The organism is Enterobacter adelaidei, assembly GCF_041937165.1.
Classification (GTDB): Bacteria; Pseudomonadota; Gammaproteobacteria; order Enterobacterales; family Enterobacteriaceae; genus Enterobacter; species Enterobacter adelaidei.
In genome coordinates this window covers 3209580-3317577 of sequence record NZ_CP154353.1, presented here as the reverse complement: position 1 = coordinate 3317577, position 107998 = coordinate 3209580, and the positions used below count along the sequence as shown (strand labels likewise).

Here is a 107998-nt window from a genome sequence, read left to right as displayed (position 1 = left end):
AAGCGAGCATCGACGAATTGCAGAAAGTCCCGGATGTTGGAATTGTTGTTGCCACGCATGTCTTTAACTTCTTTGCTGAAGAGAGCAACCGCGAAGTCATCGGCAAGCTGCTGGAAGAGGACATCAAATGGCCGGCACCGGTGGTGGTTAATGCCGAAGAGATCGACAGTCCGTTCGCCGGTAAAACGGTGGTGCTGACCGGCAGCCTGAGCCAGCTTTCACGTGACGATGCGAAAGCGCGTCTGGTGGCGCTGGGGGCCAAAGTGGCGGGCAGCGTGTCGAAGAAAACCGATTTGGTGATTGCCGGAGAGGCGGCGGGTTCGAAGCTGGCGAAAGCCCAGGAGCTCGGCATTGCGGTGATCGACGAAGCGGAAATGATGCGTCTGTTAGGAGAATAACGTGGAGAAAGAGCAACTCGTTGAGATCGCCAACACCGAGATGCCGTTCGGTAAATATAAAGGCCGCAGGCTGATCGATTTGCCGGAAGAGTATCTGCTGTGGTTTGCCCGTAAGGATGAATTCCCGGCAGGGCGATTGGGTGAGTTGATGGCTATCACGCTACTGATCAAAACTGAGGGGCTGACCCAGCTGGTTCAGCCCCTGAAACGCCCTTAAGCTTTTGCGGTGCGGGTCTCTTCCTGCGCCAGTTTTTCAGTCTGGCGCTTGTAACGACGCGCCAGCACCGCGCAGACCATAAGCTGGATCTGATGGAAAATCATCAGCGGCAGCACCATCATCCCAATCACCGAGGTCGGGAACAGAATGTTGGCCATCGGGATACCGTTCGCCAGGCTCTTTTTCGAACCGCAGAACACAATCGTAATTTCATCCGCTTTGTTGAAGCCGCACTTGCGTGCCACAAAGACGTTAACCGCAATTACAATCGCCAGCAGGACGAGGCTGACCACCACGATAAACAGCAGTGAGCCTGCGCCGACCTTATGCCAAATCCCATTTACCACCGCTTCACTGAAAGCGGAATAGACCACCAGCAGAATTGACGACTGATCGGTTTTTGAGATCCATTTTTTGTGCTTTGCCACAAACGCGCCCGTCCACGGACGCGAGAGATGCCCCAGGACAAACGGCAGCAGCAGCTGCAGACAGATTTTACCCACCTGCTCAAGGTTACCTTCCGCGCCGTGCATGTTCATCAGCAAACCCACCAGCAATGGGGAGACGAAAATCCCTAACAGGCTGGATGCCGACGCCGAACAGACTGCGGCCGCGACGTTACCGCCTGCCAGCGAGGTGAAGGCAATGGCGGACTGCACGGTGGCTGGCAGAATGCACAGATACAGGAAACCGGTGTAGAGCGCCGGGTCGACGTTAACCGGAGCCCACCACGCAAACAGAACGCCGAGAATGGGGAACAGAATGAACGTGCTGCACATCACCCAGAGGTGTAGTCGCCAGTGGCTACCACCAGCGATAATGGCTTCGCGGGAGAGTTTTGCGCCGTGCATAAAGAACAGCAGTGCGATGGCGGCCGTCGTTAGCCCCTCAAAAAACGGAACAAATCCCCCGCGAGCGGGGAAGAAAGAGGCCAGTAAAACGGTAGCAACCAGGGTAAGCGTAAACGGATCAACAATACGAAATAGTTTCATAATGACTCCTGAAAACAGATGTCGCTATTGTGCTTTTTTCCATTTGAGAAATAAAATTGATTTATTGCATCCATTTATGAATTAAACAGATGAATTATTCCTTACGTCAGCTTCGCATTTTTGTCACCGTGGCAAACGCCCGCAGCTTCAGCCGGGCAGGGGAGATGATTGGCCTGAGCCAGTCGGCGGTGAGTCACAGTGTGAAAGAGCTGGAGAGTCAAACGGGTGTGCGGTTACTTGACCGCACCACGCGCGAAGTTGTGTTGACTGAAGCCGGGCAGCAGCTGGCCTTGCGCCTCGATCGGTTACTTGATGAATTGAACAGTACGCTCAGGGATGTTGGGCGGTTGGGACAGCAACTTTCGGGTACGGTGCGGGTCGCTGCCAGCCAGACGATCTCTGCCCACCTTATCCCGCAGTGTATTGCCGAGGGAAACCACCGCTACCCGGATATTGATTTTGTTTTACATGACAGACCGCAACAGTGGGTGCTGGAAAGCATCCGACAGGGGGATGTGGATTTTGGGATTGTGATCGATCCAGGTCAGGTGAGCGATCTGGCGTGCGAAAGCGTACTTTCTGAGCCCTTTTTGCTGCTCTGCCGGGACGACGATCCGCTGGCAGTATTACCGGTAGTCAGCTGGCAGTCTCTTCAGGGAGCGAACCTGGTATTGCAGGATTATGCCTCGGGCAGCCGTCCGCTGATTGATTCTGCGCTGGTGACTCAGGGAGTAAAGGCAACGATCGTGCAGGAGATTGGTCACCCGGCGACGCTGTTTCCTATGGTGGAAGCTGGCATTGGTATCAGCGTGTTGCCCGCCCTGGCACTTCCCCTGCCACAGGGAAGTCGGCTGTCCGTGAAGCGATTGGTGCCTGTTGTCGAGCGAAAGCTGATGCTGGTGCGGCGAAAAAATCGTTCACTCTCGGGGGCGGCACAGGCCATCTGGGAAGTGGTGCGTATCCAGGCGCAACGATTAACCGAGGCCCGCATACGCGACCCACTGTTTAACGCATCAGAAGATTAGATGTAGATATCAATCTGATGATTATCTGACGGGCTATTCACACCTTCCACTTTACCCAGCTTTTGATCCTGTTTCTTCTGGGCTTCTTCGGCCTGCTGACGCTGCAGCGCGGCAAGCTGGGCCTGCAGCACTTTAAGCTGCGCCTGAATGAGTTCCTGTTGTTTTTTCTTTTCTTCCGTACTGCCAGTACTCTCTGGTAGCTCTTTTAGCTGCTGAGTAAGCTTAGTGATCTGCTCTTTAATGCGGTTTATTTGCGCAGCAATATCATTGTTACCAGAATGATTACTTCCACTATTGCTGGTTTGTACTGAGGGTGTAGTCACCTGAATCGTCGACATAGTATTTCATCTCGCTATAAAACAGAGGTATCGGCACCGACGGGATTAGCTTGAGCAAAACTGCCATATCTGGCAGGGAGGTACATTGATACACAATCAGTATTGATGGTGCTGTGAAAGTGTATTGGAGGTAAACCGCAGGCTCCAGATATAAGACTAAGGTCATGCGATCCGTGATATCGCGATCTTAATTCTCAAGGAGCCTTTATGACCCTCTCAAATAACCCATGGTACTGCGCGGACATCATCCGCACCGCTAAACCGAATTTCACGCCGCGCGTTGCGTTCATTCTCGGTTCTGGCCTTGGCGCACTAGCCGACCAGATTGAAGACGCCGTTTCTCTGAGCTACGAAAAGCTGCCGGGTTTCCCTGTGAGTACGGTTCACGGTCATGCCGGTGAGCTGGTCCTGGGACATCTTGCCGGTGTACCTGTTGCCTGTATGAAAGGGCGGGGTCACTTCTATGAAGGCCGCGGGATGACCGTCATGACCGATGCGATCCGCACGTTCAAACTGCTGGGTTGCGAGCTGCTGTTTAGCACCAATGCTGCGGGCTCATTGCGTAAAGACGTTAAGCCCGGAAGCCTGATTGCGTTGAGTGACCATATCAACACCATGCCGGGAACGCCGATGGTGGGGCTAAACGATGAACGTTTTGGTGATCGCTTCTTCTCGCTGGCTAATGCTTACGACGCAAACTACCGTGCCGTTTTGCAAACCGTGGCCGCGAAGGAGGGCTTCCCTCTGCATGAAGGCGTGTTTGTCTCTTATCCTGGCCCCAACTTCGAGACTGCAGCGGAGATCCGCATGATGCAAATTATCGGTGGCGACGTGGTGGGCATGTCTGTGGTGCCGGAAGTGATCTCTGCACGTCACTGTAACCTGAAAGTGGTGGCCGTTTCTGCAATTACGAATCTTGCTGAAGGTCTGGGCGAGGTAAAACTCTCACACGAACAAACACTGGCTGCAGCTGAGCTTTCCCGCCAGAACTTCATCAACCTTATCTGCGGTTTTCTTCGCCATATTGCCTGATTAAAACAATAAAGTGGCCCGTGAGGGCCACACTGCTATAAGGAATGGAATATGAACATCACGACTCGCTTAAAGATGATGTCCTTTATGCAATATTTTATCTGGGGGAGTTGGCTGGTTACCCTCGGCGCTTACATGATTAACACTCTACATTTTACCGGCTCCGACGTGGGGATGGTTTACAGTTCCAAGGGGCTGGCCGCAATTGTTATGCCATCTCTGGTGGGGATTATTGCCGACAAATGGCTGCGAGCAGACCGTGCATACGTGATTTGCCACCTCGTCTGTGCCGTTGCCCTCTGTTATGCCGCGCAGGTCAATGAACCCGGGTTAATGTTCTGGGTCATGCTGGTGAATGCGATGGCCTTTATGCCCACGATTGCGTTGTCGAACACGATTTCTTACTCCTGCCTTGAACAGTCAGGGCTGGATACGGTAAGCCATTTTCCGCAAGTGAGGGTGTATGGCACCGTGGGATTTATTGCCGCGATGTGGGCCATCAGCCTGATGGGGGCGGAGCTCAGCAACGTGCAGCTCTATATAGCAGCTGCTGCATCCCTGCTGCTGGCAATCTACTCTCTGACGCTACCGGCCACTCCGGTTGCGACGACAAAAACGTCTCCGTCTCTGGCAAGTAAACTGGGCCTCAATGCATTTATCCTGTTTAAACAACCCCGCATGGCGGTGTTCTTTTTATTCGCGATGCTGCTGGGCGCCGTGCTGCAGATAACCAACACGTTTGGCAGTCCTTTTCTGCATGATTTTGCACGGAATCCGGCGTATGCGGAGAGCTTTATCGTCAAATACCCGTCCATTTTGCTCTCCGTCTCGCAGATGTCAGAAGTGTTCTTCATTCTGACTATCCCATATTTCCTCAGACGATTTGGTATTAAAACCGTCATGCTGATGAGCATGGTGGCCTGGATGTTGCGGTTTGGGCTGTTTGCCTTTGGCGATCCGTCCGCAACAGGCTTTGCGTTGCTCATGCTTTCAATGATTGTCTACGGCTGTGCGTTCGACTTCTTCAATATTTCCGGCTCGGTGTTTGTTGAGCAGGAGGTGAGCTCTGATATCCGTGCCAGCGCGCAAGGGCTGTTTATGACCACCGTTAACGGTATTGGTGCTTATTTCGGGTCCGTGTTAAGCGGTATGGCAGTCGATTACTTCTCGGTGGATGGGGTTAAGGACTGGCAGACCATCTGGCTGGTGTTTGCGGCCTATGCGCTGGTGCTTGCTGTGGTGTTTTATTTCAGCTTTCACTATCACCACATCAGTAAAAACAGCGAGATGCGCACAGTTGCGCACTAAATTTTTCCTGTGGACGATGAAAGGCTTTAAGGTAGACGCTTAAATGTTATCGCCAGGATATGTTTTGATGGAACGCGTCTATCGGACCGATCTCAAGCTGCTGCGTTATTTTCTTGCCGTGGCGGAAGAATTGCATTTTGGGCGGGCTGCGGCCCGTCTTAATATGTCCCAGCCGCCGTTAAGCCTGCATATTAAAGAGCTGGAAAGCCAACTGGGGACGTTACTGTTTATTCGCCACTCGCGGAGTGTCGCGTTGACGCATGCCGGTAAAGTGCTGATGGAAGAGTCCCGTCGGCTGCTCGCCAGTGCAAACCAGGCGCTGGCTCGCGTCGAGCAAATTGGCCGGGGTGAGGCGGGGCGCATTGAGCTGGGGATTGTCGGTACCGCCATGTGGAGCGAGGTGCGCACGGTCATGCGCGCTTTCCTGAAAGAGCATCCGAATGTTGATGTTGTTTTTCGCGAAAAATCGCCGGTCATGCAAATGGCTTTGCTTGAACGTCGTGAGCTGGATGTCGGGATCTGGCGAATGGCAACTGAACCCACCGCCGGGTTTACCAGCGTGCGATTGCGTGATGCCGCTTTTCTTGTTGCAATGCCGGAAGATCACCGACTGGTCAGCGAATCATCTATTACGCTCTCAGAGCTACAGGATGAGTATTTTGTCACCATGCCTTCAGCACATTCTGACTGGGCATTTTTACATCGCGTATGCCAGCAGGCCGGGTTCTCGCCGATGATTGTACGCGAAGCTGTTGAACCACAGACGGTACTGGCGATGATTAGTATGGGGATGGGGATTACGCTTGCCGCTGACAGTTACGCGCAAATGCAGTGGCCAGGCGTGGTCTTCCGCCCTTTGCGCGAGCGCATACCGGCTGATCTGTATGTGGTATATGACGCGAAGCAGGCAACACCCGCAGTAGAAAGGTTGATTGCAACTTTAACGATGATGTAAATCACAGATAGCAAAAAAGCGCCTTTAGGGCGCTTTTTTACATTGGTGGGTCGTGCAGGATTCGAACCTGCGACCAATTGATTAAAAGTCAACTGCTCTACCAACTGAGCTAACGACCCGAAATGGTGGGCGATGACGGGCTCGAACCGCCGACCCCCTCCGTGTAAAGGAGATGCTCTACCAACTGAGCTAATCGCCCATTTCGGAACTGCTTTGATAAGGTGAGAATGGTGGGCGATGACGGGCTCGAACCGCCGACCCCCTCCGTGTAAAGGAGATGCTCTACCAACTGAGCTAATCGCCCAATCTCAATTCTTATCTACACTGCGAGTCTACGTGAAGTAGATGGTGGGTGATGACGGGCTCGAACCGCCGACCCCCTCCGTGTAAAGGAGATGCTCTACCAACTGAGCTAATCACCCCCGCTGTGTGGAGTCGCATTATAGGGAGAGTTGAAAATGAGTCAACGCATTTTCTAAAGTTTTTATTCGTTCGTCGTAAAATTAAACAAAACGATCGCGAAATGGGCGGTGGAGCATGATTTCTAAACAAAAATAGCAAACTCGGTCACGATAAAGGGATCAACATTGAGGAATCCCCCCACAGTGATAGAATATTGCCCATCGTTTTTTCCCCAGGATTTGCCGAATACCGGCATCTTTATAACGTAAGGCCATTTCATGAAAATCAAAACTCGCTTCGCGCCGAGCCCGACAGGCTATCTGCACGTCGGTGGTGCTCGTACTGCTCTCTATTCCTGGCTTTTTGCTCGTCACAACAAAGGTGAGTTCGTCCTGCGTATTGAAGATACCGATCTTGAGCGCTCTACGCCGGAAGCAATTGAAGCCATCATGGATGGTATGAACTGGTTGAATCTGGAATGGGATGAAGGCCCGTATTTCCAGACCAAACGTTTCGACCGCTATAACGCTGTGATTGATGAGATGCTGGTCGCGGGCACGGCGTATAAGTGCTACTGCTCCAAAGAACGTCTGGACGCGCTGCGTGAAGAGCAGATGGCGAACGGTGAGAAGCCACGTTATGACGGTCGTTGCCGCCATGACCATAGCGAACATGCTGCTGATGAGCCATGCGTGGTGCGTTTTGCTAACCCGCAAGAGGGTTCAGTGATCTTCGACGACCAGATCCGTGGCCCGATCGAATTCAGCAATCAGGAGCTGGACGACCTGATCATCCGCCGTACCGACGGTTCTCCAACCTATAACTTCTGCGTCGTGGTTGATGACTGGGATATGGAAATTACGCACGTTGTTCGTGGTGAAGACCATATCAACAACACCCCGCGTCAGATCAACATCCTGAAGGCGCTGAACGCACCAGTGCCTGTTTATGCGCACGTCTCCATGATCAATGGCGACGACGGTAAAAAGCTGTCTAAACGCCATGGCGCGGTCAGTGTCATGCAGTACCGTGACGATGGTTATCTGCCGGAAGCGCTGTTGAACTACCTGGTGCGACTGGGCTGGGCTCACGGTGACCAGGAGATCTTCAGTCGCGAAGAGATGATCAATCTGTTCTCTCTGAGCTCTGTGAGCAAATCGGCGAGTGCATTTAATACCGACAAACTGCTGTGGCTGAACCACCATTACATCAATACCATGCCGCCTGAATATGTCGCGACATATCTGCAGTGGCACATTGAGCAGGCAAATATTGATACCCGCACTGGCCCAGAGCTGGCGGACCTGGTGAAACTGCTCGGCGAGCGTTGCAAAACGCTGAAAGAGATCGCTGAAAGCTGCCGTTACTTCTATGAAGAGTTTGATGAGTTCGATGCGGACGCCGCGAAGAAACATCTGCGCCCGGTTGCGCGTCAGCCGCTGGAAGTGGTGCGTGACAAACTGGCGGCTCTTACCGAATGGACTGCGGAAAATGTGCATCACGCTATTCAGGCAACTGCTGATGAGCTGGAAGTCGGCATGGGGAAAGTAGGCATGCCATTGCGCGTTGCGGTGACCGGTGCGGGCCAGTCCCCGGCGCTGGATGTGACTGTCCATGCCATCGGCAAGTCGCGCAGTGTAGCGCGTATTAACAAGGCACTGGACTTTATCTCTGAACGCGAAAATCAGCAGTAATTAAGTCTTCAGGACGAGAAACGGCAGGGTAACCTGCCGTTTTTTTATGTATTTGATTCAGCAATACCCAGGCGTGTAAGAAAGCCGCGAATACCTTCACGTTTCAATAATGTGTCCAGACGCTTCTGCTCTAGCTGGGTCATACTCTCCAGCGTTTCGATAATGCCCGAACGCAGGTTTGAAGAGGGGGCACTGTATGATGGGGGGACTTCTGCCAGATGGTAAACCGCCTGACGAGTACGGATTGCCGGGAGGCTCATAATATGTTCCTTCACGCGCGCATCGATATGGATTAGCCGCGCCCGACCGCCTTTTACGCCATTGAGCCCTTCGGTTTTCCAACCCTGTTGACGTATCCAACGATTAATGGTCTGTCGGGCAACACCCAAACTCTCCGCCAGCTCTTCCGTGGTCATTTTACTACGTAATCTTTTCATATTAGTTCTGGTCGCGAATCCCTAAACGTTGCAACAATCCGGTTATCCCTTCCCGCAGTAACAGCGATGTCATTTGCTTCTGCTCTTCCGGTGTCATTTCATTGGCCAGCGTCAGGAGTAGGTTGTGAAGCGAACCATCCTGGTTGGCACCTTCTGGTATATCAGACGTTTCAGTTGCCCGGCGTGCGCTGCGGATAAAGTCACGTACTTTTTCGTTCACATGTACCAGACGCGCTTTCCCACCCTGGACTCCCGGTTTTGGTGATGTAATCCAACCCTCTTTACGTACCCATTTATTGATGGTCTGGCGGCTATAGCCAGTGAGCAAGGCTAACTCTTCTGGCGTCATTCGTTCCTTGATCATGCAATTTCCTGAATATTTGTAGGGATAATTAACGGTTCATTTTATAGCACCGTTTTACGTGAAAACGTGACAGGCTTAACTCATGACTGCGAGCAAGCTCGCAAAGTGATTCATTTGCATGATTTTTCGGCGATTGAGCGGCGGTCATTGATTTTGCCGTTGACACTCCGCAGCGGAATTCATATTATGCCGCCCGTCAACATGACAGCTTTACGATGGGGCTATAGCTCAGCTGGGAGAGCGCTTGCATGGCATGCAAGAGGTCAGCGGTTCGATCCCGCTTAGCTCCACCAAACTCTGAACCCAACAGAGTGCGGTCAGTAAAGTAACATGTGGGGCTATAGCTCAGCTGGGAGAGCGCTTGCATGGCATGCAAGAGGTCAGCGGTTCGATCCCGCTTAGCTCCACCAAAATTTTAAGCCCTCGTCAAAAGACGAGGGCTTTTTTTATGCGCTTGTAACACGCACTACTACATTTTGTTATAAAAATAGATATATTCCTGTACCTCACCTCAATCGAAAGCAATAAACCCGTCCATAATTAGACTTGAACTTGCTTCGCGCAATTAATAAACATATTATCCATCCGGTCAATGATACGAACGGATAATATACTCATCAGCTTAATGAATAGAAAAACTTACAATAACGTAAAGATATTTATGATTGCCCTGGCGCTTTGCCTGATTGCGGTACCTTTCTCCCGTTTCCTCTCTCCGCGCGCAATTGTTAATGGTCATGACGTTTATTTAGCATGGTTACCGCTAAGCGTTATGCTGGCGGTAATTCTGTTATTTGGACGCAGGGCAATTCTTCCTGTTTTGTTAGGTTTTACTGTCACTAATTTATTTTATGTTAATTTAGCGCCACTACAATATTCAGTTTTACTGTTTTGTCAGACCTTCGCGTTGTTCGCAGCGTGCGGTCTGCTACGCCTCATGCTGGGTAAGCGTTGGCGTTACAGTATCCCTAACAAGCACATCGGTTTACGTATATTCTGGCTCGGTTTTATCGTGCCAATAGGTATTAAGCTGTCGATGTATATGGCAGGCTATTTGTTTGATTTCCCGGTGACAATTTCAACCTTCTTCGGCGAAGGAACGGTAATTTACAATGTGGTGGATATTCAAAGTCTGATCTGCGCGGCGTTGATTTTTACCATGATGTTCTATTACCCATTAAGAATGATAGTTAATCCTCGCTATGCCATCACGTTCTGGCGGCGAAGCGTAAAGCCTGTGTTTCTTCACAAAAATTCATTGTATATTTTTGTCTGGCTGATGTTTTTAAGTTTCATTCTCGTCATTTTATGTGGACCTTTTGAATCTCCCGTCATTGCGGGCTATTTGATGCCGCTGATTTTTATTCTTTTTACGTTAGCGATAAGTCGCCTGACCTATGCGCTTATCTCTTTGCTCTGGGCCGTATCTGCACTCCTGCTGTTGACCTACAACTATAACTTCCTTAATGGGGTTGAATCGGGCCATTCGCTCTCCTTTATCCTCTCCGTGCTTATCTCTTTCGCCATCTGTTTGCTTTACATGTCGCGCATTTATCAGCGCAGCGAGTGGTTAAAACGGGGCTGGCAGGGCCGGGCGCTGACCGATCCGCTGACGGGTTTGCCCAATATTCGTGCGCTGGAGGATTATCTTGAGAATCATCCTGATGCAAAAGTTAGCATTCTGCGTATGGATAACCTGGAATTTTTGAGCCGCCACTACGGGATGCTCATGCGTGTCCATTGCAAACGAACGATCGCCACGTCGCTTCAGCCACTTCTGCAGAAAGATGAGTCCCTATTCCAGTTACCTGGCAGCGAACTGGTACTGGTATTGCTAGGCCCGGGAACAGCTGAGCGCCTTCAGCATATGGTTGATCGGCTGAACAGTCGTAAGATTTACTGGAACAACACCGGGCTGGATATTGAATTTGGCGCGTCCTGGGGGATGGTCGAAAACGGCGAAAAGTTACACCACACGCTGGGGCAACTGAGCTGGCTGGCAGAGCAATCCTGCGGCGCGCATAACGTTCTTGCGCTCACGAATAGTCTTGAAGCGGCATCAGGACAAACGACAGAACGTGTTCTGATGTTAGCGCGCATTAAACACGCCCTGGACGCGGGCCAGTTTCATTTATACGCGCAGCCTATCCAGAAGGCTGACGGGAGTGGGTACTACGAAATTCTGGCGCGGATGGAAAGCGAAGGGGAGATCATTACTCCCGATCGCTTTATTCCGTTGATTGCCCAATTCAACCTCAGTCATCGGTTTGATATGTGTGTAATGGAAAAGTTACTGGTGTGGCTGCGCGATCACCCTGCGGCGCATGCCGGTGCCCGTTTTTCTGTCAATCTGATGCCGTTGACGCTGATGCAAAAAGAGGTGGCCAGTGAGATTTGCGCCCTCTTCGAACGGTATGGTATAGCCCCTCAGGCCGTCATTATCGAAATCACTGAGGAGCAGGCCTTTTCGAATTCAGGAAGCAGTATCAACAATATCCAACAGTTGCGGGATTACGGTTTCCGGATCGCCATTGATGACTTTGGTACGGGTTACGCGAACTATGAGCGTCTCAGACGTCTGCAGGCAGACATCATTAAGATTGATGGCTGCTTTGTAAAAGATATTTGTACTGACGACATGGATGCGATGATCGTCCAGTCGATGTGTAATCTGGCGAAGACAAAATCTCTGTGTGTGGTGGCTGAATATGTGGAAACACCAGCTCAGCGCGAGATGCTGCTAAGCTTCGGCGTGGATTACCTGCAGGGCTACCTGATAGGCAAACCTACACCGCTGGAAGAATTGCGGGCATAAAAAAACCGGGAGCCAGGCTCCCGGTTTGTGTTTTAACAGTAAACCTTACAGTACCAGTGCTGCGATAGAAGCAGACAGGACGCTTACCAGCGTAGAGCCGTAAACCAGTTTCAGGCCAAAGCGAGAAACCACGTTACCCTGTTCTTCGTTCAGACCTTTAATCGCACCGGCGATAATACCGATGGATGAGAAGTTAGCGAAGGAAACCAGGAACACGGACAGAATGCCTTCCGCGCGTGGAGAAAGGGTGCTGGCAATCTTCTGCAGATCCATCATCGCAACGAATTCGTTAGACACCAGTTTAGTCGCCATAATACTGCCCACCTGCAGTGCTTCGTGAGCCGGAACACCCATCACCCATGCAATAGGGTAGAAGATGTAGCCCAGAATACCCTGGAAGGAGATGCCCAGAACCGCAGCGAACAGGGCGTTCAGGCCAGAAATCAGGGCAATGAAGCCGATCAGCATGGCGGCAACGATAATCGCCACTTTGAAACCTGCCAGAATGTACTCACCCAGCATTTCGAAGAAGCTCTGACCTTCGTGCAGGTTTGACATCTGGATGTTCTCTTCGCTGGCATCAACGCGGTACGGGTTGATCAGTGACAGAACGATAAAGGTGCTGAACATGTTCAGAACCAGTGCAGCAACCACGTATTTTGGCTCCAGCATGGTCATATACGCGCCCACGATAGACATGGAAACGGTAGACATTGCGGTTGCCGCCATGGTGTACATGCGGTTGCGGGACATCTTACCGAGAATATCTTTATACGCGATGAAGTTCTCAGACTGACCAAGGATCAGGGAACTGACGGCGTTGAATGATTCCAGCTTACCCATACCGTTTACTTTGGATAACAGGAAACCAATTCCACGAATAATAAACGGCAGAACACGGATGTGCTGCAGAATACCGATCAGCGCAGAGATGAAGACGATTGGGCACAGCACCTTCAGGAAGAAGAACGCCAGACCTTCGTCGTTCATTTTACCGAAGACGAAGTTTGTCCCTTCGTTGGCAAACCCGAGCAGTTTTTCGAACATTTCGGAGAAGCCTTTTACGAAGCCAAGCCCCACGTTGGAGTTCAGGAAGAACCAGGCGAGTAAAACTTCAATGACCAGCAGTTGGACAACATAACGAATACGAATTTTTTTGCGGTCTGTGCTGACCAGCAATGCAAGTGCAGTAACGACAACAAGTGCCAGGACAAAATGAAGGACGCGGTCCATATTTGCTCCAAATTTGAGGCAGGTTTAATTTTCTTGCACATTCTATGTAACGAAGGAAAAGAAAACGAGATCAAGGGCACACTATAGTTACATCCTGTGACGAGTCTCAAAATTAGTGATCCACAATACATTTTTGTTATGTTAGGTAAATGAGTGAAAAGTTAAGTTTGTGTGCTAGTCTTCACAAAAGAGCGCGCGATTTCAGTTTTTGTCAGGTCGCCCTCAGCTTACCCGCCTGTCTATCGTCCAAAGCTATCAGAGAAATCACTGTAAACTTCACAAATGATCTTGATAATCATTCTCATTTTGATAGCATTAAACATAGCAAAGGCTATATTTTCAGAGGCAGAAATGACAAACAGTCGCGTAGAGGGTAGCAGTGGCAGAGCAGCGCGCAAGTTGCGGTTCGCATTAATGGGACCTGCGTTCATTGCTGCCATTGGCTATATCGATCCGGGCAATTTTGCGACCAATATTCAGGCCGGGGCGAGCTTTGGCTATAAACTGCTGTGGGTGGTCGTCTGGGCTAACCTGATGGCGATGCTGATTCAGATGCTCTCCGCAAAGCTTGGGATTGCCACGGGTAAAAACCTGGCTGAGCAAATTCGTGACCATTACCCGCGCCCGGCGGTCTGGCTCTACTGGGTTCAGGCCGAAATCATCGCCATGGCGACCGATCTCGCTGAATTTATCGGTGCGGCGATCGGCTTTAAATTGATTCTGGGTGTGTCGCTGTTGCAGGGGGCGGTACTGACCGGGATCGCCACCTTCCTGATTTTGATGTTACAGCGTCGGGGGCAAAAACCGCTGGAGAAAGTTATTGGCGGTCTGCTGTTGTTTGTCGCTGCGGCCTATATTGTCGAGCTGATTTTCTCACAACCCAATCTGGCTCAGCTCGGTAAAGGGATGGTGATCCCAAGTCTGCCAACCTCTGAAGCCGTATTTCTGGCCGCCGGTGTGCTGGGGGCGACCATCATGCCGCATGTCATTTATCTGCACTCTTCGCTGACTCAGCACCTCCACGGCGGCACGCGTAAAGAACGTTACTCTGCGACCAAATGGGATGTGGCTATCGCCATGACAATTGCTGGTTTTGTGAATCTGGCGATGATGGCGACTGCCGCGGCCGCTTTCCACTTTAACGGGCACACCGGGATTGCCGATCTCGATCAGGCTTATCTCACACTGGAGCCGTTACTGAGCCATGCTGCTGCCACGATATTTGGTCTGAGTCTGGTGGCCGCTGGTCTCTCATCTACGGTTGTGGGGACGCTGGCAGGGCAGGTGGTCATGCAGGGGTTTGTTCGTTTCCATATTCCACTGTGGGTGCGCCGCTCTGTCACGATGCTGCCGTCATTTATCGTGATTCTGATGGGGCTCGATCCAACGAGGATCCTGGTCATGAGTCAGGTTTTGTTGAGTTTTGGTATCGCGCTGGCGCTGGTGCCGCTGCTGATCTTTACCAGCAATAAAACCCTGATGGGCGACCTGGTTAACACAACGCTGGTCAAAAGAACCGGCTGGGCCATAGTCGTGGTGGTGGTGGCGCTGAACCTGTGGTTGTTGATTGGAACAGTGTTAGGTCTGTAAGGTTTAATAAAGAAAAAGGAGCCGTGAGGCTCCTTTTTGCATTAATGGTGGCCATGGCCATGGCCGTGACCTTTACCGCGACCCCAGCCGCCACGGTGGTCGTCACGATCGTTCCAGCCTTCACGGTAACCGCGCTCATAGGCATTATCTTTATACCAGCCACGGTGTCTGCCGTTATCATGTTTCCACCAGCGATCTCCACGCCACTCATAATGACGATGCCAGTAGTCACGGTCGCGCCAATAGCCGCCGTCCCAGTATCTGCCGTAATCGTCACGATCGCCAATTTGTAATTTTACGGATGGCAACAGGGTGATTTCGCCCGCAGTGGCGATCAGCGGGGCCGAAGCCAGTAATACCGCTGCAAGAATCAGTGACCTGAACATACTCTTTCTCCTTCACGATCGGGGCCTTCGTTGGGCCTGTTAACTCAATATTACGAGTTGGTAAAGCCTCGTTTCATCGCCTGAACTCCGAATTCATGAATGAGAGCACTTTTTGCTAAAAGCGCTTTTAATTTGAACTGCCAAGGATCCCTTCAATTATGTTCAGTTCTTCATCTGAAAAATGGCGGTTTTCCAGCATGCCCACGGCGTCATCAATCTGGGCGGCCTTGCTTGCCCCAATAAGTACAGATGTCACCGATTCATGGCGTAAGATCCAGGCCAGCGCCATCTGAGACAGCTTCTGGCTGCGGCTTTCCGCCAGAGCGTTCAGTTTTCTGACCTTAACCAGCTTCTCTTCAGTGATCTGGTCAGGATTAAGGAATTTACTGCCACTCGCCGCACGTGAGTCTGCAGGTATACCGTTTAGATAGCGGTTGGTTAGTTGACCTCCTGCCAGTGGCGAGAAGGGAATACACCCGACCCCTTTTTCCAGCAGTACATCCAGCAAACCCTCTTCCGGCGCGCGTTCAAACATAGAGTATTTCGGCTGGTGGATCAGGCAGGGCGTACCAAGGTCTTCAAGGATATCTATTGCTTTACGAGCCAGTTCAGCGGGATAGTTGGATAACCCGACATACAGCGCTTTTCCCTGACGCACGACATGGTCAAGCGCTTTCATTGTTTCATGCAGCGGCGTGAGTGGGTCAGGACGATGATGGTAGAAGATATCAACATACTCCAGTCCCATACGTTTCAGGCTTTGATCCAGGCTTGCCAGCAGATATTTGCGTGACCCCCAGTCACCGTAAGGGCCTTCCCACATGGTATAGCCCGCTTTGGTTGAGATGATCAATTCGTCGCGCCATGGCAGGAATTCCTCCTGCAAAATACGTCCGAAATTACGTTCAGCCGATCCCGGGGGCGGGCCATAGTTATTAGCAAGATCGAAATGTGTGATGCCCAGATCGAAGGCGCGCTGTAAAAGTTGACGGCTGTTTTCGATAAGCGTGGCGTCACCGAAGTTATGCCAAAGCCCAAGGGAGATGGCTGGCAATTTCAGGCCGCTCTGTCCACAGCGACGGTACTGCATTGTCTGATAACGATTTTTGTCCGGCTGATAACCCATTCTCATGACCTCTGGCGCTGAAAAGAAAAATCCGTGTATGCGTTTACACTACCGTGAAGAAAAGGAGAATAACGCAGCCATTTTTGTAAAGCATTCTTTCCATGCTCTTCTTGCTGCCAATTCTGGACAGCCATCACGCTTCTTTAATACTCAAAGTGAGGTCAACATAAGAAGGATACCTGTCATGCGTACCCCATACTGCGTCGCCGATTACCTGCTGGACCGTCTTACAGATTGTGGAGCCGATCATCTGTTTGGCGTGCCGGGCGACTATAACCTGCAGTTTCTCGACCATGTGATAGACAGCCCGGATATCTGTTGGGTGGGCTGTGCCAACGAGTTAAATGCATCTTATGCCGCTGACGGATACGCCCGATGTAAGGGTTTTGCCGCGCTGCTGACGACATTCGGCGTTGGAGAATTAAGTGCCATGAACGGTATCGCTGGCAGCTATGCTGAGCACGTGCCGGTACTACATATTGTGGGGGCGCCGGGTACGGCGTCGCAGCAAAGAGGGGAGTTGCTGCATCATACATTGGGTGATGGCGAGTTTCGTCATTTTTACCATATGAGCGAACCGATCACTGTCGCACAGGCGATCCTGACCGAACAAAATGCCTGTTATGAGATAGACCGGGTGCTGACCACGATGCTCCGTGAACGCCGTCCCGGCTACCTGATGTTGCCTGCCGATGTGGCAAAAAAAGCGGCTACACCCCCTGTAAACGCTCTCACCCTAAAGCATGCTCATGCAGATAGTGCGTGCCTGAAGGCGTTTCGCGATGCTGCAGAGAGTAAGCTGGCCAGAAGCAAGCGTACTGCACTCCTGGCGGATTTCCTGGTCCTGCGTCATGGCCTTAAACATGCATTACAAAAATGGGTGAAGGACGTACCGATGGCGCATGCCACCATGCTGATGGGCAAAGGCATATTCGATGAACGTCACACTGGTTTTTACGGCACGTACAGTGGTTCAGCCAGCGCCGGCGCGGTAAAAGAGGCGATTGAAGGGGCGGACACGGTATTGTGCATCGGCACGCGTTTTACCGATACCCTGACGGCGGGGTTCACCCATCAGTTAACCCCGGCGCAAACGATAGAAGTCCAGCCTCATGCCGCTCGCGTCGGCGATATCTGGTTTACCGGTATTCCGATGCTTCAGGCGATTGAGACGCTGGTGGAGCTGTGCAAACAGCACGTGCACGATAAGCCTGTACCGTCTTCTCATGGTGCAATGGCCTTCCCGCAGCCAGATGGCTCACTTACCCAGGACAATTTCTGGAGAACGTTGCAGACGTTCATTCGCCCGGGAGATATCATTCTTGCGGATCAGGGCACCTCGGCCTTCGGCGCGATTGACCTTCGTCTACCGGCAGACGTGAATTTTATCGTCCAGCCGCTATGGGGGTCGATTGGTTATACGCTGGCGGCAGCATTCGGTGCGCAAACGGCATGTCCGAACCGGCGCGTGATTGTTCTGACAGGGGATGGTGCGGCTCAGCTGACTATTCAGGAGCTTGGATCGATGTTGCGTGATAAACAGCACCCCATCATCCTTGTGCTTAACAATGAAGGATATACGGTTGAACGAGCAATCCACGGGCCGGAACAGCGGTACAACGACATTGCGTTGTGGAACTGGACGCAAATTCCACAGGCACTGAGCCTTGATCCTCAGGCTCAGTGCTGGCGGGTCAGTGAAGCGGAACAGCTGGTGGACGTGCTTGAAAAAGTGGCCCACCACGAGCGGCTCTCGCTGATTGAGGTGATGCTGCCGAAAGCAGACATCCCGCCGCTGCTGGGGGCCATTACTAAAGCGCTGGAAGCGCGTAATAGCGCCTGATTACTTATCGTTACGCCATGCCATCATCATGGGTTTGCCCGCCAGCAGGAGCCAGGCGGGCAACATCACGATGCAGAGCAGGGGGAAAAGCGTCGAATCCGGCACGACGACTGCCGCCATAAACAAACTTAACCACGCGTCGCGCGTGACCACCAGAACCAGCCCCAGAATCGAACAGGATACGGTAATGGCCGCCGGGACGGCATCCACATGCCCGTGCAGCATCAGCCCCAGCGCCACACCCACAAACACCGCCGGGAAAATACGCCCACCGCGAAAACCACAGGCTGAAGCCACTACCAGCGCCGCCAGTTTGATCACCGCAAACAGCAGATAATCTGAAACGCTAAACACCTGACTGAAGGCCAGTTGCTGCATCTCATCCAGACCTTTGAACAACGTCACCGCCCCGCCGATGGCCCCTAAAATACCAAGGATGAAACCACCCACTCCCAGAATGAATACCGGGTGCTTAAGCTTATGCATCAGCCGGTGAAGACGCGGAAGACACCATACCGCCACCATTCCCAGCGCAATGGCGATGGCGGCGACGATGGCACCGCTGAAGATATCGGCTATCTGCATCTGGCCATAGTGGGGAAGGGTGAGTGAAAAATGGGGATGGAAAAACAGGCTGGTCGTCAATGCGCCGGCAGCAGCGGCCATCAGCGGCGCAAAGAGTTTATCCCACAGCGGGACATCGTTGTTGCTGCTGAGCGTCTGCGAAAAGATCAGTGCGGCGGCAACGGGCGTGCCAAAAAGCGCTCCGATGGTGCCTGCGGAGGCAAGGATAGTCCAGTCCAGTGCGCCAATACGGGGCAAAATGCGTGCACCGAGGAAAACTGCCAGTCCGATGTTAACCGCCATGATCGGATGTTCCGGCCCAAGACTGACACCGCCCGCCAGACCCAGAATCAACGCGATGATCAACCCCGGCAGCGCCGAAGGGGGAACCGGAGCACCGATCAAGGGTTCCTGAGCCGGGTCGGGCCCGGCATGTCCGGGACTGAAACGGATCACCAGCCCCACCGCAATACCGGTTAACGTCAGCATCAAAATAACCCATGCAGGAGAATCAACGTTGACCCCCAGCTTTGCAGGAAGCGCTGCCCATAACATCGTTTGCAGCACCGACGCGACTTTCATCACGACAATGAGTACCAGACTTGAGGCAACGCCAATAATTAACGCCGGAATTGCCAGCAGGAGCATGGTTCTGGCTCGCGGGTGGAGCATGATGATTTCCTTGTACAAAACGGTATTACGTTACTTTGCACAATCAGCTTTATGGCAATAATGCAAAAGGTGCTGAAACGGTAAAGTTATTCTGTGACGAAGATCGACAATCCTGGGGTAGCTGCCTTCAGGTCGTTGTTGTTATCCAGCCTTGAATTTACAGTGTCCCAAAGATTTATTCTGACTTTAGCGGAGCAGTAGAAGAATGACAAAGTATGCTTTAGTAGGTGATGTGGGTGGGACTAACGCACGTCTTGCTCTCTGCGATGTAAACACGGGGGAGATTTCTCAAGCGAAAACCTACTCAGGGCTGGATTACCCAAGCCTTGAGGCCGTTGTCCGCGTCTATCTGGAAGAGCATCAGGTGAGCGTCGAAGATGGCTGCATTGCCATTGCCTGCCCGATAACGGGTGACTGGGTTGCGATGACCAACCATACCTGGGCATTTTCCATCGCGGAGATGAAAAAAAATCTTCGTTTTGCGCATCTTGAAATCATCAATGATTTCACTGCGGTTTCGATGGCGATCCCGATGCTGAAGCCTGAGCATCTGATTCAGTTTGGCGGTGCGGAGCCAGTCGAAGGCAAACCGATAGCCGTCTATGGCGCAGGAACCGGTCTGGGGGTATCGCATCTGGTGCACGTTGCTCAGCGCTGGGTAAGCCTGCCGGGCGAGGGGGGGCACGTTGACTTTGCGCCAAACAGCGAAGAAGAGGGCATTATCCTTGAAGAGTTGCGCGCAGAGATTGGACACGTCTCCGCTGAGCGCGTCCTTTCCGGCCCCGGGCTGGTCAACCTGTACCGTGCGATTGTGAAATCGGACGGTCGTCTGCCGGAAAACCTGCAGCCGAAAGACGTGACCGAACGTGCGCTGGCGGACAGCTGCATTGACTGCCGCCGTGCACTGTCGCTGTTCTGCGTGATCATGGGTCGTTTCGGCGGCAACCTGGCACTGACGTTGGGCACATTCGGTGGTGTTTATATTGCGGGCGGGATCGTGCCGCGTTTCCTCGATTTCTTTAAAGCCTCTGGTTTCCGCGGTGGGTTTGAAGATAAAGGGCGTTTCAGAAGCTACGTGCAGGACATCCCTGTCTACCTCATCGTGCACGATAACCCTGGTCTTCTTGGCTCGGGAGCCCATCTGCGTCAGGTTCTCGGTCAAATCCTTTGACGACATTGCCCTCTCCTGCGTGAGGGGGTGCTTTACAGATGCATCAACTGACGAAACTCTTTCACCTTGCTGCGGCTCACCGGCACCTGAAAATCCAGATCCTTCAGACGCAAAATGTAGGTGTTGTTAAACCAGGGTTCGATCTCGCGGATCTTATTTAAATTCACGCAGAACGAACGGTGACAGCGGAAAAAGTGTGCCGCAGGCAGCTTGCTGCAGAACTCGGTGATGTTCATCGCCATCACATAAGATTCTCGACGCGTATAGACAAACGTCATCTTTTCATGCGCTTCGGCGTAATAAATATCGTTGACTGGCGTCACAATGATACGTTCATCTTTGACCAGATTAATGGTGTCGTTTTCCCGCACCGTTGGGGTGGCGCTAGCGGGAGCAGTCTGCTGCTGCCATGCGGCTTCCAGCTTTTGCAGCATGCTGATAATACGCGACTCCTGGTAAGGCTTAAGAATATAGTCAAATGCCTCCAGCTCGAAGGCCTCCACGGCGTGCTCTTTCCAGGCGGTGACGAAAACAATGAACGGCTTATGGGCAAACTGATTGATGTTTTGTGCCAGCAATACGCCATCCAGCGACGGAATATTGATATCCAGAAAAATAGCGTCGACCCGGTTGTGCTGCAGAAACTTCAGCACGTCCAGACCATCGTCAAAGGTACCCACAATCTCCATCTGGCTGTGGGTGTTGATAAGCCAGGTTAGCTCCTGTTGAGCCAGAATTTCATCTTCTACGATGATGACTTTCATTGGTCACTCCACCTGGGGTAACAGGGATGTTGCCGCATGAACGGAAGAACGTTCATTCGGAACGTAAAAAGCGATTTCGGTCCCCGGCTCAAGACGATGAATATGCAGCCCGTCGCCGTAGAGCAGCTTGACCCGATGGTGTACGTTCAGCAGCCCGATTTTATTCCCGGGCATCTCGTTAGACTCCACGCGCTCAATCACTTTAGGATCAATCCCGTGTCCGGTGTCGCGCACGGCAATCCGCACCCGGTTGCCGCTTTCGGTGACGCTGATGGTGACGACGCCTTTGCCTTTACAGGGCTGAATACCGTGAACAATCGCATTTTCGACCAGCGGCTGGATAAGCAGGCTCGGGATCACGCAGTTAACCTCTTCGTCAATATCGTAAATAACCGTGAGTTTGTCGCCAAAGCGCGCCTGCTCAATCGCGATGTAGTCTTTAATCTGGTATAGCTCTTTTTTGATGTCGATCTGCTCGTCATCTTTCAGCTCGATGTTGTAGCGCAAATAGCGAGACAGATTGAAAATCAGCTGACGCGCGGTGTCCGGATTAAGACGAATGGACGAGGAAATCGCGTTCAGCGCGTTAAACAGGAAATGGGGATTGATTTTGCTCTGCAGTGCGCGCAGCTCTGCCTTATTTGCCATTTCACGCAGCTGCTCCGCCCGGGACACTTCCAGCTGAGTGGAGATAATCTGCGACAGGCCGATGGCCATCTCCTGAAGTGAGGAGGTGATCTGATGCGCGTGGCAGTAATAAATTTTCAGCGTGCCCGTCACGACGCCTTTTTCCCATAACGGGATCACCAGCATGGAGTGGATTTCCGGCGTCCGGTGGGCTTCGTCATTGTTTTTGATAATGATTTTGCCGTAGTTAATCGCCTGTCTGGTGGTCGGGCTGATGGTGTCGTCGTTGTCGTGGTAGTTGTGCTCCCCAACACCGACATAGGCTAGCACGTGGTCGATGTTGGTAATGGCGACCGCATCGGCGTGAATATCGTGGCGGATAATCTCGCAGACCTGACGCAATGATTCCGCGTTAACGTGGCGGAAAAGCGGCAGGGTCTTGTTGGCAATATCGAGCGCCAGTTTGGCCTGACGGGCAGCACTGGCCTCCTTTTCCCCTTCGACACTTTGCACCAGCAGCACGATAAAACCGATACAGACGCTGCCCAGGATCATTGGAATACCGATTTTCGAGACGATATCCAGCCCCAGAGCGGTGGTGGGAGCCCACACCACGACCAGGATCATGGTGAGCGTTTCGCACACCATGCCCGCCACGATCCCGGCGCGCCAGCGCTGTTTTTTCGGGATCTTGCGGTTAATCCACCCGGAAAGCACCCCGGCAATAATGCTGGTAATAAAGCACGGTACAGCCGTCACGCCACCGATATCAATCAGATAGCGATGGGTGCCGGCAATCAGGCCTGTTATGACACCCACCCACGGACCAAACAAAATTCCGCCGGACATGACGGCAATAATCCGCACGTTAACCAGCGACCCCTCAACCGGCACGCCGGACCAGGTGCTGAACAACGCAAACAGCGAAAAGATGGCGGTAACAGCCAGTAGCTCTTTGGGGGAGTGTGCAGACTTGTGCAAAAGCTCGCGAAACAAGCGAATGCGAATAAGGAAGAACAGGCAAATCAGCATTAATGCCGCCCGGTCAAAAACCGCCAACAGCATAGTGAATATTTCGTGCACGAGTGGACCTGGGGTAACGGGAAAGAACCATGATAAAAAACCTGGTGCGTGTTGACCAGCTATCCGTCAGGTTTATCAAATGAGGAAAAACCATAATTTGTAAAGGGGATTGTCAGGCGTGCGCTCACGTGCCCCGATTTTTTATTATCGACGCCTCGTCAGGTAACTGCTTTGATATCATTGTGTTAATAAATGGCTAACAGAAAGCTTAAATACCCTCCGGTGCTTCCGCTTTTTAACGCAGCAGGGTTCCGGTTTTAGCGCGATCGCTTTTTTTTCATTTCCCTCTCGACAGCATGATTTTTTTCAGGTTATTTTCTAAGCACGCCACATGCGTGGCAGCGTCGCTCGGACGGTCCGGGCGCTAACGTTAATCTGAGGAATCTATGGCTGAATTCAGTCCTGAACGCCGTTTTACGCGCATCGATCGTCTCCCCCCTTATGTTTTCAATATCACCGCTGAACTGAAGATGGCTGCACGTCGTCGTGGCGAAGACATCATTGATTTCAGTATGGGGAACCCTGACGGCCCAACTCCACCGCATATTGTTGAGAAACTCTGCACGGTTGCCCAGCGTCCTGATACGCACGGCTACTCAACGTCTCGCGGTATTCCACGGTTACGTCGCGCGATCTCGCGCTGGTATCAGGATCGCTATCAGGTTGATATCGATCCTGAAAGTGAAGCCATTGTGACCATTGGCTCGAAAGAGGGCCTGGCACACCTGATGTTGGCGACGCTGGATCACGGTGATACGGTCCTGGTTCCGAATCCAAGCTACCCGATCCATATCTATGGTGCGGTGATTGCCGGGGCGCAGGTACGTTCTGTGCCGTTGGTGGAAGGTGTCGATTTCTTCAACGAGCTGGAACGTGCGATTCGCGAAAGTTACCCGAAACCGAAGATGATGATCCTCGGTTTCCCGTCGAACCCAACGGCGCAGTGCGTGGAGCTTGATTTCTTCGAGAAAGTTGTAGCCCTGGCTAAGCGTTATGACGTACTGGTGGTTCATGATTTAGCCTATGCGGACATCGTCTACGACGGCTGGAAAGCCCCGTCTATTATGCAGGTTCCGGGCGCGCGCGATGTGGCAGTAGAGTTCTTTACCCTGTCTAAAAGCTACAATATGGCAGGCTGGCGAATTGGCTTTATGGTGGGTAACAAAACGCTGGTGAGTGCACTGGCGCGAATCAAGAGTTACCACGACTACGGCACTTTCACGCCGCTACAGGTCGCGGCTATTGCGGCTCTTGAGGGCGATCAGCAGTGTGTTCATGAGATTGCGGCCCAGTACAAACGTCGTCGCGATGTGCTGGTGAAAGGGTTACATGAAGCGGGCTGGATGGTAGAAATGCCGAAAGCGTCCATGTACGTCTGGGCTAAAATTCCTGAACCGTATGCGGCGATGGGTTCCCTGGAGTTTGCCAAAAAGCTGCTGCAGGATGCAAAGGTGTGTGTGTCACCTGGCATTGGCTTTGGCGACTATGGCGACACCCATGTGCGATTCGCCCTGATTGAAAACAGCGACCGTATTCGTCAGGCAGTGAGGGGCATTAAGAGTATGTTCCGTGCTGACGGGCTGCTTTCATCAAAAAGTATTGCTGAAAATCCCGCGTCATCATGACATAAAAAAACAGGAGCCGATGGCTCCTGTTTTTTTGACTGCATGTTCTTCACTAGATCATCAGGGCAAAGGTTCCGGCCCAGACTAAAACAATCACCGAAATGCCCATAAAGAAATATTTCACGTTTCATCGCTCCGCGTATCTTGTGGTACGCATTAAAAACAGAGTCCACCTGATTATAGAGAGCTGAAATCCGGTCAAAACGGAAAAGAGATTTTCCCGTTACGCCGTCAACTCCAGCTCAGAATTCTGTGCTTTCCTGTTGCCAGACGGCGCTAATGTACGCTTAAAAATGAGGGGTGGCAAGAGGGATTTTCTTAAATAATTTCCGTCACTTACGAGTGTCGTGGAACGGCGACAGTTTGATTTCAGAGTGCAATAAATTCACTTTTAGCGACGCGCAGAAAAACAATTGTCCAGAGTGATTACAGGTGATTGAAAAGGTTAGTTTCCTGGTGAAACTAACCTTCATGAAGGGCTTAAATATAGAGCGAGGCTTCGCCAAGGGGACGCGTTTTGAAACGGCGATGCATCCAGAGGTACTGCTCTGGTGCACGCATGATTTCGGTTTCGATAATTTTATTGATGAACGCTGCCGCTTCGCATTCGTTTTCCGGATAGTTAGCCATTTCAGGGGAGATATGCAGACGATAGCCTGATTTATCTGCTTTCCTTACCATCGTCACGGTCAACATGGCTGCACCAGACAGACGCGAAATGACAAATGTACCGTTGGTCGTTGCAACGTCTTTAACCGCAAAGAAGGGGGCAAAGCTGCTGCCCTTACGACCGTAATCCTGATCGGGTGCAAACCAGACGGCTTCACCTTTCTTCAGGGCACCGACCATACCGCGCAGGTTATTACGGCTGATCATCGCCTTATTGGAACGCATACGACCCCGCGTCTGTACCCATTCCATCAGCGGGCTGTTGTGAGGACGATAGGTTGCCATCATTGGCTGGCAAAGCCCCATCACACGACCACCCAACTCCAGCGACATAAAGTGCACCCCGACAACCATTACCCCACGATTTTGCATCTGGGCACGTTTAAGGTTATCCAGACCTTCCACATCAAACCACTTACGGACGCGTTCATCCGGCCAGAACCAGGCCATGCCGGTTTCAAGCAGTGCCATGCCGATAGATTTGAAGTTTTCAGCGATGAGTTTCTCGCGCTCTTCGGCATTGTACTGTGGGAAGCAAAGCTCGATATTTTTACGCGCGATGGATTCACGTCGTTTCAGGAAATAGCGGGATGCACTCCCCAGTTTAGACCCCAGCAAACGCAGTACGGGGTAGGGAAGCTGAACCATCAGCCAAAGAACGCCAAGACCAAACCATGTAAACCAGTAACGCGGGTGTAAAAACGCACGTTGAAATTGGGATTGAGACAAAATAGTAAAACCTATGTGAAGCCTGTAAAGGTAGCGCAGAGTGTGCGATACGACGTGCCGATAAGACCGTTCTTCAAGGTGATGGTTGCAGGCTTTACCGAACTTTACGGCGTTACCTGGCCACTGCTGATTTGGGTGGGCGGCGTAATGTAGCACCGTTATACGATATGTGCTATTACTCGTTTTTGATTAAAAAAGCGGCAATGAGAAAGGTGGTTGATTTTGTAGTTTTTATCGACAGATTAAAGATGTATCACTTCATTTCTGGAGCATAATTATGGATGCTGATAAAGTCTGTTTTATCGGCTAAAACGTGACTGACAGGAAGAATCGGGTGACTGAACAAATCGATTACCAGATTGAAAAGTACAGGTTTACAGAAGCGAATGAACCTTCCCGACTGACAAAGCAGTGGGATGATGTTTTGAGCGAATGCAGGGAGAGCAAAGCCGGTGCCGAAGAGCGTTTACGTATTGCCTTGCTCAATGTCGATTACGTGACCAGTTTCGAGCTCCCTTTTCGTCTGCTGCTAGTGCGTACACCCCAGCTTATAGCCGGGATACGTAACGAGCTGGAACTCAGCCAGAAAAATGTCATTTTTAACGGTAAACGCTTCGGTTGTGTCTGGAGTGTTAAAACGGATCTCAATGACGTCCCTGATAATTATCAATACCGTCTGTCTACCCGCATACGGCGGATTAGCCCGACCACACACACGGCCGAACCCTTTTTGCAAATTGCCAAAGAAATTAAGCTGCCAGCTGAACGTCTGAAGCGGGCGTTGCTGAGTGGGCTGGACGTTACTGCGCTTGATGCGCTTTTTTGGTTTGGCATCCAACGAATTGCAGCCGAGGTGTCGCGTCTGAGAAAAGCGGGAATGAGGATCGCAACGGATGAAGCATGGGTATTTGAAAATCTGACGGGCACGACCCGTCGTGTACCGGTTTATCGTTACGTCTCATAAATTTATCTTTAGTTAATCTTTATATCTGAAAAACGATTTTTGATACAAAACTCTAGTCGTCATTTATTTGTCCTGACCTGCTCCCCGTTGGGCTTTGGCTATATTTTATATTTTTCTAGTAATCTCCTCTTTTCATTGGAAGACGAATATTTTATTAGTTTTTTAGAAAAAATTATAGCCCTAAAAATAATGATCACCATATACGTAATATAATGTAAAAAATTATTATTATATATAAAAATTATCACTAACAATTGCATTGGATTAAACACGAAGAACTATTTTTAATATTCATATTATAGTCTAAGCTGTAGATATTACCGACATTCAGGGGTGAATTGCGGTAATGCTGCGACGATCTCGCATTGACGACCATATGTTGATTTTCGAAAGTTAGCCCTATACTAAAGCTGAGATGTGTGATTTTTTATTAAATTGAATTAAATTAAATTAAATTAAATTAAATTAAATTAAATTAAATTAAATTTAAAAAATGAGATTTTTTTGAGAAAAAAGTGTGGCTGTGATCTGGTAGGACTGTACAATCGCCTCAATGCCACATTAATACCGTGTAGGTGGTACGCCGAACATGGCACGGAAAGCAAAGGTAAATGAGGCCGGGCTTGAATAGCCAAGCTCCAGCGCGACCTGCGTTACGCTACGGTTGTTTTTTAACATCACCACGGATTCCAGCAAGCGCACGCGTTTTTTCCATTCGCTGAACGCCACCCCGGTCTCCTTTTTGAAACGGCGCGAAAACGTGCGCACCGACATCCCGCTATAGGAGGCCCATTGCTCAATGCTGTGCGCTTCACCCGGCGTTTTTTGGATCTGGCTGCATACCTTTATCAGCAACGGCGATTCTGGCCATGATATCGACAGACCGGCATCCGGCAACTGCCGAAGTAATGAAATCAGTACCTGCACAAGCTGCGCATCTTCGCCTTCACAATCATACTGCTCCGGTACATTCTGCGTCGCGTAGTGGATAAACTCACGCACGAAATCGCTGACCACCACCACTTTGCTGCCGCTGAAGGCAATGGTTGCGAAACCGGCTTCCACATAAAGGCTTTCCAGCAATACGTCGCTACCGGCAAGAATACGGTGCGGCACATGGGCCGGTATCCAGACGCCATAAAGAACAGGAACCACCAGCGTCTTACCTTCAATTTCCACACGCATATTTCCTTTCCGCGCATAGAGAAATTCGGCGAACGGGTGCTCATGTCTGTCCACTCCCGTATCACCAGTCAAAGGGTAGCTGCGAAAGTAAACCGGGCGAGGCAATGTCAACAGTACCGGCGCGGGCTGGCCGCAAATGGGCTGAGGCGGTGGTAACACTAGCTTGGAGCACATAACAACCTGACCTCTATTCGATGAAGTTTGTCTTGAGAGCACAGCGCAGGCAGGGCGGGTTTACTGAATAATGACGGGGTCATAAAACTGTTTCGCCCGTCATGAATAATTTACCAGCCATCTGCCTGAGCGATAAGCCTTTTCGCACGTAATGACTGGAATGACGGGGATATTTGCGACTGGCAGCAAGCTACGTTGAAGGAAAGATGATGGCTAACGAATGTACTGTCGATGCTATCGACAAACCAGACCACTGGCAGCGGATCGTGCAGGAACTGCTATCGCAGGCAGGCATTGTGATTAATGGACCTGAACCCTGGGATATCCGGGTGCACGACACGCGCTTTTTCAAACGTGTGTTACAGCAGGGGTCTCTCGGCCTGGGCGAAAGTTACATGGAGGGTTGGTGGGATTGCAAACAGCTCGACGCTTTTTTTGACAAACTGCTCCGCGCCCGGCTGGACGAACAGCGCCCTGCCAGTTTTGCCGATCTTCTTCGAATCGCGTACGCGCGGCTCACGAATCCGCAGTCGCGCAGACGTGCTTGGCAAGTTGGTGAAGCACACTACGATCTGGGCAATGATCTGTTTAGCCGCATGCTCGATCCCCATATGCAATATTCCTGCGGCTACTGGAAAGATGCCGATGAACTGTATACGGCACAGGAGAATAAACTGGCGCTGATCTGTGAAAAACTGCAGCTAAAGCCCGGCATGACGCTGCTGGATATTGGCTGCGGCTGGGGCGGTCTGGCTGAATATGCGGCACGTCATTATGGTGTGAGCGTTGAAGGTATTACGATTTCGGCAGAACAAAAAGCCTATGTCGAAAACCGTAGCGCCGGGCTGGATATTCGTATCCTGCTGCAGGATTATCGCGATCTGGACAAACAATATGATCGTATTGTCTCGGTCGGCATGTTTGAACATGTAGGCCCGAAAAACTACGCCACCTATTTTCAGGTTGTGGATCGCTGCCTGAAACCGGAAGGCCTTTTTTTGCTGCACTCCATTGGATCAAATAAAACGCAACATAACGTTGATGCCTGGATTAACAAATATATATTTCCTAACGGTTGTCTGCCTTCGGTAAAACAAATCACTGAGGCCAGCGAGCCTTATTTTGTCATTGAGGATTTACATAATTTTGGCGCTGATTACGATAAAACCCTGATGGCATGGCATCGCCGCTTTAATCAGGCCTGGCCGGAATTATCAGGCAATTACTCAACGAAATTTCACCGGATGTTCAACTACTATCTCACTGCCTGTGCGGGGGCATTCCGCGCCAGAAATATTCAGCTTTGGCAACTGGTATTAAGCCGTGGCGTCACCGGTGGGCTGCGCGTGGCGCGCTAAATACAATATTTATAAGGCGAGAAAAAACGCTATCACCGTAAAAAAGAGGCTCTGCCGTTATATTCACTGGAAGCTAAATAATATGAACGTTAATTTCTTTGTTACCTGCATTGGCGATGCGCTTAAATCGCGCATGGCCCGCAACAGTGTATTACTGCTCGAGCAGTTGGGTTGTCATGTCCAGTTTCCGGAAAAGCAGGGGTGTTGTGGTCAACCGGCCATTAATAGCGGCTACGTTGCCGATGCGTGGCCGGGGATGAAAGCGCAGATTGCTGCGCTGGAAATCAACGACGATCCCATTATTTCTCCCGCCGGATCCTGTATGAACGCGATTCGCCACTATCAGGACTGGCTGAGCGATGAACCTGAATGGGCAGCGCGTGCGGCGAAGATTGCCAGCCGGATGGTCGATCTGACCTCCTTTATCGTTAACCAGCTTGGTGTGACGGATGTCGGCGCGCGCCTGCCGGGACGCGCTGTTTACCATCCTTCATGCAGTCTGTTTCGCAAGCTGGGTGTACACGATGAACCGCTGGCGCTGTTACGCGAAGTGCGTGAGCTGGAAATCATCCCCTTTGGCGCCCAGGAAACCTGTTGCGGTTTTGGCGGCACTTTTTCGGTCAAAATGGCCGAGATCTCCGGTGAGATGGTGAAAGAAAAGGTTGCGCATCTTATGGAGGCGAAACCGGATTATGTGATCGGCGCGGATGCCAGTTGCCTTATCAATATTGGCGGACGCTTGCAGCGCGAAGGCCACAACGTTCGTGTGCTCCACATTGCTGACGTGCTGATGAGCCGTTAAGGAAGCAACATGTTTCTCAAAACCAGTAACCTCCCTTTTTATGATCGGGTTCAGCAGCAAATTGACGATCCGGTGATGCGCCATGCCGTTGCCAACGCGCAGGATCGCATTGGCACCAATCGCCAGAAAATGATCGATGAACTTGAAAACTGGCCTGACTGGCGTTCACACGCCGCAGATATTCGCGCCCATGTTCTCGAGAATCTGGATGCTTATCTCTATCAATTGAGTGAAAAGGTCAGCGCGAATGGCGGTCACGTCTTTTTTGCCGACACCCGCGAAGATGCCACCCGTTATATTTTGCAGATTGCGCAGCAAAAGCAGGCCCGCAAAATCGTCAAATCAAAGTCGATGGTGACCGAAGAGATCGGGATGAATGCCGCGCTGGAAGGGGCAGGTATGGAGGTCGTGGAAACCGATCTGGGCGAGTATATTCTGCAACTGGCCAAAGATGCACCTTCGCATGTCGTTGTTCCTGCCATCCATAAAGACCGCCAGCAAATTCAGCGCATTTTGCGAGAGAAACTGGGCTACGAGGGCCCCGAAACCCCGGAAGCGATGACGCGCTTTATTCGCCAGAAGATCCGCGCTGATTTCCTCAACGCCGATATCGGCATCACCGGATGTAACTTTGCGGTAGCGGAAACCGGGACGCTCAGCCTGGTGAGCAACGAGGGCAATGCCCGGCTTTGTACCACCGTGCCACGGACGCATATTGCCGTGATGGGTATGGAGCGCGTAGTTCCCACTTTCGCTGAACTGGACATCATCCTGACCATGCTGGCCCGCAGCGCGGTGGGCGCCCGGCTGACGGGTTACAACACCTGGCTTACCGGGCCGAAAAAAAGCGCGGAAAGCGACGGGCCTGAAGAGTTCCATCTGGTGATTGTCGACAATGGACGCTCGCAGGTGCTGGGTTCGCCTTTTCAGGATATCCTGCGCTGTATACGCTGCGGTGCCTGCATGAATACCTGCCCGGCCTATCGTCATATTGGCGGACACGGCTACGGTTCGATTTATCCTGGCCCTGTTGGCGCGGTGCTTTCGCCGTTGCTCGGCGGTTATGACGATTTCAAAAACCTGCCTTACGCATGTTCGTTATGCACTGCCTGCGATGACGTCTGCCCGGTCCGTATTCCCTTGTCCTCACTGATCCTTCAGCACCGCCGCACGCTGGCAGAAAGCGGAATGACGCCAGCGATGGAGAGACATACCGTACATCTGTTCAATTACGCTAACCGCCATCACTCGCTGTGGAAGGTCGGTATGGTCGCGGGCGCACGCGCGGCACAACTGATGATTCACAACGGGAAGATGCCTTTTAGTATCGCGGCTATCCGCAAATGGACGGAAGCCCGCGATCTGCCTGAAGCGGATGGCGAAAGTTTCCGTAGCTGGTTTAAAACGCATCAAAAGCAGCGTAAAAACGGGGAGGAAGCATAATGGAAAATCGCGATGCCTTCATGCAAAAGCTTGCCCAACGTCTCGGTCGCGAGCCGCGTCAAATCCCTCAACCACTGTCTGTGACGCACTCCGTGCCGCTGAAAAGCCGCTATGCCGGGCAGATTCAGCAGCAGCCTTGCGACAGTTTCATGGAATATGCGACGCAGGTGATGCAGGCTCACTGTGAACTGGCTCCGCTGGTCACTCTTCCCCTGGTTGCCGAACGGCTCTGTAAACATTACGGCGGTGGCCCGGTAATGATGAGCGGCGATGCCAGGCTGGCAAACGCGGGCATTACGGCGCATTTGCAGAACGCTTACCCGACAACGTGCTGGGCCTCGCCAGAGAGTGAAGAAAACCTGCGCAACGTCGCCGCCGCCAATATCGGCGTGGTCTTTGCCGAATACGGCCTTTGTGAAACCGGCGGCGTAGTCCTGTTTTCTTCTCCTTTGCAAGGACGGGCCATCAGCCTGCTTCCGCCAACCACGTTATTTATTCTCTATAAAAGCCGCTTACTGCCTGGCGTCACACAGCTGGCTGAGGTTCTGCATCAACGGGTGCAGTTAGGTGAAGCTCTCCCTTCCTGTATTAATCTTATCGCCGGGCCAAGTTCAACGGCGGATATTGAGCTTATCAAAGTGGTGGGCGTTCATGGGCCATTGAATGCGGTTTATTTGATAGTTGAGGATTGTTAAGGTAATTAGCGTAGGGCTGAAGAATTAAAGTATTTTTTGTCAGGGATATCTATTGCTTGATGGGTGCCCTGACTCTTCTAATAGAATAGATTCGGGGGTAAGATCGTATAAATAATTATACCTTATTGCATTTATTTCCAAGGTTGTCTTAAAGGAAGTGTGTGTTCTATATAAGAAACGAATTTTCTTTCATGTTATTGTATCGGTGGTTGCGTCATATGATGATGTTAGTGAATTGAAATGGTTATGCCTTTATAATCTTTTTTATTCGTTTTTGTTGGGTTTGTAAATATCATGATCTCGGTGGTTATATTTATCTCGTTATTCACATTGTGAATTGCCGTAAGATAGTCAATCCTTTTTTGTACACAATTAATGCTTCCGAAACTGGGGGACACCAGGATAAGTTCGCCATTAGTTGTAAATCTAATTTTCAAAGAATCATCTTCCGCCATATGCCCAACTAGTTTTACCCCTTCATTTGTATTTTTTAATCTAGAGCGATTAATATCAATAACCAACATAAATATGAAACTCAAGAATTGCCTGGGTTTTAGTTGGATTAAATATTTTTCATAAAACTCGTAATGTCCTAACTTTGAAATCTCATCAAAAATCATTTCACTGTTTATCCATTTTTAAATAAAGTGATGATTTTTACTAATCAGTTATTTTTCCAAGCTCCGCGCAAAACCTCACCCTTCAGGGGGCAATAGGTTCTGGTATAATCGGATATATGTTAATATCCATTAAATTATCATTTAAGGCCATCCATGGTCCTTTATAGATATTTTCTTTTCTGGGCGAATTCAAATGGTGTAATGTGTTCTTTTCTGTTGGCATCAAGGTAGTCAGCCCACCATTGTAACATGAGCTTTCTTTCTTCGAGATGTTCCGCTTTGTGGATATATGCTGCCCGAACCGAGTTACGCTCTTGGTGGCTCATTTGACGTTCTACGGCTTCTCTTGACCATAACCCTGATTCAATTAATGCACTATAAGCCATAGTTCGAAAACCGTGACCACAAACTTCAGCCTTCGTGTCGTAACCCATGGTGCGAAGAGCCTTGTTAACAGTGTTTTCGCTGATTGGTTTGTCATCGCGACTAAAACCAATGAACATAAGATCCTTTTCTCCACTTATAGCCTGGAGCCTTTTAAATAATACAACAGCCTGCTTACTTAGCGGCACAAGATGAGGGGTTTTCATTTTTGAGCCCCTACCTGAATACTTAACTCCCTCCAATTCTTGTCTTTCTGCAGGGATTGTCCATAACGAATTTTTGAAATTTGTCTCGGACCAACGAGCGAATCTAAGTTCACTTGAACGGGTGAACGTCATTAGAGTTAACTGGACTGCCATTTTGACCATCCTGATGATGGTATCTGTGTTATCGAACTTACAATACCAACAGTTATACCAACAAAACAAGCTGGATGTCCGTATCCCTCAGTCGACCTTGATAGACCATGATTGAGTGTAAATTTATTGAAAATATTGATAAAAGTAGACTTTGATACACTTCGATAGACAGGATCTTGGTGTCCCCTGCAGACATCACATAAAGCGTCTAAGTGCAGGGGAATTATGAGGAAATGCAGAGGTGGGAAATATTATGCCCGCAATTATGCCCACAAAGCGTGGTCATGATGCTTTTTTCAGGTCAGGAAGAAAGCTGAGTTTCCAGTTTTGATAGTCGGCATACATCCATCGGGATGAGCGGCCATACTTGATAGGTTTTGGTAGGTTACCGGCGTTGATTTGCGAGTAGAAGTATTTCGCAGTAAAGCCAGCATCCTCCATCATGAACTTCATGTCAATGAGGGAGTCGTCGCGTAGTTCGCGCATAGGTTTCATCTCCGGATTGGGAATCGAACAGGGAAGGGGATTGAGTGCACAGGCCTCATCGAGTGTGAGGCTGTGTGATTCCATGGTTACTCCGATGGCTTGAATCGCTTTTGGAATTCTTCCCTTGATACGCAATACTCAAGATAACTTCCGTTGAATTTAATCATCGGAAAGTCAGCAAACAGGACGCGGGAAAGGCCAACTGCTGTAACGATAAACTTTGAATTGTCACCATCAATATTCTGAGTCTCGTAAACGCAACCACCTTCGATTTTGATTTCTTCATTACCTGACATTATCTATCTCCAATAAAACCGCCATTGCGGCGGTCTAGTCGATGCGGATGTGTGGAATCTTTCCGGCTGCGATGGCGTCGTAAAGCTCATAGAGGACATCTCTCACCTTATCTATAGGTGCATGAGAAAAGTATTCATCGTGAAGCGCTGTCACGGCCTCATCGCGCCTTTTATCGTCTCGCTCCTTCTTAATCACCCCAAGAAGGTCAACGCACTCCATGCAGATGTGAATCTTGTCTTTTCCTTCAATCATGGCTGCCTTGCCAAAATTACCACCACATAACGAGCACAGGTCTTCCGGGTCTGGCTGGTATTCTTGGAATCCAATGTACTTTGGGCTGAATGTCAAACTAGGCATTCTTCATCTCCTTACGCTAATTTCTTATACACGCGAGGCTCATCAACAGTAGCCGCGCGAAGTTCGTGTTCGTGATGCACCGAGTAGTTGCCGTCATCCCAACGCACCCACGCTTTCGTATGGTCGCTATCCGGCTCAATCTGGCTCTCAACCACCCCTCTGATGCCTCCAGACTTAAGCTGCACTAACGCGCCCAAAGAAAATTTAGCCATAGTTGACCCTCTGACATGTGAATGAGTGAAGAGATAGCGCTCAGAGCCATAATTCCGACTATGAGCCAGATAACTGGATTGTCGCGCATGGTGACTCCGGATAAAGAAAAACCCGCTGGGTGCGGGTTTGTTATGCTGCGTATTTCCTGTAAAGGACACTTTCTAGCAAAGCATCCCTTACTCTGCTGGCGGTATTGGCAATCAACATTGCTTCCTCTCTTGTTGAGAAGCTTCCAAGATGCAATTTTTTCCCATCAACTTGTATTGCCGCTATCCATTTCCTTTGCCGCCCATGCCAATGAACACCTATCACACCGGACTTATTCCTTTTGCTCATTCCAGGATTCTGGTTGTTTTCAGCAAGTGTGCATGGGCGAATGTTGCACCAGCGATTGTCATTCCTTATCCTATTTTTATGATCAACCGCTTTAGGCCACCCACCAGTCATATAGAAAACAGCCAGTCTGTGAGCCCTATATCTCTTGCTGTTAATATAAATTTCGATGTATCCCGACTTGTTTAGGCTCCCTGCGATATCTCCCTTCCTTAGATTCCGAATGCTTTTTAGTCGATAAAAATTTCCAGTTTCAGGGTCATAAAAGAAAAGACGCTTTAGCTCCTCAAGAGATACAACATCAGACATTTGTTACTCCTTTGTTTTCAGCTGCGCGGGCGGGGCGGAGTAAAGCGGAACAACAACCGGGTCTAGCGATGGGTCAGAAACCCATTGCAGGGAGCCGTCATTCTGTCTGACATAGTTACCTCCCCTCCCGTATGCCTGTGCCTTTTCTATCGTTGAAAATGTGGTATTTGCATTCACATAATCATTCAGCACGCCGTCCATGTTTCTGAATATCAGAGAGTAAGCAACCGGCTCCGCTTCGAGCGATGCCAGCGCGATACGCGCCAGCTCATTCAGGATTGCCACATCAGCGTGACCGATGGTGTATCCAGCTTTCAAATCGGCAACTGCTTGCACGGCCTGTTTGGTAATAGTGCTCATGGGCGAATCTCCGTCCTGCCACCAAGTAAGCGGATTGCCACTCGTTCCCGCAAGGTAAGCGGTCGATGGTGTCCGCGCGCATTAACAATTTCAGGCTTTCCATTCGGCGGATAATTAACCCTGACTGATTGACCATCCAGCGCGTGAGAAGCTTCAAGCAACGCTGACTTTAAGTGCGCAGGGCACTCTCTCTGCACCTTCTCGCCGTCAGAAATGACACCTGCAATGCCCTGAAGCATGCTCGCTAAATTACTGAGATAATTTTTCACGCTCACTCTCCTTTCCACTGCTGCCCATACGCTTGGATGGCTTGCTCAAATCCTGCTTGATCATCTGTCTGACCGTAACTAAAACCATGCTGAAGACCATGACGAAACGAGCTGTCTTGCAATTTATCTGCGGTTTCGAGTTTCGCCTCCAGTTCAGCAATCATCTGGCCTTTGGCTTCCAGCTCATCCAGCGCCACGAGAACGGATTTACACTCATCAATGCTTAAGCTGATCATGGTGTGCTTTCCTCCAGATGTCCTTTGAAAACCAAAAGCATCATTCAGGCGGCGATTAAGCTTTTTTCTCAGTGCGCGTTTGTCGATGTTGCTCATTGGGCGGCTCCAGAATTTGGTTTCCAGGTGAATTCCGGCTCGATAATCACATCCATGCAGGTTCCGCGTTCGTTATGCTGCTCAAGCATTTCCAGCACGTCAGAGTCAGTCTGCGTATCTCCGTAACTCCCAACGATGCAGAGCAATTCAACAGGAGCGCCGAGGTTTTGCAGGGCAATCACCAACTGCTTTGCCAATGCCATTTTCATAGCTTCATTGCTCACGACTGCACTCCTTTGCGAAGTTGGGCGGCGAATGCTATGGAATCATTGGCATTTTGTTCAAGCCAATCAACAAGCGACCCCATATCAGTTACGGCTGGGTTGTCCAGTATGCTTTCGTATACTCGCTTAGACTCCTGCGCCCGCACTTCAGCCAGGAAAGCGTCTGTCTCCGGGGTTCGCTTCATCTTGAGAATTTCAAAGGCCTCGATCATCGCTAGTTCTGGCATTCCGTCATCCATAAGCTCTTCGGCTTTCTCGATAGCCTCAAACATCGAGGCGCTATGCGGATTAGGACTCCACTCCTTCAGCCCCGCATTCTCCGCAGCCATCTTCTCAACCTGCATCTGCAGATTCTCGATAGTCGCATCAGCAGCGCGGAACTCGCGCTGAGACTCTGCAAGCTTCTGCTCAATATTCTCGATGGTGATATCCGCCTGACGACCGTAACGCTCAAGCTCTTCATAGGTTAGTTTCACGCTCATTTCTTCGTCCTCTGCTTTAACCACGCTGTCAGGAATTTGTTCTCGTTCACGCTTGGGAATGATTGACGCTTCAGCATTTCTTCGCGTGGGATATCGTTGATGGGTTTGAAGCGGTGGCCGGCGATAAGCTCTTGGGGTTGAATGAATGGGTCATAAGTTAATCCGATCATGCTGCTTTCCTCATGTTCATGTCTTGCTTCAGAAGTCTCGACACTCTCGACCTTACCGCCATTAAACCTAGCCCCATCATTTCTGCTATATCCTTTTGCTGATAGCCTTCTCGGTAGAGTCGAGACAGAGTTTCTACTTCCTGAGGGCTCCATCGATGCTGGGTGTGGGCGGTAGATAACGAATACTTCTGAGCGAGGTAATAGAATTGGGCTAACGTAAGACCGAGGTGGTCGGCTGCGCGGGGCGCAACCATACGGCCGCACACCGCCTTCATTTCTTCAGGAGTGACGTTTAGTTTTCGCATTTGTTATTTGATGAGAAGGGTTGGCTTACCGAGCTTGAGAGACGCGCCAGGAATGGCGTTACCGGCCTTTAGTTGATGCTTGATGGCTAGCTTATCGGCCTTAACTGTTGTTACGTATTCAACGTACTCAGGTGGCAGGGAGCCTTCATCTGTGATTTCTACCGACTCGATAGGAGCGCGAACGGTTACCTGATGGATGCCAGCTTTGAGTGATTTCTTTCCTGCCGTTTCGAGAGATGCGGCAACATATTCCTTCATACTGGCAACGCGGTTTTCTGCAGCCTTAGCACGCTCTGCAAGGCGCTTACTTTCTTCTTTCAGCGCCTCAGCATAAGCAGATTCGTTTTTGCAGACAGCTAGGATTTGCTCTACCTTTGCTTCCAGCTCCCATTCAATCCCATCTAGGGTGTCAGCAATCATCTCGGGTTCCATGCCAGAATCTGAAAGCTTGGCGAAATCATTTGCAATCTGATACAAGGCGTTCATTATGCTGCCTCCGGGAATTTTGGTTTGCATTCGTGGTAGATGGCTTGAACGTTCTGCTGCAATTTCATACCCATAGTTAGCTTAAACGCTTCCTGGAACTTTATTTTCAGGTCGAATAACGTCTCTGCTTTAGCCATCTCATCGCACAGAACCTGAACGCGCTCGATGACTTCCTGTTGGCGCTTGCGCTCATCTTCGCGGATATCCTCTTCCGACTTGTGAGGCATAACAGGCTCAGTCCAAACGCCTTCTTCTTCGTTCAGGACGTGAATTGCGCTATCGAGGCGAGATGCCTTAGGCCAGTACTTACTTGCACGCTTAACAACAGTTTTTCGTGCCATTTCATTCCAGTGATTAACCCATGGACCCTTATCACTGAATGCGGCTTTGCTTGTCTTCCTGACAGCCTCAATTTCTGCAAGGCTCATCTCTTCCGTAAGGTAATCTCCTGCAGGAGTCTTAACCGTGCAGTAAACGCCAACGATGTCACCACGTTCACCGAAAGCGTTGTATTTGTGGGTGGGAGCCTTATCAAGTCCATTAGATTCATAGGTGTCATTAGCATGAACAAGCTTTGCCTGACCCCATGCGATAACACCTGACTCCATGGCGATATGCAGCAATCCCATGTAACTTATATCGAGGCAGACCATGCCGTCTCGAGGCACCAGATAAGCCAGCTTACTAGCCGGGTTCAGTGTGATGCCAATGGCTGCCACGTTGATGATCGCGTTCTGTGCGCTGGTAGGGTTGGACAGGGCTGTTTTGGCGAGGAAGTCATTCTTCTGGAAGTACTGAATCGCGAACTGGCTTTCCTTTGCCCATGTAACTGTCTGCTCAGTTAGTGCTCCGCAGAATAGCGGCTCCTGCTGCTTAACAAACTCAACGATATTGCTCATGCTGCATCCTCGAATGTATGGCGACGCAGGAATATGCCAATCGCATACTCAACCTCCACGCGCGGTCTGAATATGTCCCACATAACTGTCATTGCGAAGTCCTGATAATTGCAGTCATCTTCACCTAGCCATTCGACAGCCTGTTTCGTGAATTCGTCTGGCTTATGATCTTCTAGCATGTTGAGAACCGGGTAGAAGTTCACGCACAGGCGCTCAACAATCTTGTCTATCTTCGCGTGGTCCTCATCGCTCAGGCTCGCAATGATTTGCTTAATCTCTGTTTTGTCTGTCATCGTCAGGCGCATCTTCTGCATCCTCTTTCTGCTGTTTCAACATGTCCTGCATACGGCGGACAAAGGCATCTTCTGACCAGTTATCTGCAATGCTCATGATTTGCGGTACCACGGGTGATTAATCGCAGTCTTCATGGCTTCATGAGCTTCTTGCCACATGCGACCATCCCCGAGATAGCGAGCGATAACCGCTTTGCTTTGAGCTGCTTTGAGAGCGCTGTGATTTATAACTGGTGACATAAACCCTCCAGGTGCTTACGGGCAGCACGAATAAGACGGCGAACACGTTTGGATAATTCGGATTCAGCGGGGAAATAAGCGGACATGACGCCGCTACCCGCGAGGCTTAGTTGCATCATGGGCTGGTTCCTTATGTTGTGTGTGATTGCATGAGGCTGAGCACTTGAATAAATGCTCACTCAGATGCGGATATGAAAAATCCGCACAGTGGCGGCTAGTAACCTGAATAAGCTCGAAGTGATGCGACCCTGGCTATTACGTCGGTAAGATATTTTTCCACTCGGCTTTCTAATTCAAAATCATCAACTATCGTTTCGAGTGTGCGGTCTATTTCTCGCAACATATCCTGTTGCCACTCGATATCTTCGGAATCAGGAATTGGGTACTTCATATTTCCTCCAGGCAAAAAGAAGCCCCGACTAGCGGGGCAAATCAGACAACAAGGGATTTTTCCATCTATCAGAACTATCGAATCGTCTCCGATAGTACGGTGCGGTATTACACCCAATAGCTAACTCAGAGAATTAGCTATCAGCTGCTATTCGCCTGGTGGTTCAGGTAAAGGCATCCAGTGGGTGACATGCTCTACCAACAGATTATCGCAATAGAAATTCCAGTACCTATCATACGCACCAGACCAAACTTCTCCATACTCATTGAACGCCAGGATGGCCTTAAACTGCTCCGGCATCCGCTCACTACACTTAATCCACTCCATCACTCCTCCCCCCAGAGCCTTGCTGATGGCTGCGCGAGCCTTTTCTATGGAATCAATTTCATCCTGGTATATCCCAACATATGAAACACCATCCTTACGAACCCCTGAGATATCCGTATGCCCGTACTTAATCCTGTCCAGGCGGTGAGATTCCATTGCCACCTCTGCAAGAGGAAGCGCCCACTGCAAGGCTTCCAGCAAATCTTTATTTACCTCTTCTTCCATCTTCATATTCACCTCTGTGGCTTGCTGCCAAAAGAAGGCCGACTATGCGGCCTCAACGAGTTCACCATCTTCACTAAGCTGATACCAGGTGTCCGGTTTGATTCCGTTTTCACCGACTTTACTGGCGCGAATATGAATTAACTCGCCATCCTCATCTCGATAGCAGAGCACGATTGCGCCACCCTCAGATGCTCTCGCTTTACCTTCAATGCCGAGGGATGCTGCTACTGATTGTGATCCAGATACTTCTGCCGCTGACTGGTCGCCAGTGTTGGTTGCCGCTGACTGGTCGCCAGTGTTGGTTGCCGCTGACTGGTAGCCAGTGTTGGTTGCCGCTGACCAGTCGCCAGTGTTGGTTGCCGCTGACCAGTCGCCAGTGTTGGTTGCCGCTGACCGGTAGCCAGTGTTGGTTGCCGCTGACTGGTCGCCAGTGTTGGTTGCCGCTGACCGGTAGCCAGTGTTGGTTGCCGCTGACCGGTAGCCAGTGTTGGTTGCCGCTGACTGGTCGCCAGTGTTGGTTGCCGCTGACTGGTCGCCAGTGTTGGTTGCCGCTGACTGGTAGCCAGTGTTGGTTGCCGCTGACCAGTCGCCAGTGTTGGTTGCCGCTGACTGGTCGCCAGTGTTGGTTGCCGCTGACTGGTAGCCAGTGTTGGTTGCCGCTGACCAGTCGCCAGTGTTGGTTGCCGCTGACCAGTCGCCAGTGTTGGTTGCCGCTGACCGGTAGCCAGTGTTGGTTGCCGCTGACTGGTCGCCAGTGTTGGTTGCCGCTGACCGGTAGCCAGTGTTGGTTGCCGCTGACCGGTAGCCAGTGTTGGTTGCCGCTGACCGGTAGCCAGTGTTGGTTGCCGCTGACTGGTCGCCAGTGTTGGTTGCCGCTGACCGGTAGCCAGTGTTGGTTGCCGCTGACTGGTGGCCAGTCATGATCTGTTGCTCAAGAGACTTATCAATCTTGCTCCAAATCCATTCGATACCACGCTGAATGAACTGAGGAAGAGTTAACTCAGCTTTAATAGTGATGCTGGCGCTGGCGATTTTGGTATCACCACCTTCTTCGCGGTCAGTTACGCCAAAGGAAATGGTTTCGGCAAAACGACTACCTGCTGGATAGTAATATCCAAACACATCGAAAGGGCTCTCACAGGCATGAAAACCAGAACCGCAAGCCTCAACCTTTCCTTCATGCTTGAAGGTTTTACCGATTTCAAACTGGAAATCACGGCACTGAAGGTCTTTATTAAACCCCTTGTATGTCACAATCTCTTTGCTCATGTTGTTATTCCTGATTAGATAAGTGGCTTACTGCTCAGCTTCATGCGCTGAGGTCTTTAAGTTTCTGAATTGCTTTATTCATCTCATCCATGCAGTCGATGAACTCATCGAGCTTGCGTTGCATCTTCCCGGCTGCCTGGCATATTTCCAGCTTCACTGGCTGAAGTTTTTTGTTGAAGAAGTCATTCTCATTGCGCTTCTTCTCAGCTTCTTCTGCGGCTTTGAGTAGCTGTTCAGCCTGTTTCCTCAACGCTTCAGGAGAGGTTGGCAGAGATAAGTTTTCCATTGGTTTCTCCTGAGGTTTTGGAGGTTCTGCGGTTGCTACTGCTTTCTGTACTTGCGGTTGTTTCAGTGGGTAGATGTAGCCAGGAATTGTCGTTGGATATCCATATTTTTTGTGTCTCAGGAAAGTCATCATGTTCTTTCCGTTAAGAGGTCTTGCCTGAAGCACCAGAATGCTCTCTCGCTGCTCAAGAAATTCGATTAGCGAATCCTTTTCGCGTTTGCTGAGCGATCCGAAAGCCCCGACCTTATTGCTTAGTTTTGTGAGCGTTACTCCATCAGGCATCTTCTCTACAAAGCTCTTAACTTCTGCCAGCGGCCGGTAAAGCTTCGATGGCAACGTTGCTGGAGTCATATTTACCTCGCTGTGACCTGTTTACTCTTACGATGACCGGCTGCGAAAAGCGCCACATCTGGCAGACACACAGCCCCACTCACATCTTGCTTACGCCCGAACTCATTCGCATACACAATCGCTGCTCGCTCAAGGTTGCGTTTGTATTCTTCCAGCTGCCAGAACGCGTCCTGCACCATGAACTTAATGGGCTTGGCGTCTTCAATGCGCTTAGGTGTTTCGTGAGTGCCTTTAGCCTGAATCTGTGCACGACTGAGAGTAGGGCGATGCAATACTTCTGAGCTTGCCGTAATCTCATTCTGGAGCGCTGCACGACGCTCACGACGACGACCTGATGCTGAGCCATTGAAAGCTGTTCTGCGTGTCATAGTGACCTCCTGATGAACTTTGGTGATGTGGGCGGTAACCAGCCGCACAAGGCAGGGCTTCTTCACGCTTACCCATTCTCGCTTGCCACATCCCAAAGTTCACTTTGGTTGTTAGGCTTTTCAGCCTCGTAGATTCATCTCTGAATCGTTGTAGGTTCACCGTCCTGGTGAGTAGTGCGTCCTGCTGATGTGCTTAGTATCACCGCGAGTGGTATTGCAGTCAACACCGCGAGAGATATTTTATTACCGCAAATGGTTATGTGTATGTATTTCATGGTTATTTATTTTCATAAAAGCTTCGTGCGATACTGCTACGAGTGAAAAATGAGCGAGGGATTGGTATGAAAAGCGAAGATGAATTCTTTGCGGAGCTTCACCCGCAGGTGATTGAGATACTTGGCACGGCTGTTATGCAGGTACTGGTAGAGCAGCGCGAGCCTTCAAGAGAGGCGCTGATAGAGATGATTCAGATCCTATGGCAGGATGAGCAGGTGGATTTGGCTGTAGAGCTGGCGCTGGATGTGCTGGAGGTGTCGAGAGGGCAATAAAAACCCGGCACGGTGGCCGGGTTGAACGATTATTCTACAACGTCTATCACATCAAGATCAGATCCTTTCAGCACCGGATGAACCCTATCTAGAAGCTCAATAAAATCATCATAATTATCGCAAACTTTCATTAGAGTCACGATCCCTGCAAATCGCTTCTGAAGCATCTCGTTGCCAACGCCTTCGGAAAGAAACTGGTGCATTTTAGCCCCTTGCTTGTTTGCTTTTGCACGCTCTTCTTTCAGGATCGCCTTCAGGTCAGGAGCCATTCGGTCATAGGTTATATTATTAACCAAGTGGCCGAAATATTGTGGCTTTCTCATATTGGCTTTAAAGGGAACGCCTCTAAGTCGACATAACTCTTCAAAAAACTCTGGCGGATACACTTTTACCCAAGGGCGCATCTCTTTAGCAATGAACTGTTCAAGCAACTTAGCAAGTTCATCGCGTTCACGCTCTTTTTGATATCCTGTCGCTTCATCTACAAGGGCAACCGCTCCTACGCGTGCTAAAGCTTTGTATAGCGCTTCTGCTTTTCTTGCAGTATTAAGATGATGTCGTTGCTTTAGTGCGCCGTCTTTTTCTGCTGCTAACCAAACCTCGCATAACTCAGGAAGCAGAGTTGCGTCAAGCCCATATGCAGCACCTACACCTGACGTATTCTTAAAGACGATCGGCTCAGAAATTGCGTCTCTAAGCTCTTCAGAAATGTATGGTTGCAGTTCTGTTGCTTGTAAAACATAAGGAAGCTGACCTTTTTCTCCACCTGGAACCCATCTAGGCATTTTCGAGCCAACTGAAACACCAAACGTTTCTGCAAGGCCGTTATTCCCTTGCATCGAGACAACTCGTCTTCCATCGGGAAGAACGGCGCAGGATACACCAGTTGACATTAGTCCTGTATGAGTAGGCTTGGGAGCAGATCTAACCACGGCAGAGATTGCAGCAGCTTTTTTCGAGCGTTCTTTGTTGTCCATAGCATTTCCTTTCGGTTGGGTACGAAAAGAATGTAGCTAAAAATTGAATATGCAGCAATCTCTAGCTAATTCGCTAATTAGCAAGAAAAGTTATCTTTCTAGGTATATCATTGATATTACAAGGAAAATGTAAATTGTAATAATTAGTAAAATACAGCGTAAGCAAGAAATAATAGCTTATATGTTTCTTAGCTATGCTCCGTTATCTTTTCCAGTTAAAAGGCCGCATTTCTGCGACCTCTCTCTTATCAGAACTATCACCCAAACGTCTCGTCAGGCCACTGGCTGGCTACTACCTTGCCAACAACTCGACAGTTCTCATTACATGGAATCATAGGAAACTGGGTGTTTAACGGTTGAAGGAATGCCTGTCCGCTATCCCTGATCAGTCTTTTGAAAGTGAACTCATCACCACCCAACCGCGCAATGCAGAAATCACCTGGGTCAACCGGCTCCTCTGGATCAACAAGGATAAGCATTCCTTCAGGGAAGCTTGGGCGTGATCCGGCAGGAGCTGTCATTGAGTGACCATCTACCTCTAGCCAGAAAGCAGCATCGCTGGCTTTCTTCGTTGTACTCACCCATCCCTCAGCGTCTCGCTGAGTAAACGTTCGAAATTCAGGAGAAAACATACCAGCTTGCACATGCGAGAAGACTGGATACTCATACTCGTTTCTCTTCTGTACATCTGCGCCTATGGCTCTGTACAAGTCAGAAATCTCTTTGGCTATTGACGGACTAAATTCCTCTATTCCTACCTGAAGAATGTTTGCCAGCATGGCTGCATTGTTCGCATTAAGGGCATTTACGCCGTTTAAAATCGCCCCAACAGCTGATTGCCCGATCCCCATGGAAAAAGCAATGCCTTCTTGAGATAGGCCAAGCTCTGATTTCTTTTTCTCGTATATAGCCTTCAAACGCATAGCGTCTTCAAGCTGCTCTTTGGTTAGTGGTTTCTTTTTAGCGCTCATACGTCAAATTTATCACCGCAGGGGATAAACATCTAACACCGTGCGTGTTGACTATTTTACCTCTAGCGGTGATAATGAATCCATGTACTAAGGAGGTTGTATGGAACAGCGCATAACCCTGAAAGATTATGCCCTGCGTTTTGGTCAAACCAAGACCGCACAAGATCTTGGCGTTTACCAAAGTGCAATTAACAAGGCTATTCGCTCTGGTAGAAAGATTTTTTTAACAGTTAAACCTGACGGCAGCATTGATGCGGAAGAAGTGAAGCCATTCCCAAGCAATAAGAAAGCCGCATAAGCACCACTCCCACAACGGACATTCGTCCTACGTCGCTGAAAAGCGAACCTCAAACTTCAAATCGCATCAACCGATGCGTAACTAACTATTTAACTGAGGAAAATAATATTTTATGGAACTAGCAAATCACAGCAAAAAGGTACGCGAAGTGGAAACAGAGCTTCGTGCCCGACTCGTTTCAATGGGTCAGACAAATTTCGCAAAGATGGCGGGATGGGCTGATTCAAAGGTGAGTCGATTAAACATCCACGATATGGCGGTGACGTTCGTTCTTCTGGAGAAAGTCTGGGAGACAAGCCTGATTCGTGAAGTGGCAAGACAGGCTATTGCAGCTGTGATGCCAGAAAGCAAAAAGCGCCCGGTGGTGGCCGGACGCTCTGAGCAAATCAGCATCGAATTCTAGAGACACTGTGTTACGCCAAGTAACAGGAGTAATTATGGCAAAACCACTCAGTCCTTACCAGGACAAATTGCACAAAAACATACTACGTGATCGCTTCCTGTCCAGCTTCAAGCAGCCTGGTCGATTTCGGGCTGAGTTGGAGAAAGTGAAGCTGATGCAGAAGGAGAAAGGTCATGAGTAACGTATCCAATCTAGCCGAAGCCAGAGAGGCCAGAAGGCTCCAGCAACCGCATCAAAGCAGCGGTAAGGGGTATGCCTTGCTGCACCGTAAAATCATGGATGTTCCGTTCTACAAGGACGCTGAAGCATCACATCTGTGGGTTCACTTAATCCTGAAAGCAAAGCATGCACCTGAGCATGTTATGACTGACGCAGGGGAAATTCTGGTAGGCAGAGGGAAGCTGCTTAGCGGAAGAAACGCTCTTGCGTTTGAGACAGGACTCAATCCCGATCGTGTTCAGTACCTGCTGAGAAAGTTCAAGAAGCTCGGCATGATTGACTGGGTTTCACACGGTAAATTCTCAGTCTTCTCGGTAGAAAAATATGACGATTATCAGTCAAATTTTGTACCAGCAGATTACCAGCAAATTACCAGCGCTAAGCCAGTGATACCAATGGCTGCAAGCGACACTGTACCAGCAGATTACCAGCAAATTACCACAGATAAAGAATTTAATAATATCTCTTCTACTAACGTAGAAGAGGGAGCAGTAGCAGCACCAAAAACTGAGAAAAAGAAATCGTCTCTCAGTTGTCAGAAAGTCGTCGATGTCTACCACGAGTTAATACCTGAAGCACCAAGAGTCAGGGCGCTTAATGACAAACGCAAAAACCAGATTCAGACGTTCTGGAGAAAAGCCGGTGTCATCACGCGACAACTGGATGGGCATGGGTTCACTCTGGAAGACTGGAAGTCATACCTGAGCTATGTCGCTTCAAACTGCCGCTGGATGTTCGAGGAAAGACAAAATCCTCAGCGCGGCACTGTATGGCACAAGAAGGGATTCGACTTCCTGTTGAACGACAACACCTACCTGAAAGTACGCGAGGGAGAGCACGATGATCGATGATTACAAATTGCCACCCAACAACTACGAGGCTGAGCAAGCTGTGCTGGGTTCAATCATGCTGGACGCGCAGAGTGACAACATTCAGCGCGTTTTTTCTTTTCTGAAGCCGGATATGTTCTACAGCAGACAGCATGGGCATATCTTTAAATCACTTAGTGACCTCAACACGAAAGGTAAACCACTTGACCTTTTGACTCTCGCGGACGTGCTTGAGGCTTCTGGTGAGCTTCAGAATGTCGGCGGCTTTGCATACCTTGCTGAACTATCAAAGAATACGCCAAGCGCTGCTAACGTGATCCACTACGCCAATGCCGTGAAAGACAAAGCTACTGAGCGCATGGCTATCACTCAGGCAAACCGTATGCTGGAAATCTTATATTCCAGAAATGGTATGAGCACTGAGGATAAAATTGAGGCCGTACAAGCTCTTTCCATGCAAATTGATGAGAGGGCAAAGACTGTAAAACGTGGCGGACTGATGCCGTTCTTTGATGTTTTTAGCGAATGGCTGGATGTTGTTGATGGTCGTTTGGCTCAGGACCCAGCATCGATTGGCATCACATCTGGAATTCAGGCTCTTGATGCAATGCTTGAGCCAAAACGAATAGTCAAAGGTTCGCTATTTGTTATTGGCGCCCGCCCTAAAATGGGCAAGACAACGCTCTATACCAGCATGGCAATTCATTGCGCACTGAACGAAAACCTTCCTGCACTCGCCTTCAGCTTAGAAATGCCTCGTGTGCAGTTGGCAGAAAACATAATTAGCCAGAACTCCGGGGTTAACTCAAAAGTCTTCTACCTCAACGATTACGACGATAACAAATTCTCCCTTGCTTCAGCTAAAGGGTTTGAGATTGCGCAAAATGGAAACCTGTACATCGACGATACTCCAGGGCTTCCTTTGGCGCACATCGTTGCGGAGTCTCGCAGAATTAAGCGTGAGAGAGGTGTTGTAGGAATGATACTTGTCGACTATCTGACGCTGATGAAGGCAGAAAAGGCGGAGAGGAATGACCTTGCCTATGGAATCATCACCAAAGGACTGAAGAATCTAGCGAAAGAACTTAACTGCGTTGTTGTGTTGCTGACTCAGCTCAATCGCGACCTTGAAAAGCGACAGAATAAGCGACCTTTGCCAAGTGATTCACGCGATACCGGTCAGATTGAGCAGGACTGTGACTACTGGCTTGGCATTTATCGAGAAGGCGCATACGAAGAAAACGTTAATCAGGCTGAAACTGAATATCTGCTTAGGTTAAACCGCCATGGTGAATCTGGTGTTGTTTATGCAGAACAACGCAACGGCATTATCTACCCCGTTGACCAGGAACAAGCCAAACGACGAAATATAGAACGCGAAGAGAAACCCAAGAGCAAGAAAGGGGGCTACTAGTGAACACACGAGACAAAATACTCAACCACCTTGAAACAAACATTCCCACCTCAGCAGCACAGTTATCAAAACTCTTCGGATGTCACAAATCACACATTAACCTCTTACTTCGTGACCTCGTCACAGATGGTCTGGTTGAGGTTGACAGCGTCCGCAAAGGAGCAAATTTCTACCGCCTCACCGCTCTGCATAATCAGCGCATGGAGGCTATCCATCGCTATCTGGACGAGCACGAAACAGGAATGGCGGTGGAGATAGCGAACGCGACAGGTATTCCAAAGAACCTGGTGACGAAAACGCTGAAGGGCATGGCAGCACGCGGTGAGCTGCATCGTGACTGGTGCCACAAAAACGCATGGGTATACAGCAAGAAGCCGGTGTTTAACTTTGGCGCAGCCAACCCGTTGACTGCATTTATCAACAAGGCATTAAGAGAGGTGCGTACATGAACGAACCAAAGCCAGGAGATGTAATTCGCTGGACTCGTGATAACAACTGGCGAGGTGTAGAAGTTACCAAGCACAGGCTTGAGATATACCGATATACGCTTGGATTCTTTCAAGATGAGGATTATCGAGAAGCGGGAATTTTTACGCCGCTCTCTGACCCTGATTTATGGGTAGATTCTCCTGATTCGAAAGATAAATACATCTGCAATTTTGGCTCCTACAAAAGCAACCAGGTTCCGGCTTTCGACATTATCAAGTCGGGCGACTAACACCCCAGCACGCTGATGGAGAGGAATGATGAGTACATTGGCTCAATTGATTAATGCAGACCTGGAAGAATCAGGTGCACGACATTATCGCTACTGGAAAGCATCAAGTCTTCCGATAAGAGAGCGATACAAGCGCAGACCTAAGCCAAAGAGCAGCCCGCGAGACAGGGTGCTTAAGCGCCTAATGGGCATAAATATGTCACAGTTCACTAATTTCACCTGGTTCAAGCGGTGATGGAGAGGAATATGGACGAATCAAGAAGGCAGTTTCTGGAATGGCTCCCGTCTTTTTGGAGTAGAGAAACACTCATTGATTACGATGGTGACGAGCAGTTCGTTGAGGAATGGGTTCAGGGTGCTTGGGTTGGATATCAGGTTGGCTTGCACATATTGCAACAGCAGCCAATTGCAGCGTATCAGGACGATTACGGTAACGCGGTTAGCGCAGGAGACTTCGATGGTGGCGAGGATGAAATGCATGAGACTGCACACCAGGAAGGCTGGACGCCGCTTGTTTGCGCCGCTGGAATCAAAGTGAAGGAGTGAGCATGAGGCATGAACTGAAAATTCTTCCTGAGCATTTCATTCCCGTTCTCGACGGCGTGAAGCTGGCAGAGCTTCGCAAGAACGACAGAGATTATCAGGTCGGCGATATTCTGACGCTGTACGAATGGAATGGTGAATACACGGGCGACGCATGCGAGCGTGAAGTTATTCACGTTGCTGATGTCGGTTCATATCTACCTGGCTACGTCCTTCTGAGCATGAGAGAAATCCATGAGGAAACTAACGTTTGAACTAAGAAGCCCCATTCATCAGCAGAACGCCATTCAAGCCATACAGCAAGTTTTACCCTCCTACGATAAACCAATCATTGTGACCATCTCAGAAAGAACACGCTCGGCAATCCAGAACAAACGTTTGTGGGCCACTTTGCGCGATATCTCTTTGCAGGTCGAATGGCATGGTCGATGGCTGGATGCTGAAAGCTGGAAGTGCATCTTCACCGCAGCGTTAAAGCAGCAGGACGTTGTGCCTAACCTCGCAGGTAACGGATTCGTTGTGATAGGACAGTCAACCAGCAAGATGCGCGTAGGTGAGTTTGCAGAGCTTCTTGAGCTTATCCAGGCATTCGGCGCTGAGAAGAATGTTAAGTGGTCTGACGAAGCCAGATTAGCGTTGGAGTGGAAAGCCAGATTCGGAGATGCGGCATGAAATACCTTACAGAGCTTTTAACTGAGCTTCTCGTCATCATCGCATGGGTACTTGGTGCGGTGCTGGCTAATGGATTCTGGTCGACACTATTCAGCATATTCTTCCCGCCCTGGGGATGGTACTTAATCGCTGAATGGATGGTTCATGGATGCCCTGCAATATCATGAGGAGATAGCATGGCCAGAATGACATGGTTTCACCACAACGACCTCACAAACGAAGAAGCAACTCAGTTAATCACCGCCTACCAATCCCGCAACGTAAAAACTCAACGAACGCTAAGCGCAGACCCTCGGTTATGGGTGGTTTCCGCTTTGTTGCCAGAGTACGCCAGCGAGCCAAAGGGTAGGAGTCAGTATCAATCCAGAATGTGGAGCTAAATATGGACTATTCACAGTTAAGCGACAGGGATATTGATGCCCTGGTATTGCAGGAGATTTACGGAACTCAAGCCAAAGACAAGGACATCATGCGCGCCTGGATGCGGGGTGGATTCAAATACACAACAAACCCAGCAGATGCCTGGCCTATTATTTTGAAAAACTGCATCAGCTTAGTTTGGGATTGTGCAGAGGATGCAAGTTCTGATTGGTGGAATGCATTTGACCAATTTGATGATTGCCGCGTTCAGTATCAATCTAATCCACTCCGCGCCGCCATGATTGTCTTCCTCATGATGCAGGACACCAAACATGCTTAGCCAATCAGAAGCCCAATCCTACGAGCAGCAGAGCATACGTCGAACGCTGTGCGCAGGCTGCACGAAGGAGCTATCAGATAGCGAAACCTACTGTTGCGAAGAATGCGCCTCACTTGCAATAGCGTATCGCGACCCTAACGGATTTATGACGGAGGAAGATGATGGCTAATGGCAAAACGCCTAAGCCTAAGACCTGCCCAATCTGCTCTACCGAATACATCCCTCGAAGTTCTCTCCAGAAAGTCTGCCACAACTACAAATGCGCCATTGCGTTCAATAAGCAACGCCATGCGGAAATTGCTGCGCGTGAACAGCGCAAACGCGAACGTGAGCAAAGCGCTGACTTAAGGCAGAGAAGGGAGGCCTTAAAGACCATATCGGACTGGAACAAAGAGGCTCAGGCAGCGGTAAATAAGTTCATCTTCTGGCGTGACTATGGAAAGCCATGCATATCCTGCGAGAGGCAGCTCAATTACGGCGTAAGAGGTGGCGCAGTGGATGCTAGCCACTACCGGTCAAGAGGAGCGGCTCCGTGGCTTAGGTTTAACGTGTTCAACAACAACTCCAGCTGCGTCGTGTGCAATCGTGACCTGTCTGGAAACCCCATCCCATACCGAATAAATCTCATCAAAAAGTACGGACTGGAAATTGTCGAGCGCATCGAACACGACAATAAAACCAGAAAATTCGATATCGACTACCTGAAGCGAGTGAAATCAATATTCAAGCGCCGGGCTCGTCATTACGAAAAACTCCGTAAGAGATATAGCGAGGCAGCATGATTTATGACCTCAAACTTCCCCATTGGGCTTCATTGTTAAAATGCCCATTTTGTGGAGATGAAGCGGAACTAACAGCGGATGGAGATGGTGTATTTGCCGGATGCTCCAGTAAATCATGCCTGATAAACCCAATCACCGAAACATACCGAACCAAACGCGATGCTATTCGCGCATGGAACAGGAGGTCGAAATGTGCTCAGTAACTAACATCCAGCAAGTCAAATGGCAGCGTCAGCGCGATATACATACCGAGCAGGTGCTGATTGGCAAAGAGCATGAGCTTGAGCGCAGTCTTGAGTATGTGCGCGAGCAGCTGCGGGAAGTGCGTAATCGGCTCGGAACGAATAAGCCAGACCATGACCCGGAGGCCGCATGAGGCACACACCGATATTTGGCATGGTCAACTTCATCGACGATGCTCATTTCCGCCGCGTATGGAAGCACCCAAAGAAAACCATCAACTCACGCCAGAAAGCATGGGTTCACTACATGCTCCAGGTATGGGGAAAGGTTAATGCCGGAGATGATTCACCGGGTGGTGCAATCAACGTTATCGGCCGCCTGATGATTCGCAGCCAGTGGAGTGATGACAAGGCCAAGCAGATTGAGTCTGTCATCATGCGCCTGTACGAAGAAGATGGCCTGCGTGGAGATGCGCTCTATAAGAAGGCTCGCGAACTGGTCATCCCTCAATCATCGTTCAGCAACATCATCGCTCTCGCCAAAGAATCCGATAATGCTGCTTTCGTTGAACGCGTGATGATCAAGACGTTTCACCGTGAAAGCCCCGTCCGCGATGTAGCTATTAAGCGATATTGCAATCGCAATTGCACGCAAGATATCGCCAGACTGATGAATGCAGTAACCGGAATGGATATCCAGTCATGCAGGCGCAGGGTTGTCTGGTGCGAGAACGTGCTCGATTCAGAAATCTTTTATGCGATGAGGCGAGAAATTGAGAAGGAATTTCCAAAAGCGGCATAATATTTAGGTAAATTGTCCTAAATGCATTGCTTTCGCAAAATTGAAGGTATATATTTCATGTATGCTCGGCAGTCAAAGACGAAAGAGCGTGTTGGTGAGATAACAGAGGCGGGGCTCACCAACGATTCCGCCTAGTTGGTAAAACCACGTGATTGCGTGACTACTCCAACCATAGCAGGCTGAGAGGTCTGCAAGTGTCTAGGCAGTACTGGTTGCGATAGTGACCATAAAAGCCCTGAGTTAATAGCTCGGGGCTTTTTGCGTTCATACCGATAGCAAAACACATCATCATCGTGGCGGTGTTATCTTGCATGAGGTGGAAGAGTAGCGCTCCTTCCCCTCAGTTCCACGAAACGGATCCCATAACAGGAAAGGGCATCAAAGGAACCTGAATCCGCCTTGCTCTCAGGTCTGGCGAAGCTGGTGCCCTATCCGTTGTGGTGAATTAAGCGACCGCCGGAAGCAGTACCGGATTAACAAATGCGTACAGGCGTCATCGCCGCCCAGCAACACCACACACCAACCCAGCCAGGGTATTTACGGCCAGAGAGCCGACATTGCCTTACCCTCACATTGCCAGCCTGTCGCCGGGTTTTTTATTCAGGCCGCAGACAATCAATTCCAGATACCCCGTAGCTATCGTGTCTGACGGCCTTTTCCCAACTACCACACAGCACCCCGGACCCGGAGGTGTGGAATGCAACGTATGAACCCAACAAATGGACACGATCTGCCGTACTGGTGGTCGGCGGCCTTGGGCCTGTTCTCTTTGCTTAGCCTGCAGGATTACGTGTTTATTATCGGTGCGCTTATATCGGCGTTCTTCACGATAAAAACCTATTACGCAAAACGTAAAGAAGAGCGTGAGCGTATGGCAGAGGAAAGGAAACGCACCCAGATGCTGGAAAACTACTTATCTGACGTAGGCAAAAAACCCCACTCCGATCGCCCGGCTGCCGCCGAGGTGGTTACGGAGGCAATGCGGAGAATTTCCGGTGGCCCAGTTGAAACTGAGTAAGAAAAGCGGCGCGGCGGGCATTGTCTGCTCCGTCGGAACGATCATCGCCATTGTGATGAACGCGGGACACGTCAGAACAAACGAGCGCGGGCTGGAGTTAATCGGCAACGCCGAATCTTGCCGACGTGACCCATATGTCTGCCCGGCAGGCGTGCTGACTGACGGCATGGGGAACACGCATGGCGTGAAGCCAGGCACCGTTAAGTCTGACCAGCAGATCGCAGCCGAGTGGGAACGCAACATCCTTGATGCTGAGTCCTGTGTTAACCGCTACGGGAATGGCAGAAAGCTATCTGACGATACTTTCTCAGCAGCTGTATCGGTAACGTTTCGTGCTGGCTGCGGAAACATGCGCACCTCCACGATGTACTCTCTTCTCAGAAGTGGGAATATCACGGCGGCATGCAACCAGTTCCCTCGCTGGGTATGGGGTGGTGGCAAGGTTCTTCCGGGTCTGGTAACTCGCGCCGGGAAAGAAAAGGCGCTCTGCCTGGATGGTGTGAAATGAGCCGATTAACAGCAATCATCTGCGCTGTCGTTATCTGCCTGCTGGTTTCGATGGCCTGGGCGATTAACCACTACCGCGACAACGCCATCACCTACAAAGACCAGCGCGATAAGGCCACCAAAAATCTCCGTCTGGCTAACGACACCATCAAAGACATGCAGACCCGCCAGCGCGATGCCGCTGCGCTGGATGCCAAATACACGAAGGATTTAGCTGATGCGAAAAAGCAGCTTGATGATCTGCAGCGCTGTGTTGCTGATGGCAAGTGTGGGCTGCGTATCAAAGTCGTCTCCTCAAAAGGTAACGCCTCCACCGCCACCGGCGTGGATGATGCAGACTCCGCCAGACTTACTGACTCCGCTCAACGGGATTATTGGAGTCTCAGAGAACGAATCGAAACCAGCAACAAAATGATTCTTGGGCTCCAGGAATACATCAACACCCAGTGCTTAAAGTGAGGCAATCATGGCATTAGAAGGCAGTCAAAACCCATCCAAGTTCCGTGAGGAATGGGATAAGCAGACCCAGGGGAAATAGCGCAATGGGTACTTTTATCAAGGGCTGGAAAGTAATGCTCCTGACCAAGGAGGGGCACGATTCAGGAAAGGCACCTGAGCAGGTCGGCTGGCAGATCAGCGATGAGCCAGACATTCGCGATGGAGTGCTGATTATTAAAAATGGCCTGGACACCCACGGTGTACCCCTCAGCATCATTCACGGCTTCAGCATCGAAGCTGTAAAGGCTGAATGACATTACAGAAGCTCTTCACTGAGGGGCTTCGATAATGTCAACGTGAGGTAAGTATTATGGCAAAACCGGACTGGGGAGAGCTTCAGCAACGGTTCCTGTCCGAACATGCCGCAACCGGCGTATCACCAAAGGAATGGTGTTAAGCGTTATGGACGGAGGATGGGTAGCAGTAAGCCCAACAACCGGCATGGCAGCATTTGACATGGTCGAGATGTCGAAACTTAACGCCAAAGGTTATCTGGCTGCATACGTATTAGCAAATAACGAGAAATAACATGGCAAAGCTCACCGACAAACAAGAGCTGTTTGCCCGTGAGTTCATAAAAGACCTCAACGCCACGCAGGCGGCCATTAGGGCGGGATACAGCAAGAAGTCATCCCGCAACCAAGGCGCAAGGATGATGGCAAATGATGACATTTTGCATCGCATCGCAGAATTGAACCAAGAGCGCCTGGAGCGAGTTCAAGTTGATGCTGATTACGTTCTTCGCCAAGCAGTAAAACTTCACGAGCGCTGCATGCAGGAGGTTGAACCTCTTACTGATAGGCGTGGTGAGGAAATCAAAGATGAGCAGGGAAGAACGATTTACGGCTTCGACGCAAAGGGCGCTGCCGCTGCACTGAAGCTTGTTGGTGAGCACATAACTGTGCAGGCATTCAAGACCAACGTTAAGGCTGAACATGTCGGTAAGGATGGCAAGCCGATTGAAGTTGTTAACTACACCCCCGCTGATTACAAAGCAGCGCAGGCTCAGCTTGAGGGGAAACTAAAAGGCCTGGACTGATATGAATGAAATTATCGAATGGGATGATTTGTCATTCCCTGAGCGTGTAGTGCTTCGTTCAAAGTCCACCAAGTCGTTTCTCAACTTCACTCGGCTGTGGTTTGAACTGATTCAGGGTGATCGCCTTCTAGTTAACTGGCATCACCGGCTAATGGCGTCAAAGATTGATGACCTGATAGCCGGCCGATTAGAGCCGCGAAACCTGATTATCAACATCCCCCCTGGCGGGACGAAGACGGAGTTCTTCTCCATTCACTTTCCTGCATACGTCAATGCACTGGTGCAGGAAGGAAAGCTCAAGCGCTTTCGTAACCTGAATATCTCATTTGCTGACACGCTGGTTAAGCGTAACTCACGCCGCACCAGAGACATTATCGCCAGCAAGGAGTATCAGGAGTTATGGCCTTGCTCATTCGGTGTTAACCAGGCTGAAGAGTGGGAGATAAAAGACGATCGCGGTCGCTCAATTGGACAGACGGTTTCCCGATCAAGCAACGGACAAATTACCGGTGGTCGTGGTGGTTACTTCGGTACTGAGTTCTCCGGCATGGTTATGCTGGATGACTACAACAAGCCAGTCGACATGCTCAGTGAGTCGCGCAGGAACAGCGCTAACACGCTTCTGGTTAATACCATTCGCTCTCGTCGTGGTGATAAGTCCAAAGAGCACCCAACGCCGTTTGTGAGCATTCAGCAGCGCCTTCACACCGATGACGCAACAGGCTTCATGTTATCTGGCGGGATGGGCGTTAAATTCCACCATGTAGCTATCCCCGCGCTGATTGACGAGAAGTATATTCAGTCTCTTGCTGAGCCATGGCGCTCTCTGTGCTGGGAGAAAGTGAAAGACACCGACTCAGTGGAAGTGTCAGGCACTCGATACTGGTCATACTGGCCGCAGATGGAAGACGTGAACGACCTCCTGCAGCTCTGGGAGAAAGACCGTTACACATTCCTCTCTCAGTACCAGCAGAACCCAATGGCGCTTACTGGCGGCATCATTGATACAGACTGGTTCCAGACCTACACCACACTTCCTAAGCTCACTCATCGCGCCGTGTACGTTGATACAAACAGCGGCAAGGTAGAGGACTGGCTCGACTACACTGTCTTCACGCTTGTTGGCATGGGTGTCGATGGCAATCTCTACATTATCGATGTGGTGCGAGGTCGCTGGGACCCTGAAGATCTCCTGAAGAAAGCGGAAGAGGTTTGGGAGAAATGGCGCATGCAAGGTTCGCTAAGAATCATGCCAATGCGTCACATGGCTATCGAAGAGAAACAGGCCGGACAAGGTCTGATAACCACCCTCAAGAAGCGAAACAGTATTCCGGTTAAAGAGATTCCACGCGGTGCAGGCCAGAACAAACTGGTTCGCTGCCTTAACGTCATTCCACAGATTAAAACTGGCAAGGTTTATGTTCCTGCCACTCATGATGAGAACGGAGCTATCAGGCCTCACGTTTACTACGAAGACGGAACGGTAGCCGGTACAACCTCATGGGTTATCACCGCAATGACTGAATGCGCCGCGTTCTCTGCTGACGACAGTCACGACAATGACGACATCCTTGATACCTGGATGGACGCTATTGACGACAATCTTATTTCTGGTCGCCAGCCAATGGTTATCGACCCGAGCCAACTCAGGAGAATTTAAGTGTGGCCGTTTAAAAAGAAACAAGTCGCCGCGCCTGAGCCGGTGAAAGAACAAAAGCCGGAGATGAAAATCCGGGCTGAGGCGGTAGCAGAAATTCAGGCCAAGCCACCTCGCGAGATTGAGCAGTACAAGCCACCAAAAGGCGTTATCCCTGAGAGCATAGAGAAAGGCATACTGGCGATGGATTCAACGCCATACGCCTCTCTGAACGAAGCTTATATGGGATATACCTATGGCTACCCTGATAGCTTTCCAGGCTATCCATATCTGGCTACGCTTGCTCAAAAGCCTGAGTATCGCAAGATGGTCGGAACCATCGCAGAAGAGATGACCCGCAAGTGGGTCAAGCTCAAGACAGTCGGCGATGACGATAAAGCAGAGCGCGTTAAGCAACTCTACGCTGCTATGGAAAGGTTCAAAGTTAAGGACAGATTCCGCGAAGCAGCAGAGCATGACGGCTACTTTGGTGGCGGACAGATTTATATCGATGTTCAGTCCGCCAGGGGGGTGTCTGCATGGACTGACCCTGTCGAGTTGGGGTCAAAGCTTTTCCTGTCTGACAAGAAGATTAAAAAAGGCAGCCTCAAGGGATTCACCGTTATCGAGCCAGTATGGACTTACCCGGGCGTCTACAACACAGACAACCCGATGAGCCCTGACTTCTACAAACCAACAGAATGGTTTGTGATGGCTAAGACGGTCAATGCCAGCCGTATGCTGGACTTCGTATCTCGCGAGGTGCCTGACCTTCTTAAGGCTGCGTACAACTTCCGTGGGCTGAGCCTGACGCAGATTGCCGAGCCATACGTCAATAACTGGCTGAGAACGCGAGACAGTGTTAGCGACCTGATTCACTCGTTTACCATTCCTGTGCTCTCGACCAATATGGCGACAGTGTTACAAGGTGGCGGTGCAGAATCGCTAATCAATCGCCTTCAGATGTTCAATCAGTGCCGGGACAATCGCGGTGCTTTTGCTGTAGATAACACACCCGCACAAGAGGAAAAGGCTGAGTTCATCAGCGCACCTCTTGGTGGTCTTGATGCCCTACAGGCGCAAGCACAGGAGCAAATGGCAGCAGTGTCCAGCATTCCTCTGGTCAAGCTGTTAGGCATTTCACCTGCTGGGCTTAACGCTTCATCCGATGGCGAGATTCGAGTCTTCTACGACTATATTCACGCCCTGCAGCAATCCATCTTCAAAGACAACCTGAAGCGCGTTCTGGACATTATCCAGCTTTCAGAGTTTGGCGACATCGACCCGGATATCTACTTCGAGTTTGAGCCTCTCTACGAGATGACCGAGAAAGAGAAAGCAGAAATCCGCAAGATTGATGCTGACACCGACGCGGTTAACGTTGCAACAGGTGCTCTGACGGGTAATGAGATTCGGCAGAAGATCGCAAATGACCCTGACAGCCCTTACCACTCACTGGACCTAAGCGATGACATCGAAATCGAAGACGACTACGAAGACGATGACCAGCGGGAAGAAGAAATCGACGCAGCAAACGCTGAGAGCAATTCATCCTAATGCCGGTGTTGAGGCGTGGTATCGCAGACAGTTAGACAATCACATCAGAGAGATGCAGAAGTCCGTTGTGTATTGGCTGATCGCTAATTACAAAGCAAGCGGTGCAGCGGTGGCAATGGACGCATCTCCGGCCGTGTTTATGCGTGATGCCATGAAGAAGCTCGCCAAGCGATGGACAAAGGCATTCGACAACGTATCTCAGAGGCTGGCTGAAAGGTTTGCCGGTGATGCGATGAAGAATACTGATGTATCTCTATATAACGCCCTTGAAACTGCAGGATTCACGGTTGAGTTCAAAATGACCGCGCCGATGAATAACGCACTGCAGGCAACCATTGCAGAGAACGTTGGACTGATACGCTCAATTCCGGAGAAGTATTTCACTGAGGTTGAGGGGCTGGTTATGCGCTCGGTTGCACGTGGTCGTGACCTTTCTTACCTCACTGACGAGCTTCAGAAGCGTTATGGCATCACCCGGAGGCGGTCGGCATTAATTGCACGCGATCAGAACAACAAAGCAACCTCAGTAATGCAGGCGGCACGGCAGCAATCACTCGGTATCACTCAGGGCGTCTGGAAGCATTCTCATGCTGGCAAAGAGCCACGACCATCACATGTTAAAGCTGATGGAAAGGTGTTTGAGCTAAGCAAAGGAATGTATCTGGACGGCAAATGGGTGATGCCTGGCGAGGAAATAAACTGTCGCTGCACCTGGTCACCAGTCATACCCGGTCTTAGCTAGACGGAACAAACAATGAAAACAACTGAACGGTTGGCATTTGACCGCGCATCAGTGCGCTCGTTTGATGGCAACGGCAGGCTTCAGGTTAAGTTAAGCAATATCAGCAAGGCGAATGTCTGCCCCTACTTCGGGAGAGAGATTCCAGGCGCTGAAAAGCTCGGGTTAGAGCCAGATAAGATTTACCAGTTATGGCGACACCCTGACGAACTGAAGAAAGCCGCTGCAACATTCAACAACATCCCCCTTTTATCAATCCATACACCTGACTTCCCCGGCGACCCACCGCGCGAGTATCGCGTTGGCGTAACGCATTCAAATGCAGACTTTGACGGAACGTATCTGACAAACGGTTTATCAGTTTGGGATGACTCCGCAATAGCCGGTATTGAAACGGAAGAGCAGGAAGAATTGTCTTCGTCGTACCAATACGTCGCTGACATGACCCCCGGAGTTACACCGAATGGAGAGCCGTATGACGGCATCATGCGGGACATCATCGGGAACCACGTAGCGCTGGTTGAAAAAGGCCGCGCAGGAAGCGACGTATTGGTCGCAGATTCACTACCCCCGGAGTTAAAGCAAATGGCACGAGCTAAAAATATTCTCGACGCTCTGAAACCATTCCTCGCAGCTGACGCTGACCTGAAAGAAGTCGAAGAAAAGGTCAAAGATAAGCTCGATGAGGAAGACGAAAAGCGTGAAGAAGATGACCTGAAGAAAAAGGCAGAGCGCGAGAAAGAAGAGGCTGAAAAGCTGAAAAAAGAAACCGCTGACGACGAAGATGACGAAGACAGCGATGGCAAAAAGAAAAAGACCGCCGATGACGAAGGCGATGAAGACGATGACAAGAAAGACGACAAAGTCTCCAAAACGGCAATGGATAGTGCGATCCGTTTAGCAGCAGACAGCGCAACCAAACGTGCGGCTGAGAACTTCCGCAAAGTGCGTGAAGCTGAACAGGCGGTTCGCCCTCTGATTGGCGACGTTGTGGCGATGGACTCCGCTGATGATGTCTACCGCACTGCACTTGAGCAGGCTGGCGTGGATATCGAAGGTGTTCATCCTTCGGCCTTCCCTAAGATGGTCAAAATGGCTATCGAGCAGCAGAACAACAAACGCCCTGTCATTGCGCAGGATTCCGCATCTAACAGCGAATTTGAGAAAGCTTTCCCGACCGCTGGCAAACTGAAACGAGGTTTCTAACATGGCAGGTTTTCAGAGTGTAATTAACCAATACCCAGCACCGGGTGTTGAAGGTGGCTTTGCGAGCACCAACCCTCACGCCACTTTCCTGGCTGGCGAAGCAGCATTGGTAGCTGGCACTAGCGGTCTGACCGTTGGGCGCTTTGCGTGGGCGGTTGATGGTGTTGCATCCAATACTGGTACCGGCGCACCTTCTGGGTTCGTTCATCGCGACGGTCAGGCTTCAATCACTGTATGGCTTGGCGAAGCTTCAATGCTCATTCAGCCAGGCCGTGAAGTAACACTGATGACTGCTGGCGACTTCTGGGCACGCACCGCCACCGCAGCAACACGCGGACAGAAAATCTTTGCTGTGCTTGCTGACGGCACCATTAAAACCGGTGCAGCAGGAGCAACCATTTCCGGCGCAGTCGAAACGCCTTTCTATGCTGGTAGCGCTTGTGATGCAGGCGAACTGGTCAAAATCAGCACCTGGAGCAAGTAATGAACGAATTTCAGAAACACTATTCCGCTGCTAGCGGCAAATACGGCATCATTATGCCGGGCGCGAAAGACTACCTGAAGCCTGACTTTGCAGAAAACTATCAGATGGCTATGGATGCCCAGCCAACCATGGTTACCGCGAACAACGCAGGTATCCCTGCCTACTTCACCAACTACGTTGACCCTGAACTGATCCGAGTTCTGGTCACGCCAATGAAAGCAGCTGAAATCATTGGTGAAGTGAAGAAAGGCGACTGGACTACCCTTACCGCGCAGTTCCCAATCGTTGAAAGCACCGGTGAGACCAGCTCATATGGCGACTTCAATAACAACGGCATGACTGCGGCTAACGTTAACTGGGTTCCTCGCCAGTCTTACCATTACCAGACTCATACCCGTTGGGGCGAGCGTGAGCTGGATATGTACGGCGCGGCACGTATCGGTTACGCGGCAGAGCTTAACGTAGCATCTGCTCTGGTGCTGAATAAGTTCCAGAACAAGTCCTACTTCTTCGGTATCGACGGACTGATGAACTATGGCCTGCTGAATGACCCTTCTTTGACGGCATCAATCACGCCAAATGCAACCGGCACTGGCGGCGCTGTAACTTGGTCAACCAAAGATGGTCAGGCGGTGTATGACGACATCGTCAAACTGTACGGCCAACTGGTTTCTCAAACCAAGGGTCTGATTGAGCGTACTGACCCCATGACTCTTGCCATGTCTCCTTCTGCAGAAGTGAACCTGACCAATACCAACATGTACAACGTCAACGTGTCTGACCTGCTGAAGAAAAACTTCCCTAACCTGCGTGTTGAAACTGCAGTTGAGTATTCAACTGATGCGGGTGAGCTCGTACAGCTGATTGCAGATCGCCTTGGTGAGAAAGACACTGCCTATGCGGCCTTCACCGAGAAGATGCGTGCGCACGCAGTTGTGGTTGAAGAATCCAGCTGGAAGCAGAAGAAATCAGGCGGCACATGGGGTGCAATCATTCGTCAACCGCTGGGCATCGCCAGCATGATCGGGGTTTAATTCATGGCAGAGACTATCGTAGTAGGTTGCAAACTTCCTAATGGCCTGATTGTTGAGCAAGATGGCTACACGGTAACGCTGAATGGCTCCAATTCTGCCAATGTCATTGGCGGTTATGGTCTGACCGATGGCGTAGACAAGGATGCGTTCGAGAAGTGGCTTTCAGTTCATAAAGAGCAACCTTACGTCGTGAATGAACTCGTTTTTGCTCAGGCAAAAGCCAACAGCGCACAGGCAAAAGCCTCCGAGAATGCCAAGGTCAAATCTGGCCTTGAAGGGCTGCCTCAGGATAAGCCAATGCCTGGCATTGAAAAATCGGACGGTAAGTAATCATGGCGATCGTTGTTTTCGACATTAACGCATTCCGTGAGCGTTACCCCGAGTTTGACACGGTAAGTGACACGCTGCTGAATGCGTTTTTCGTTGAGGCAACGGTCTACCTTGATAACACTGGTTGCAGTCCTGTTACCGATGTGAATGTGCGTGCGGTGTATCTGAATATGCTCGTGGCGCACATTGCAGCCCTGAATTCAGGTGTGGGTGGTCAGAAGCCATCCGGACTTGTCGGCAGGGTTGCGAGTGCATCTGAAGGGTCTGTGTCAGTGTCTACCGGTGAGGTTCCTGTAAGCCTATCGTCATGGTGGTATCTGCAGACACCTTACGGCGCTGCTTACTGGCAGGCTACCGCTCCTTACAGAACGTTTAAATACGTTCCTGGCGCATCACCTTCATTCTATCCCGGACATTATTACCGCAGGCCAGTTACCCGGAGGTGAGCATGACCACGTTTAGTGGTGGCGCAGCTTTAGAGGCGAAACTTGCTGAACTTGCGGAAAAGCTTGGCGACGGTAAAACGCTAAGGGTCGGATTTCTTGAAGGGGCAACATACCCTGACGGACAATCTGTCCCAATGGTTGCCGCAGCCAACGAATATGGCGACCCGGCAATGAACAGGCCACCACGCCCATTCTTCCGGAACATGATCGCCGAAAAGTCACCTGAATGGCCGCAGGATATTGCGAAGATAGCCGAGGCTACCGGTTACGACGCAGAAACGATGCTGGGGCTGATGGGTGAGCATATTAAAGGGCAACTGCAAGGCTCAATCAGAGATTTGATGGAGCCTGCTCTATCTCCAGTTACGATCGCCAAAAAGGGCTTCTCTAAGCCACTTATTGAAACATCCCACATGCTAAACAGCGTCGATTACGACATTAAGGATGGCGTATGAACCTGAGAGGCATAGCCAATAGCGCCACGAGAGCAATAAACCCCAACGTAAATGGCGTGTTCCGGATTAATACCGGTTTCACTACTTTACCTGGCGGAAAGCGAGAGCAGACGTACAGCAACGTTGATGTTGAAGTGCAGATGCAGGAGCTATCGTCAACAGACTTACGACAGGTAGATGCCATCAACATTCAGGGCATCCTGAAAAGTGCGTATCTGAATGGGAACTTCAACGGTGTAAACCGACCAGATCAAAAGGGTGGCGATATTCTCGTTGTGAACGGTCAGCAGTGGTTGGTGGTGAAAGTTCCTGAGTTATGGCCTGACTGGTGCCGAGTGATTGTTAACCTGCAGAGGTCACCATGACAGCCACAGTAGACATCACCGAGCTTGACCTGCGCATCGCGCTGCAGGCGTTTCTGATGGATATCACCGGACTCACCATCGACAACGTTTTGGTAGGTCAGCAAAACCTCACGCCAATGCCGCTTAATGACTTCATCATCATGACGCCATTAAAGCAGATAGGACTGTCTACCAACCGCGTCAAATACGACGACAACGGCGTGTATGGCGAAGGCAAACAGCTCAATCAGCGCAGCACGCAATGGCCTTGTCAGATTGACTGTTACGGTGAGAGCGCGGCTGATAACGCTGCAATCATCGGTACGTTAATCCGCTCAGACTTTGCCTGTGAATGGTTCAGACAAAATGGCAACGCCATCACCCCTCTTTACTGCTCAGACCCTCATCAGACAACGATGATAAACGGCGAGCAACAATACGAAGGCCGCTGGACGATGGAATTCATCGGGCAATTCAACCCGTCTGTTACCACACGCCAGGACTTCATGGACAGCATTACAGTCGGCGTTATTGCCGCAGATTTAAAATACCCTCCGGAGAGTTAATAAATGGCAATCCCATTAAGAAAGGACGTCCAGATTAACCCTGGCGTTTTGCCTGCTGGCGGTTCAGCGCTTGACTTGAATGGCCTCATCCTTACCGACAGCGCTTATGCTCCGGTGGGGAGTGTTATCACATTCACGAATAAAGAAGACGTAGCGGCCTATTTCGGTAGTGCATCACCAGAATTCAGCATGGCTGAAGTGTATTTTCAGGGCTACGACAATTCAACCAAGACACCGGGCGCATTGCTGTTTGCACGGTTTAACCCCGAAGCAGCCGCAGCATGGTTACGCTCAGGCTCAATGGCGGCAGTAACGTTAGACCAGCTAAAACTGCTGAGCGGTGTATTGACCTTAACCGTTGACGGTACTGCGCACACCTCAGCCAGTATCGACCTGAGCACGGCAACAAGCTTTGCCATGGCTGCTGACCTGATTGAGACGGGCATCGGCTCAAGTGTTACTGTTGAGTACGACACCACCCAGAAGCGCTTCATCATCACCAGCGCTACTGATGGCGCAGCGAGCACCATTACTTACGCAACCGGCACTCTTTCTGCTGGCCTGAAACTGACAGCCGCAACTGGCGCTCAGTTGTCACAGGGCGCAGATGCAGCAGTGGTCACCACGGCGATGCAGTCAGTGCTTGATAGCTCTCAGAACTGGGCAATCTTCACGACTTCCTTCACGCCTACCGAGCAGGAAGCGCTGGACTTCTCAGCCTGGGTAAATGGTCAGAATTACCGGTTCGTCTACGTGCCATTCACGCTGGAAGAATCCGCGCTGGTATCTGGCTCAACCGACACGCTGGCGTACAAAATCATTGTCGTACACGACTATTCCAACGTAATCCCTGTTTACGGAAATCAGTCGCATGCAGCTAGCGTGATTGGTTATGCCGCATCTCTTGACTTTGACCGCCAGGAAGGACGCGTTCCATTCAAGTTCCGCTCACTCGGCGGCTTGCTGCCGGAAGTGACCACATCAGCAAATTACGACGCGCTGATTGCCAACGGTTACAACTTCTACGGCGCGTACACTGCGAATAACTACGACACCCGTTACTGGGCCGATGGCACCATTACTGGTGACTTCAAGTGGTTTGACTCATTCTGCTTCCAGATTTGGCTGAATGCCAACCTGATGCAGGACGCTATCGAGCTGTTCCAGTCCAACCGCAGCATTCCATACAACGCACGCGGAAAGGCAATCATCGAGGCGTCCTTCTCCGATACCCTGAATCAGGGCATCACCTTTGGCGGTATCCGCACTGGCGTAACACTGTCCAGCTCTCAGATTTCCGAGATTCAGAACGCAGTAGGCGCTGACATCTCTCCATCGCTGATTGCTAAGGGTTACTACCTGTATATTGCAGACGCCACCCCTACGCAGCGTCAGGAGCGCACAAGCCCTAGCATGACCCTGTGGTACTGCGACGGCGGTTGCGTGCAGAAAATCACTCTCGCAAGCATTGAGGTGCAATAAATGTCCAACACTATTACAAGCGCTGATTCAATCTTTGCCCTCACTGTTACTAACCTGTTCCCCAGCGCTCAAACGCTTGAGGGATACGCAGCGGACGCGATGTTTGCTCTGGGTGATACAGAAATGGCGGTTTCCGTCCGTGGTGCTGACGGCAAGCTCTCTGGCGGTTTCGTTTTCGGTGAATATCTGCAGACGATCACAATCATGCCAGACAGCCCATCTCGTGAACTGTTCGAGACCTGGCAACTGACGTCACTGACATCGAAGGCAGTATTCCGCTGCAACGCAACAATCATTCTCCCGGCGATTAGTCGCAAGTTCACGCTGACCAACGGCATTCTGCAACGCGTAAAAGCCATCCCTGATGCGCAGCGCGTACTGCAGGCAATGACCTTCCAAATCAATTGGGAATCAGTCGTGGGCGAAGCGTACAACGCATAAGGACTAACATGGCACGCAAAGAGATTTTCTACACCGTCGAAGATAAAGGCCGAGACCATGGGAAGGTTTTCTACATTCGCGAAATGTCAGCTACTCAGGCTGAGTGGTGGGCAATTCGTGCCGGACTGGCAATGGCTAAAAACGGCGTTAATCTTCCGGATAACTTTTCAGATATGGGTATGGCAGGCATGGCGAAAGTCGGCCTCGAAATGGTGGCTAAAATCCCTCCAGAGGATGCACGGCCTCTCCTGGACGAGCTGATGAAGTGCGTTCAGGCAGTACCAAACCCAGCAGATCAAAACATCAAGCGACCACTGATTGATGATGACACTGAAGAAGTTATGACTCGACTGAAACTTCGCGGTGAAGTCTTTAAGCTGCACGTCGATTTTTTGACCGCCGCCGCCAGTTAGACATCCCTCCGGTAATGGGTCAGCAAATCGCTGGCCTGACCGACTATGCCAACGTACCTAAAACAATAGCGACGGTTCTGTCGTCGGGCAAATGCTCGCTGACGGAACTGAGCACAACGCTTGGCGTAGAGGATATGTGGTGGTGGCTTGAGATAATCACAGTCGACAATTACAACCAAATGGTCATCAACAGGGCTCAGGAGAATGGCTGATGCCAACTATTATTGACTCACTGGTAGTCACTCTTGGTCTTGACTCTTCCGGATTCAAGAAAGGCCAGACAGAAGTAAAAAAAGGCCTGGACGATACCAGAAAGAATGCTGACCAGACAGCTAAAGACATGGAGGCCGCGGGTAAAAGAGCGGCCTCATTTTTTGGCTCAATCCGAACAGAATTACTTGCGCTAGTAGGCGTTACTTTATCGGCGCAGGGCATTAAGACCTTCATCACCAACATGACATCTGATTTGATGCGGTTGGGGATTGAATCACGTGCTCTGGATATCTCAGCTAAGTCTCTTGATGGGTGGGAGAGGGCAGCGGCGGCAGCCGGTTCAACTGCAGAACGCATGGCAGGTACGCTGGGCAACTTCCAGAAGACGCTGACAAACATTCGTACCGGTGGCGGCCAGGATGACCCGCTTTTCGGTGCTCTGGCGTCATTCGCCGGTGCAACAGGCGCCAACTTCGACTACCAGAACGACAACGCCGAAAAAATCATGCGCAAGATTGCCAGCAACTGGGGCAAGTTGAGCAAAGACGCTCAGCGCAGATTTGGTGGGATGTTTGGCTTTGATAATGCCACTCAGCAGGGTCTTGCTAATGGTTCTCTGGTTCAGGATGCAGATCGCTTTGCGAAGATATCCCGCGCAACCGATGAAGCAACCAGAAAGGCGCTGGAGTTTAACCGCCGCCTGCAGGAGATGAAGCAGAACTTTGCTGCAGCGTCCCAAGTGCTGTACGAAGCTCTGATTCCATACATCGAGAAGCTCATTCCGCTGATTGAGAAGTTCGGGATATGGATTAGCACCCACGGTCCAGAAATCAGCAAATTCTTCTCCGATACGGCGGACGAAATCAGCAAGGTTGTTGATGCAGTAGGCGGCCTGGAGAACGCGTTAGAGATTCTGCTGGCCTTTGTAGTTGGCAAGTGGGCGCTTGGAATGGTTGGCGCGATAGCTCGTGTTGGTGGCTCTCTCGGTGGGCTTGCGGCAAACCTAGTTGGCATTGTTGCTAAAAACCCCTGGCTACTGATGCTTGTTCCTGCAAACAACACCCCAAACACAACGGAAGAGCTTTCTTCTATTGGTGGTGTTGGTAGCAATATTCCGAAAACGGATATGGAAAAGCTGCAGGCGGGCTGGAGCTACGACGAAAGTATGGGGGGATGGATTGCACCAAAATCAGCTCCTCGCGGAATTCGTAACAACAACCCTGGCAACCTTAATTTCGCTAACCAAGCCGGAGCAACCAAAGAGGGTGGAGAAGGTGGGAGGTTTGCTGTATTTGAGAGCATGCAGCACGGCATTGCAGCACTCTATAAACAGCTCCAGATTTATTTCAAGAAAGGAATCAACACTCTCTCTTCTATTGTCAAAACCTACGCTCCTGCATCAGACAACAACAACGTTGATTCATATATCTCTGCGCTCACCAAAGCGACAGGAAAAGGCGCTAACGAGGTTCTGGATTCAGGAGACACAGCGACAATTGCAAGGTTGATGAAGGGCATTATCGACCATGAGAACGGTAAGGGCTACATCAGCTCATCTGACATCATGGGCGGAATTCAGCTAGGCGCAGGCTCATCTGCATCTCGCAACATGCCAGCAGCTGCCGGAAGCCAGACCAACATCAACATCGGTAAAATCGACATGCAGACATCGGCAGGCAATGCCAATGCGCTTGGCGCTGATATCCAGAGAAACCTTCAGAGAAACCGCCTGGTGAATCCAGCGATGTCAGGGCAGGGATAATATGGCCTTTTCACTGAACGAAACAACGCTACTCAGCGCGATAAACAGCGGCAACATCTTTTCCATTATCAACAGTACCCTTTCGCCTGGTTACGGTATTTACCTGAAATCAGGCTTAAGGGCATTGTCTCCGTCCTCGTTCCTTGGGATTGAGTATGGGGCTGATGCTTCTGTCGTATCGGCTCCAATTGAGCAGGGTTCTTACAGTAGTTTTAACAAGGTAAAACGTCCGCCAATTATCCGGGTGCTGTTTACGCTGGAGGGATGGACGGGATTTAGCGGAAGCATACCAAACCTGACCAACTTCACTCTGACGAGTCGCTCAGACATGCTTGCCGCCCTTGATGCTATGGTTGCTGATGCGCAGGTGTACGACATTGAGACTCCTGATACAACATACGAAGATTACGACATGGTTCGATACAATTACCGGACATCAGATCGCGATGTGACACTTCTGACTGTGGAAGCCATCTTCCAGGCTGTTTTGCAGGAAGCTGAAGTAACCCTGACAAGCACTACAGCCAATAGCAACACTACATCAAACGGCACAAGCAAGGCATCCAGCGTCGTTACGGAGAAAGCAAACTCAACAGCCACCAACTCAACTCTTGAAGATGTCAAAGGTGCGCTAACTGGCCTGAAAGAGTCAGTATCCAGTGCTGCAACAACCGTCGCAACATCTGTCACAAACGCCGTTAGCAATGCAACTTCTGGAGCGACAAGTGCCATCAATGGCGCGGCAACATCGGCCATTAAAAACCTTGCGACAACGGTTGATGAACTGGTAGCGGGGTTATCCTGATGCAAAACATTTCTCTAAAGCCCCTCAAAGCTCAGGAAGTCAGCGTCAACCTTGATGGTCAGTCGGTCACATTGCGCATCGTGCAGCGTTCTACAGGCATGTTTATTGACGTTGGTCTGGATAATTTGTGGATAGCGCAAGGTGTTCTTTGTCATAACTGCAACAAGATAGTCCGCTACCCCTATCTGGGCTTTAAGGGCGAGCTTTTCTTCGCTGATACCAAAGGAAGCCTTGACCCTGTTTATGACGAGCTTGGGACGCGATTCAAGCTGCTCTACGCCACGGCAGATGAGATGGCAGTATGACCTATAAAAAGAGAACGCTGAAATTTCAGTTCACGCTGAAAGACGGTGCTTTCGATGGGTCAGGAAATGACATCCTGACCATCGACAACATCAAGGCAGAAATAGAGATAGGTGCTTACGGCGGGATATCGGGAACCACGCTGGAAGCAAGGGTGTTTGGGCTGAGCATCGAAAACATGGCTCTGTTGAGCTACAAGGGCATCCAGTTAAACGGTGCTAAGCAGAACATGATGAAGGTTTGGGCAGATGACAGGCCGGTATTCTTCGGCTCTATCACCAACTGCTTTGCCGACCTGAACCAGATGCCAGATGCGCCACTGATAATCAGCGCCTTTTCTACAGGATTCGACCAGTCAATCACTGCGCCTCCTTTCTCAAAAGAAGGGATTGCCAGCGTTGCAGAAATCATCACAACGATAGCGGCAAGTATCGGCTACACGGTGGTTAACAATGGCGTTCTGGCGAGGCTTGAAAATCCTTACTTCGAAGGAAACCCGATATCGCAGATTCAGCAGTGCGCTCACGCGGCAGGCATCGAGATTGATTTCCGACTTGGGGCAATTTACATCTGGCCGCAGGGTGGAAGCATCGATGACACAATACCTCTCATATCACCAGAGCACGGCTTAATTGGATACCCGGTATTCAGTAACTACGGGATTAACTTCCAGTGCCAGTATAGCGATTTGATTTTGCGAGGTCGCAAGGTGCAGATAGAAACCTCATTACCAAACGGCAGTGGGGTTTATACGGTGCAGTCGGCAATTCACCATCTTTCGACATGGACCGAAGGCGCTCCGTGGGCAACCATCGTGTGGGCATCAATCGGACAGCTAACAGTGAGGCAGTAATGAACCTATTTACTACGCGGCCTCAGGACACGGCAACCGATGCGAACTCTCAGCAATTCCTGATGCATCAGTTTCTGATGGGAAAGTCATTCATCACGCTGGCGATCGTAACTTCGGTTAATGAATCCGGAGAAGTCGTGTCAGTGAAGCCAATGGTGGAGGGGTTCACTGGGGGCGGAGACCTAATTCCGAACTCGGTGATTCACGGCGTTCCTGTCTGGCGATTGCAGAGAGGTGCCAGCGCCGTAATCATGCCTCCCGTAGAGGGAGATATTGGCCTTATTGCCATATGCGATCGCGATATCACGGCAGTGAAGAAGACAAAACAATCCGCACTGCCCGGGTCAAATCGCACGCACAGTTACTCAGACGCCATCTATCTCGGTGGGGTGCTGAATGCAGAGCCAAGCCAGTATGTGAAGTTCGCCAATGATGGAATCGACATCGTTTCTCCTCTGGTTGTTAACGTAAATGGAGACATTATTTCCATAAACGCAGAAAGCAGAGCTGAGATAAATGCACCAGAGATTCTTCTTAATGGGCAGGTTGGTCAGGGTGAGGGTAGCTATGGCGGGACGGCGCACTTTAAAAATAAAGTTACTTCTGATGTTGATTTCCAGGCAGGAAGCATCTCCCTAATCGGACACAGAACTTCAGGGGTTGAGCCAGGCACTGGAACATCTGGAACACCAACACCTTAACCCGCTTCGGCGGGTTTTTTATTGCCCGGAGTTTACATGCTCACCAAATCACTGCTTTTGACTGACCAGTGGGATATCACGCTAGACGACAGCGGAAGCATGGCTATTACTGCCAATCCATATGCAGTAGCGCAGGACGTAGCGTGCGCGTGCTCAACCTTCCTTGGCGAGCCCTGGTATGACACCACGCTGGGGATTCCGTATTACGAGCGCATTCTCGGTCACTGGCCTGGTACTCAGCTCATCAATACCAAGATGGCTACTGAAGCCAAAAAGCTTCCATACGTCCAGGCAGCATTCTGCACTACCACGGTTGGCAAAGCAGATCGCCTTGCATCCGGCGTGATGACCATAACAGACCAAAACAATATCACATCAACGGTGGTTTTCTGATGACTCATGAAGAATTAAAGACATGGCTTAAATATGACATGAAAACTGGATGTTTTACGTGGAATAAAAAGCCTTCTCGCAGAGTTTGCGTTGGTGATATTGCAGGAACTCTTGATACCGATGGTTATAGGAAAATTAAGGTTATGGGAAAGGTAATCCATTCTCATCGACTTGCTTGGTTTTATGTTCATGGCTTTCTGCCAGAGCAGGAAGTAGACCACATCAATAGGATTAGATCGGACAACAGAATTGAAAATTTAAGGCTCGCAACACGGTCTGAAAATGCGAAAAACAAAGAAAAGTCCAAGGCAAACACAAGTGGTTTTAAAGGTGTTAGTCAGCAAAAGAAGACTGGTAACTGGGTAGCGCATATTAGGTTAAACGGAAAAAATAAGCATCTTGGCACCTTCGGAAGCCCAGAAAGAGCCTCGATTGCATACCGAATAGCAAGTCATTTTCACCACAAAGAATTCTCTCCCACATATGAGGTAACAAATGGCTGAAGTAACAGTTAGCACAGCCGTCCCCTCTGTCACGTTTTCCGCTACCGGCATTGCCGTTCCTGATGAGATAGACATTCTCAACGGGCGATTAACTGACCTTGATACCGCCATGGGCGGAGGGATGAGTAAGAGTCTGACGACTCCGCAGGGACAGATTGCCATGAGCGATACGGCAATCATCGGAGACAAGAATGACAATCTGGCATGGCTGGTAAACCAGATTAACCCTGATTTCGCTGAAGGGCGTATGCAGGATGCGATCGGGCAGATTTACTTCATTGACCGCATCCCAGCCATCGGAACTACCGTCACGGCGACTTGCACAGGGCTAGTAGATGTTCCAATTCCTGCCGGAAGCGTGGCTCAGGATGACGCAGGATACCTTTATTATTCTCTTGCTGATGCCGTTATTCCCGCCTCTGGTTCAGTTAACGTTGTCTTCCAGAATCAGGCAACTGGTCCCATTGCATGTCCGATTGGTGCATTAAATACAATCTATCGTGGAATTAATGGCTGGTCAGGCATTACCAATGCCACCGCAGGTGTGCTGGGAAATGAAGTGGAGAGCCGCGCTAACTTTGAGTATCGCCGTAAGCAGTCTGTTGCTGGTAACTCCAACAACCAGATCGGGGCTGTATACGCAAACGTACTTGCAGTTAGCGGTGTTACTGATGCATACGTGACGCAAAACAACACCGGACTGACGGTAACGAAGGGTTTCACTAACGTATCACTGGAGCCTCATTCTCTCTACGTATGTGTGTACGGTGGCGCATCTGCAGATATCGCAAAGGCGATTTGGCAGAAGCTTCCACCTGGTCCGTCAATGGTTGGCAATACCACTTACACGGTGGTTGATGATGTCAACTACGCTCAGCCATATCCAGAATATGAAATCAAATGGCAGACACCGTCAGCTGTAAGTGTCTATTTCAAGGTCGAAATGGCTGACAATAACGCATTGTCTGGGAATATAGCTTCACTTGTACAAAGTGCAATTATTAGCGCATTTAATGGTGAAGACGGCGGCACAAGAGCACGCATCGGCTCCACTATTTATGCCGGTCGTTACTATGCAGGTGTTCAGGCCATAGATAGCGACAATGTGGATATATTCAGTATCACAATCAGCCGTGACGGAACGACATATCAAACATCTGCATCCTTTGGCATTGATGAAGTGCCGACACTGGACGCATCAAACATCTCGGTGACACTGGCATGATAAACGTCGCGGATACAATCCTGACGCAATACGCCGACAGCCCGAAACTTAAATCCCTTATTTACTCGTTCAATGAAGCCGTAGGTGTTGATGTCTTTCTCGATGATTTCTATGACGTCGTATGGAACATCCAGACAGCAGATACCTATGGGCTGGACGTGTGGGGGAAAATCGTGGTTGTCAGCAGGCAGCTGACGGTGACAGAAAACCAAATTTACTTTGGCTTCAACGAGGCAACATCTGAGCCTCCAGTTATTGATGACCCCCAGCCGTTTAATCAGGCACCGTTCTATTCTGGTGAGCTCTTAACCTCAACAGTAACCCTCACAAATGACATCTACCGCAAGCTAATCATGATGAAAGCTGCAGCAAATATATCTGATTGCACCATACCAAACCTGAACAAGCTCCTGATGTTTATGTTCGGTTCAAGCGGTAAATGCTACGTCAGAAATGATGGTGAGATGGTCATGAGTTACGTGTTCGAGTTCCAGCTCTCGACCGCAGAGCTTGCAATTGTTCAGAGCTCAGGCGCTCTTCCTGCCCCTATTGGGGTAACAGTAAATATCGTTCAGCAGGTATGACATGAACTCTTCTGATATTCCATCAAGAATTACTAAAGCTTTTGGTGTAAATGGGCTTAAAAACACCATCCCTGTTGATTCAAGCACTACTACTGACAATAACGGCGTAGCCACTTTCAATAATGGTTTTCCTCCGATCACAATGCAGCCTTTGAGTGCAGGAGGTATTCCTCCGTCTGGAAAGGACATGAATGGAGTCCTGTTTTCAGTGAGCGCTCAGCAGCAATGGTTAAATGCTGGCGGTGCATTCCCTTACTCAGCTGATTTCGCCACGGCCATTGGTGGCTATCCCAAAGGGGCTGTGGTACCGAATTCAGCGCTCACGGGTAACTGGATTAACCTTAATGAAGGAAACGCCACATCACCTGAATCTTCCACCGGTGCAACAACAGGTTGGGTGCCCCTAGATAGTTACGGTTCAACCACCATTAGCGGGCTGACTAACAGTAGCCAGACCCTAACGTCTGTTCAGGCATCTAAAGACCGAATCGTACTTACCGGCACTCTAACATCTAACATCAATATTATTTTCCCGGCATGGGTCAAGGGTTGGGTTGTCAGCAATCGATGCACAGGTAACTTCACGGTTATTTGTAAAACAGCATCAGGATCCGGTGTGTCTGTAGAGCAGGGCAATAGCAATTACATCTACTGTGACGGGACAAATATCACAGCAGACTTTGGGTCAGCGGCATACAGGACTGTTGGTAGCACTAATTCCACTGATATTCCTGATATGAATGGCTTTGCTAGTTCTGTATCAACATCAAGCGGTTATTACACCTTGCCGTCAGGAATCATCGTGCAGACTGGATACTCATTTGTAAACGGCGGCTCTGCTGGAGTAACGATTACATTGCCTACCCCTTTCGTCACAGCGGGGCTGAGCATTCAGTTGACATATCGAAACGATCACCAGGAAACAATAAACGCACCTGTATTGATGGGTAATTTCAACAATAAGACTTCATTCACTGTGTTTACCAACCAATCTGCTGGTGAATATGGATTCTACTGGACGGCAACTGGCCGGTAATAACCTTCTGAAGGTATTTCATTATGTCAATTTCTGATACCACTCAGGCAAAGCGTTACGCAAGCATTGCTGAAGTGGCTGCGGCTCAGTGCCAACAATTTACAGAAGAAGCAAGAAAGGCCCCAGAATATACTGACCTTGCAAAGCAATATGCAGAGAGTGCAGAGGACTCTTCCATTGCCGCGCAGGCCTCCAGAGATCAGGCGGCGCAGAGCGCAAATGGTGCCTCATCAAGCGCTTCTGCAGCGCAGGTTTACGCAAATTCTGCGTCCTCATCCTCTCAATCAGCATTGTCGTCTGCTCAGACAGCATCATCAGCATCAGAATCAGCTACAGCGTCAGCATCATCAGCCGAGAACTCAGCTCAGTCAGCCAGCGAAGACGCACAAATTGCATCCGATGCCGTTACCAAGACTCTTCGCGTATCAGACTCAGACATTAGTCCTCTAGCGGCGGCGGCAGATAGGGCAAATAAGGTTCTTTCCTGTGATGCATCTGGGAATTTCCAGTTTACCGCCCCTGCGAGCGGTTCTGCTCAAGACGTACTTAATCAACTTGCCGAGCCCGCTGGTGCTGAACTCGTAGGTTATACCCAAGGAGTTGCAGGATCAATAAATCGCACCGTTACCGAAAAGCTTGGCGACGTAATTAGCGTAAAGGACTTTGGTGCTTCTGGTGATGGCGTAACCGATGATACTGCCATAATACAAGCGTTGTTCGATCTTTTAAGTGATGCAAACGTACCGCAACCGACAAACAACAATTACACTGTAGTTTTTCCTTCCGGGGTTTATAAGATATCCAGCATCGTGGTTGGGAGAAGAACAAACATAAGATTTGAAGGTGGGAGACTGGAACCTCTAGATACAACTACCCCTAGGACTCATCTAATAAAGTTTTATGGTGGCTACAATAAAGTCTATAACCTATGTGTCAACATGAATTATGCGACGAACTATGATACAGTTATTTGGTGTCGTACTAGGTACCTTGATTTCATCGCTCCTGAAATTTGGTCTGCCAAATGTGTATGGACATTTGGTGATCCATTATGGAAAAATGACCCTGCAGGAGGAATTCTTGGCGATTCTGAAATTCAGATAATCGGCGGATGGAGCATATGGTGCATTACACACCACAAGGCCTATGGTGTTAATACGATTGTACAATTTGTGGGGCACGAATGTTATTCTTACAAATGGTCACTGCCTGATGGAGACCCAAGAAAATCATCTTGGGAATCACAACCTGAAATTACTGGTTATAACTGTGGCGCTTTAATTTATCTTACTGGTTCGTTCACAGGAAACTACTCAGGGCAACAACCAAATTTCCTATCACAACTCCAGGTAACAAGCACATCCGATTATAAGAATACCTATGGACGATATGTTTTGTCAGGTACTCATGTTGAAACTGGATATTTATTCAAATGCGAGGCTGCTCCTTCTGGTATAGTTGCGGAAGATGACTATACACAGATGCTTAATGTTGTAAATTGTACTGGCTATGTTTCTGGCGGCCGTTCCGGATATTTTATTGATGCTTCAGAAGCATTGCAGAGTATAAGTGTCATTAATAGCAGCTTCTACGGCAATATTGTTGATAGAGTTTTGTACTCTCTTGGTTCAAAAATACACGTATCCAGGGACAGCTTCCCGAAAGTGAACGGCGGTGATATTTTTAAAGCAATTCAAGCTCGTTCTTTTTATAACTATGGAGTTTATAACCCTTTCAATGTGTCAACTTCATCACAATATATCGGTGGGTCTTTAACTACGCTGAGAATGAGCAATCTAGAATATTCAGATTTGGACGCTGTTTTTGTGGCTAGCTATTATGATTCTGCAACTGGCAATTTCACGTTTCCACAGGACGTGTTTAATGTTGAAGTGGCAGTTAATTTACTACCAACGTCAGGGGCATCGACGGATTCTACAGATATAGCATTGTACATTAATGGTGGTCAGGATATGTTACTTAATAGCATGGGCTCAACGCCTAGTGCAGTATTTAAAATTAAAAAAATAACGTCAGGTAGTGTCATTCAAGTTAGAGCGGTGTCATATAATTCAAGGACACTTAGCGGAAGCGATAGGAATAAAATATCCATTACATGCTCATGTTAGTTTAAATAAAAGACAGAAAGAAAACATAACCTCCATGTCAAATATTAATTAAATAAAGCCCATTTGGGCTTTATTTAACATGCTAGTAATTATATTTTTAGTATTTACTGGTGTGCATTTGTTGTATATGACCTTCTTAAGGTTAAGAATGGCTTTTCAACAAAAGAGAAAGATAGCCATGAAACTATCATTACAGGAGGGAAAACAACCAGCAACCCGTTGAGTATTGCATTCAAGTTAGGGATTGATACAAATGACAGCCACCAGTTATTTCTTTCAATTACATATAAAACAAGGCCGTGAGTGATATATGCAGAGTAACTCAATTCCCCAAGCTTTGATAACACATAACTAGTCTTAGGCAGGAAACTAAACGAGCACTTTAGATAAGATACAATAAGCGCAGCCCAGGCAATAGCTTCCCAAGTTTGCAGCATTGATCTAATTGGCAATGGTGTGTACCAGACTCCAAGAACAGGCATGTAGTAGAGTGTGCAAAGAATGAAAATAGATGAAACTACAAGACACAGTGGATTCTTCAGAACATCCCCAAATCTTCTATATGCAAACGCTGCAAGCATTCCAACAAGGAATTGGTCTAGCCTTCCAATGATAGTTAAGTAGTAGAAACTATTATCTACAGCAACACCATCTGGGTTTACCTGGAATACTATCAGTGCTCTCCATACAAGCCAGAAAGCGATCAAACCGAAAAGATATTTAACACCTGAATTACGAACGAAGGCGATGATGAACGGAAAGATTAAGTAGAACTGCAGCTCAACTGCTATCGTCCAGGTTGGACCAAAGAATTTGCTTAATGGCGTGCTTGTCAGGTTTGAGAAAAGGAATGTTGACAGGAAATCATTGACCGTGACAGATCCCCTCATCACCGCCACTGACGTGAATGAGACGAGAATTAAAAGAGGGAAAACGCGCAATATCCTGTTGGTAATAAACTTTGAATATTTTATGTCTTTATTGCCAAAGTCAGAGATTAGAGTGAACAAAAATCCGCTAAGCACCAGAAAAAGCGTTACACCTGTGCTTCCATACATGATAGGGAACATGAAGAAATTTTCACTATTACCTCCTCCGGCTGCCATGTAAGAGTGAACAAGGATTACGAGAAGTGCAGCGTATAGCCTAAGATGATCCACCCTAGGCATGTAATTAATGTTTTTACTTTTCATAAGTTCAATTGGTTTTATCTTAAAAATAAGTGTATTAGGTTACTATAAGCATCACTTTTTCTCCACAATTTGCACATAGTTTGGTGAGGTCAACCACAAACCTAGCGGGTGCGTGGAGCACTCAGGTGGGCTTTTTGTTTTCTGGTTTATAATCAGGAAAATTTCTCTCGAAAACACTTTCCATCAACATGATTTTTTCTCCTAGCTCTTTAATCACCTCATGAAGCTTCTGCGGTGAGTCTAAGTCCTCTTCTGATATGTTTTCCATAGGCTCAATTTTGGGCCCATTAACATACTCGTCAAGTATCCTCACGATCTCAGAATTGAGTGATCTCCCATTCTTCCTCGCTATCTCATGAAGCTTATCTTTAAGCCCCTCTGGCATGCGAACCCCAAACGGGGCGATCTGGCTGGCACCTTTCATGAAAACCTCCTGAATGTATATAGCTTCATAATGTAATAAAAATGGAGTTGACATAATAGCTACATGATGTAGTATTTGATCATTACATGAATCAACCAGAAGAGAGTAAACAAATGGAAAATGCACATAACATTCCGCCAACAGGGATACGCTTCCCGAAGTACCTGAAAGAGATAATCAAAAAGGCAGCAAAGGAGGAAGGAAGATCACTGAATAGTGAAGTCATCAAGCGCATCGAAAGGAGCCTGAAAGAAGATGGATTTATCAAAGCGTAAAAACAGCGAAGCCCCAATGGCTGCAACCATCGAGGCTTCTAATTTACCAGTCAATCGCGAGACAACTGATATGAAGAGTTTAGCTAAATCTACTGTAAATTGCACCAACAGCATCGTCATTTCTGACATCAAAATCCACATGGATGCTGAGGGGCGTTACTCACTTAATGATCTGCATAAAGCTGCTGGAAGTGAGCAAAAGCACAAACCTGTCCACTGGCTTGCCACGTCTCAAACAAAGGAATTGATTGAGGAAATTTTAAAGGTAGGAATTCTTACCTTTAAACCAACGGATATTAAAAAAGGCCGTTACGGTGGCACCTACGTCTGCAAAGAGCTGGTTTACTCATACGCTATGTGGATCAGTGCAGCTTTCGCACTGAAGGTTATCCGCGCGTATGACGCGCTGGTAACTGGTAATGCAAATGAAGCCGTTCGCATTGCTAAGACTACCGTAAGCGAAAGAACGCCATTGCGTGACGCTGTTAACATGTTGGTAGGCAAGAAGGGCCTGCGCTACGACGACGCATACAATATGGTTCATCAGCGCTTTGGTATTGATAGCATTGACGAGCTTTCATTAGACCAAATCCCACAGGCAGTCGAGTACATTCACCGTGTGGTTCTTGATGGTGAATTTATCGGTAAGCCGGAAGATGTTTCACGCGCAACGCCGGTCGGGGACTATAACTTCCCTGTTGAAACTGCTGACCCTCATAATCGTAAATTTGGTAATGACTGGATCACTCCACGGGTAATCCTTGATGAAATGAACAGGGCTCCCGAGCTGGAACTTCTCGAAGCGCTTGAGAATGACGGCTATGACGTTATGGGAGCTAAAATTCGTATCCATGCAATGTACGGCATTGTTAAGCAGCACTTGGAGATGCAGAAAGATATCTCAGAAATGCGTCGATACCTGTCAGCCATGAAAGATATCGTGGAATACCAAACCACCGAAAGAGGAATGAACGTCAGCTTCACCGGGAAAGATAAGGGTGGTGCGTGGGGAGGATATGTACAGCGACGCCTGCCTAGCTAAAATAAAAACAAACTAACCCGCTTCGGCGGGTTTTTTGTTGCACCTACAGCATCAACGATGCTCGCTCGGGCGAGTTTGATGATTGTCCGGTGATGTAGGTGGCGCTATGCCGCCTTCTCATCTAGATAATCAGCCCACCACTGCATCATTTCGCGACGCGTATCGAGATACTCAGCATGGTTGTACACTGAGCGAGTTCCGCCGCTAACGTGCGCCAGCTGCATCTCTATCGCGTCCTTGTTCCAGTGCTTCTCGTTGAGCACGGTGCTGAATTGATGCCGCATGCCATGACCGCTTGTCTGTCCTTCGTAGCCAATACTGCGTATCACGCCAAGGACAGCGTTCTCACTGATAGGTTTCTTCCTGTCGGTTCTGCCGGGGAAGCAGAGCTCATACTGACCAGTGATTTGTTGCAGGAACTTGAATAGTTCTATAACCTGGTCTGACATTGGGACTACGTGAAGCTTCCTGCCTTTCATGACCTCAGGGTCAACGCTGATTAACCTGGTTTCGTAATCAATTCCCGTCCATACCAGCGAACGCAACTCCACAGTACGCATGGCCGTATAATGAAGAATCTGCGCCGCTATCTTCGAGACAATCCAGCCGCCATATGCGTTTAATGCCCTCTGGAATTCGTGTATACGATGCATAGGAAGGAAAGGGTAGTTCTGTTTCCGGTATCCTTTCATCGCGCCAGCAAGGTCTCTGGATGGGTTGTATTTAGCTCGGCCGGTTATGATCGCATAACTGAACACCTCACCACACCTTCTCCTCGCTTTGTCAGCGCGTTCCATTGCGCCCCTGTCCTCGAATAGCCTGATAACCTTCAGCAGCGTCATTGGCTCTACATCATCCATGCGTAAGTGACCGATGACCGGCAATATGTCGTCGGTGAACATGCTCATCATCTCGTCAGCATATCCCTTCGACCACACCTTGGATTTATGCGCATGCCACTCGCGGAAGATATCGCCGAAAGAGTCAGCTGCATCTTCTTTCTCTTTCTTCTTTAATGCCTGCTTCTGCTCGGCCGGATCAACTCCAGTCAGCAACTTCATTTTTGCTTCTGACTGTTTAGCCCGTGCTTCGGTGAGGGAAATTTCAGGGTATGGGCCAATGACCAGCGTCTTTTCCTTCCCTTCGTACCGGTAACGCATTCGCCATACCTTTTTTCCTGATGGCGGAACGAACAGGAAAAGTCCTCCGGCATCCGCGAGGCGATATGATTTTTCCGCAGGTTTAGCTGCGTCGATTTGCTTTACCGTAAGCATGTGGGCATAAATCCGTGGTCATTTTGCAGTGTGCCCACAATATGCCCGCAATAGTTCGGCGTAGTCAATCCATGTTGGGTAATGTGCGGTAACGTAGGCCGCATTGTGTGACAACGATATCAAGGATTTTGGTAATGGTAGGAAATGACGGGTAATGAAGAAATGGTGTCCCCTGCAGGAATCGAACCTGCAACTAGCCCTTAGGAGGGGCTCGTTATATCCATTTAACTAAGGGGACGAGGCGGCACGAGTATAACGTTATTTACACTTTGCGTTAAGCGCATTGCCGCCTGACTGCTCAAAGAGTCACCATTCATGCCGATTTTTTTGTCGATTTATCATCATTTTCCCGTGCCTTAAGCTCTGCTTTGCGTTTGTTCGACATGTCGTTACGGATTTGCGCATGGCTCAACAGCGCGAAGATGAATGTCCCGCCGCAGATGTTGCCCGCAAGCGTCGGCAGGGCGAATGGCCAGAAAAAATCGCTCCAGTGAAGTGTGCCATTAAAGACCAGATAGAGTATTTCAATGCTACCCACCACGATATGCGTCGTGTCAGCCAGCGCAATCAGCCAGGTCATCAAGATGATTACCACAATTTTGGCGCTGCCGGCTGAAGGAAACATCCAGACCATCGTGGCGATAATCCAGCCGGAAATGATGGCATTGGAGAACATTTCGGCTGGCGTATTTTTCATCACATCCATGCCAATTTTCACAAACGCATCGCGGGTGGGTTCATCAAATATCGGCATATATTCAAATGCCCAGGCCGCGACGCCTGTACCGATGAGATTGCCCAGCAGGACCACGCTCCACAGACGCATCAGTAAACCGAAATTACCGAGGGTAGGGTTTTGCATCACAGGCAGAACGGCGGTAACGGTGTTTTCCGTAAACAGCTGCTGCCGCGCCATGATGACGATAATGAAGCCGAAGGTATAGCCGAGATTCTCGAGTAAAAAACCGCCGGGCACACCATCCAGTTGAACATGAAAGATGCCTTTTGCAAGCAGAGAAGCCGCCATTGAAAGTCCGGCAGCTATAGCTGACCAGAAAAGGGCCATGGCATCACGTTCCATCTCTTTTTCGCCATCCTGGCGAATATGCTCGTGGATCGCCATCGCGCGGGAGGGGAGGCGATCTTCGTCAATTTCTATCTTCTCGCCGCGGGCTTTCTCTTCGCTCTCAACTTCAATCTTCTCATTATTTTCTCCCACTTTTTCTTCGCCAACTTCTTTCATAATGACTCCCGCAGGTTGATTTTCTTCTAAGCGTAGCGGTTTTTATTGGGCTGCCTGTGGGGAAGCTCTTAAATTGGTGGCAATAGCAACAAAGGCGAGACATCTCTTTCAAACACATTATAAAATTGCCAGCGAAACGAATTCCAAAAGCCAGGCTATGCTGAGATCAGAGTCACGCTGGTTACTGCCCGTAATTGTGCTCATAGACATCGGTAAACGTGCTGTTACAATCGCTTGCACGTTTACAGACGGAGCATTTAAAGGTTCCGTTACGGATGGCAATCAACGATAGCCAAACTGAACAGGGAGATATTTATGAAACTTCGGCTGTCGGCGCTTGCGTTGGGCGCGACGATGCTTATGGGCTGCGCCAGCTCAGGAGAGCAAACGGGACGCTCCGATCCTCTCGAAGGATTTAACCGCACAATGTATAACTTCAACTACAACGTGCTGGACCCGTATGTGGTTCGCCCGGTGGCAGTGGCATGGCGCGATTATGTTCCGCAACCCGCTCGTAATGGGTTAAGCAATTTTACCAGCAACCTCGAAGAGCCTGCGGTAATGGTGAACTATTTCCTTCAGGGTGACCCGTATCAGGGGATGGTGCACTTTACTCGCTTCTTCCTGAACTCCCTGCTGGGGATGGGTGGCTTCATTGATGTTGCGGGTATGGCCAACCCGAAACTGCAGCGTGAACAGCCGCACCGGTTCGGCAGCACGATGGGGCATTACGGCGTGGGATATGGTCCATACATGCAGCTACCGTTCTACGGCAGTTTCACCCTCCGTGATGACGGCGGCGATATGGTGGATACGCTGTATCCGGTTCTGTCGTGGCTGACCTGGCCGCTGTCGGTGGGTAAATGGACGGTGGAAGGGATTGAAACCCGTGCGCAACTGCTCGACTCTGATGGTCTGCTGCGCCAGTCTTCTGACCCGTACATTATGGTGCGTGAAGCCTACTTCCAGAATCATGACTTTATTGCCAACGGCGGTAAGCTGAAGCCGGAAGAGAATCCAAACGCCAAGGCCATCGAAAATGAATTAAAAGACATCGATTCGCAGTAAATAAAAAAGGTGAGCGATGCTCACCTTTTTTGATCCCGCGAGATTAGAACGCGTAGTTGAAGTTAGTACCGAACAGCCAGGCTTTACCTTCAGAACGGAACTCGTACGGACCTTCTTTGATGGTCACGGACTGACCGTGCATGTAAGAGGCACCTACGTCAACAGAAGCATCTTTATTGAACGCATAAGTCGCACCTGCGCTCAACCAGAAGCGGTCCTGATCCGGGATAGAAATGGAACGGGTCTGAGCCGGAACCGGGCTATCATCAAAGGCGATACCGGTACGGAAGGTCCAGTTAGTATCGTAGTAGTAGGTGGTACCCAGCGCGATACGGTAAGAGTCTTTGAAGCTCTCATCCTTATAGAAAAGCGTCTGGCCATTAGAGCCGGTCGCTTTCAGCTCCTGGAACTGACTCCAGCTGGTATAAGCCATGCTGTAGTGAACTGCCCATTGTGGCGCAACTTTGTTGTAACCGGAAACTTCCCACATTTCTGGCAGGTTAAGCGTCAGAGAGCCCGGAATAGTTCTGCCACCAGTTGGATACGGGAAACCCGGGACGGCGGTGCTCATGTTGCTGTTGTAATCTCCGTCGAAGTCGATTTTCACTTCAGAACGGTAGGTCAAACCCCAACGGTTGTTTTTATCCAGCTCATACAGAATACCCGCGTTCCAGCCATAGCCCCACTCGCTGCCTTTCAGGCGTGCAATCTGGGTGTCGGCAGGGATGGCGGCCAGCTGTTTGGCTTTGGCGATGGCGGCCGGGCGTGCTGCCGCAGGCAGGTTTGGTACCTGAGAGAGAATCTGACCGGCAGCCAGCATGCCGGCGTCACCCGCATAGCGCTCGATTTTTGCATCGGCGTAAACCGCATCAAAACCAACACCAAAGCTCCAGTTGTCGTTCAGACGATAGGCGCCGCTCAGGTTCAGGTTAACGGTTTTCAGGTCAGTTTTACCGCCCATCGTACCCGCTGCATAGTTATCGCCATATTCGGTCGCCAGACCAAAGTTAGAGGTCACTGATGCCCCCCAACCAAACTGGTCGTTAATAGGTGCAACAAAATGTACGTTTGGAACCCAGGCGCTTGGGGCGATGTTGTCCGCATTCAGGCTCTTACCGGACGGCGATTTACCAGAGATATTAACATCCGGGTCAATATAGACAGCACCGGCAGAGAACGTTGGGCGGTCAAACATCATAATCAGTGCCGGGTTACGACTTGCGTTACCCGCATCATCAGCGATGGCGCCTTCCCCGGAATATGCGCGGCCAAGGCCAGAGGAAGAAAATTCGTTTAACTGAAAGCCCGCTGACCATGCGGAAGTGGAGACGAGTGCCACTGCGACTGCCAGCGCAGTCTTGTTGAACAGGGTTTTCTGGCTCATGACCATAACCTCATTGAGTTATTTTTATTCAATAATTGTTACATACCGTAACAGGAGCGCGAAGTGTAGGGTCTGAGGTATGACAGACAAATCAGACCAGTGGCGTGAGTATAGGTCTGACCAGCAGGAATGTTGCAAGTTTGTTTATTAATATTTTCAAACATGTTTCGTGAAACGAGATCTGCTTGGCAAAAATGTGACCATCGCGACTCACCCAAAAGGGGGGTTTTTGTTTTAGATCATTTTTTAGTGTGATATTGGTCACTTATCCGATTTTGCGCCATTAACGGCTGGAGAGAGCCAGCGTCGGGGCGTAAAATATCAGCATCGTGTTTATCTCGCGCATTGCGCGAATACAGAGGAAATTGAGCTATGAGTAAATGCAGTGCTGATGAAACCCCGGTTTGCTGCTGTATGGATGTTGGCACCATCATGGACAACTCCGATTGCACCGCCTCTTACAGCCGTGTATTCACTAACCGTGCCGAAGCGGAAGAGACCCTGACCGCGCTGAGCAAGCGTGCGCGTGATGTGGAATCCGATCCGTGTGAAATCAAGTCGACCTTTACCGAAGTGGAAGGTGGCGTGAAGCTGGATATCGACTTTGTGTTCGCCTGCGAAGCAGAAACGCTGATTTTCCAGTTGGGTCTGCGTTAATTCTTTTTGCCCGCTGACATACCTCGTAAATGCCTCTGCCATGCAGGGGCATTTTCTTTTTCTTCTCTGTGTTTTAGCTCGCACTTTTTCGTTTCCCTGATTGGCTGAATGTAAAAAAATGGTTAAGACTATTATCAGGTCAGACCACTCATGTTTGCGCAAAATATTTTACAGGGGAGTGTTATGAGTCAGGCATTACCGCTTATTACCCGTCAGGGCGATCGCATTGCCATCGTCAGTGGATTGCGTACGCCATTTGCGCGTCAGGCAACGGCGTTTCATGGCATACCGGCCGTTGACCTCGGGAAAATGGTGGTGGGGGAGATGCTGGCTCGCAGCGAAATTCCGCCAGAGGTCATCGAACAGCTGGTTTTCGGTCAGGTCGTGCAGATGCCTGAAGCACCGAATATTGCGCGGGAAATCGTCCTCGGTACCGGAATGAATGTCCATACTGATGCCTACAGCGTCAGCCGCGCGTGCGCGACCAGCTTCCAGGCTGTAGCGAACGTGGCTGAAAGCCTGATGGCGGGCACCATTCGTGCCGGGATCGCCGGCGGGGCGGACTCCTCTTCGGTACTGCCGATCGGGGTCAGTAAAAAGCTGGCGCGCATCCTGGTGGATGCCAACAAATCCTGCACAACCGGACAAAAGCTCAAACTCTTCTCTCGTTTACGCCTGCGCGATCTCATGCCTGTGCCTCCTGCCGTAGCGGAATATTCCACGGGTCTGCGCATGGGCGATACCGCCGAGCAGATGGCGAAGACCTATGGCATTACCCGCGAGCAGCAGGATGCGCTGGCCCACCGTTCACATCAGCTGGCAGCGAAAGCCTGGTCTGAAGGTAAACTGGCTGATGAAGTGATGACCGCTTATATCCCGCCATACCGTGAACCGCTCGCCGAAGATAACAATATCCGCGGCACCTCGACGCTGGCAGATTATGCAAAACTGCGCCCTGCGTTTGACCGGAAACATGGCACGGTAACTGCGGCTAACAGCACGCCACTGACGGACGGCGCAGCTGCGGTGATCCTGATGACCGAATCCCGCGCGAAAGAGCTGGGTATCACCCCCCTGGGCTATTTGCGCAGCTACGCTTTTACCGCCATTGATGTCTGGCAGGACATGCTGTTAGGGCCTGCCTGGTCCACGCCGCTGGCACTGGATCGCGCAGGGCTGACGCTGGCTGATTTAACCCTGATTGATATGCACGAAGCCTTTGCCGCACAAACCCTGGCAAACGTGCAGTTACTGGCAAGCGAGCGTTTTGCGCGAGATGTGCTGGGCCGTGCCCATGCCACTGGTGAAGTGGATCAAAGCAAATTCAACGTGCTGGGCGGCTCTATCGCCTATGGTCATCCGTTTGCCGCCACAGGGGCGAGGATGATCACGCAAACATTACACGAGCTACGTCGCCGTGGCGGCGGGTTTGGCCTTGTTACCGCCTGTGCGGCGGGGGGCCTTGGTGCAGCAATGGTTCTGGAGGCCGAATAATGGATATGCCATCCGCATTTAATCTGACGGTTCGCCTCGATAACGTCGCCGTTATCACTGTTGATGTGCCTGATGAAAAGATGAATACCCTGAAGGCTGAATTTGGTGTTCAGGTTCGCGCGATGCTAAAGCAGATCCGTGAAAACCAGGCCATTCGTGGCCTGGTGTTTATCTCTGCTAAGCCGGACAACTTTATTGCCGGAGCCGACATTAACATGATCGCCCGTGCGCAAAGTGCTCTGGAAGCCGAAGAGCTGGCGCGTCAGGGCCAGCAGGTGATGGCGGAGATCAACGCTCTGCCGATCCCGGTGATTGCCGCGATCCACGGCGCATGTCTGGGCGGAGGACTGGAGCTGGCGCTGGCCTGTCATAGCCGTATCTGTACCGATGACGCAAAAACCATTCTGGGTCTGCCGGAAGTGCAGTTAGGCCTGCTGCCAGGCTCCGGGGGAACGCAGCGTCTGCCACGCCTTGTGGGGGTCAGCACTGCGCTTGAAATGATCCTGACGGGTAAGCAACTGCGTGCCCGCCAGGCCCTGAAAGCCGGCCTGGTTGATGAAGTGGTTCCTCATTCCATTTTGCTGGAGGCTGCAGTCGAACTGGCTCTGAAAGGACGCCAGGCTAAACGTCCTCTCCCCGTGCGCGAACGCGTTCTGGCCGGGCCGTTGGGACGTGCTTTGCTGTTCAGTATGGTGGGTAAAAAGACTGAACAGAAAACCAAAGGCAACTACCCGGCGGCGAAGCGAATTCTTGAGGTGATTGAAACCGGGCTCTCGCAGGGCAGCAGTAGCGGCTATGCCGCTGAGGCTAAAGCCTTTGGTGAACTGGCAATGACGCCGCAGTCACAGGCGCTGCGCAGCATTTTCTTTGCCAGCACTGAGGTGAAAAAAGATCCGGGTAGTGAGGCTAAACCTGCTCCGCTGCGCGCCGTTGGCGTGCTGGGTGGTGGGCTAATGGGCGGCGGAATATCTTTTGTTACCGCAAGCAAAGGTAAATTGCCCGTCCGTATCAAAGACATCGCTGCGAAAGGGATCAACCACGCGCTGCAGTACAGCTGGCAGAACCTTGATCAGAAGGTCAAACGCCGCCATATCAGGGCAAGCGAACGTGATAAAACCCTGGCGATGATCTCCGGTACGACGGATTACAGCGGTTTCGCGCATCGCGATCTGGTGATTGAAGCCGTGTTTGAGGATCTGACGCTTAAGCAGCAGATGGTGGCAGACGTTGAGCTACATTGCGCCCCGCACACCATTTTTGCCTCAAACACGTCGTCATTGCCGATTGGCGATATCGCGGCGAAAGCCGTGCGTCCGGAGCAGGTGATTGGCCTGCACTTCTTTAGCCCGGTAGAAAAAATGCCGCTGGTGGAAGTGATCCCGCATGCCACAACCAGCCCGCAAACCATTGCCACCGTGGTGAAACTGGCCAAGATGCAGGGTAAGACACCGATCGTTGTGGCGGACAAAGCCGGTTTTTACGTTAACCGCATTCTGGCTCCCTATATTAATGAGGCCATGCGGTTGCTGACAGAAGGCGAGAAAATCGAGCACGTCGACGAGGCGCTCGTCAAGTTTGGTTTCCCTGTTGGGCCAATCCAACTTTTGGATGAGGTGGGAATAGACACCGGAACTAAAATTATACCAGTGCTGGAAGCCGCTTATGGCGATCGTTTTACCCCGCCTGCAAATATTGTTTCTGCAATTTTGAAGGACGATCGCAAAGGCAGAAAAAATGAACGCGGTTTCTATCTTTACGGCGCGAAAGGGCGTAAAAGCAAGAAACAGGTCGACCCTTCTGTTTATGGGCTTATTTCGACCGCCGGTCAGGGAAAACTGTCTGCCGTTCAGTGTGCTGAACGGTGTGTGATGATGATGCTCAATGAAGCGGCGCGCTGCTTTGGTGAGCTGGTTATCAGGAGCGCGCGTGATGGTGACATCGGCGCGGTATTCGGCATTGGTTTCCCGCCGTTCCTTGGCGGCCCGTTCCGTTACATGGATACGCTTGGTGCGGGTGAAGTGGTTGCTATCCTGCAACGTTTGGCCTCGCAGTATGGTCCACGGTTTACACCGTGTGACGAATTATTGCAGATGGCGGAACAGGGCCAGACATTTTGGCCTGTAAGGGAAACTGTCCTCGTAAGTTGAGGTCAAAGAAGGGTAAATCCTGAAGTGAATGAACCTGTTCTGGCGATTTTGTAAACAGAGATTGACTATACTTACGCCATTGAGGTAAAAAACAGCGTTTCATTCACCGAATGGATCAGGCACAATGCCCGGCCATCGGGTTTTCTACCTCTCAGCAGTTATCGCGGGTAGTTAACGCCGGTGATTCTGGTTAACAAAAGCGGTGCAATATGCAAGTTTTTATCATGCGTCACGGCGACGCGGCACTCGATGCCGCCAGTGACTCAGTACGTCCTTTGACCGTCTGTGGCTGCGACGAATCTCGTCTGATGGCGACCTGGCTTAAAGGTCAAAAAGTGGACATCGAACGCGTTCTGGTGAGTCCGTTCCTGCGTGCAGAACAGACGCTGGACGTGGTAGGGGAGTGTATGAACCTGCCTGCCAGTGTGGACGTTCTCCCTGAACTCACCCCGTGTGGCGATGTAGGCCTTGTCAGCGCTTATCTTCAGGCGCTGTACAATGAAGGTGTCGCTTCCGCGCTGGTCATTTCCCACCTGCCACTGGTTGGCTATCTGGTATCTGAGCTTTGCCCGGGTGAGACCCCGCCGATGTTCACGACATCCGCCATTGCCAATGTCACGCTCGACGAAACGGGCAGAGGTACCTTCAACTGGCAGATGAGTCCGTGCAACCTGAAGATGGCAAAAGCTATCTGATGTGACGTGTGCTATAGCGGGGAGCAGAGTATGCTTCCCGCTGTTCTGTCAGGGCAATTCTGGCGGCTGCCACTCTTCTACTTCAATCAACACCAGCAATGCGGCATCACCGCCGTACTCTTTGGGTGCCTGATGAAAAGCCATCACGTGTGGATGCTGAGCCAGCCACAGAGGGGTTTGTTGCTTGAGGATATGTTTGCCGTGGCCGTGCATCACGCAGGCGCAAAAAACATGTTCACGGCGACAGGCCGCAATTAAAGCCCCCAGCTCCTGCTTCGCCTGCATCTGCGTCAAACCATGCAGATCGAGAAACAGCTCGGGTGAATAATCCCCACGGCGCAGTTTCTTCAGCTCAAAATGGCTGACGTCTTCACGTACATACTTCACCGCTCCTTGCGTGTTGAGCAGCGGCTGAAATTCATCTGAAAAATAGTGGCTGTTATCCGCCTGCTCCTGCAGCAGCCGTTTAACCGGTACTTCGCTGATTTTTTTACGCTGCGGGCGATGGACAATCGTGTCCTGCGCGATTTTACGCGTCCCGGTCATGAGCTGGCGAAAGAGCGCCTGATCCTCCTCGCTGAGCGATGTTTTCTTTTTCATTTGTCATTCTCATCTCGTATTTCCGATAGTGTACCCGACTAAACGCATTTTTTAACCTCAAGCGGCACGCGTCATTGCTGATTTATCGCCGTCTTCATGGCAAACTAGCCGCCGAAAATTATGCGAGCATGCCCTGGAGGAAAGAGTGGATAAAATTTTTGTCGATGAAGCAGTAAACGAGCTGCATACCATACAGGACATGTTGCGCTGGTCGGTTAGCCGCTTCAGCGCCGCCAATATCTGGTACGGTCACGGTACCGATAACCCGTGGGATGAGGCTGTTCAGCTGGTGCTGCCATCTCTCTATCTGCCGCTGGATATTCCTGAAGATATGCGCACTGCGCGCCTGACCTCCAGCGAAAAACACCGCATTGTTGAACGCGTGATCCGCCGCGTGAACGAGCGTATTCCGGTCGCCTACCTGACCAACAAAGCCTGGTTCTGCGGCCACGAGTTCTATGTCGATGAACGCGTGCTGGTGCCGCGCTCGCCAATTGGTGAGCTGATCAATAACCACTTTGAAGGCCTGATCGCTCATCAGCCGCAGCACATTCTGGATATGTGTACCGGTAGCGGCTGTATCGCGATTGCCTGCGCGTATGCTTTCCCGGAAGCGGAAGTGGACGCAGTGGATATCTCCACCGACGCGCTGGCTGTGACCGAGCACAACATTGAAGAACATGGTTTGATTCACCACGTTACGCCAATCCGTTCAGATCTGTTCCGTGACCTGCCAACGCTGCAATACGATCTCATCGTCACTAACCCGCCGTACGTTGATGCGGAAGACATGTCCGATCTGCCGAACGAATATCGCCACGAGCCGGAACTGGGTCTGGCTTCGGGTTCTGACGGCCTGAAGCTGACGCGTCGCATCCTGGCCTGTGCGCCGGATTATCTGACCGACGACGGCGTTCTGATTTGTGAAGTAGGCAACAGCATGGTACATCTGATAGAGCAGTACCCGGATGTGCCGTTCACCTGGCTTGAATTCGACAACGGCGGTGACGGCGTCTTTATGCTGACCAAAGCGCAGCTGCTCGACGCGCGCGAACACTTCAGTATCTATAAAGATTAATCCAGCGGGCTTCGGCCCGTTTCACAACGCTCAAACACAAACAACAACATCGGAGCCGTGATGGCAGGAAACAGTATTGGACAGTTATTCCGCGTGACCACCTTTGGTGAATCGCACGGGCTGGCATTGGGTTGTATCGTTGACGGCGTCCCGCCAGGCATCGAACTGACCGAAGCCGATTTACAGCACGACCTCGACCGTCGTCGTCCGGGAACCTCTCGCTACACCACGCAGCGTCGCGAGCCGGACCAGGTTAAAATTCTCTCTGGCGTCTTTGAAGGCCGCACCACCGGGACCAGCATTGGTCTGCTGATCGAAAACACCGATCAGCGTTCTCAGGACTACGGTGCTATCAAGGACGTGTTCCGTCCAGGCCATGCCGACTACACCTACGAGCAAAAGTACGGCTTCCGTGACTATCGCGGCGGCGGACGTTCTTCCGCGCGTGAAACCGCGATGCGCGTGGCTGCAGGGGCGATTGCCAAGAAATACCTGCAGCAGAAGTTTGGCATTGTGATCCGCGGCTGTCTGACCCAGATGGGCGACATTCCGTTGGCCATTAAGGACTGGGATCAGGTAGAGCAAAACCCGTTCTTCTGTGCTGATGCCGACAAGCTGGAGGCGCTGGACGAACTGATGCGCGGCCTGAAAAAAGAGGGCGATTCCATTGGTGCGAAAGTCACCGTGGTGGCGGACGGCGTTCCGGCTGGCTGGGGCGAGCCGGTATTTGACCGTCTCGACGCCGACATTGCCCACGCGCTGATGAGCATTAACGCGGTGAAGGGCGTAGAGATTGGCGACGGTTTTGACGTGGTTCAGCTTCGTGGCAGTCAGAACCGCGATGAAATAACGAAAGCCGGTTTCCAGAGCAACCATGCGGGCGGCATTCTCGGCGGGATCAGCAGCGGGCAGCAGATTGTTGCCAACATCGCGCTGAAGCCAACCTCCAGTATCACCGTGCCGGGCCATACGATTAACCGCGACGGCGAAGAAGTTGAGATGATCACCAAAGGACGTCACGATCCGTGCGTGGGGATCCGCGCAGTGCCGATCGCGGAAGCGATGCTGGCGATCGTGCTGATGGATCACTTCCTGCGCCAGCGCGCGCAGAATGCGGATGTGACGACCACCATTCCACGCTGGTAAACATGAAAAAAACCGCAATTGCTCTGCTGGCGCTGCTCGCCAGTGGAGCCAGTCTGGCCGCGACGCCATGGCAAAAAATCACCCACCCGGTGGCGGGGAGCGCACAGTCCATTGGCGCCTTTTCTAACGGCTGTATCGTCGGTGCTCAGGAACTGCCGCTGCAGTCCGATACCTACCAGGTGATGCGTACCGATCAGCGTCGTTATTTCGGCCATCCGGATCTGGTGCTGTTCATCCAGCGTCTGGGAAACCAGGTACATAACCTCGGGTTGGGCACGATGCTGATTGGCGATATGGGAATGCCTGCCGGCGGGCGTTTTAACAGTGGACACGCCAGTCACCAGACCGGCCTGGACGTCGATATCTTCCTGCAGCTGCCGAAGGCGCGCTGGACCTCCGCCCAACTGCTGAAACCGCAGGCGCTGGATCTGGTGGCGAGCGACGGTAAGCGCGTTGTGCCGTCCCTGTGGTCGCGGGATGTTTCCAGCATGATCAAGCTGGCGGCAGAAGATAATGACGTCACGCGGATTTTCGTCAACCCGGCCATCAAGCAGCAGCTCTGTCTGGATGCCGGAACCGATCGCGACTGGCTGCGTAAAGTGCGCCCGTGGTTCCAGCACCGTGCGCACATGCACGTGCGTCTGCGCTGCCCGGCGAACAGCCTGGAATGTGAAGACCAGCCGCTACCGCCGCCAGGCGATGGCTGCGGTGCGGAACTGCAAAGCTGGTTTGAGCCAGCCAAACCTGGAACCTCTAAGCCTGAGAAGAAGACACCGCCTCCGTTGCCGCCTTCCTGCCAGGCGCTACTGGATGAGCATGTACTTTAATGGATAATTTCGTCGATCTGTTTATGGTGTCGCCGCTGCTGCTGGTGGTGCTGTTCTTTGTGGCCATGCTGGCCGGTTTTATCGATGCTCTTGCGGGCGGCGGCGGGCTGTTAACCGTACCCGCGCTACTGGCGGCGGGCATGAGCCCGGCGCAGGCTCTAGCCACGAATAAGCTGCAGGCTTGCGGCGGTTCGCTCTCGGCATCGCTCTATTTTATCCGCCGTAAGGTGGTTAGCCTTGCCGATCAGAAGCTCAATATTCTGATGACCTTTATCGGCTCGACGTCGGGCGCGCTGCTGGTCCAGCACGTGCAGTCCGATATTTTGCGCCAGATCCTGCCAATTCTGGTCATCTGCATCGGGCTTTACTTCTTGCTGATGCCAAAACTCGGTGAAGAAGATCGTCAGCGTCGACTGCACGGCTTGCCGTTTGCTCTGATTGCCGGTGGCTGTGTGGGTTTTTACGACGGTTTCTTCGGCCCGGGTGCCGGTTCATTTTATGCGCTGGCGTTCGTGACGCTAGCCGGGTTTAACCTTGCCAAATCCACTGCCCATGCCAAAGTGCTCAACGCGACCTCAAACCTTGGTGGCCTGCTGCTGTTTATCATCGGCGGCAAGGTTATCTGGGCAACCGGGTTTGTGATGATGGCGGGGCAGTTCCTGGGCGCGCGTGCAGGCTCGCGTCTGGTGTTAAGCAAAGGACAAAAACTTATCCGCCCAATGATTGTTATCGTCTCGGCGGTAATGAGCGCCAAACTTCTTTATGACAGCCATGGACAGGAGATCCTCACCTGGTTGGGGATGCACTCATGAACAGTACGCATAAATACGAACAGCTGATTGAGATTTTTGACGGCTGTTTTGCTGACGATTTTAATACCCGTCTGATTAAAGGCGACGACGAACCGATCTATCTTCCCGCTGATGCTGACGTGCCGTATAACCGCATCGTCTTTGCTCACGGTTTTTACGCCAGCGGGTTGCACGAGATTTCGCACTGGTGCATCGCCGGAAAAGCGCGTCGCGAGCTGGTGGACTTCGGCTACTGGTACTGCCCGGACGGACGTGACGCCGCAACGCAGGGGCAGTTTGAAGATGTTGAGGTTAAACCGCAGGCGCTGGAATGGTTATTCTGCGTCGCGGCGGGTTTCCCGTTCAACGTGAGCTGTGACAACCTCGAAGGCGACTTCGAGCCAGACCGTATCGTGTTCCAGCGCCGCGTTCATGCGCAGGTGATGGAATATCTTGAGAAAGGCATTCCGGAACGTCCGGCGCGTCTGATCGAGGCTTTACAGAATTATTACCACACGCCGGCGATCGCGGCGGAATGCTTCCCCTGGCCGGAAGATCTTTAACTGAGGAAAGAAGATGATCGCAGAATTTGAATCACGCATTCTGGCGTTAATTGATGACATGGTGGAACACGCCAGTGATGATGAGCTGTTCGCCAGCGGTTATCTGCGTGGTCACCTGACGTTAGCCGTTGCTGAGCTGGAGGCCGGGGACGATCACACTGCCGAGGCCGTTCATGATGAAGTGACCCGCAGCCTGGAGAAAGCTATTCAGGCAGGAGAACTCTCTCCGCGCGATCAGTCACTGGTGCTGGGTATGTGGGACAATTTGTTCCAGCAGGCGAAAGCGAAGTAATTGTTTTCAGCCCTCTCCCGCAGGGAGAGGGCTCCAGACCACAGCCTACTTAACCTTTTTCCCCTTCAGCAGTTTCCGCACCCACAGTCGGTTTGGATTAAGCCCTGCAAGCGTAACTCTGTCCAGCGGAATCGGCTCTTCGCTCATTTGCGCAGCAAGTACTTCAGCCAGCAATGGCGCTGAACATAATCCCCGCGAGCCTAGCCCACCCAGCATAAACAGGTCCGGATACACCGGTGCACTCACTGCAGTATCTTTGTTTTCCGCAAGATCCTGATAAGCCTCCAGTGTTGCTTCATAGTCCGGTACGTTACCCGCCATAGGCAGATGGTCGCGGGTGGCGCAGCGCACGCCGCAACGCGCTTCCCCCTCGCTGATGTCAACCTCTTTCGCCCACGCAGCATCCGGGAAACAGTCAATCAGTCGCTGGCGGTTTTGCTGTTGGTCCGCATCGCTGTAGTGCATATCCGTTTCGCCACGATGGTAGCTGGCGCCGATGCAGTGATGGCCGTTAGACGGGTTTTGCGGCGTCAGATAGCCGTCATAGCACAGCACCTGACGCAGCTTGCTCAGTTCGGGCGTGGTCGGGATATGGCTCACCTGGCCGCCGACCGGATAAACCGGCAACGTCTCTGTCTGAACAAACTGACTGATGTAATGCCCGTTTGCCAGCACAACGCTGGCATGGCTCGCCTCTTTACCATCGGCAAAACGGAGATTCCAGCGATCTGTGCGGCTCAGCGATTCAACCTTGTGAGCATAATGTGCCGTCAGCCCGTGTGATTGTGCCAGAGCAATGACCGCCGCGGTCAGTTCCGCCGGGCACAGCCAGCCGCCGAGCGGATACCGAATGCCTCCACAGACGGTGTCCACGCCAGCGGTGTCTGCCACCTCTTGCGTACTTACCGCGCGGGCAATTTCGTCAGGCAGACCCAGCGACAGCATCTGCGTGATTTTTTGCTGGCTCTTTTCATCCCAGCCGAGTTGCGTCACGCCGCACCAGTCATGGTCGAATGCCACTGGCAGGGCGTCATACAGATGACGAGCGAAGATAAAGGCTGCCGGGAAAAACTGACTCAGTGCGGGATCGTGAGCGCTTAAAAGGGGATAGAGCGCCCCCTGACGGTTGCCGGAAGCACCCTTTGCTGGCGTCTCGTCAGCACAGTAGAGTGTCACCTGCCAGCCACGGTGGAGAAGGGCGAGAGAAAGCAGGGCGCTGGCGATCCCTCCGCCGACTATCGCCACTTCGCGCGATGCGCTGGCGCGGCGTGCAAACCAGGGCGCCTGAGCGGGAATGTCCAGCGTCTGATCCATCCTGCCGACCAGCATGTCGCGCTTGCGGCCAAAACCTTTGGTCTTCTGCATGGTAAAGCCCGCTTCCTGCAACCCCCGACGGACAAATCCTGCCGAGGTAAAGGTGGCGAGCGTTGCGCCCGGGCGCGCCAGCCGCGCCATCGCGGTGAACAGATGCTGACTCCACATATCCGGGTTTTTGGCAGGCGCAAAGCCGTCCAGGAACCATGCATCTACCTTCTGATTCATCGAATCATCGAGCTTATCGGTCAGTTCATTGATGTCGCCAAGCCACAGATCCAGTGTGATGCGTCCGCCGTCCAGCAGTAAACGGTGACAGCCCCCAATATGAGGCGGCCACTGCGCCTGAAGCTGCTCTGCCCACGGTGCAAGTTCCGGCCAGTGCTGATGGGCGAGCCGCAGATCGTGCGCCGTGAGCGGGAATTTTTCGAAACTGATGAAATGTAATCTTTGTAGCGTAGCCTCAGGGTGTGCAGCGTGAAACTGATCGAACGCCTGCCAGAGGGTCAGAAAATTCAGTCCGGTACCGAAGCCGCTCTCGGCGACCACGAACAGATTCCGCGGATGTACAGGGAAGCGAATGCTGAGCTGGTTTCCGTCGAGGAAAACATAGCGGGTTTCTTCCAGTCCGTTATCATTAGAAAAATAGACGTCATCAAAATCTCGGGAAACAGGTGTACCCTCAGCGTTGAATTCGAGGTTGGCGGGTTGTATAGCATTTTGTTTCACGTAAGTTACTCGTCTGACAGGCAGTGGCACGATCTTAACGATGTGAGCCCATCGGTGCAAATTTCCGCAGAAAATGGCTGATCGGACTTGTTCGGCGTACAAGTGTACGCTATTGTGCGACTCGAAACTTACTATAGTGCGACTTACAGAGGTATTGAATGAAACGTGCAGTGATTACTGGCCTGGGCATTGTCTCCAGCATCGGTAATAACCAGCAGGAAGTCCTGGCATCTCTGCGTGAAGGACGCTCCGGGATCACTTTCTCTGAAGAGTTTAAAGATTCAGGTATGCGCAGCCACGTATGGGGTAACGTCAAACTGGACACCACCGGTTTGATTGACCGCAAAGTGGTTCGTTTCATGAACGATGCCTCTATTTATGCTTATCTCTCCATGCAGGAAGCGATCAAAGATTCCGGCCTGAGTGAAGAGGTTTATCAGAACAACCCGCGCGTGGGTCTGATTGCCGGTTCCGGCGGCTCATCAAAAGCGCAGGTATTCGGTGCTGACGCAATGCGCAGCCCGCGTGGTCTGAAAGCGGTAGGTCCGTACGTGGTAACTAAAGCCATGGGTTCCGCGGTTTCCGCGTGCCTGGCGACTCCATTCAAAATTCACGGTGTGAACTACTCCATCAGCTCCGCGTGTGCGACGTCTGCACACTGCATCGGTAATGCTGTTGAGCAGATCCAGCTGGGTAAACAGGACATCGTATTTGCTGGCGGCGGCGAAGAGCTGGGCTGGGAAATGGCCTGTGAATTCGACGCGATGGGCGCACTGTCCACCAAGTACAATGAAACCCCGGATAAAGCATCTCGTACCTATGATGCGCACCGTGACGGTTTCGTTATCGCTGGCGGCGGCGGTATGGTTGTGGTTGAAGAGCTGGAACATGCGCTGGCACGTGGCGCGCACATCTATGCTGAGATCGTGGGCTACGGTGCAACGTCTGATGGCGCTGACATGGTTGCGCCATCTGGCGAAGGCGCGGTACGCTGCATGAAGATGGCGATGCACGGTGTTGATACCCCAATCGACTACCTGAACTCCCACGGTACCTCTACTCCGGTAGGCGACGTGAAAGAGCTGGGTGCAATCCGTGAAGTCTTCGGCGACAACAGCCCGGCAATCTCCGCGACCAAAGCGATGACCGGACACTCTCTGGGTGCGGCTGGCGTGCAGGAAGCGATCTACTCTCTGCTGATGCTGGAAAACGGCTTTATCGCCCCAAGCATCAACATCGAAGAGATGGACGAGCAGGCTGCTGGCCTGAACATCGTGACCAAACCAATGGACGCGACGCTGACCACCGTGATGTCCAACAGCTTCGGTTTCGGCGGCACCAACGCCACGCTGGTGATGCGCAAGCTGAAAGCATAAGTTTTATGTTTGATTCAGAAAGGGAGCCATAAGGCTCCCTTTTATTATGCATTGACAACTGGCTGATCTGACAGGCAAACTTCACCACTCAACATTATCCTCACGATAATGCGTAAGCGTTTAACGTCAACCAACGCACCTTAATCCTGATAATCAGGTAGAGGGGGCGTGGCATTTCCCCGCCTTACTCTTCATTTCGGAGTAAAGCATGACTGCAATAACTCAAACAGAAACAACCCCTTCAGCGAACGTCTCGTTGTTCCGCATCGCCTTTGCCGTATTTCTGACCTATATGACCGTTGGCCTGCCGTTGCCGGTGATCCCGCTGTTCGTTCATCAGGAACTGGGCTATGGCAACACCATGGTCGGCATTGCCGTGGGCATTCAGTTTTTAGCCACGGTATTAACGCGTGGATACGCCGGTCGTCTGGCGGATCAGCACGGTGCTAAACGTTCCGCACTGCAGGGGATGTTTGCCTGCGGGCTGGCAGGTGGTGCGTGGCTGCTGGCTGCTCTCCTGCCGGTCGACGCCGCGTATAAATTTGCGCTGCTGGTGCTGGGCCGTTTAATCCTCGGCTTTGGTGAAAGCCAGCTGCTGACCGGTACCCTGACCTGGGGTATGGGTCTTGTGGGGCCTGCGCGTTCCGGAAAAGTGATGTCCTGGAACGGTATGGCCATCTACGGCGCGCTGGCCGCGGGCGCACCGCTTGGACTGCTGATCAATAGCCAGTTTGGATTTGCGGCGCTGGCTGCCACCACCATGCTGTTACCGCTCCTGGCGTGGGCGTTTAACGGTTCGGTCCGTAAAGTACCTGCCCATAAAGGCGAACGACCTTCCCTGTGGAGCGTGATTGGCCAAATCTGGCAGCCGGGTCTTGGTCTGGCGCTGCAGGGCGTAGGATTTGCGGTGATTGGTACGTTTGTCTCGCTGTATTTCATGAGCCGCGGCTGGGCGATGGCGGGCTTTACACTCACTGCCTTTGGCGGCGCGTTTGTGCTGATGCGGGTGCTGTTTGGCTGGATGCCGGATCGTTTTGGCGGCGTGAAAGTGGCGGTGGCGTCGCTGATGATAGAAACCGTTGGCTTGTTGCTGCTGTGGCACGCGCCGGTCGCGTCTGTTGCACTGATCGGCGCAGCGCTTACCGGCTGCGGTTGTTCACTGATCTTCCCGGCGCTCGGCGTTGAAGTCGTGAAGCGTGTTGCCCCGCAGGTGCGCGGTACCGCATTGGGCGGCTACGCGGCGTTTCAGGATATCTCATACGGTGTCACCGGGCCGCTGGCGGGGCTGTTAGCCACTTCGTTTGGCTATCCGTCAGTCTTCCTGGCGGGAGCGGTTTCTGCGGTGGTTGGTATCGTGGTGACGCTGGTGGCATTTCGCAGGACTTGAGCCGTTGTAGGCCCGGTAAGCGCAGCGCCACCGGGCAACACCTCAGGCAACCAGCCAGAAAATCGCCAGCGCAATCATCAGCGCAATAAACAGCAGCCCCGGACGGGCAGACAGCGTTCTGAACGTCTCCACAACCGGCGCAAACAGCGGGCTGTAGATCGGCTGAATGTTTCTTACCTCCGGGACGCCACTTTCCCGTTCCGCGCGACGAACGAAGATCTGATTGAGCAGATCCTGCACCTGCGCGGTGGTCAGTACCGTTTGCGGCGTGGCTTGCCAGGTCTGCTGGGCGTAATCCCGAATCGCATCAAATTCATGCGGCTCAAGCGGCTGTTTCAGCGCGGCCTGGACAGTATGCAGGGTAGGGGCGCTCTGGGTGCTGAGCGTCTGGCGCGCCTGGAGCCAGGTCACCAGATGGGTAAACTGTTTCGCCGGGATCAGCTCGCCCGCTTTTACCCCGGACAACTCCAGCATGGATTGCCAGATGAGCTTCGTCGGCTCGCCGGTGGCCGCGGCCAGCTTGGTCACCATTTGCTTGAGCGTGTTGTGCTCGGCCGGCAGCAGCGGACGCTCGGTCGCCGGGCGTATCTGAGGCTGTGGAATAGACAGCTGGTTGGTTTGCAGCAGCGTCAGCACGGTTTTAAGCTGGTCTGGAGTCAACTGGCCGAGGGCGGTTTGACCATACTGCTGGCGGATGAAATCACTGACCGCCTGACGGTTATTGCCCTGGCCTAATAGCTCCGTCAGCTGAGCAACAATCTGGCGCGTGGTGTGGTTCTGCTGAGCGGTATTAATACGCTGATTCAGATTTTGCTCGGCCGCAGGGAAATGGCGCGACTGCAGCGGTGCATCGTTCCGGACACCTAAATCATGCTTAACCCCGGCCCAGACTTCCGCGTTTTGCTGTGACGTCAGCGCAATCAGGCGCGTGATCAGTCGCTCCAGCACGGTGCGCTGTTGTGTGGATAGCGGTTGTTCACCGGCAACGTTCGGCGTGACAGGGCCTTCACCCGGAGGGCGTGGCGGCGTACCTGAAATGGGCTGCATCGTCAAAAATCCTTAAAGTCAAAACTCAGCGTAAACCAGGCATACGTATATGCCTGGCGGCCAGATTATGGCACACTTGGCAGGTTTTCTTCCTCTCAAACAGGTACTCAGACGTGAAAATCCTCGTTGATGAAAATATGCCTTATGCCCGTGAGCTGTTTAGCCGCCTGGGTAACGTTAAGGCTGTCCCTGGTCGTCCAATCCCGGTTAACGAACTGGATGATGCAGATGCGCTGATGGTGCGCTCGGTGACCAAAGTAAATGAGTCGTTGCTCGCCGGTAAAGCGATTAAGTTCGTCGGGACCGCAACGGCAGGGACCGATCATGTGGATGACAAATGGCTTAAGCAGGCGGGGATCGGTTTTTCCGCCGCGCCGGGCTGTAACGCCATTGCTGTAGTGGAATACGTTTTTTCCTCCCTGCTGATGTTGGCCGAGCGTGACGGTTTTGTGCTGCAGGATCGTACCGTAGGGATTGTCGGTGTGGGCAATGTGGGCGGACGCCTGCAAAAGCGTCTGGAAGCGTTAGGTATTCGTACCCTGCTGTGCGACCCTCCGCGCAAAGACAACGGTGAGGAAGGGGATTTCCGCCCGCTGGATGAACTGGTTGAACAGTGTGACGTGATCACTTTCCATACGCCGCTGTTTAAAGAAGGGCCGTATAAGTCGCTGCATCTTGCCGACGAAGCCCTGATCCGTCGTCTGAAGCCTGGCGCTATTCTGATAAATGCCTGTCGTGGCCCGGTAGTGGATAACGCCGCGCTGCTGACATGTCTGAATGATGGACAAGACCTCAGCGTGGTGCTGGACGTCTGGGAGCCAGAACCGGATCTCAACGTTGAGCTGCTTAGCAAGGTGGACGTGGCCACCGCGCATATCGCGGGTTATACCCTCGAGGGGAAAGCGCGCGGCACGACACAGGTCTTCGAAGCCTACAGTGCCTTTATTGGGCATCCGCAGCAGGTGGCGCTGGATACCTTACTGCCTGCACCTGAATTTGGCCGCATTACGCTGCATGGTTCGCTCGATCAGGCGACGCTGAAAAGGCTGGTGCATTTGGTGTATGATGTGCGCCGCGATGATGCGCTGCTGCGTAAGGTGGCGGGGATCCCAGGAGAGTTTGACAAGCTGCGCAAAAACTATGTTGAGCGCCGCGAGTGGTCCTCTCTGTATGTGATTTGCGATGACGCAAAGGCTGCAACGCTGCTGCATAAACTGGGTTTTAACGCCGTCCATCACCCGGCGCATTAATGTCTTCTTAATGCTCCCTGTCGGATACTCCGACAGGGACGCTTTTTTATTTCTGGAGTAAACCACCATGTCTGAAGGCTGGAATATTGCCATTTTAGGTGCCACGGGTGCCGTGGGCGAAGCCCTGCTCGAAACCCTTGCTGAGCGTCAGTTCCCGGTGGGCGATATCTATGCGCTGGCGCGTACCGATAGCGCGGGCGAGCATCTGCGTTTTGGCGGTAAATCCGTCATGGTTCAGGATGCAGCCGCGTTCGACTGGACGCAGGCGCAGCTGGCGTTTTTCGCCGCGGGCGTTGAAGCCACTGCGGCGTACATTGAAGAGGCGACTAACGCAGGCTGCCTGGTGATCGACCTGAGCGGCCTGTTCTCCATGGAGCCGGACGTGCCGCTGGTGGTGCCGGACGTGAACCCGTTTGTGCTGGCTGATTACCGTAACCGCAATATCATCGCGGTACCAAACAGCCTGACCAGCCAGCTGCTGACCGCCCTGAAATCGCTGATCGACGATGGCGGTCTGTCGCGTATTACCGTGACCAGCCTGCTGTCCGCGTCCGCGAATGGCAAAAAGGCCGTTGACGCGCTGGCCGGGCAGAGTGCGAAGCTGCTGAACGGTATCCCGATTGACGAAGATGATTTCTTTGGTCGTCAGCTGGCGTTCAACATGCTGCCGCTGTTGCCGGATCGCGAGGGTTCCGTGCGTGAAGAGCGCCGTATCGTCGATGAAGTGCGTAAAATTCTGCAGGACGACGGCCTGATGATCTCTGCTAACGTCGTTCAGTCCCCGGTCTTCTACGGTCACGCACAGATGGTCGGTTTTGAAGCGCTGCGTCCGCTGGCGGCAGAGGAAGCGCGTGATGCGTTTGGTCGTGGGGAAGACATTGTGCTTTCCGAAGAGAGCGAGTTCCCGACTCAAGTAGGGGATGCAACCGGCAGCGCGCATCTTTCCGTTGGCTGCGTGCGTAACGACTATGGTATGCCGGAGCAGGTCCAGTTCTGGTCCGTTGCTGACAACGTTCGTTTCGGCGGTGCGCTGATGGCGGTCAAAATCGCTGAAAAACTGGTACAGGAGTACCTGTACTGATGTCAGACGTGGATCAAAAGCCAGTTCATAAAATTGCCCTCGGTATTGAGTACGATGGCAGTAAATACTATGGCTGGCAGCGTCAGAATGAGGTGCGCAGCGTCCAGGAGAAGCTGGAAAAAGCGCTCTCTCAGGTGGCAAACGAGCCTATTAACGTCCTGTGCGCGGGCCGTACGGACGCGGGTGTTCATGGCACGGGGCAGGTGGTTCACTTTGAAACCACAGCCGTGCGTAAAGATGCTGCCTGGACGCTGGGTGTAAATGCGAATTTACCTGGTGACATTGCTGTTCGTTGGGTGAAAGCTGTGCCGAATGATTTTCACGCGCGCTTCAGCGCCACGGCGCGTCGCTACCGTTATGTCATCTACAATCAACGTCTTCGTCCAGCGGTGTTAAGCCAGGGTGTGACGCATTTTTATGAACCGCTTGATGCTGAACGTATGCATCGTGCGGCGCAATGTCTGATTGGTGAGAATGACTTTACGTCGTTTCGTGCGGTGCAGTGTCAGTCCCGCACGCCGTGGCGTAATGTCATGCACATAAACGTCAGCCGTTTTGGCGCTTATGTGGTGGTGGATATCAAAGCCAATGCCTTTGTACATCATATGGTACGGAATATTGTGGGCAGCCTGATGGAAGTGGGTGCCGGACACCAGCCGGAGAGCTGGATTGCTGAACTGCTGGCAGCGAAGGACAGAACGCTTGCGGCAGCCACGGCGAAAGCGGAGGGGTTGTATCTGGTCTCGGTAGACTATCCGGATCGGTTTGACCTGCCGAAACCGCCAATGGGCCCGCTATTTTTAGCGGACTAAACAAAGGTGCAATTAGGGCTTAAACAATATGGACGTAATTCGTTTTTTGATTGATTTCATCCTGCATATTGATGTTCATCTGGCGGAGCTTGTCGCGCAATATGGCGTCTGGGTATACGCTATTCTGTTCCTCATTCTGTTCTGTGAAACCGGTCTGGTCGTCACCCCGTTTTTACCCGGGGATTCGCTGCTGTTCGTCGCCGGGGCGTTATCAGCGTTACCGACCAATGATCTGAATGTACATCTGATGGTTGTGCTGATGGTGATTGCCGCCATTATTGGTGATGCGGTCAACTATACGATTGGGCGAGTATTTGGTGAGAGGCTTTTCAGTAATCCGGACTCGAAAATTTTCCGTCGTAGCTATTTAGACAAGACCCATGCGTTTTATGAACGCCATGGTGGCAAAACTATTATCCTTGCGCGTTTTGTGCCTATTGTGCGTACATTTGCACCGTTTGTGGCGGGAATGGGACATATGTCCTATCGTCACTTTGCGGCATACAACGTGGTTGGCGCACTGCTGTGGGTTCTGCTCTTTACCTATGCAGGCTACCTGTTTGGCGATCTTCCGGTGGTGCAGGAAAACCTTAAGTTGCTGATTGTAGCGATTATTGTGCTTTCTGTACTGCCTGGCGTGATTGAAATTATCCGTCACAAACGTGCGGCGGCGAAACAAACGAAGTAAATGCACACTGGCGGTTCGACCACTTTTTTATCCAAAGTTTCGGGCTGTTATGTTTTAATGTGCAACATTCATGGTCTGTTGGAGGCAAAAATGGCATTATTCGCCTCTTATAGCAAAACTGGCATACGACCAGGTTCAGGCAGAAAGGTTATCAATGAGCTGGATTGAACGAATTAAAAGCAACATTACCCCAACGCGCAAAGCGAGCATTCCTGAAGGGGTATGGACGAAGTGTGATAGCTGCGGCCAGGTTCTGTATCGCGCAGAGCTGGAACGCAACCTAGAGGTGTGTCCGAAGTGTGACCACCACATGCGTATGTCGGCGCGTAACCGCCTGCATAGCCTGCTGGACGAAGGTTCTCTGGTAGAACTGGGTAGCGAGCTTGAGCCAAAAGACGTGCTGAAGTTCCGCGATTCCAAAAAATACAAAGATCGTCTGGCCTCTGCACAGAAAGAGACCGGCGAGAAAGACGCGCTGATCGTCATGAAGGGCACCCTGCATGAGATGCCGGTTGTTGCCGCTGCGTTTGAGTTCTCCTTTATGGGCGGCTCAATGGGTTCAGTGGTGGGTGCGCGTTTTGTGCGTGCCGTTGAGCAGGCGCTGGAAGACAACTGCCCGCTGATCTGCTTCTCTGCCTCTGGCGGTGCGCGTATGCAGGAAGCGTTGATGTCTCTGATGCAGATGGCGAAAACCTCTGCGGCACTGGCAAAAATGCAGGAGCGTGGTCTGCCTTACATCTCTGTGCTGACCGATCCAACCATGGGTGGCGTCTCCGCAAGTTTCGCGATGCTGGGCGATCTGAACATCGCTGAGCCAAAAGCGCTGATCGGCTTTGCAGGTCCTCGCGTTATTGAGCAGACCGTGCGTGAAAAACTGCCGCCGGGCTTCCAGCGCAGTGAGTTCCTCATTGAAAAAGGTGCCATCGACATGATCGTCCGTCGTCCGGAAATGCGCCTGAAGCTGGCGAGCATTCTGGCGAAGCTGATGAACCTGCCAGCGCCAAACCCGGATGAGCCGCGCGAAGGCGTGGTGGTACCGGATCAGGAACCCGAGGCCTGATAACTGAAAAGGGCAGGGCCGGTTGGCGCTGCCCTTTTGCTTTCTAAACTGTTAATGACAACCGGGCATCATGGAAAATAAAAGCATTCCCCAAGCCACGTCGCCCCTGGCCGCGTGGCTTTCTTATCTGGAAAACCTGCACAGCAAAACCATTGATATGGGCCTTGAGCGCGTAAGCCAGGTCGCTGCGCGTCTTGATGTGCTGAAACCTGCGCCTTTCGTTTTTACTGTCGCGGGCACCAACGGTAAAGGGACGACCTGCCGTACGCTGGAATCCATTCTGATGGCTGCGGGTTATAAGGTTGGCGTTTACAGCTCTCCACACCTGGTACGCTATACCGAACGGGTTCGCGTGCAGAACAGCGAGTTGCCGGAATCGGCACATACGACCTCGTTCGCGGAAATTGAAGCCGCGCGCGGTGAGATCTCATTAACCTATTTCGAATACGGTACGCTTTCGGCGCTATGGCTGTTCAAACAGGCGCAACTCGATGTGGTGATCCTTGAGGTCGGACTGGGTGGGCGTCTTGATGCCACCAATATGGTGGATGCAGATGTGGCGGTGGTCACCAGCATCGCGCTGGATCATACCGACTGGCTGGGACCGGACCGTGAAAGCATTGGCCGCGAGAAGGCCGGTGTTTTCCGCGCAGATAAACCCGCCGTGGTCGGCGAGCCGGATATGCCACACACCATCGCTGACGTGGCAAACGAGAAGGGCGCGCGTCTGCTGCGCCGCGGCGTTGACTGGCAGTATGAAGTGCGTGACAACGCCTGGTGCTTTAGCGATGCACAGGGCGCGCTGGACAACCTGCCTCTGCCGCAGGTGCCACAACCTAACGCGGCAACGGCACTGGCAGCACTGCGCGCCAGCGGCCTCGCGGTCAGCGAGCAGGCGATCCGCGATGGTATACAGAACGCGATTCTGCCCGGGCGTTTCCAGATCGTCAGCGAGTCACCACGTCTCATTCTGGATGTGGCCCAT

At 51.1% G+C, this 107998-nt stretch carries 130 protein-coding genes, 7 tRNA genes and 2 pseudogenes (2 of these 139 only partly in view); 87 read left to right on the top strand and 52 right to left on the bottom strand.

Going from position 1 to position 107998, the window contains the following annotated elements:
- Both ligA and AAHF05_RS16195 read left to right on the top strand, forming a co-directional pair.
- Nucleotides 1-398, top strand: partial view of an NAD-dependent DNA ligase LigA gene (ligA, locus tag AAHF05_RS16200; protein ID WP_374936386.1) — the final stretch only. The gene continues 1618 nt to the left of window position 1, outside the view; 398 of the gene's 2016 nt are visible here — the last part of the coding sequence; its start codon lies beyond the left edge, outside the window; it ends in the stop codon at nt 396-398.
- Between the two features lies 1 nt (nt 399).
- Nucleotides 400-615, top strand: coding sequence for a DUF3820 family protein (locus tag AAHF05_RS16195; protein WP_003861328.1), 216 nt, complete (start codon nt 400-402; stop codon nt 613-615).
- On the opposite strand, the gene AAHF05_RS16190 is transcribed toward AAHF05_RS16195, so the two are convergent.
- A complete protein-coding gene (locus tag AAHF05_RS16190) occupies nt 612-1607 on the bottom strand; it encodes a bile acid:sodium symporter family protein (RefSeq protein ID WP_129324041.1) in 996 nt (331 codons plus the stop codon). The two genes, AAHF05_RS16195 and AAHF05_RS16190, sit on opposite strands and share 4 nt — an antisense overlap.
- Nucleotides 1608-1696: 89 nt before the next feature.
- Here AAHF05_RS16190 and AAHF05_RS16185 point away from each other — a divergent pair, with 89 nt between their 5' ends.
- Nucleotides 1697-2632: a LysR family transcriptional regulator gene (locus AAHF05_RS16185; protein ID WP_129324042.1), complete on the top strand. Its 936-nt coding sequence runs from the start codon at nt 1697-1699 to the stop codon at nt 2630-2632.
- Here the strand turns inward: AAHF05_RS16185 and AAHF05_RS16180 are convergent.
- Nucleotides 2629-2970: a FlxA-like family protein gene (locus AAHF05_RS16180; RefSeq protein WP_129324043.1), complete on the bottom strand. Its 342-nt coding sequence runs from the start codon at nt 2968-2970 to the stop codon at nt 2629-2631. The two genes, AAHF05_RS16185 and AAHF05_RS16180, sit on opposite strands and share 4 nt — an antisense overlap.
- A gap of 207 nt (nt 2971-3177) precedes the next feature.
- Between AAHF05_RS16180 and xapA the strand changes: the two genes are divergently transcribed.
- From xapA to AAHF05_RS16165, 3 genes are all read left to right on the top strand, one after another.
- The gene (gene xapA, locus AAHF05_RS16175; protein WP_129324044.1) at nt 3178-4002 is read left to right on the top strand and encodes a xanthosine phosphorylase; all 825 of its coding nucleotides are present in this window, start codon (nt 3178-3180) and stop codon (nt 4000-4002) included.
- Between the two features lie 51 nt (nt 4003-4053).
- Nucleotides 4054-5310 carry a nucleoside permease gene (locus AAHF05_RS16170; RefSeq protein ID WP_028016175.1) on the top strand — a complete coding sequence of 419 codons (1257 nt, stop codon included), beginning with the start codon at nt 4054-4056 and terminating at the stop codon, nt 5308-5310.
- A 67-nt stretch (nt 5311-5377) separates the two neighbouring features.
- Nucleotides 5378-6265: a LysR family transcriptional regulator gene (locus tag AAHF05_RS16165; RefSeq protein ID WP_128348005.1), complete on the top strand. Its 888-nt coding sequence runs from the start codon at nt 5378-5380 to the stop codon at nt 6263-6265.
- Between the two features lie 43 nt (nt 6266-6308).
- On the opposite strand, the gene AAHF05_RS16160 is transcribed toward AAHF05_RS16165, so the two are convergent.
- The 4 genes from AAHF05_RS16160 to AAHF05_RS16145 all read right to left on the bottom strand — a co-directional run bounded on the left by AAHF05_RS16160 (nt 6309) and on the right by AAHF05_RS16145 (nt 6687).
- A tRNA-Lys gene (locus AAHF05_RS16160) sits at nt 6309-6384 on the bottom strand.
- A gap of 4 nt (nt 6385-6388) precedes the next feature.
- Nucleotides 6389-6464 (bottom strand) — tRNA-Val (locus AAHF05_RS16155).
- A 29-nt stretch (nt 6465-6493) separates the two neighbouring features.
- A tRNA-Val gene (locus AAHF05_RS16150) sits at nt 6494-6569 on the bottom strand.
- 42 nt (nt 6570-6611) lie between these two features.
- Nucleotides 6612-6687, bottom strand: a tRNA-Val gene (locus AAHF05_RS16145).
- 258 nt (nt 6688-6945) lie between these two features.
- On the opposite strand from AAHF05_RS16145, the gene gltX reads away from it, so the two are divergent.
- Nucleotides 6946-8361 (top strand): glutamate--tRNA ligase, encoded by a 1416-nt coding sequence (gene gltX / locus AAHF05_RS16140; protein ID WP_028016177.1) that lies wholly within the window; start codon nt 6946-6948, stop codon nt 8359-8361.
- A 44-nt stretch (nt 8362-8405) separates the two neighbouring features.
- Here gltX and AAHF05_RS16135 read toward each other — a convergent pair whose 3' ends face one another.
- Nucleotides 8406-8798 (bottom strand): YfeC-like transcriptional regulator, encoded by a 393-nt coding sequence (locus AAHF05_RS16135; RefSeq protein ID WP_129324045.1) that lies wholly within the window; start codon nt 8796-8798, stop codon nt 8406-8408.
- A gap of 1 nt (nt 8799) precedes the next feature.
- Entirely contained in the window at nt 8800-9162 is a 363-nt protein-coding gene (locus AAHF05_RS16130) for a YfeC-like transcriptional regulator (protein ID WP_028016179.1), read from the bottom strand.
- Between the two features lie 217 nt (nt 9163-9379).
- On the opposite strand from AAHF05_RS16130, the gene AAHF05_RS16125 reads away from it, so the two are divergent.
- The 3 genes from AAHF05_RS16125 to AAHF05_RS16115 all read left to right on the top strand — a co-directional run bounded on the left by AAHF05_RS16125 (nt 9380) and on the right by AAHF05_RS16115 (nt 11977).
- Nucleotides 9380-9455, top strand: a tRNA-Ala gene (locus tag AAHF05_RS16125).
- Between the two features lie 41 nt (nt 9456-9496).
- A tRNA-Ala gene (locus tag AAHF05_RS16120) sits at nt 9497-9572 on the top strand.
- A gap of 215 nt (nt 9573-9787) precedes the next feature.
- A complete protein-coding gene (locus tag AAHF05_RS16115; protein ID WP_049007103.1) occupies nt 9788-11977 on the top strand; it encodes an EAL domain-containing protein in 2190 nt (729 codons plus the stop codon).
- 45 nt (nt 11978-12022) lie between these two features.
- Here the strand turns inward: AAHF05_RS16115 and nupC are convergent, their stop codons facing one another.
- Nucleotides 12023-13210: a nucleoside permease NupC gene (gene nupC / locus AAHF05_RS16110; protein ID WP_028016181.1), complete on the bottom strand. Its 1188-nt coding sequence runs from the start codon at nt 13208-13210 to the stop codon at nt 12023-12025.
- Nucleotides 13211-13561: 351 nt separating this feature from the next.
- On the opposite strand from nupC, the gene AAHF05_RS16105 reads away from it, so the two are divergent.
- Nucleotides 13562-14800, top strand: a complete 1239-nt coding sequence (locus AAHF05_RS16105; RefSeq protein ID WP_128348000.1) for an Nramp family divalent metal transporter — start codon at nt 13562-13564, stop codon at nt 14798-14800.
- Between the two features lie 41 nt (nt 14801-14841).
- Here the strand turns inward: AAHF05_RS16105 and AAHF05_RS16100 are convergent, their stop codons facing one another.
- Nucleotides 14842-15186 carry a DUF2502 domain-containing protein gene (locus AAHF05_RS16100; RefSeq protein ID WP_129324046.1) on the bottom strand — a complete coding sequence of 115 codons (345 nt, stop codon included), beginning with the start codon at nt 15184-15186 and terminating at the stop codon, nt 14842-14844.
- Between the two features lie 127 nt (nt 15187-15313).
- Nucleotides 15314-16312: an aldo/keto reductase gene (locus tag AAHF05_RS16095; protein WP_129324047.1), complete on the bottom strand. Its 999-nt coding sequence runs from the start codon at nt 16310-16312 to the stop codon at nt 15314-15316.
- 184 nt (nt 16313-16496) lie between these two features.
- Between AAHF05_RS16095 and ipdC the strand changes: the two genes are divergently transcribed.
- Nucleotides 16497-18155 carry an indolepyruvate decarboxylase gene (gene ipdC / locus AAHF05_RS16090; RefSeq protein ID WP_129324048.1) on the top strand — a complete coding sequence of 553 codons (1659 nt, stop codon included), beginning with the start codon at nt 16497-16499 and terminating at the stop codon, nt 18153-18155.
- On the opposite strand, the gene AAHF05_RS16085 is transcribed toward ipdC, so the two are convergent.
- Complete coding sequence (locus tag AAHF05_RS16085) at nt 18156-19391, bottom strand: ion channel protein (RefSeq protein WP_129324049.1); 1236 nt, start codon at nt 19389-19391, stop codon at nt 18156-18158.
- A gap of 205 nt (nt 19392-19596) precedes the next feature.
- Here AAHF05_RS16085 and glk point away from each other — a divergent pair, with 205 nt between their 5' ends.
- The gene (gene glk / locus AAHF05_RS16080; protein WP_028016187.1) at nt 19597-20562 is read left to right on the top strand and encodes a glucokinase; all 966 of its coding nucleotides are present in this window, start codon (nt 19597-19599) and stop codon (nt 20560-20562) included.
- A gap of 32 nt (nt 20563-20594) precedes the next feature.
- On the opposite strand, the gene AAHF05_RS16075 is transcribed toward glk, so the two are convergent.
- Both AAHF05_RS16075 and AAHF05_RS16070 read right to left on the bottom strand, forming a co-directional pair.
- On the bottom strand, nt 20595-21326 hold the full coding sequence (locus tag AAHF05_RS16075) for a LytTR family DNA-binding domain-containing protein (protein WP_129324050.1): 732 nt from the start codon (nt 21324-21326) through the stop codon (nt 20595-20597).
- Between the two features lie 3 nt (nt 21327-21329).
- The gene (locus AAHF05_RS16070) at nt 21330-23036 is read right to left on the bottom strand and encodes a sensor histidine kinase (RefSeq protein ID WP_129324051.1); all 1707 of its coding nucleotides are present in this window, start codon (nt 23034-23036) and stop codon (nt 21330-21332) included.
- Between the two features lie 386 nt (nt 23037-23422).
- Between AAHF05_RS16070 and alaC the strand changes: the two genes are divergently transcribed.
- Nucleotides 23423-24661: an alanine transaminase gene (alaC, locus tag AAHF05_RS16065; RefSeq protein ID WP_049007114.1), complete on the top strand. Its 1239-nt coding sequence runs from the start codon at nt 23423-23425 to the stop codon at nt 24659-24661.
- Nucleotides 24662-24713: 52 nt separating this feature from the next.
- Here the strand turns inward: alaC and ypdK are convergent, their stop codons facing one another.
- Nucleotides 24714-24785: a membrane protein YpdK gene (gene ypdK / locus AAHF05_RS16060; RefSeq protein ID WP_099458937.1), complete on the bottom strand. Its 72-nt coding sequence runs from the start codon at nt 24783-24785 to the stop codon at nt 24714-24716.
- 356 nt (nt 24786-25141) lie between these two features.
- The gene (lpxP, locus tag AAHF05_RS16055) at nt 25142-26062 is read right to left on the bottom strand and encodes a kdo(2)-lipid IV(A) palmitoleoyltransferase (protein ID WP_028016191.1); all 921 of its coding nucleotides are present in this window, start codon (nt 26060-26062) and stop codon (nt 25142-25144) included.
- Nucleotides 26063-26393: 331 nt separating this feature from the next.
- Here lpxP and AAHF05_RS16050 point away from each other — a divergent pair, with 331 nt between their 5' ends.
- Nucleotides 26394-27023: a helix-turn-helix domain-containing protein gene (locus AAHF05_RS16050; RefSeq protein WP_129324052.1), complete on the top strand. Its 630-nt coding sequence runs from the start codon at nt 26394-26396 to the stop codon at nt 27021-27023.
- Between the two features lie 561 nt (nt 27024-27584).
- On the opposite strand, the gene AAHF05_RS16045 is transcribed toward AAHF05_RS16050, so the two are convergent.
- Nucleotides 27585-28208: an AraC family transcriptional regulator gene (locus AAHF05_RS16045; RefSeq protein WP_241697892.1), complete on the bottom strand. Its 624-nt coding sequence runs from the start codon at nt 28206-28208 to the stop codon at nt 27585-27587.
- Nucleotides 28209-28591: 383 nt separating this feature from the next.
- Between AAHF05_RS16045 and cfa the strand changes: the two genes are divergently transcribed.
- The 4 genes from cfa (at nt 28592) to AAHF05_RS16025 (ending at nt 32680) form a co-directional block, all read left to right on the top strand.
- A complete protein-coding gene (cfa, locus tag AAHF05_RS16040; RefSeq protein WP_129324782.1) occupies nt 28592-29740 on the top strand; it encodes a cyclopropane fatty acyl phospholipid synthase in 1149 nt (382 codons plus the stop codon).
- Nucleotides 29741-29822: 82 nt separating this feature from the next.
- A complete protein-coding gene (locus AAHF05_RS16035; RefSeq protein ID WP_129324770.1) occupies nt 29823-30542 on the top strand; it encodes a (Fe-S)-binding protein in 720 nt (239 codons plus the stop codon).
- Nucleotides 30543-30551: 9 nt separating this feature from the next.
- Nucleotides 30552-31985, top strand: a complete 1434-nt coding sequence (locus tag AAHF05_RS16030; RefSeq protein WP_049007127.1) for a LutB/LldF family L-lactate oxidation iron-sulfur protein — start codon at nt 30552-30554, stop codon at nt 31983-31985.
- A complete protein-coding gene (locus AAHF05_RS16025) occupies nt 31985-32680 on the top strand; it encodes a lactate utilization protein C (protein ID WP_049007129.1) in 696 nt (231 codons plus the stop codon). Before AAHF05_RS16030 ends, AAHF05_RS16025 begins: the two co-directional genes overlap by 1 nt.
- Nucleotides 32681-32907: 227 nt before the next feature.
- On the opposite strand, the gene AAHF05_RS16020 is transcribed toward AAHF05_RS16025, so the two are convergent.
- From AAHF05_RS16020 to AAHF05_RS15905, 24 genes and pseudogenes are all read right to left on the bottom strand, one after another.
- On the bottom strand, nt 32908-33300 hold the full coding sequence (locus AAHF05_RS16020; protein WP_129324769.1) for a hypothetical protein: 393 nt from the start codon (nt 33298-33300) through the stop codon (nt 32908-32910).
- A gap of 161 nt (nt 33301-33461) precedes the next feature.
- Nucleotides 33462-34052: pseudogene (locus AAHF05_RS16015) on the bottom strand (tyrosine-type recombinase/integrase); the annotation flags it as partial.
- Nucleotides 34053-34325: 273 nt separating this feature from the next.
- Entirely contained in the window at nt 34326-34613 is a 288-nt protein-coding gene (locus AAHF05_RS16010; protein WP_241697891.1) for an AlpA family transcriptional regulator, read from the bottom strand.
- 2 nt (nt 34614-34615) lie between these two features.
- Complete coding sequence (locus tag AAHF05_RS16005) at nt 34616-34825, bottom strand: hypothetical protein (protein WP_129324768.1); 210 nt, start codon at nt 34823-34825, stop codon at nt 34616-34618.
- 34 nt (nt 34826-34859) lie between these two features.
- The gene (locus tag AAHF05_RS16000; protein ID WP_129324767.1) at nt 34860-35183 is read right to left on the bottom strand and encodes a hypothetical protein; all 324 of its coding nucleotides are present in this window, start codon (nt 35181-35183) and stop codon (nt 34860-34862) included.
- 11 nt (nt 35184-35194) lie between these two features.
- The gene (locus AAHF05_RS15995; RefSeq protein ID WP_129324766.1) at nt 35195-35395 is read right to left on the bottom strand and encodes a hypothetical protein; all 201 of its coding nucleotides are present in this window, start codon (nt 35393-35395) and stop codon (nt 35195-35197) included.
- Nucleotides 35396-35525: 130 nt separating this feature from the next.
- Entirely contained in the window at nt 35526-36038 is a 513-nt protein-coding gene (locus tag AAHF05_RS15990; RefSeq protein ID WP_129324765.1) for an HNH endonuclease, read from the bottom strand.
- A gap of 3 nt (nt 36039-36041) precedes the next feature.
- Nucleotides 36042-36398: a hypothetical protein gene (locus AAHF05_RS15985; RefSeq protein WP_129324764.1), complete on the bottom strand. Its 357-nt coding sequence runs from the start codon at nt 36396-36398 to the stop codon at nt 36042-36044.
- Nucleotides 36395-36667, bottom strand: a complete 273-nt coding sequence (locus tag AAHF05_RS15980) for a hypothetical protein (RefSeq protein ID WP_049004995.1) — start codon at nt 36665-36667, stop codon at nt 36395-36397. The genes AAHF05_RS15985 and AAHF05_RS15980 overlap by 4 nt, the downstream gene beginning before the upstream one ends.
- A 2-nt stretch (nt 36668-36669) precedes the next feature.
- Nucleotides 36670-36999, bottom strand: coding sequence for an ead/Ea22-like family protein (locus tag AAHF05_RS15975; RefSeq protein ID WP_049004996.1), 330 nt, complete (start codon nt 36997-36999; stop codon nt 36670-36672).
- Nucleotides 36996-37223, bottom strand: coding sequence for a hypothetical protein (locus AAHF05_RS15970; protein ID WP_071684211.1), 228 nt, complete (start codon nt 37221-37223; stop codon nt 36996-36998). Before AAHF05_RS15970 ends, AAHF05_RS15975 begins: the two co-directional genes overlap by 4 nt.
- Complete coding sequence (locus tag AAHF05_RS15965) at nt 37220-37705, bottom strand: hypothetical protein (RefSeq protein WP_374936385.1); 486 nt, start codon at nt 37703-37705, stop codon at nt 37220-37222. The genes AAHF05_RS15970 and AAHF05_RS15965 overlap by 4 nt, the downstream gene beginning before the upstream one ends.
- Nucleotides 37702-37875 (bottom strand): DUF2737 family protein, encoded by a 174-nt coding sequence (locus AAHF05_RS15960; RefSeq protein ID WP_374936384.1) that lies wholly within the window; start codon nt 37873-37875, stop codon nt 37702-37704. Before AAHF05_RS15960 ends, AAHF05_RS15965 begins: the two co-directional genes overlap by 4 nt.
- Nucleotides 37872-38129, bottom strand: coding sequence for a sigma factor-like helix-turn-helix DNA-binding protein (locus tag AAHF05_RS15955; RefSeq protein WP_374936474.1), 258 nt, complete (start codon nt 38127-38129; stop codon nt 37872-37874). Before AAHF05_RS15955 ends, AAHF05_RS15960 begins: the two co-directional genes overlap by 4 nt.
- 54 nt (nt 38130-38183) lie before the next feature.
- Entirely contained in the window at nt 38184-38666 is a 483-nt protein-coding gene (locus AAHF05_RS15950) for a siphovirus Gp157 family protein (protein WP_374936383.1), read from the bottom strand.
- Nucleotides 38666-39565 (bottom strand): recombinase RecT, encoded by a 900-nt coding sequence (locus AAHF05_RS15945; RefSeq protein WP_374936382.1) that lies wholly within the window; start codon nt 39563-39565, stop codon nt 38666-38668. The genes AAHF05_RS15950 and AAHF05_RS15945 overlap by 1 nt, the downstream gene beginning before the upstream one ends.
- A complete protein-coding gene (locus tag AAHF05_RS15940) occupies nt 39562-39870 on the bottom strand; it encodes a hypothetical protein (protein WP_129324759.1) in 309 nt (102 codons plus the stop codon). The genes AAHF05_RS15945 and AAHF05_RS15940 overlap by 4 nt, the downstream gene beginning before the upstream one ends.
- 81 nt (nt 39871-39951) lie before the next feature.
- Nucleotides 39952-40098, bottom strand: a complete 147-nt coding sequence (locus tag AAHF05_RS15935) for a host cell division inhibitory peptide Kil (RefSeq protein ID WP_129741367.1) — start codon at nt 40096-40098, stop codon at nt 39952-39954.
- Complete coding sequence (locus AAHF05_RS15930) at nt 40083-40217, bottom strand: hypothetical protein (protein WP_121782644.1); 135 nt, start codon at nt 40215-40217, stop codon at nt 40083-40085. Before AAHF05_RS15930 ends, AAHF05_RS15935 begins: the two co-directional genes overlap by 16 nt.
- 95 nt (nt 40218-40312) lie before the next feature.
- The gene (locus AAHF05_RS15925; RefSeq protein ID WP_164989113.1) at nt 40313-40489 is read right to left on the bottom strand and encodes a hypothetical protein; all 177 of its coding nucleotides are present in this window, start codon (nt 40487-40489) and stop codon (nt 40313-40315) included.
- A gap of 147 nt (nt 40490-40636) precedes the next feature.
- The gene (locus AAHF05_RS15920) at nt 40637-41047 is read right to left on the bottom strand and encodes a DUF551 domain-containing protein (RefSeq protein WP_374936381.1); all 411 of its coding nucleotides are present in this window, start codon (nt 41045-41047) and stop codon (nt 40637-40639) included.
- A 36-nt stretch (nt 41048-41083) separates the two neighbouring features.
- The gene (locus AAHF05_RS15915) at nt 41084-42310 is read right to left on the bottom strand and encodes a hypothetical protein (RefSeq protein ID WP_374936380.1); all 1227 of its coding nucleotides are present in this window, start codon (nt 42308-42310) and stop codon (nt 41084-41086) included.
- Nucleotides 42311-42350: 40 nt separating this feature from the next.
- Nucleotides 42351-42947 (bottom strand): hypothetical protein, encoded by a 597-nt coding sequence (locus tag AAHF05_RS15910; RefSeq protein WP_374936379.1) that lies wholly within the window; start codon nt 42945-42947, stop codon nt 42351-42353.
- 2 nt (nt 42948-42949) lie between these two features.
- The gene (locus AAHF05_RS15905; RefSeq protein WP_374936378.1) at nt 42950-43315 is read right to left on the bottom strand and encodes an antitermination protein; all 366 of its coding nucleotides are present in this window, start codon (nt 43313-43315) and stop codon (nt 42950-42952) included.
- A gap of 341 nt (nt 43316-43656) precedes the next feature.
- On the opposite strand from AAHF05_RS15905, the gene AAHF05_RS15900 reads away from it, so the two are divergent.
- On the top strand, nt 43657-43863 hold the full coding sequence (locus AAHF05_RS15900) for a hypothetical protein (protein WP_374936377.1): 207 nt from the start codon (nt 43657-43659) through the stop codon (nt 43861-43863).
- Nucleotides 43864-43892: 29 nt separating this feature from the next.
- Here the strand turns inward: AAHF05_RS15900 and AAHF05_RS15895 are convergent, their stop codons facing one another.
- Complete coding sequence (locus AAHF05_RS15895; RefSeq protein WP_062677036.1) at nt 43893-44840, bottom strand: P63C domain-containing protein; 948 nt, start codon at nt 44838-44840, stop codon at nt 43893-43895.
- 257 nt (nt 44841-45097) lie between these two features.
- The gene (locus AAHF05_RS15890) at nt 45098-45811 is read right to left on the bottom strand and encodes a LexA family protein (protein WP_374936376.1); all 714 of its coding nucleotides are present in this window, start codon (nt 45809-45811) and stop codon (nt 45098-45100) included.
- A gap of 100 nt (nt 45812-45911) precedes the next feature.
- Here AAHF05_RS15890 and AAHF05_RS15885 point away from each other — a divergent pair, with 100 nt between their 5' ends.
- The 46 genes from AAHF05_RS15885 (at nt 45912) to AAHF05_RS15660 (ending at nt 78076) form a co-directional block, all read left to right on the top strand.
- Nucleotides 45912-46109 carry a Cro/CI family transcriptional regulator gene (locus AAHF05_RS15885; RefSeq protein WP_013098070.1) on the top strand — a complete coding sequence of 66 codons (198 nt, stop codon included), beginning with the start codon at nt 45912-45914 and terminating at the stop codon, nt 46107-46109.
- Between the two features lie 112 nt (nt 46110-46221).
- Entirely contained in the window at nt 46222-46512 is a 291-nt protein-coding gene (locus AAHF05_RS15880) for a CII family transcriptional regulator (protein ID WP_062677034.1), read from the top strand.
- A 34-nt stretch (nt 46513-46546) separates the two neighbouring features.
- A complete protein-coding gene (locus AAHF05_RS15875; protein ID WP_374936375.1) occupies nt 46547-46693 on the top strand; it encodes a DUF2740 family protein in 147 nt (48 codons plus the stop codon).
- On the top strand, nt 46686-47582 hold the full coding sequence (locus AAHF05_RS15870; protein WP_374936374.1) for a DNA replication protein: 897 nt from the start codon (nt 46686-46688) through the stop codon (nt 47580-47582). Before AAHF05_RS15875 ends, AAHF05_RS15870 begins: the two co-directional genes overlap by 8 nt.
- On the top strand, nt 47572-48975 hold the full coding sequence (locus tag AAHF05_RS15865) for a DnaB-like helicase C-terminal domain-containing protein (protein ID WP_164989112.1): 1404 nt from the start codon (nt 47572-47574) through the stop codon (nt 48973-48975). Before AAHF05_RS15870 ends, AAHF05_RS15865 begins: the two co-directional genes overlap by 11 nt.
- A complete protein-coding gene (locus AAHF05_RS15860) occupies nt 48975-49424 on the top strand; it encodes a transcriptional regulator (RefSeq protein ID WP_374936373.1) in 450 nt (149 codons plus the stop codon). Before AAHF05_RS15865 ends, AAHF05_RS15860 begins: the two co-directional genes overlap by 1 nt.
- Entirely contained in the window at nt 49421-49693 is a 273-nt protein-coding gene (locus AAHF05_RS15855; RefSeq protein WP_374936372.1) for a hypothetical protein, read from the top strand. Before AAHF05_RS15860 ends, AAHF05_RS15855 begins: the two co-directional genes overlap by 4 nt.
- Nucleotides 49694-49939: 246 nt before the next feature.
- Nucleotides 49940-50239, top strand: coding sequence for a hypothetical protein (locus AAHF05_RS15850; RefSeq protein ID WP_129324746.1), 300 nt, complete (start codon nt 49940-49942; stop codon nt 50237-50239).
- Nucleotides 50240-50241: 2 nt separating this feature from the next.
- Nucleotides 50242-50490, top strand: coding sequence for a DUF3850 domain-containing protein (locus AAHF05_RS15845; protein WP_129324745.1), 249 nt, complete (start codon nt 50242-50244; stop codon nt 50488-50490).
- On the top strand, nt 50471-50908 hold the full coding sequence (locus tag AAHF05_RS15840; protein ID WP_129324744.1) for a recombination protein NinB: 438 nt from the start codon (nt 50471-50473) through the stop codon (nt 50906-50908). The genes AAHF05_RS15845 and AAHF05_RS15840 overlap by 20 nt, the downstream gene beginning before the upstream one ends.
- A 382-nt stretch (nt 50909-51290) precedes the next feature.
- On the top strand, nt 51291-51608 hold the full coding sequence (locus AAHF05_RS15835) for a phage protein NinX family protein (RefSeq protein WP_374936371.1): 318 nt from the start codon (nt 51291-51293) through the stop codon (nt 51606-51608).
- Nucleotides 51601-51777 carry a protein NinF gene (locus AAHF05_RS15830; RefSeq protein ID WP_374936370.1) on the top strand — a complete coding sequence of 59 codons (177 nt, stop codon included), beginning with the start codon at nt 51601-51603 and terminating at the stop codon, nt 51775-51777. The genes AAHF05_RS15835 and AAHF05_RS15830 overlap by 8 nt, the downstream gene beginning before the upstream one ends.
- Nucleotides 51770-52390 (top strand): recombination protein NinG, encoded by a 621-nt coding sequence (locus tag AAHF05_RS15825; protein WP_374936473.1) that lies wholly within the window; start codon nt 51770-51772, stop codon nt 52388-52390. Before AAHF05_RS15830 ends, AAHF05_RS15825 begins: the two co-directional genes overlap by 8 nt.
- Nucleotides 52387-52593, top strand: coding sequence for a Lar family restriction alleviation protein (locus AAHF05_RS15820; RefSeq protein WP_129324740.1), 207 nt, complete (start codon nt 52387-52389; stop codon nt 52591-52593). The genes AAHF05_RS15825 and AAHF05_RS15820 overlap by 4 nt, the downstream gene beginning before the upstream one ends.
- Nucleotides 52581-52766, top strand: coding sequence for a hypothetical protein (locus AAHF05_RS15815; RefSeq protein WP_129324739.1), 186 nt, complete (start codon nt 52581-52583; stop codon nt 52764-52766). The genes AAHF05_RS15820 and AAHF05_RS15815 overlap by 13 nt, the downstream gene beginning before the upstream one ends.
- Complete coding sequence (locus AAHF05_RS15810; protein ID WP_374936369.1) at nt 52763-53374, top strand: hypothetical protein; 612 nt, start codon at nt 52763-52765, stop codon at nt 53372-53374. Before AAHF05_RS15815 ends, AAHF05_RS15810 begins: the two co-directional genes overlap by 4 nt.
- Before the next feature lie 697 nt (nt 53375-54071).
- Nucleotides 54072-54392, top strand: a complete 321-nt coding sequence (locus AAHF05_RS15805) for a hypothetical protein (protein WP_332616962.1) — start codon at nt 54072-54074, stop codon at nt 54390-54392.
- A gap of 55 nt (nt 54393-54447) precedes the next feature.
- Nucleotides 54448-54900 (top strand): lysozyme, encoded by a 453-nt coding sequence (locus AAHF05_RS15800; RefSeq protein ID WP_332617030.1) that lies wholly within the window; start codon nt 54448-54450, stop codon nt 54898-54900.
- Nucleotides 54897-55358 (top strand): lysis protein, encoded by a 462-nt coding sequence (locus AAHF05_RS15795; RefSeq protein WP_374936368.1) that lies wholly within the window; start codon nt 54897-54899, stop codon nt 55356-55358. The genes AAHF05_RS15800 and AAHF05_RS15795 overlap by 4 nt, the downstream gene beginning before the upstream one ends.
- A gap of 83 nt (nt 55359-55441) precedes the next feature.
- Nucleotides 55442-55651, top strand: a complete 210-nt coding sequence (locus AAHF05_RS15790; protein ID WP_129324735.1) for a hypothetical protein — start codon at nt 55442-55444, stop codon at nt 55649-55651.
- A 275-nt stretch (nt 55652-55926) separates the two neighbouring features.
- Nucleotides 55927-56436 (top strand): terminase small subunit, encoded by a 510-nt coding sequence (locus AAHF05_RS15785; protein ID WP_047749406.1) that lies wholly within the window; start codon nt 55927-55929, stop codon nt 56434-56436.
- 1 nt (nt 56437) lies between these two features.
- Nucleotides 56438-58096, top strand: a complete 1659-nt coding sequence (terL, locus tag AAHF05_RS15780) for a phage terminase large subunit (RefSeq protein WP_129324733.1) — start codon at nt 56438-56440, stop codon at nt 58094-58096.
- A complete protein-coding gene (locus AAHF05_RS15775) occupies nt 58097-59629 on the top strand; it encodes a DUF1073 domain-containing protein (protein WP_374936367.1) in 1533 nt (510 codons plus the stop codon). It begins immediately after the preceding gene.
- A 52-nt stretch (nt 59630-59681) separates the two neighbouring features.
- Nucleotides 59682-60371, top strand: coding sequence for a phage minor head protein (locus tag AAHF05_RS15770; protein ID WP_129324777.1), 690 nt, complete (start codon nt 59682-59684; stop codon nt 60369-60371).
- Between the two features lie 12 nt (nt 60372-60383).
- The gene (locus AAHF05_RS15765) at nt 60384-61574 is read left to right on the top strand and encodes a DUF2213 domain-containing protein (RefSeq protein ID WP_374936366.1); all 1191 of its coding nucleotides are present in this window, start codon (nt 60384-60386) and stop codon (nt 61572-61574) included.
- Nucleotide 61575: 1 nt separating this feature from the next.
- Nucleotides 61576-62058 (top strand): hypothetical protein, encoded by a 483-nt coding sequence (locus AAHF05_RS15760; protein WP_044157985.1) that lies wholly within the window; start codon nt 61576-61578, stop codon nt 62056-62058.
- Nucleotides 62058-63092, top strand: a complete 1035-nt coding sequence (locus AAHF05_RS15755; protein WP_374936365.1) for a DUF2184 domain-containing protein — start codon at nt 62058-62060, stop codon at nt 63090-63092. The genes AAHF05_RS15760 and AAHF05_RS15755 overlap by 1 nt, the downstream gene beginning before the upstream one ends.
- A 3-nt stretch (nt 63093-63095) precedes the next feature.
- On the top strand, nt 63096-63422 hold the full coding sequence (locus AAHF05_RS15750) for a hypothetical protein (RefSeq protein ID WP_013098045.1): 327 nt from the start codon (nt 63096-63098) through the stop codon (nt 63420-63422).
- A 2-nt stretch (nt 63423-63424) separates the two neighbouring features.
- The gene (locus AAHF05_RS15745) at nt 63425-63868 is read left to right on the top strand and encodes a DUF4054 domain-containing protein (RefSeq protein WP_374936364.1); all 444 of its coding nucleotides are present in this window, start codon (nt 63425-63427) and stop codon (nt 63866-63868) included.
- Nucleotides 63869-63870: 2 nt separating this feature from the next.
- A complete protein-coding gene (locus AAHF05_RS15740; RefSeq protein WP_062676983.1) occupies nt 63871-64323 on the top strand; it encodes a hypothetical protein in 453 nt (150 codons plus the stop codon).
- Nucleotides 64320-64688, top strand: coding sequence for a hypothetical protein (locus AAHF05_RS15735; RefSeq protein ID WP_097540760.1), 369 nt, complete (start codon nt 64320-64322; stop codon nt 64686-64688). The genes AAHF05_RS15740 and AAHF05_RS15735 overlap by 4 nt, the downstream gene beginning before the upstream one ends.
- Nucleotides 64685-65233 carry an LIC_12616 family protein gene (locus AAHF05_RS15730; RefSeq protein WP_206737115.1) on the top strand — a complete coding sequence of 183 codons (549 nt, stop codon included), beginning with the start codon at nt 64685-64687 and terminating at the stop codon, nt 65231-65233. Before AAHF05_RS15735 ends, AAHF05_RS15730 begins: the two co-directional genes overlap by 4 nt.
- Before the next feature lie 3 nt (nt 65234-65236).
- Complete coding sequence (locus AAHF05_RS15725) at nt 65237-66715, top strand: DUF3383 domain-containing protein (protein WP_374936363.1); 1479 nt, start codon at nt 65237-65239, stop codon at nt 66713-66715.
- Nucleotides 66716-67156 (top strand): phage tail fiber protein, encoded by a 441-nt coding sequence (locus AAHF05_RS15720; protein ID WP_234015586.1) that lies wholly within the window; start codon nt 66716-66718, stop codon nt 67154-67156.
- Between the two features lie 8 nt (nt 67157-67164).
- The gene (locus tag AAHF05_RS15715) at nt 67165-67569 is read left to right on the top strand and encodes a hypothetical protein (RefSeq protein WP_115181344.1); all 405 of its coding nucleotides are present in this window, start codon (nt 67165-67167) and stop codon (nt 67567-67569) included.
- A gap of 211 nt (nt 67570-67780) precedes the next feature.
- On the top strand, nt 67781-69544 hold the full coding sequence (locus tag AAHF05_RS15710; RefSeq protein WP_374936362.1) for a hypothetical protein: 1764 nt from the start codon (nt 67781-67783) through the stop codon (nt 69542-69544).
- Between the two features lies 1 nt (nt 69545).
- A complete protein-coding gene (locus AAHF05_RS15705; protein WP_129324725.1) occupies nt 69546-70349 on the top strand; it encodes a hypothetical protein in 804 nt (267 codons plus the stop codon).
- A complete protein-coding gene (locus AAHF05_RS15700; RefSeq protein ID WP_129324724.1) occupies nt 70349-70654 on the top strand; it encodes a phage baseplate plug protein in 306 nt (101 codons plus the stop codon). The genes AAHF05_RS15705 and AAHF05_RS15700 overlap by 1 nt, the downstream gene beginning before the upstream one ends.
- Complete coding sequence (locus tag AAHF05_RS15695; RefSeq protein WP_129324723.1) at nt 70651-71505, top strand: hypothetical protein; 855 nt, start codon at nt 70651-70653, stop codon at nt 71503-71505. Before AAHF05_RS15700 ends, AAHF05_RS15695 begins: the two co-directional genes overlap by 4 nt.
- A gap of 62 nt (nt 71506-71567) precedes the next feature.
- Nucleotides 71568-72206, top strand: coding sequence for a Gp138 family membrane-puncturing spike protein (locus AAHF05_RS15690; RefSeq protein WP_241697887.1), 639 nt, complete (start codon nt 71568-71570; stop codon nt 72204-72206).
- A 36-nt stretch (nt 72207-72242) separates the two neighbouring features.
- The gene (locus AAHF05_RS15685) at nt 72243-72599 is read left to right on the top strand and encodes a hypothetical protein (protein ID WP_374936361.1); all 357 of its coding nucleotides are present in this window, start codon (nt 72243-72245) and stop codon (nt 72597-72599) included.
- Complete coding sequence (locus tag AAHF05_RS15680) at nt 72599-73102, top strand: HNH endonuclease (RefSeq protein WP_374936360.1); 504 nt, start codon at nt 72599-72601, stop codon at nt 73100-73102. The genes AAHF05_RS15685 and AAHF05_RS15680 overlap by 1 nt, the downstream gene beginning before the upstream one ends.
- Entirely contained in the window at nt 73095-74327 is a 1233-nt protein-coding gene (locus AAHF05_RS15675; protein ID WP_374936359.1) for a baseplate J/gp47 family protein, read from the top strand. Before AAHF05_RS15680 ends, AAHF05_RS15675 begins: the two co-directional genes overlap by 8 nt.
- The gene (locus AAHF05_RS15670; protein WP_374936358.1) at nt 74324-74911 is read left to right on the top strand and encodes a DUF2612 domain-containing protein; all 588 of its coding nucleotides are present in this window, start codon (nt 74324-74326) and stop codon (nt 74909-74911) included. Before AAHF05_RS15675 ends, AAHF05_RS15670 begins: the two co-directional genes overlap by 4 nt.
- Before the next feature lies 1 nt (nt 74912).
- Nucleotides 74913-75947: a hypothetical protein gene (locus AAHF05_RS15665; protein WP_251853683.1), complete on the top strand. Its 1035-nt coding sequence runs from the start codon at nt 74913-74915 to the stop codon at nt 75945-75947.
- Nucleotides 75948-75970: 23 nt separating this feature from the next.
- Nucleotides 75971-78076 carry a glycosyl hydrolase family 28-related protein gene (locus tag AAHF05_RS15660; RefSeq protein WP_374936357.1) on the top strand — a complete coding sequence of 702 codons (2106 nt, stop codon included), beginning with the start codon at nt 75971-75973 and terminating at the stop codon, nt 78074-78076.
- Between the two features lie 104 nt (nt 78077-78180).
- Here AAHF05_RS15660 and AAHF05_RS15655 read toward each other — a convergent pair whose 3' ends face one another.
- Entirely contained in the window at nt 78181-79269 is a 1089-nt protein-coding gene (locus AAHF05_RS15655; protein ID WP_129324720.1) for an acyltransferase, read from the bottom strand.
- A 121-nt stretch (nt 79270-79390) separates the two neighbouring features.
- The gene (locus AAHF05_RS15650) at nt 79391-79693 is read right to left on the bottom strand and encodes an Arc family DNA-binding protein (protein ID WP_129324719.1); all 303 of its coding nucleotides are present in this window, start codon (nt 79691-79693) and stop codon (nt 79391-79393) included.
- Between the two features lie 86 nt (nt 79694-79779).
- Here AAHF05_RS15650 and AAHF05_RS15645 point away from each other — a divergent pair, with 86 nt between their 5' ends.
- Together AAHF05_RS15645 and AAHF05_RS15640 are read left to right on the top strand one after the other, a co-directional pair.
- Entirely contained in the window at nt 79780-79968 is a 189-nt protein-coding gene (locus tag AAHF05_RS15645; protein ID WP_241697886.1) for an Arc family DNA-binding protein, read from the top strand.
- 70 nt (nt 79969-80038) lie between these two features.
- Nucleotides 80039-80624 (top strand): annotated as a pseudogene (locus AAHF05_RS15640) (KilA-N domain-containing protein); the annotation flags it as partial.
- Nucleotides 80625-81114: 490 nt separating this feature from the next.
- Here the strand turns inward: AAHF05_RS15640 and AAHF05_RS15635 are convergent.
- The 3 genes from AAHF05_RS15635 to AAHF05_RS15625 all read right to left on the bottom strand — a co-directional run bounded on the left by AAHF05_RS15635 (nt 81115) and on the right by AAHF05_RS15625 (nt 83527).
- Nucleotides 81115-82284, bottom strand: a complete 1170-nt coding sequence (locus AAHF05_RS15635; protein ID WP_374936356.1) for a tyrosine-type recombinase/integrase — start codon at nt 82282-82284, stop codon at nt 81115-81117.
- Between the two features lie 163 nt (nt 82285-82447).
- Nucleotides 82448-82522, bottom strand: a tRNA-Arg gene (locus AAHF05_RS15630).
- A 75-nt stretch (nt 82523-82597) separates the two neighbouring features.
- Nucleotides 82598-83527: a formate/nitrite transporter family protein gene (locus AAHF05_RS15625; protein ID WP_129324709.1), complete on the bottom strand. Its 930-nt coding sequence runs from the start codon at nt 83525-83527 to the stop codon at nt 82598-82600.
- Nucleotides 83528-83842: 315 nt separating this feature from the next.
- On the opposite strand from AAHF05_RS15625, the gene mlaA reads away from it, so the two are divergent.
- Nucleotides 83843-84595 carry a phospholipid-binding lipoprotein MlaA gene (gene mlaA / locus AAHF05_RS15620; protein ID WP_129324708.1) on the top strand — a complete coding sequence of 251 codons (753 nt, stop codon included), beginning with the start codon at nt 83843-83845 and terminating at the stop codon, nt 84593-84595.
- Between the two features lie 43 nt (nt 84596-84638).
- On the opposite strand, the gene fadL is transcribed toward mlaA, so the two are convergent.
- On the bottom strand, nt 84639-85979 hold the full coding sequence (gene fadL, locus AAHF05_RS15615; RefSeq protein ID WP_164989111.1) for a long-chain fatty acid transporter FadL: 1341 nt from the start codon (nt 85977-85979) through the stop codon (nt 84639-84641).
- A gap of 372 nt (nt 85980-86351) precedes the next feature.
- Between fadL and AAHF05_RS15610 the strand changes: the two genes are divergently transcribed.
- The 4 genes from AAHF05_RS15610 (at nt 86352) to sixA (ending at nt 90972) form a co-directional block, all read left to right on the top strand.
- On the top strand, nt 86352-86636 hold the full coding sequence (locus AAHF05_RS15610) for a YfcZ/YiiS family protein (protein ID WP_129324706.1): 285 nt from the start codon (nt 86352-86354) through the stop codon (nt 86634-86636).
- 183 nt (nt 86637-86819) lie between these two features.
- Nucleotides 86820-88130, top strand: coding sequence for an acetyl-CoA C-acyltransferase FadI (gene fadI, locus AAHF05_RS15605; protein WP_129324705.1), 1311 nt, complete (start codon nt 86820-86822; stop codon nt 88128-88130).
- Nucleotides 88130-90277 (top strand): fatty acid oxidation complex subunit alpha FadJ, encoded by a 2148-nt coding sequence (fadJ, locus tag AAHF05_RS15600; protein WP_129324704.1) that lies wholly within the window; start codon nt 88130-88132, stop codon nt 90275-90277. Before fadI ends, fadJ begins: the two co-directional genes overlap by 1 nt.
- 209 nt (nt 90278-90486) lie before the next feature.
- A complete protein-coding gene (sixA, locus tag AAHF05_RS15595; protein WP_028016199.1) occupies nt 90487-90972 on the top strand; it encodes a phosphohistidine phosphatase SixA in 486 nt (161 codons plus the stop codon).
- Nucleotides 90973-91020: 48 nt separating this feature from the next.
- Here the strand turns inward: sixA and smrB are convergent, their stop codons facing one another.
- Entirely contained in the window at nt 91021-91572 is a 552-nt protein-coding gene (smrB, locus tag AAHF05_RS15590; RefSeq protein ID WP_008502613.1) for an endonuclease SmrB, read from the bottom strand.
- Between the two features lie 145 nt (nt 91573-91717).
- Here smrB and prmB point away from each other — a divergent pair, with 145 nt between their 5' ends.
- Genes prmB through AAHF05_RS15560 form a run of 6 tightly spaced genes read left to right on the top strand, consistent with a single transcriptional unit; the run spans nt 91718 to nt 96269 of the window.
- The gene (gene prmB / locus AAHF05_RS15585; RefSeq protein ID WP_129324703.1) at nt 91718-92650 is read left to right on the top strand and encodes a 50S ribosomal protein L3 N(5)-glutamine methyltransferase; all 933 of its coding nucleotides are present in this window, start codon (nt 91718-91720) and stop codon (nt 92648-92650) included.
- Between the two features lie 60 nt (nt 92651-92710).
- A complete protein-coding gene (gene aroC, locus AAHF05_RS15580; RefSeq protein WP_029742149.1) occupies nt 92711-93796 on the top strand; it encodes a chorismate synthase in 1086 nt (361 codons plus the stop codon).
- Between the two features lie 2 nt (nt 93797-93798).
- Nucleotides 93799-94623 carry a penicillin-insensitive murein endopeptidase gene (mepA, locus tag AAHF05_RS15575; RefSeq protein ID WP_129324702.1) on the top strand — a complete coding sequence of 275 codons (825 nt, stop codon included), beginning with the start codon at nt 93799-93801 and terminating at the stop codon, nt 94621-94623.
- Nucleotides 94623-95435 carry a sulfite exporter TauE/SafE family protein gene (locus tag AAHF05_RS15570; protein ID WP_028016203.1) on the top strand — a complete coding sequence of 271 codons (813 nt, stop codon included), beginning with the start codon at nt 94623-94625 and terminating at the stop codon, nt 95433-95435. Before mepA ends, AAHF05_RS15570 begins: the two co-directional genes overlap by 1 nt.
- Nucleotides 95432-95977: an elongation factor P hydroxylase gene (locus tag AAHF05_RS15565; RefSeq protein WP_108090844.1), complete on the top strand. Its 546-nt coding sequence runs from the start codon at nt 95432-95434 to the stop codon at nt 95975-95977. The genes AAHF05_RS15570 and AAHF05_RS15565 overlap by 4 nt, the downstream gene beginning before the upstream one ends.
- 13 nt (nt 95978-95990) lie before the next feature.
- Complete coding sequence (locus AAHF05_RS15560) at nt 95991-96269, top strand: YfcL family protein (RefSeq protein WP_028016205.1); 279 nt, start codon at nt 95991-95993, stop codon at nt 96267-96269.
- A 45-nt stretch (nt 96270-96314) separates the two neighbouring features.
- On the opposite strand, the gene mnmC is transcribed toward AAHF05_RS15560, so the two are convergent.
- Nucleotides 96315-98312: a bifunctional tRNA (5-methylaminomethyl-2-thiouridine)(34)-methyltransferase MnmD/FAD-dependent 5-carboxymethylaminomethyl-2-thiouridine(34) oxidoreductase MnmC gene (gene mnmC, locus AAHF05_RS15555; RefSeq protein ID WP_129324701.1), complete on the bottom strand. Its 1998-nt coding sequence runs from the start codon at nt 98310-98312 to the stop codon at nt 96315-96317.
- A 158-nt stretch (nt 98313-98470) separates the two neighbouring features.
- Here mnmC and fabB point away from each other — a divergent pair, with 158 nt between their 5' ends.
- Both fabB and AAHF05_RS15545 read left to right on the top strand, forming a co-directional pair.
- Nucleotides 98471-99688 carry a beta-ketoacyl-ACP synthase I gene (fabB, locus tag AAHF05_RS15550; RefSeq protein ID WP_028016207.1) on the top strand — a complete coding sequence of 406 codons (1218 nt, stop codon included), beginning with the start codon at nt 98471-98473 and terminating at the stop codon, nt 99686-99688.
- 208 nt (nt 99689-99896) lie between these two features.
- Nucleotides 99897-101075 carry an MFS transporter gene (locus AAHF05_RS15545; protein WP_129324700.1) on the top strand — a complete coding sequence of 393 codons (1179 nt, stop codon included), beginning with the start codon at nt 99897-99899 and terminating at the stop codon, nt 101073-101075.
- A 42-nt stretch (nt 101076-101117) separates the two neighbouring features.
- Here AAHF05_RS15545 and flk read toward each other — a convergent pair whose 3' ends face one another.
- Entirely contained in the window at nt 101118-102122 is a 1005-nt protein-coding gene (gene flk / locus AAHF05_RS15540) for a flagella biosynthesis regulator Flk (RefSeq protein ID WP_129324699.1), read from the bottom strand.
- A 113-nt stretch (nt 102123-102235) separates the two neighbouring features.
- On the opposite strand from flk, the gene pdxB reads away from it, so the two are divergent.
- From pdxB to folC, 6 genes are all read left to right on the top strand, one after another.
- Nucleotides 102236-103372, top strand: a complete 1137-nt coding sequence (gene pdxB, locus AAHF05_RS15535) for a 4-phosphoerythronate dehydrogenase PdxB (protein ID WP_129324698.1) — start codon at nt 102236-102238, stop codon at nt 103370-103372.
- A gap of 67 nt (nt 103373-103439) precedes the next feature.
- Nucleotides 103440-104453, top strand: coding sequence for an aspartate-semialdehyde dehydrogenase (locus AAHF05_RS15530; protein ID WP_129324697.1), 1014 nt, complete (start codon nt 103440-103442; stop codon nt 104451-104453).
- Complete coding sequence (truA, locus tag AAHF05_RS15525; protein WP_128347385.1) at nt 104453-105265, top strand: tRNA pseudouridine(38-40) synthase TruA; 813 nt, start codon at nt 104453-104455, stop codon at nt 105263-105265. The genes AAHF05_RS15530 and truA overlap by 1 nt, the downstream gene beginning before the upstream one ends.
- 28 nt (nt 105266-105293) lie before the next feature.
- A complete protein-coding gene (locus AAHF05_RS15520; RefSeq protein WP_028016213.1) occupies nt 105294-105953 on the top strand; it encodes a DedA family protein in 660 nt (219 codons plus the stop codon).
- Nucleotides 105954-106107: 154 nt separating this feature from the next.
- Nucleotides 106108-107013, top strand: coding sequence for an acetyl-CoA carboxylase, carboxyltransferase subunit beta (gene accD, locus AAHF05_RS15515; RefSeq protein WP_003861408.1), 906 nt, complete (start codon nt 106108-106110; stop codon nt 107011-107013).
- A gap of 70 nt (nt 107014-107083) precedes the next feature.
- Nucleotides 107084-107998, top strand: partial view of a bifunctional tetrahydrofolate synthase/dihydrofolate synthase gene (gene folC, locus AAHF05_RS15510; RefSeq protein ID WP_028016214.1) — the 5' portion only. It continues 354 nt past the right edge of the window; 915 of the gene's 1269 nt are visible here — the first part of the coding sequence; it begins with the start codon at nt 107084-107086; its stop codon lies beyond the right edge, outside the window.

What these genes read in the sequence shown, in the direction of transcription:
- AAHF05_RS16190 (WP_129324041.1), bottom strand. Translation starts at nt 1,607, where the DNA reads ATGAAACTATTTCGTATTGTTGATCCGTTTACGCTTACCCTGGTTGCT.
- AAHF05_RS16185 (WP_129324042.1), top strand. Translation starts at nt 1,697, where the DNA reads ATGAATTATTCCTTACGTCAGCTTCGCATTTTTGTCACCGTGGCAAAC.
- AAHF05_RS16180 (WP_129324043.1), bottom strand. Translation starts at nt 2,970, where the DNA reads ATGTCGACGATTCAGGTGACTACACCCTCAGTACAAACCAGCAATAGT.
- xapA (WP_129324044.1), top strand. Translation starts at nt 3,178, where the DNA reads ATGACCCTCTCAAATAACCCATGGTACTGCGCGGACATCATCCGCACC.
- AAHF05_RS16170 (WP_028016175.1), top strand. Translation starts at nt 4,054, where the DNA reads ATGAACATCACGACTCGCTTAAAGATGATGTCCTTTATGCAATATTTT.
- AAHF05_RS16165 (WP_128348005.1), top strand. Translation starts at nt 5,378, where the DNA reads ATGGAACGCGTCTATCGGACCGATCTCAAGCTGCTGCGTTATTTTCTT.
- gltX (WP_028016177.1), top strand. Translation starts at nt 6,946, where the DNA reads ATGAAAATCAAAACTCGCTTCGCGCCGAGCCCGACAGGCTATCTGCAC.
- AAHF05_RS16135 (WP_129324045.1), bottom strand. Translation starts at nt 8,798, where the DNA reads ATGAAAAGATTACGTAGTAAAATGACCACGGAAGAGCTGGCGGAGAGT.
- AAHF05_RS16130 (WP_028016179.1), bottom strand. Translation starts at nt 9,162, where the DNA reads ATGATCAAGGAACGAATGACGCCAGAAGAGTTAGCCTTGCTCACTGGC.
- AAHF05_RS16115 (WP_049007103.1), top strand. Translation starts at nt 9,788, where the DNA reads ATGAATAGAAAAACTTACAATAACGTAAAGATATTTATGATTGCCCTG.
- nupC (WP_028016181.1), bottom strand. Translation starts at nt 13,210, where the DNA reads ATGGACCGCGTCCTTCATTTTGTCCTGGCACTTGTTGTCGTTACTGCA.
- AAHF05_RS16105 (WP_128348000.1), top strand. Translation starts at nt 13,562, where the DNA reads ATGACAAACAGTCGCGTAGAGGGTAGCAGTGGCAGAGCAGCGCGCAAG.
- AAHF05_RS16100 (WP_129324046.1), bottom strand. Translation starts at nt 15,186, where the DNA reads ATGTTCAGGTCACTGATTCTTGCAGCGGTATTACTGGCTTCGGCCCCG.
- AAHF05_RS16095 (WP_129324047.1), bottom strand. Translation starts at nt 16,312, where the DNA reads ATGGGTTATCAGCCGGACAAAAATCGTTATCAGACAATGCAGTACCGT.
- ipdC (WP_129324048.1), top strand. Translation starts at nt 16,497, where the DNA reads ATGCGTACCCCATACTGCGTCGCCGATTACCTGCTGGACCGTCTTACA.
- AAHF05_RS16085 (WP_129324049.1), bottom strand. Translation starts at nt 19,391, where the DNA reads ATGCTCCACCCGCGAGCCAGAACCATGCTCCTGCTGGCAATTCCGGCG.
- glk (WP_028016187.1), top strand. Translation starts at nt 19,597, where the DNA reads ATGACAAAGTATGCTTTAGTAGGTGATGTGGGTGGGACTAACGCACGT.
- AAHF05_RS16075 (WP_129324050.1), bottom strand. Translation starts at nt 21,326, where the DNA reads ATGAAAGTCATCATCGTAGAAGATGAAATTCTGGCTCAACAGGAGCTA.
- alaC (WP_049007114.1), top strand. Translation starts at nt 23,423, where the DNA reads ATGGCTGAATTCAGTCCTGAACGCCGTTTTACGCGCATCGATCGTCTC.
- AAHF05_RS16045 (WP_241697892.1), bottom strand. Translation starts at nt 28,208, where the DNA reads ATGCGTGTGGAAATTGAAGGTAAGACGCTGGTGGTTCCTGTTCTTTAT.
- cfa (WP_129324782.1), top strand. Translation starts at nt 28,592, where the DNA reads ATGGCTAACGAATGTACTGTCGATGCTATCGACAAACCAGACCACTGG.
- AAHF05_RS16035 (WP_129324770.1), top strand. Translation starts at nt 29,823, where the DNA reads ATGAACGTTAATTTCTTTGTTACCTGCATTGGCGATGCGCTTAAATCG.
- AAHF05_RS16030 (WP_049007127.1), top strand. Translation starts at nt 30,552, where the DNA reads ATGTTTCTCAAAACCAGTAACCTCCCTTTTTATGATCGGGTTCAGCAG.
- AAHF05_RS16025 (WP_049007129.1), top strand. Translation starts at nt 31,985, where the DNA reads ATGGAAAATCGCGATGCCTTCATGCAAAAGCTTGCCCAACGTCTCGGT.
- AAHF05_RS16020 (WP_129324769.1), bottom strand. Translation starts at nt 33,300, where the DNA reads ATGATTTTTGATGAGATTTCAAAGTTAGGACATTACGAGTTTTATGAA.
- AAHF05_RS16010 (WP_241697891.1), bottom strand. Translation starts at nt 34,613, where the DNA reads ATGGAATCACACAGCCTCACACTCGATGAGGCCTGTGCACTCAATCCC.
- AAHF05_RS16005 (WP_129324768.1), bottom strand. Translation starts at nt 34,825, where the DNA reads ATGTCAGGTAATGAAGAAATCAAAATCGAAGGTGGTTGCGTTTACGAG.
- AAHF05_RS16000 (WP_129324767.1), bottom strand. Translation starts at nt 35,183, where the DNA reads ATGCCTAGTTTGACATTCAGCCCAAAGTACATTGGATTCCAAGAATAC.
- AAHF05_RS15995 (WP_129324766.1), bottom strand. Translation starts at nt 35,395, where the DNA reads ATGGCTAAATTTTCTTTGGGCGCGTTAGTGCAGCTTAAGTCTGGAGGC.
- AAHF05_RS15990 (WP_129324765.1), bottom strand. Translation starts at nt 36,038, where the DNA reads ATGTCTGATGTTGTATCTCTTGAGGAGCTAAAGCGTCTTTTCTTTTAT.
- AAHF05_RS15985 (WP_129324764.1), bottom strand. Translation starts at nt 36,398, where the DNA reads ATGAGCACTATTACCAAACAGGCCGTGCAAGCAGTTGCCGATTTGAAA.
- AAHF05_RS15975 (WP_049004996.1), bottom strand. Translation starts at nt 36,999, where the DNA reads ATGAGCAACATCGACAAACGCGCACTGAGAAAAAAGCTTAATCGCCGC.
- AAHF05_RS15965 (WP_374936385.1), bottom strand. Translation starts at nt 37,705, where the DNA reads ATGAGCGTGAAACTAACCTATGAAGAGCTTGAGCGTTACGGTCGTCAG.
- AAHF05_RS15960 (WP_374936384.1), bottom strand. Translation starts at nt 37,875, where the DNA reads ATGATCGGATTAACTTATGACCCATTCATTCAACCCCAAGAGCTTATC.
- AAHF05_RS15955 (WP_374936474.1), bottom strand. Translation starts at nt 38,129, where the DNA reads ATGGTTGCGCCCCGCGCAGCCGACCACCTCGGTCTTACGTTAGCCCAA.
- AAHF05_RS15950 (WP_374936383.1), bottom strand. Translation starts at nt 38,666, where the DNA reads ATGAACGCCTTGTATCAGATTGCAAATGATTTCGCCAAGCTTTCAGAT.
- AAHF05_RS15945 (WP_374936382.1), bottom strand. Translation starts at nt 39,565, where the DNA reads ATGAGCAATATCGTTGAGTTTGTTAAGCAGCAGGAGCCGCTATTCTGC.
- AAHF05_RS15940 (WP_129324759.1), bottom strand. Translation starts at nt 39,870, where the DNA reads ATGCGCCTGACGATGACAGACAAAACAGAGATTAAGCAAATCATTGCG.
- AAHF05_RS15935 (WP_129741367.1), bottom strand. Translation starts at nt 40,098, where the DNA reads ATGTCACCAGTTATAAATCACAGCGCTCTCAAAGCAGCTCAAAGCAAA.
- AAHF05_RS15930 (WP_121782644.1), bottom strand. Translation starts at nt 40,217, where the DNA reads ATGATGCAACTAAGCCTCGCGGGTAGCGGCGTCATGTCCGCTTATTTC.
- AAHF05_RS15925 (WP_164989113.1), bottom strand. Translation starts at nt 40,489, where the DNA reads ATGAAGTACCCAATTCCTGATTCCGAAGATATCGAGTGGCAACAGGAT.
- AAHF05_RS15920 (WP_374936381.1), bottom strand. Translation starts at nt 41,047, where the DNA reads ATGAAGATGGAAGAAGAGGTAAATAAAGATTTGCTGGAAGCCTTGCAG.
- AAHF05_RS15915 (WP_374936380.1), bottom strand. Translation starts at nt 42,310, where the DNA reads ATGAGCAAAGAGATTGTGACATACAAGGGGTTTAATAAAGACCTTCAG.
- AAHF05_RS15910 (WP_374936379.1), bottom strand. Translation starts at nt 42,947, where the DNA reads ATGACTCCAGCAACGTTGCCATCGAAGCTTTACCGGCCGCTGGCAGAA.
- AAHF05_RS15905 (WP_374936378.1), bottom strand. Translation starts at nt 43,315, where the DNA reads ATGACACGCAGAACAGCTTTCAATGGCTCAGCATCAGGTCGTCGTCGT.
- AAHF05_RS15900 (WP_374936377.1), top strand. Translation starts at nt 43,657, where the DNA reads ATGAAAAGCGAAGATGAATTCTTTGCGGAGCTTCACCCGCAGGTGATT.
- AAHF05_RS15895 (WP_062677036.1), bottom strand. Translation starts at nt 44,840, where the DNA reads ATGGACAACAAAGAACGCTCGAAAAAAGCTGCTGCAATCTCTGCCGTG.
- AAHF05_RS15890 (WP_374936376.1), bottom strand. Translation starts at nt 45,811, where the DNA reads ATGAGCGCTAAAAAGAAACCACTAACCAAAGAGCAGCTTGAAGACGCT.
- AAHF05_RS15885 (WP_013098070.1), top strand. Translation starts at nt 45,912, where the DNA reads ATGGAACAGCGCATAACCCTGAAAGATTATGCCCTGCGTTTTGGTCAA.
- AAHF05_RS15880 (WP_062677034.1), top strand. Translation starts at nt 46,222, where the DNA reads ATGGAACTAGCAAATCACAGCAAAAAGGTACGCGAAGTGGAAACAGAG.
- AAHF05_RS15875 (WP_374936375.1), top strand. Translation starts at nt 46,547, where the DNA reads ATGGCAAAACCACTCAGTCCTTACCAGGACAAATTGCACAAAAACATA.
- AAHF05_RS15870 (WP_374936374.1), top strand. Translation starts at nt 46,686, where the DNA reads ATGAGTAACGTATCCAATCTAGCCGAAGCCAGAGAGGCCAGAAGGCTC.
- AAHF05_RS15865 (WP_164989112.1), top strand. Translation starts at nt 47,572, where the DNA reads ATGATCGATGATTACAAATTGCCACCCAACAACTACGAGGCTGAGCAA.
- AAHF05_RS15855 (WP_374936372.1), top strand. Translation starts at nt 49,421, where the DNA reads ATGAACGAACCAAAGCCAGGAGATGTAATTCGCTGGACTCGTGATAAC.
- AAHF05_RS15850 (WP_129324746.1), top strand. Translation starts at nt 49,940, where the DNA reads ATGGACGAATCAAGAAGGCAGTTTCTGGAATGGCTCCCGTCTTTTTGG.
- AAHF05_RS15845 (WP_129324745.1), top strand. Translation starts at nt 50,242, where the DNA reads ATGAGGCATGAACTGAAAATTCTTCCTGAGCATTTCATTCCCGTTCTC.
- AAHF05_RS15840 (WP_129324744.1), top strand. Translation starts at nt 50,471, where the DNA reads ATGAGGAAACTAACGTTTGAACTAAGAAGCCCCATTCATCAGCAGAAC.
- AAHF05_RS15835 (WP_374936371.1), top strand. Translation starts at nt 51,291, where the DNA reads ATGGACTATTCACAGTTAAGCGACAGGGATATTGATGCCCTGGTATTG.
- AAHF05_RS15830 (WP_374936370.1), top strand. Translation starts at nt 51,601, where the DNA reads ATGCTTAGCCAATCAGAAGCCCAATCCTACGAGCAGCAGAGCATACGT.
- AAHF05_RS15825 (WP_374936473.1), top strand. Translation starts at nt 51,770, where the DNA reads ATGGCTAATGGCAAAACGCCTAAGCCTAAGACCTGCCCAATCTGCTCT.
- AAHF05_RS15820 (WP_129324740.1), top strand. Translation starts at nt 52,387, where the DNA reads ATGATTTATGACCTCAAACTTCCCCATTGGGCTTCATTGTTAAAATGC.
- AAHF05_RS15815 (WP_129324739.1), top strand. Translation starts at nt 52,581, where the DNA reads ATGTGCTCAGTAACTAACATCCAGCAAGTCAAATGGCAGCGTCAGCGC.
- AAHF05_RS15810 (WP_374936369.1), top strand. Translation starts at nt 52,763, where the DNA reads ATGAGGCACACACCGATATTTGGCATGGTCAACTTCATCGACGATGCT.
- AAHF05_RS15805 (WP_332616962.1), top strand. Translation starts at nt 54,072, where the DNA reads ATGCAACGTATGAACCCAACAAATGGACACGATCTGCCGTACTGGTGG.
- AAHF05_RS15800 (WP_332617030.1), top strand. Translation starts at nt 54,448, where the DNA reads ATGAACGCGGGACACGTCAGAACAAACGAGCGCGGGCTGGAGTTAATC.
- AAHF05_RS15795 (WP_374936368.1), top strand. Translation starts at nt 54,897, where the DNA reads ATGAGCCGATTAACAGCAATCATCTGCGCTGTCGTTATCTGCCTGCTG.
- AAHF05_RS15790 (WP_129324735.1), top strand. Translation starts at nt 55,442, where the DNA reads ATGGGTACTTTTATCAAGGGCTGGAAAGTAATGCTCCTGACCAAGGAG.
- AAHF05_RS15785 (WP_047749406.1), top strand. Translation starts at nt 55,927, where the DNA reads ATGGCAAAGCTCACCGACAAACAAGAGCTGTTTGCCCGTGAGTTCATA.
- terL (WP_129324733.1), top strand. Translation starts at nt 56,438, where the DNA reads ATGAATGAAATTATCGAATGGGATGATTTGTCATTCCCTGAGCGTGTA.
- AAHF05_RS15770 (WP_129324777.1), top strand. Translation starts at nt 59,682, where the DNA reads ATGCAGAAGTCCGTTGTGTATTGGCTGATCGCTAATTACAAAGCAAGC.
- AAHF05_RS15765 (WP_374936366.1), top strand. Translation starts at nt 60,384, where the DNA reads ATGAAAACAACTGAACGGTTGGCATTTGACCGCGCATCAGTGCGCTCG.
- AAHF05_RS15760 (WP_044157985.1), top strand. Translation starts at nt 61,576, where the DNA reads ATGGCAGGTTTTCAGAGTGTAATTAACCAATACCCAGCACCGGGTGTT.
- AAHF05_RS15755 (WP_374936365.1), top strand. Translation starts at nt 62,058, where the DNA reads ATGAACGAATTTCAGAAACACTATTCCGCTGCTAGCGGCAAATACGGC.
- AAHF05_RS15750 (WP_013098045.1), top strand. Translation starts at nt 63,096, where the DNA reads ATGGCAGAGACTATCGTAGTAGGTTGCAAACTTCCTAATGGCCTGATT.
- AAHF05_RS15745 (WP_374936364.1), top strand. Translation starts at nt 63,425, where the DNA reads ATGGCGATCGTTGTTTTCGACATTAACGCATTCCGTGAGCGTTACCCC.
- AAHF05_RS15740 (WP_062676983.1), top strand. Translation starts at nt 63,871, where the DNA reads ATGACCACGTTTAGTGGTGGCGCAGCTTTAGAGGCGAAACTTGCTGAA.
- AAHF05_RS15735 (WP_097540760.1), top strand. Translation starts at nt 64,320, where the DNA reads ATGAACCTGAGAGGCATAGCCAATAGCGCCACGAGAGCAATAAACCCC.
- AAHF05_RS15730 (WP_206737115.1), top strand. Translation starts at nt 64,685, where the DNA reads ATGACAGCCACAGTAGACATCACCGAGCTTGACCTGCGCATCGCGCTG.
- AAHF05_RS15725 (WP_374936363.1), top strand. Translation starts at nt 65,237, where the DNA reads ATGGCAATCCCATTAAGAAAGGACGTCCAGATTAACCCTGGCGTTTTG.
- AAHF05_RS15720 (WP_234015586.1), top strand. Translation starts at nt 66,716, where the DNA reads ATGTCCAACACTATTACAAGCGCTGATTCAATCTTTGCCCTCACTGTT.
- AAHF05_RS15715 (WP_115181344.1), top strand. Translation starts at nt 67,165, where the DNA reads ATGGCACGCAAAGAGATTTTCTACACCGTCGAAGATAAAGGCCGAGAC.
- AAHF05_RS15710 (WP_374936362.1), top strand. Translation starts at nt 67,781, where the DNA reads ATGCCAACTATTATTGACTCACTGGTAGTCACTCTTGGTCTTGACTCT.
- AAHF05_RS15705 (WP_129324725.1), top strand. Translation starts at nt 69,546, where the DNA reads ATGGCCTTTTCACTGAACGAAACAACGCTACTCAGCGCGATAAACAGC.
- AAHF05_RS15700 (WP_129324724.1), top strand. Translation starts at nt 70,349, where the DNA reads ATGCAAAACATTTCTCTAAAGCCCCTCAAAGCTCAGGAAGTCAGCGTC.
- AAHF05_RS15695 (WP_129324723.1), top strand. Translation starts at nt 70,651, where the DNA reads ATGACCTATAAAAAGAGAACGCTGAAATTTCAGTTCACGCTGAAAGAC.
- AAHF05_RS15690 (WP_241697887.1), top strand. Translation starts at nt 71,568, where the DNA reads ATGCATCAGTTTCTGATGGGAAAGTCATTCATCACGCTGGCGATCGTA.
- AAHF05_RS15685 (WP_374936361.1), top strand. Translation starts at nt 72,243, where the DNA reads ATGCTCACCAAATCACTGCTTTTGACTGACCAGTGGGATATCACGCTA.
- AAHF05_RS15680 (WP_374936360.1), top strand. Translation starts at nt 72,599, where the DNA reads ATGACTCATGAAGAATTAAAGACATGGCTTAAATATGACATGAAAACT.
- AAHF05_RS15675 (WP_374936359.1), top strand. Translation starts at nt 73,095, where the DNA reads ATGGCTGAAGTAACAGTTAGCACAGCCGTCCCCTCTGTCACGTTTTCC.
- AAHF05_RS15670 (WP_374936358.1), top strand. Translation starts at nt 74,324, where the DNA reads ATGATAAACGTCGCGGATACAATCCTGACGCAATACGCCGACAGCCCG.
- AAHF05_RS15665 (WP_251853683.1), top strand. Translation starts at nt 74,913, where the DNA reads ATGAACTCTTCTGATATTCCATCAAGAATTACTAAAGCTTTTGGTGTA.
- AAHF05_RS15660 (WP_374936357.1), top strand. Translation starts at nt 75,971, where the DNA reads ATGTCAATTTCTGATACCACTCAGGCAAAGCGTTACGCAAGCATTGCT.
- AAHF05_RS15655 (WP_129324720.1), bottom strand. Translation starts at nt 79,269, where the DNA reads ATGAAAAGTAAAAACATTAATTACATGCCTAGGGTGGATCATCTTAGG.
- AAHF05_RS15650 (WP_129324719.1), bottom strand. Translation starts at nt 79,693, where the DNA reads ATGAAAGGTGCCAGCCAGATCGCCCCGTTTGGGGTTCGCATGCCAGAG.
- AAHF05_RS15645 (WP_241697886.1), top strand. Translation starts at nt 79,780, where the DNA reads ATGAATCAACCAGAAGAGAGTAAACAAATGGAAAATGCACATAACATT.
- AAHF05_RS15635 (WP_374936356.1), bottom strand. Translation starts at nt 82,284, where the DNA reads ATGCTTACGGTAAAGCAAATCGACGCAGCTAAACCTGCGGAAAAATCA.
- AAHF05_RS15625 (WP_129324709.1), bottom strand. Translation starts at nt 83,527, where the DNA reads ATGAAAGAAGTTGGCGAAGAAAAAGTGGGAGAAAATAATGAGAAGATT.
- mlaA (WP_129324708.1), top strand. Translation starts at nt 83,843, where the DNA reads ATGAAACTTCGGCTGTCGGCGCTTGCGTTGGGCGCGACGATGCTTATG.
- fadL (WP_164989111.1), bottom strand. Translation starts at nt 85,979, where the DNA reads ATGAGCCAGAAAACCCTGTTCAACAAGACTGCGCTGGCAGTCGCAGTG.
- AAHF05_RS15610 (WP_129324706.1), top strand. Translation starts at nt 86,352, where the DNA reads ATGAGTAAATGCAGTGCTGATGAAACCCCGGTTTGCTGCTGTATGGAT.
- fadI (WP_129324705.1), top strand. Translation starts at nt 86,820, where the DNA reads ATGAGTCAGGCATTACCGCTTATTACCCGTCAGGGCGATCGCATTGCC.
- fadJ (WP_129324704.1), top strand. Translation starts at nt 88,130, where the DNA reads ATGGATATGCCATCCGCATTTAATCTGACGGTTCGCCTCGATAACGTC.
- sixA (WP_028016199.1), top strand. Translation starts at nt 90,487, where the DNA reads ATGCAAGTTTTTATCATGCGTCACGGCGACGCGGCACTCGATGCCGCC.
- smrB (WP_008502613.1), bottom strand. Translation starts at nt 91,572, where the DNA reads ATGAAAAAGAAAACATCGCTCAGCGAGGAGGATCAGGCGCTCTTTCGC.
- aroC (WP_029742149.1), top strand. Translation starts at nt 92,711, where the DNA reads ATGGCAGGAAACAGTATTGGACAGTTATTCCGCGTGACCACCTTTGGT.
- mepA (WP_129324702.1), top strand. Translation starts at nt 93,799, where the DNA reads ATGAAAAAAACCGCAATTGCTCTGCTGGCGCTGCTCGCCAGTGGAGCC.
- AAHF05_RS15570 (WP_028016203.1), top strand. Translation starts at nt 94,623, where the DNA reads ATGGATAATTTCGTCGATCTGTTTATGGTGTCGCCGCTGCTGCTGGTG.
- AAHF05_RS15565 (WP_108090844.1), top strand. Translation starts at nt 95,432, where the DNA reads ATGAACAGTACGCATAAATACGAACAGCTGATTGAGATTTTTGACGGC.
- AAHF05_RS15560 (WP_028016205.1), top strand. Translation starts at nt 95,991, where the DNA reads ATGATCGCAGAATTTGAATCACGCATTCTGGCGTTAATTGATGACATG.
- fabB (WP_028016207.1), top strand. Translation starts at nt 98,471, where the DNA reads ATGAAACGTGCAGTGATTACTGGCCTGGGCATTGTCTCCAGCATCGGT.
- AAHF05_RS15545 (WP_129324700.1), top strand. Translation starts at nt 99,897, where the DNA reads ATGACTGCAATAACTCAAACAGAAACAACCCCTTCAGCGAACGTCTCG.
- flk (WP_129324699.1), bottom strand. Translation starts at nt 102,122, where the DNA reads ATGCAGCCCATTTCAGGTACGCCGCCACGCCCTCCGGGTGAAGGCCCT.
- AAHF05_RS15530 (WP_129324697.1), top strand. Translation starts at nt 103,440, where the DNA reads ATGTCTGAAGGCTGGAATATTGCCATTTTAGGTGCCACGGGTGCCGTG.
- truA (WP_128347385.1), top strand. Translation starts at nt 104,453, where the DNA reads ATGTCAGACGTGGATCAAAAGCCAGTTCATAAAATTGCCCTCGGTATT.
- AAHF05_RS15520 (WP_028016213.1), top strand. Translation starts at nt 105,294, where the DNA reads ATGGACGTAATTCGTTTTTTGATTGATTTCATCCTGCATATTGATGTT.
- accD (WP_003861408.1), top strand. Translation starts at nt 106,108, where the DNA reads ATGAGCTGGATTGAACGAATTAAAAGCAACATTACCCCAACGCGCAAA.